The sequence below is a fragment of the Candidatus Fukatsuia symbiotica genome (genome assembly GCF_003122425.1).
Taxonomy (GTDB): domain Bacteria; phylum Pseudomonadota; class Gammaproteobacteria; order Enterobacterales; family Enterobacteriaceae; genus Fukatsuia; species Fukatsuia symbiotica.
This window is the reverse complement of record NZ_CP021659.1, coordinates 115,343-230,685: the sequence shown is the minus strand read 5'-3', so window position 1 is coordinate 230,685 and position 115,343 is coordinate 115,343. Positions and strand designations below refer to the sequence as shown.

103 protein-coding genes, 1 tRNA gene and 13 pseudogenes (1 of these 117 cut by a window edge) are annotated in these 115,343 nt (G+C 41.0%); 43 read left to right on the top strand and 74 right to left on the bottom strand.

The features are described from left to right. Positions 1-245: 245 nt before the first annotated feature. From zapD to dprA, 17 genes and pseudogenes are all read right to left on the bottom strand, one after another. Positions 246-998: a cell division protein ZapD gene (gene zapD / locus CCS41_RS01105; RefSeq protein ID WP_072549973.1), complete on the bottom strand. Its 753-nt coding sequence runs from the start codon at positions 996-998 to the stop codon at positions 246-248. Positions 999-1,009: 11 nt separating this feature from the next. Continuing rightward, positions 1,010-1,615 (bottom strand): dephospho-CoA kinase, encoded by a 606-nt coding sequence (gene coaE, locus CCS41_RS01100; RefSeq protein WP_072549974.1) that lies wholly within the window; start codon positions 1,613-1,615, stop codon positions 1,010-1,012. Between the two features lie 23 nt (positions 1,616-1,638). Further along, on the bottom strand, positions 1,639-1,977 hold the full coding sequence (locus CCS41_RS01095; protein WP_072549975.1) for a YegP family protein: 339 nt from the start codon (positions 1,975-1,977) through the stop codon (positions 1,639-1,641). A 224-nt stretch (positions 1,978-2,201) separates the two neighbouring features. Further along, on the bottom strand, positions 2,202-3,116 hold the full coding sequence (locus tag CCS41_RS01090) for an SPFH domain-containing protein (RefSeq protein ID WP_072549976.1): 915 nt from the start codon (positions 3,114-3,116) through the stop codon (positions 2,202-2,204). A 214-nt stretch (positions 3,117-3,330) separates the two neighbouring features. After that, positions 3,331-4,395 (bottom strand): 5-(carboxyamino)imidazole ribonucleotide synthase, encoded by a 1,065-nt coding sequence (gene purK / locus CCS41_RS01085; RefSeq protein ID WP_072549977.1) that lies wholly within the window; start codon positions 4,393-4,395, stop codon positions 3,331-3,333. Next, complete coding sequence (gene purE, locus CCS41_RS01080; protein WP_072549978.1) at positions 4,392-4,916, bottom strand: 5-(carboxyamino)imidazole ribonucleotide mutase; 525 nt, start codon at positions 4,914-4,916, stop codon at positions 4,392-4,394. Before purE ends, purK begins: the two co-directional genes overlap by 4 nt. Before the next feature lie 234 nt (positions 4,917-5,150). Further along, positions 5,151-5,903, bottom strand: coding sequence for a UDP-2,3-diacylglucosamine diphosphatase (locus tag CCS41_RS01075; protein ID WP_072549979.1), 753 nt, complete (start codon positions 5,901-5,903; stop codon positions 5,151-5,153). Between the two features lie 18 nt (positions 5,904-5,921). After that, the gene (gene ppiB / locus CCS41_RS01070) at positions 5,922-6,410 is read right to left on the bottom strand and encodes a peptidylprolyl isomerase B (RefSeq protein ID WP_072549980.1); all 489 of its coding nucleotides are present in this window, start codon (positions 6,408-6,410) and stop codon (positions 5,922-5,924) included. A gap of 88 nt (positions 6,411-6,498) precedes the next feature. Next, positions 6,499-7,311 (bottom strand): sugar-phosphatase, encoded by an 813-nt coding sequence (gene yidA, locus CCS41_RS01065; protein ID WP_119797029.1) that lies wholly within the window; start codon positions 7,309-7,311, stop codon positions 6,499-6,501. Between the two features lie 431 nt (positions 7,312-7,742). After that, positions 7,743-7,925, bottom strand: coding sequence for a site-specific integrase (locus CCS41_RS01060; RefSeq protein ID WP_072549982.1), 183 nt, complete (start codon positions 7,923-7,925; stop codon positions 7,743-7,745). A gap of 28 nt (positions 7,926-7,953) precedes the next feature. After that, a complete protein-coding gene (locus CCS41_RS16995) occupies positions 7,954-8,088 on the bottom strand; it encodes a hypothetical protein (protein WP_275887666.1) in 135 nt (44 codons plus the stop codon). Between the two features lie 76 nt (positions 8,089-8,164). Continuing rightward, complete coding sequence (locus CCS41_RS17490; protein WP_072549984.1) at positions 8,165-8,437, bottom strand: hypothetical protein; 273 nt, start codon at positions 8,435-8,437, stop codon at positions 8,165-8,167. Between the two features lie 237 nt (positions 8,438-8,674). After that, positions 8,675-9,790 (bottom strand): calcium-binding protein, encoded by a 1,116-nt coding sequence (locus tag CCS41_RS01045; RefSeq protein ID WP_072549985.1) that lies wholly within the window; start codon positions 9,788-9,790, stop codon positions 8,675-8,677. A 149-nt stretch (positions 9,791-9,939) separates the two neighbouring features. Beyond that, positions 9,940-10,110 (bottom strand): annotated as a pseudogene (locus tag CCS41_RS01040) (IS1 family transposase); the annotation flags it as partial. A gap of 719 nt (positions 10,111-10,829) precedes the next feature. Then, positions 10,830-12,073: pseudogene (mtr, locus tag CCS41_RS01035) on the bottom strand (tryptophan permease). Between the two features lie 137 nt (positions 12,074-12,210). Further along, positions 12,211-13,233, bottom strand: coding sequence for an IS630 family transposase (locus CCS41_RS01030; protein WP_119797028.1), 1,023 nt, complete (start codon positions 13,231-13,233; stop codon positions 12,211-12,213). 92 nt (positions 13,234-13,325) lie between these two features. Next, a complete protein-coding gene (dprA, locus tag CCS41_RS01025) occupies positions 13,326-14,414 on the bottom strand; it encodes a DNA-protecting protein DprA (RefSeq protein ID WP_072550353.1) in 1,089 nt (362 codons plus the stop codon). Between the two features lie 434 nt (positions 14,415-14,848). Between dprA and def the strand changes: the two genes are divergently transcribed. From def to mscL, 5 genes and pseudogenes are all read left to right on the top strand, one after another. Continuing rightward, positions 14,849-15,388 carry a peptide deformylase gene (gene def, locus CCS41_RS01020; RefSeq protein WP_072550354.1) on the top strand — a complete coding sequence of 180 codons (540 nt, stop codon included), beginning with the start codon at positions 14,849-14,851 and terminating at the stop codon, positions 15,386-15,388. Between the two features lie 22 nt (positions 15,389-15,410). Further along, positions 15,411-16,372, top strand: a pseudogene (gene fmt, locus CCS41_RS01015) (methionyl-tRNA formyltransferase). Between the two features lie 16 nt (positions 16,373-16,388). After that, complete coding sequence (gene rsmB, locus CCS41_RS01010) at positions 16,389-17,714, top strand: 16S rRNA (cytosine(967)-C(5))-methyltransferase RsmB (RefSeq protein WP_072550356.1); 1,326 nt, start codon at positions 16,389-16,391, stop codon at positions 17,712-17,714. A gap of 24 nt (positions 17,715-17,738) precedes the next feature. Continuing rightward, complete coding sequence (trkA, locus tag CCS41_RS01005) at positions 17,739-19,121, top strand: Trk system potassium transporter TrkA (protein WP_072550357.1); 1,383 nt, start codon at positions 17,739-17,741, stop codon at positions 19,119-19,121. 279 nt (positions 19,122-19,400) lie between these two features. Next, positions 19,401-19,805 (top strand): large-conductance mechanosensitive channel protein MscL, encoded by a 405-nt coding sequence (gene mscL / locus CCS41_RS01000; protein ID WP_072550358.1) that lies wholly within the window; start codon positions 19,401-19,403, stop codon positions 19,803-19,805. Between the two features lie 184 nt (positions 19,806-19,989). Here the strand turns inward: mscL and wzz(fepE) are convergent, their stop codons facing one another. The 34 genes from wzz(fepE) to dnaX form a co-directional block, all read right to left on the bottom strand. Further along, positions 19,990-21,114: an LPS O-antigen length regulator Wzz(fepE) gene (gene wzz(fepE) / locus CCS41_RS00995; RefSeq protein WP_072550359.1), complete on the bottom strand. Its 1,125-nt coding sequence runs from the start codon at positions 21,112-21,114 to the stop codon at positions 19,990-19,992. A 116-nt stretch (positions 21,115-21,230) separates the two neighbouring features. Then, the gene (gene cpsG, locus CCS41_RS00990) at positions 21,231-22,607 is read right to left on the bottom strand and encodes a phosphomannomutase CpsG (protein WP_072550395.1); all 1,377 of its coding nucleotides are present in this window, start codon (positions 22,605-22,607) and stop codon (positions 21,231-21,233) included. Positions 22,608-22,769: 162 nt separating this feature from the next. Beyond that, a complete protein-coding gene (locus CCS41_RS00980; RefSeq protein ID WP_240313787.1) occupies positions 22,770-23,231 on the bottom strand; it encodes a PIN domain-containing protein in 462 nt (153 codons plus the stop codon). Next, on the bottom strand, positions 23,191-23,415 hold the full coding sequence (locus tag CCS41_RS00975) for a DUF6364 family protein (RefSeq protein WP_072550361.1): 225 nt from the start codon (positions 23,413-23,415) through the stop codon (positions 23,191-23,193). The genes CCS41_RS00980 and CCS41_RS00975 overlap by 41 nt, the downstream gene beginning before the upstream one ends. Positions 23,416-23,596: 181 nt before the next feature. After that, positions 23,597-24,349 carry a Fic family protein gene (locus CCS41_RS00970; RefSeq protein ID WP_072550362.1) on the bottom strand — a complete coding sequence of 251 codons (753 nt, stop codon included), beginning with the start codon at positions 24,347-24,349 and terminating at the stop codon, positions 23,597-23,599. 20 nt (positions 24,350-24,369) lie between these two features. After that, the gene (locus CCS41_RS00965; protein ID WP_072550363.1) at positions 24,370-25,329 is read right to left on the bottom strand and encodes an NAD-dependent epimerase/dehydratase family protein; all 960 of its coding nucleotides are present in this window, start codon (positions 25,327-25,329) and stop codon (positions 24,370-24,372) included. 95 nt (positions 25,330-25,424) lie between these two features. Further along, on the bottom strand, positions 25,425-27,098 hold the full coding sequence (locus CCS41_RS00960; RefSeq protein WP_119797027.1) for a glucosamine inositolphosphorylceramide transferase family protein: 1,674 nt from the start codon (positions 27,096-27,098) through the stop codon (positions 25,425-25,427). A gap of 469 nt (positions 27,099-27,567) precedes the next feature. Next, positions 27,568-28,167, bottom strand: coding sequence for a D-sedoheptulose-7-phosphate isomerase (locus tag CCS41_RS00955; RefSeq protein ID WP_072550365.1), 600 nt, complete (start codon positions 28,165-28,167; stop codon positions 27,568-27,570). Between the two features lie 5 nt (positions 28,168-28,172). Next, a complete protein-coding gene (locus CCS41_RS00950) occupies positions 28,173-28,895 on the bottom strand; it encodes a GHMP family kinase ATP-binding protein (protein ID WP_205411445.1) in 723 nt (240 codons plus the stop codon). A gap of 11 nt (positions 28,896-28,906) precedes the next feature. After that, positions 28,907-29,161, bottom strand: coding sequence for a hypothetical protein (locus CCS41_RS15885; protein ID WP_205411444.1), 255 nt, complete (start codon positions 29,159-29,161; stop codon positions 28,907-28,909). Between the two features lie 2 nt (positions 29,162-29,163). After that, positions 29,164-31,068 (bottom strand): HAD-IIIA family hydrolase, encoded by a 1,905-nt coding sequence (locus CCS41_RS00945; protein WP_072550367.1) that lies wholly within the window; start codon positions 31,066-31,068, stop codon positions 29,164-29,166. A gap of 16 nt (positions 31,069-31,084) precedes the next feature. After that, positions 31,085-31,885, bottom strand: coding sequence for a glycosyltransferase (locus CCS41_RS00940; protein WP_119797026.1), 801 nt, complete (start codon positions 31,883-31,885; stop codon positions 31,085-31,087). Between the two features lie 28 nt (positions 31,886-31,913). After that, entirely contained in the window at positions 31,914-32,900 is a 987-nt protein-coding gene (locus tag CCS41_RS00935) for an NAD-dependent epimerase/dehydratase family protein (RefSeq protein WP_072550369.1), read from the bottom strand. Between the two features lie 261 nt (positions 32,901-33,161). Continuing rightward, a complete protein-coding gene (locus CCS41_RS00930; RefSeq protein ID WP_083429607.1) occupies positions 33,162-34,175 on the bottom strand; it encodes a glycosyltransferase family 2 protein in 1,014 nt (337 codons plus the stop codon). A gap of 153 nt (positions 34,176-34,328) precedes the next feature. After that, the gene (locus tag CCS41_RS00925; protein ID WP_072550371.1) at positions 34,329-35,432 is read right to left on the bottom strand and encodes a hypothetical protein; all 1,104 of its coding nucleotides are present in this window, start codon (positions 35,430-35,432) and stop codon (positions 34,329-34,331) included. 227 nt (positions 35,433-35,659) lie between these two features. After that, on the bottom strand, positions 35,660-36,496 hold the full coding sequence (locus CCS41_RS00920) for a LicD family protein (protein WP_072550372.1): 837 nt from the start codon (positions 36,494-36,496) through the stop codon (positions 35,660-35,662). Between the two features lie 596 nt (positions 36,497-37,092). Next, positions 37,093-37,923 (bottom strand): LicD family protein, encoded by an 831-nt coding sequence (locus tag CCS41_RS00915; RefSeq protein ID WP_240313786.1) that lies wholly within the window; start codon positions 37,921-37,923, stop codon positions 37,093-37,095. A gap of 435 nt (positions 37,924-38,358) precedes the next feature. Next, positions 38,359-38,634, bottom strand: coding sequence for a hypothetical protein (locus CCS41_RS00905; protein WP_072550374.1), 276 nt, complete (start codon positions 38,632-38,634; stop codon positions 38,359-38,361). Positions 38,635-38,674: 40 nt separating this feature from the next. Continuing rightward, positions 38,675-39,775, bottom strand: a complete 1,101-nt coding sequence (locus CCS41_RS00900) for a 2-aminoethylphosphonate aminotransferase (RefSeq protein WP_072550375.1) — start codon at positions 39,773-39,775, stop codon at positions 38,675-38,677. Beyond that, positions 39,775-40,965 (bottom strand): phosphonopyruvate decarboxylase, encoded by a 1,191-nt coding sequence (gene aepY, locus CCS41_RS00895; RefSeq protein WP_072550376.1) that lies wholly within the window; start codon positions 40,963-40,965, stop codon positions 39,775-39,777. Before aepY ends, CCS41_RS00900 begins: the two co-directional genes overlap by 1 nt. Then, entirely contained in the window at positions 40,962-42,683 is a 1,722-nt protein-coding gene (gene aepX, locus CCS41_RS00890; protein ID WP_072550377.1) for a phosphoenolpyruvate mutase, read from the bottom strand. Before aepX ends, aepY begins: the two co-directional genes overlap by 4 nt. Next, complete coding sequence (locus CCS41_RS00885; RefSeq protein ID WP_072550378.1) at positions 42,683-43,447, bottom strand: phosphocholine cytidylyltransferase family protein; 765 nt, start codon at positions 43,445-43,447, stop codon at positions 42,683-42,685. Before CCS41_RS00885 ends, aepX begins: the two co-directional genes overlap by 1 nt. A gap of 20 nt (positions 43,448-43,467) precedes the next feature. Beyond that, positions 43,468-44,184: an NTP transferase domain-containing protein gene (locus tag CCS41_RS00880; protein WP_072550379.1), complete on the bottom strand. Its 717-nt coding sequence runs from the start codon at positions 44,182-44,184 to the stop codon at positions 43,468-43,470. After that, the gene (locus CCS41_RS00875; RefSeq protein WP_083429608.1) at positions 44,181-45,125 is read right to left on the bottom strand and encodes a DMT family transporter; all 945 of its coding nucleotides are present in this window, start codon (positions 45,123-45,125) and stop codon (positions 44,181-44,183) included. The genes CCS41_RS00880 and CCS41_RS00875 overlap by 4 nt, the downstream gene beginning before the upstream one ends. After that, the gene (locus CCS41_RS00870) at positions 45,115-45,972 is read right to left on the bottom strand and encodes a choline kinase family protein (protein WP_240313785.1); all 858 of its coding nucleotides are present in this window, start codon (positions 45,970-45,972) and stop codon (positions 45,115-45,117) included. The genes CCS41_RS00875 and CCS41_RS00870 overlap by 11 nt, the downstream gene beginning before the upstream one ends. A gap of 96 nt (positions 45,973-46,068) precedes the next feature. Then, complete coding sequence (locus CCS41_RS00865) at positions 46,069-47,574, bottom strand: lipid II flippase MurJ (RefSeq protein ID WP_072550382.1); 1,506 nt, start codon at positions 47,572-47,574, stop codon at positions 46,069-46,071. 118 nt (positions 47,575-47,692) lie between these two features. Further along, complete coding sequence (locus CCS41_RS00860) at positions 47,693-48,124, bottom strand: DUF29 domain-containing protein (RefSeq protein ID WP_072550383.1); 432 nt, start codon at positions 48,122-48,124, stop codon at positions 47,693-47,695. A gap of 55 nt (positions 48,125-48,179) precedes the next feature. Then, positions 48,180-48,305, bottom strand: coding sequence for a hypothetical protein (locus tag CCS41_RS16990; RefSeq protein WP_275887664.1), 126 nt, complete (start codon positions 48,303-48,305; stop codon positions 48,180-48,182). Between the two features lie 266 nt (positions 48,306-48,571). After that, on the bottom strand, positions 48,572-49,537 hold the full coding sequence (hemH, locus tag CCS41_RS00855; protein ID WP_072550384.1) for a ferrochelatase: 966 nt from the start codon (positions 49,535-49,537) through the stop codon (positions 48,572-48,574). A 144-nt stretch (positions 49,538-49,681) separates the two neighbouring features. Further along, positions 49,682-50,368, bottom strand: a complete 687-nt coding sequence (adk, locus tag CCS41_RS00850) for an adenylate kinase (protein ID WP_072550385.1) — start codon at positions 50,366-50,368, stop codon at positions 49,682-49,684. Positions 50,369-50,794: 426 nt separating this feature from the next. Continuing rightward, positions 50,795-52,780: a molecular chaperone HtpG gene (htpG, locus tag CCS41_RS00845; protein ID WP_119797693.1), complete on the bottom strand. Its 1,986-nt coding sequence runs from the start codon at positions 52,778-52,780 to the stop codon at positions 50,795-50,797. 344 nt (positions 52,781-53,124) lie between these two features. Then, complete coding sequence (recR, locus tag CCS41_RS00840; protein WP_072550386.1) at positions 53,125-53,730, bottom strand: recombination mediator RecR; 606 nt, start codon at positions 53,728-53,730, stop codon at positions 53,125-53,127. Next, the gene (locus tag CCS41_RS00835) at positions 53,730-54,041 is read right to left on the bottom strand and encodes a YbaB/EbfC family nucleoid-associated protein (RefSeq protein ID WP_072550387.1); all 312 of its coding nucleotides are present in this window, start codon (positions 54,039-54,041) and stop codon (positions 53,730-53,732) included. The genes recR and CCS41_RS00835 overlap by 1 nt, the downstream gene beginning before the upstream one ends. Positions 54,042-54,127: 86 nt before the next feature. Beyond that, positions 54,128-55,996 carry a DNA polymerase III subunit gamma/tau gene (gene dnaX / locus CCS41_RS00830; protein WP_072550388.1) on the bottom strand — a complete coding sequence of 623 codons (1,869 nt, stop codon included), beginning with the start codon at positions 55,994-55,996 and terminating at the stop codon, positions 54,128-54,130. A 211-nt stretch (positions 55,997-56,207) separates the two neighbouring features. Here dnaX and CCS41_RS00825 point away from each other — a divergent pair, with 211 nt between their 5' ends. Together CCS41_RS00825 and CCS41_RS00820 are read left to right on the top strand one after the other, a co-directional pair. Further along, positions 56,208-56,597 (top strand): hypothetical protein, encoded by a 390-nt coding sequence (locus CCS41_RS00825; protein WP_119797025.1) that lies wholly within the window; start codon positions 56,208-56,210, stop codon positions 56,595-56,597. A gap of 30 nt (positions 56,598-56,627) precedes the next feature. After that, complete coding sequence (locus CCS41_RS00820; RefSeq protein ID WP_072550390.1) at positions 56,628-57,074, top strand: YcgN family cysteine cluster protein; 447 nt, start codon at positions 56,628-56,630, stop codon at positions 57,072-57,074. Positions 57,075-57,370: 296 nt separating this feature from the next. On the opposite strand, the gene dsbB is transcribed toward CCS41_RS00820, so the two are convergent. Beyond that, entirely contained in the window at positions 57,371-57,901 is a 531-nt protein-coding gene (gene dsbB / locus CCS41_RS00815) for a disulfide bond formation protein DsbB (RefSeq protein ID WP_072550398.1), read from the bottom strand. Positions 57,902-58,161: 260 nt separating this feature from the next. Between dsbB and fadR the strand changes: the two genes are divergently transcribed. Both fadR and dadX read left to right on the top strand, forming a co-directional pair. Next, positions 58,162-58,851 (top strand): fatty acid metabolism transcriptional regulator FadR, encoded by a 690-nt coding sequence (gene fadR / locus CCS41_RS00810; RefSeq protein WP_072550391.1) that lies wholly within the window; start codon positions 58,162-58,164, stop codon positions 58,849-58,851. A gap of 78 nt (positions 58,852-58,929) precedes the next feature. Beyond that, positions 58,930-60,006 carry a catabolic alanine racemase DadX gene (dadX, locus tag CCS41_RS00805; RefSeq protein ID WP_072550392.1) on the top strand — a complete coding sequence of 359 codons (1,077 nt, stop codon included), beginning with the start codon at positions 58,930-58,932 and terminating at the stop codon, positions 60,004-60,006. Between the two features lie 51 nt (positions 60,007-60,057). On the opposite strand, the gene gapA is transcribed toward dadX, so the two are convergent. After that, complete coding sequence (gene gapA, locus CCS41_RS00800) at positions 60,058-61,065, bottom strand: glyceraldehyde-3-phosphate dehydrogenase (RefSeq protein ID WP_072550393.1); 1,008 nt, start codon at positions 61,063-61,065, stop codon at positions 60,058-60,060. Between the two features lie 395 nt (positions 61,066-61,460). Here gapA and CCS41_RS00795 point away from each other — a divergent pair, with 395 nt between their 5' ends. After that, positions 61,461-61,733: a YeaC family protein gene (locus CCS41_RS00795; RefSeq protein WP_072550394.1), complete on the top strand. Its 273-nt coding sequence runs from the start codon at positions 61,461-61,463 to the stop codon at positions 61,731-61,733. A 49-nt stretch (positions 61,734-61,782) separates the two neighbouring features. Here the strand turns inward: CCS41_RS00795 and sppA are convergent, their stop codons facing one another. Next, entirely contained in the window at positions 61,783-63,612 is a 1,830-nt protein-coding gene (gene sppA / locus CCS41_RS00790; protein ID WP_119797024.1) for a signal peptide peptidase SppA, read from the bottom strand. A 216-nt stretch (positions 63,613-63,828) separates the two neighbouring features. Here sppA and CCS41_RS00785 point away from each other — a divergent pair, with 216 nt between their 5' ends. Together CCS41_RS00785 and CCS41_RS00780 are read left to right on the top strand one after the other, a co-directional pair. Then, a complete protein-coding gene (locus CCS41_RS00785) occupies positions 63,829-65,751 on the top strand; it encodes a DNA topoisomerase III (protein ID WP_072549916.1) in 1,923 nt (640 codons plus the stop codon). 42 nt (positions 65,752-65,793) lie between these two features. Next, entirely contained in the window at positions 65,794-66,096 is a 303-nt protein-coding gene (locus CCS41_RS00780) for a DUF1496 domain-containing protein (protein WP_072549919.1), read from the top strand. Positions 66,097-66,100: 4 nt separating this feature from the next. Here the strand turns inward: CCS41_RS00780 and xthA are convergent, their stop codons facing one another. Then, positions 66,101-66,907 (bottom strand): exodeoxyribonuclease III, encoded by an 807-nt coding sequence (gene xthA / locus CCS41_RS00775; protein WP_072549915.1) that lies wholly within the window; start codon positions 66,905-66,907, stop codon positions 66,101-66,103. A gap of 726 nt (positions 66,908-67,633) precedes the next feature. Between xthA and CCS41_RS00770 the strand changes: the two genes are divergently transcribed. From CCS41_RS00770 to CCS41_RS00760, 3 genes are all read left to right on the top strand, one after another. Then, complete coding sequence (locus CCS41_RS00770) at positions 67,634-68,509, top strand: helix-turn-helix domain-containing protein (RefSeq protein ID WP_072549914.1); 876 nt, start codon at positions 67,634-67,636, stop codon at positions 68,507-68,509. Between the two features lie 426 nt (positions 68,510-68,935). Continuing rightward, positions 68,936-69,949 carry a two-component system response regulator RssB gene (gene rssB, locus CCS41_RS00765; RefSeq protein ID WP_072549913.1) on the top strand — a complete coding sequence of 338 codons (1,014 nt, stop codon included), beginning with the start codon at positions 68,936-68,938 and terminating at the stop codon, positions 69,947-69,949. A gap of 201 nt (positions 69,950-70,150) precedes the next feature. After that, a complete protein-coding gene (locus CCS41_RS00760; protein WP_072549912.1) occupies positions 70,151-71,497 on the top strand; it encodes a UDP-glucose dehydrogenase family protein in 1,347 nt (448 codons plus the stop codon). Between the two features lie 111 nt (positions 71,498-71,608). On the opposite strand, the gene CCS41_RS00755 is transcribed toward CCS41_RS00760, so the two are convergent. Beyond that, complete coding sequence (locus CCS41_RS00755; RefSeq protein WP_072549918.1) at positions 71,609-72,019, bottom strand: H-NS family histone-like protein; 411 nt, start codon at positions 72,017-72,019, stop codon at positions 71,609-71,611. Between the two features lie 293 nt (positions 72,020-72,312). Here CCS41_RS00755 and CCS41_RS15475 point away from each other — a divergent pair, with 293 nt between their 5' ends. From CCS41_RS15475 to oppF, 5 genes and pseudogenes are all read left to right on the top strand, one after another. Continuing rightward, complete coding sequence (locus tag CCS41_RS15475) at positions 72,313-72,453, top strand: hypothetical protein (RefSeq protein ID WP_162859942.1); 141 nt, start codon at positions 72,313-72,315, stop codon at positions 72,451-72,453. Between the two features lie 300 nt (positions 72,454-72,753). Next, positions 72,754-73,674: an oligopeptide ABC transporter permease OppB gene (gene oppB, locus CCS41_RS00750; protein ID WP_119797023.1), complete on the top strand. Its 921-nt coding sequence runs from the start codon at positions 72,754-72,756 to the stop codon at positions 73,672-73,674. Positions 73,675-73,715: 41 nt separating this feature from the next. Next, positions 73,716-74,635 (top strand): annotated as a pseudogene (gene oppC, locus CCS41_RS00745) (oligopeptide ABC transporter permease OppC). After that, positions 74,632-75,645: an oligopeptide ABC transporter ATP-binding protein OppD gene (gene oppD, locus CCS41_RS00740; protein WP_072549909.1), complete on the top strand. Its 1,014-nt coding sequence runs from the start codon at positions 74,632-74,634 to the stop codon at positions 75,643-75,645. Before oppC ends, oppD begins: the two are co-directional and overlap by 4 nt. Continuing rightward, the gene (gene oppF, locus CCS41_RS00735; RefSeq protein WP_072549908.1) at positions 75,635-76,627 is read left to right on the top strand and encodes a murein tripeptide/oligopeptide ABC transporter ATP binding protein OppF; all 993 of its coding nucleotides are present in this window, start codon (positions 75,635-75,637) and stop codon (positions 76,625-76,627) included. The genes oppD and oppF overlap by 11 nt, the downstream gene beginning before the upstream one ends. 32 nt (positions 76,628-76,659) lie before the next feature. On the opposite strand, the gene cls is transcribed toward oppF, so the two are convergent. Then, the gene (gene cls, locus CCS41_RS00730; RefSeq protein ID WP_072549907.1) at positions 76,660-78,120 is read right to left on the bottom strand and encodes a cardiolipin synthase; all 1,461 of its coding nucleotides are present in this window, start codon (positions 78,118-78,120) and stop codon (positions 76,660-76,662) included. 340 nt (positions 78,121-78,460) lie between these two features. Here cls and CCS41_RS00725 point away from each other — a divergent pair, with 340 nt between their 5' ends. Beyond that, the gene (locus tag CCS41_RS00725) at positions 78,461-79,210 is read left to right on the top strand and encodes a TonB family protein (RefSeq protein ID WP_072549906.1); all 750 of its coding nucleotides are present in this window, start codon (positions 78,461-78,463) and stop codon (positions 79,208-79,210) included. Positions 79,211-79,330: 120 nt separating this feature from the next. Here the strand turns inward: CCS41_RS00725 and CCS41_RS00720 are convergent, their stop codons facing one another. The 4 genes and pseudogenes from CCS41_RS00720 to CCS41_RS00700 all read right to left on the bottom strand — a co-directional run bounded on the left by CCS41_RS00720 (position 79,331) and on the right by CCS41_RS00700 (position 82,970). Further along, positions 79,331-79,873, bottom strand: coding sequence for a septation protein A (locus tag CCS41_RS00720; RefSeq protein ID WP_072549905.1), 543 nt, complete (start codon positions 79,871-79,873; stop codon positions 79,331-79,333). 69 nt (positions 79,874-79,942) lie between these two features. Then, positions 79,943-80,698, bottom strand: coding sequence for a YciC family protein (locus tag CCS41_RS00715; protein ID WP_072549904.1), 756 nt, complete (start codon positions 80,696-80,698; stop codon positions 79,943-79,945). Positions 80,699-81,078: 380 nt separating this feature from the next. After that, the gene (locus tag CCS41_RS00705) at positions 81,079-81,393 is read right to left on the bottom strand and encodes a BON domain-containing protein (RefSeq protein WP_072549902.1); all 315 of its coding nucleotides are present in this window, start codon (positions 81,391-81,393) and stop codon (positions 81,079-81,081) included. A gap of 288 nt (positions 81,394-81,681) precedes the next feature. Further along, a pseudogene (locus tag CCS41_RS00700) lies at positions 81,682-82,970 on the bottom strand (citrate synthase). 466 nt (positions 82,971-83,436) lie between these two features. Here CCS41_RS00700 and CCS41_RS00695 point away from each other — a divergent pair. The 6 genes from CCS41_RS00695 (at position 83,437) to CCS41_RS15470 (ending at position 88,716) form a co-directional block, all read left to right on the top strand. Next, a complete protein-coding gene (locus tag CCS41_RS00695; RefSeq protein WP_072549900.1) occupies positions 83,437-84,183 on the top strand; it encodes a helix-turn-helix transcriptional regulator in 747 nt (248 codons plus the stop codon). A gap of 225 nt (positions 84,184-84,408) precedes the next feature. Beyond that, a complete protein-coding gene (locus tag CCS41_RS00690) occupies positions 84,409-85,719 on the top strand; it encodes a purine-cytosine permease family protein (RefSeq protein ID WP_119797022.1) in 1,311 nt (436 codons plus the stop codon). Then, positions 85,716-86,816, top strand: coding sequence for a DUF917 domain-containing protein (locus tag CCS41_RS00685; protein WP_072549898.1), 1,101 nt, complete (start codon positions 85,716-85,718; stop codon positions 86,814-86,816). The genes CCS41_RS00690 and CCS41_RS00685 overlap by 4 nt, the downstream gene beginning before the upstream one ends. Beyond that, positions 86,813-87,256 (top strand): ROK family protein, encoded by a 444-nt coding sequence (locus CCS41_RS17345; protein ID WP_338025029.1) that lies wholly within the window; start codon positions 86,813-86,815, stop codon positions 87,254-87,256. The genes CCS41_RS00685 and CCS41_RS17345 overlap by 4 nt, the downstream gene beginning before the upstream one ends. Continuing rightward, positions 87,154-88,392, top strand: a complete 1,239-nt coding sequence (locus CCS41_RS00680) for a hydantoinase/oxoprolinase family protein (protein WP_338025030.1) — start codon at positions 87,154-87,156, stop codon at positions 88,390-88,392. Before CCS41_RS17345 ends, CCS41_RS00680 begins: the two co-directional genes overlap by 103 nt. 180 nt (positions 88,393-88,572) lie before the next feature. After that, complete coding sequence (locus CCS41_RS15470) at positions 88,573-88,716, top strand: hypothetical protein (protein WP_162859941.1); 144 nt, start codon at positions 88,573-88,575, stop codon at positions 88,714-88,716. 83 nt (positions 88,717-88,799) lie between these two features. Here the strand turns inward: CCS41_RS15470 and CCS41_RS00675 are convergent. Beyond that, positions 88,800-88,876 (bottom strand) — tRNA-Ile (locus CCS41_RS00675). A 210-nt stretch (positions 88,877-89,086) separates the two neighbouring features. Here CCS41_RS00675 and CCS41_RS00670 point away from each other — a divergent pair. Further along, the gene (locus tag CCS41_RS00670; RefSeq protein WP_072549896.1) at positions 89,087-89,296 is read left to right on the top strand and encodes a DUF1107 family protein; all 210 of its coding nucleotides are present in this window, start codon (positions 89,087-89,089) and stop codon (positions 89,294-89,296) included. 73 nt (positions 89,297-89,369) lie between these two features. Here the strand turns inward: CCS41_RS00670 and CCS41_RS00665 are convergent. Further along, positions 89,370-89,993, bottom strand: a pseudogene (locus tag CCS41_RS00665) (transporter associated domain-containing protein); the annotation flags it as partial. 97 nt (positions 89,994-90,090) lie between these two features. Here CCS41_RS00665 and tnpA point away from each other — a divergent pair. Beyond that, positions 90,091-90,522, top strand: coding sequence for an IS200/IS605 family transposase (gene tnpA, locus CCS41_RS00660; protein ID WP_119797021.1), 432 nt, complete (start codon positions 90,091-90,093; stop codon positions 90,520-90,522). An 86-nt stretch (positions 90,523-90,608) separates the two neighbouring features. Here the strand turns inward: tnpA and CCS41_RS00655 are convergent. Beyond that, positions 90,609-91,274 (bottom strand): annotated as a pseudogene (locus tag CCS41_RS00655) (CNNM domain-containing protein); the annotation flags it as partial. A gap of 295 nt (positions 91,275-91,569) precedes the next feature. Here CCS41_RS00655 and tamA point away from each other — a divergent pair. The 3 genes and pseudogenes from tamA to CCS41_RS00640 all read left to right on the top strand — a co-directional run bounded on the left by tamA (position 91,570) and on the right by CCS41_RS00640 (position 97,407). Further along, positions 91,570-93,297: an autotransporter assembly complex protein TamA gene (tamA, locus tag CCS41_RS00650; protein ID WP_072549894.1), complete on the top strand. Its 1,728-nt coding sequence runs from the start codon at positions 91,570-91,572 to the stop codon at positions 93,295-93,297. Then, positions 93,294-97,060 (top strand): annotated as a pseudogene (tamB, locus tag CCS41_RS00645) (autotransporter assembly complex protein TamB). The gene tamA and the pseudogene tamB overlap by 4 nt, the downstream one beginning before the upstream one ends. A 2-nt stretch (positions 97,061-97,062) precedes the next feature. Beyond that, positions 97,063-97,407 carry a gamma-glutamylcyclotransferase family protein gene (locus tag CCS41_RS00640; protein ID WP_072549892.1) on the top strand — a complete coding sequence of 115 codons (345 nt, stop codon included), beginning with the start codon at positions 97,063-97,065 and terminating at the stop codon, positions 97,405-97,407. A gap of 81 nt (positions 97,408-97,488) precedes the next feature. On the opposite strand, the gene ppa is transcribed toward CCS41_RS00640, so the two are convergent. Next, positions 97,489-98,025 (bottom strand): inorganic diphosphatase, encoded by a 537-nt coding sequence (gene ppa, locus CCS41_RS15880; protein WP_174224017.1) that lies wholly within the window; start codon positions 98,023-98,025, stop codon positions 97,489-97,491. A gap of 39 nt (positions 98,026-98,064) precedes the next feature. Further along, positions 98,065-99,051: pseudogene (fbp, locus tag CCS41_RS15875) on the bottom strand (class 1 fructose-bisphosphatase); the annotation flags it as partial. Positions 99,052-99,401: 350 nt separating this feature from the next. Here fbp and mpl point away from each other — a divergent pair. Then, a pseudogene (gene mpl / locus CCS41_RS00630) lies at positions 99,402-100,776 on the top strand (UDP-N-acetylmuramate:L-alanyl-gamma-D-glutamyl-meso-diaminopimelate ligase). 14 nt (positions 100,777-100,790) lie between these two features. Here the strand turns inward: mpl and argR are convergent. Then, positions 100,791-101,252 carry a transcriptional regulator ArgR gene (gene argR, locus CCS41_RS00625; RefSeq protein WP_072549890.1) on the bottom strand — a complete coding sequence of 154 codons (462 nt, stop codon included), beginning with the start codon at positions 101,250-101,252 and terminating at the stop codon, positions 100,791-100,793. Between the two features lie 244 nt (positions 101,253-101,496). Here argR and mdh point away from each other — a divergent pair, with 244 nt between their 5' ends. Then, positions 101,497-102,459, top strand: a complete 963-nt coding sequence (gene mdh / locus CCS41_RS00620) for a malate dehydrogenase (protein ID WP_072549889.1) — start codon at positions 101,497-101,499, stop codon at positions 102,457-102,459. Between the two features lie 221 nt (positions 102,460-102,680). Here the strand turns inward: mdh and speG are convergent, their stop codons facing one another. After that, positions 102,681-103,217 (bottom strand): spermidine N1-acetyltransferase, encoded by a 537-nt coding sequence (speG, locus tag CCS41_RS00615; protein WP_072549888.1) that lies wholly within the window; start codon positions 103,215-103,217, stop codon positions 102,681-102,683. A 375-nt stretch (positions 103,218-103,592) separates the two neighbouring features. On the opposite strand from speG, the gene CCS41_RS00610 reads away from it, so the two are divergent. The 8 genes and pseudogenes from CCS41_RS00610 to CCS41_RS00575 all read left to right on the top strand — a co-directional run. Continuing rightward, positions 103,593-104,483, top strand: a complete 891-nt coding sequence (locus CCS41_RS00610; RefSeq protein WP_072549887.1) for a choline kinase family protein — start codon at positions 103,593-103,595, stop codon at positions 104,481-104,483. Between the two features lie 79 nt (positions 104,484-104,562). Beyond that, positions 104,563-105,417: a DMT family transporter gene (locus CCS41_RS00605; protein ID WP_162859939.1), complete on the top strand. Its 855-nt coding sequence runs from the start codon at positions 104,563-104,565 to the stop codon at positions 105,415-105,417. Further along, positions 105,414-106,112: an NTP transferase domain-containing protein gene (locus CCS41_RS00600; RefSeq protein WP_072549886.1), complete on the top strand. Its 699-nt coding sequence runs from the start codon at positions 105,414-105,416 to the stop codon at positions 106,110-106,112. Before CCS41_RS00605 ends, CCS41_RS00600 begins: the two co-directional genes overlap by 4 nt. Positions 106,113-106,227: 115 nt before the next feature. Continuing rightward, positions 106,228-107,361, top strand: a complete 1,134-nt coding sequence (locus tag CCS41_RS00595; protein WP_072549885.1) for a CDP-glycerol glycerophosphotransferase family protein — start codon at positions 106,228-106,230, stop codon at positions 107,359-107,361. A 19-nt stretch (positions 107,362-107,380) separates the two neighbouring features. Continuing rightward, positions 107,381-107,788 (top strand): FAD synthase family protein, encoded by a 408-nt coding sequence (locus CCS41_RS00590; protein WP_072549884.1) that lies wholly within the window; start codon positions 107,381-107,383, stop codon positions 107,786-107,788. A gap of 162 nt (positions 107,789-107,950) precedes the next feature. Continuing rightward, positions 107,951-108,148, top strand: a complete 198-nt coding sequence (locus CCS41_RS00585) for a hypothetical protein (RefSeq protein WP_072549883.1) — start codon at positions 107,951-107,953, stop codon at positions 108,146-108,148. Positions 108,149-108,163: 15 nt separating this feature from the next. Continuing rightward, entirely contained in the window at positions 108,164-108,460 is a 297-nt protein-coding gene (locus CCS41_RS00580; protein ID WP_119797019.1) for an alkaline phosphatase family protein, read from the top strand. Positions 108,461-108,480: 20 nt separating this feature from the next. After that, positions 108,481-109,185 (top strand): annotated as a pseudogene (locus tag CCS41_RS00575) (sulfatase-like hydrolase/transferase); the annotation flags it as partial. A gap of 288 nt (positions 109,186-109,473) precedes the next feature. Here CCS41_RS00575 and purN read toward each other — a convergent pair. Both purN and purM read right to left on the bottom strand, forming a co-directional pair. Beyond that, positions 109,474-110,099: pseudogene (purN, locus tag CCS41_RS00570) on the bottom strand (phosphoribosylglycinamide formyltransferase). Between the two features lie 16 nt (positions 110,100-110,115). Then, positions 110,116-111,158, bottom strand: a pseudogene (gene purM / locus CCS41_RS00565) (phosphoribosylformylglycinamidine cyclo-ligase). 169 nt (positions 111,159-111,327) lie between these two features. Here purM and hda point away from each other — a divergent pair. After that, positions 111,328-112,035, top strand: a complete 708-nt coding sequence (gene hda / locus CCS41_RS00560) for a DnaA inactivator Hda (RefSeq protein WP_072549880.1) — start codon at positions 111,328-111,330, stop codon at positions 112,033-112,035. 177 nt (positions 112,036-112,212) lie between these two features. Here hda and arsC read toward each other — a convergent pair whose 3' ends face one another. The 4 genes from arsC to putP all read right to left on the bottom strand — a co-directional run. Further along, a complete protein-coding gene (gene arsC, locus CCS41_RS00555) occupies positions 112,213-112,569 on the bottom strand; it encodes an arsenate reductase (glutaredoxin) (protein ID WP_072549879.1) in 357 nt (118 codons plus the stop codon). A gap of 168 nt (positions 112,570-112,737) precedes the next feature. Beyond that, positions 112,738-113,154, bottom strand: coding sequence for a hypothetical protein (locus tag CCS41_RS00550; RefSeq protein WP_072549878.1), 417 nt, complete (start codon positions 113,152-113,154; stop codon positions 112,738-112,740). A 364-nt stretch (positions 113,155-113,518) separates the two neighbouring features. Continuing rightward, the gene (gene bepA, locus CCS41_RS00545) at positions 113,519-114,994 is read right to left on the bottom strand and encodes a beta-barrel assembly-enhancing protease (protein WP_072549877.1); all 1,476 of its coding nucleotides are present in this window, start codon (positions 114,992-114,994) and stop codon (positions 113,519-113,521) included. Between the two features lie 54 nt (positions 114,995-115,048). Continuing rightward, positions 115,049-115,343, bottom strand: the 3' portion of a protein-coding gene (putP, locus tag CCS41_RS00540; RefSeq protein WP_072549876.1) for a sodium/proline symporter PutP. It continues 1,190 nt past the right edge of the window; the window shows 295 of its 1,485 coding nt (coding positions 1,191-1,485); its start codon lies beyond the right edge, outside the window; it ends in the stop codon at positions 115,049-115,051.

Genomic DNA, 115,343 nt, shown 5'->3' with positions numbered 1-115,343 from the left:
TTTGTCTCCTAAAAATTCATTGAATTCGTTCGAAATCTTTTGTGATTGCTGATATAACCTGTTACAAACCACATGTGTTGCAAGCTACATACTGCAAATTCTGCATTACCTGGCGCTTGCAATCCTCATGTACTTGCAGTTACAGAGAGCCGTCTTGACTTCGCATAAAAAATACGGTTCTGCAAGAAGTCTCTTTTATCGTCTACAGACAGATCGAGATAATCTGAACAAAAATAATACACTAACTAACAGCAAGCTAACTCGAAGCCGAAGTATTCCGGAATTATACCCTTTTCACTATCTAAGGGTAAAAAACGAATGGAATATCGAGTTTTATAACCTGAAACCTGTGGATAAAGTTGATATTGTAAAGGAATACGCAAGCGCAGCAGATCAGCGTTATAAGCATTCCCCTGAAAAAATCCATTCTGGCTTTCTTCAGCGTGCAGCACACCAGACTGGCGAATTAAATCTAATATCATGGTCACGGCTTGAGATAGCGGAATCAATGAATTGATTAAATTATCGATATATTGACTTTGTTGTTCTAGAGGTAAATGCAGCCACAGATGTAACATAGGTAAATCAAAGCTGCAACAGCCACAGGGAATACCCAGCCGCTGACGAACCATATTGACTAAACGATCCTCTTTCAACGATTTGCCAATACGTAGTGTAGACATCAGAACCTCAGCGCAGTCTTTTAACTGGTCACGCAGTGAGTTAATTAAAGTAGTATCGACATTGGGTGCCCCTACCCATTGCGCCAATTTTTTTTGCTGACGTTCCAACTCTTTTAGCAGCTCAGTACGTGCTTCACTTCGCTCAAGGACATCAATCAAATCTGACGCAGTACGGAAAAAAATTAATGCGCTGGCAATATTATTTAAATTTTTTTGGCCTGTTAATTGTTGTAATAAAAATTCAATACGGAGCCATGTACGCATCCTTTCATTTAGCGGATATTCAAAAAATCTGGTTGAGGTAAAGTCGCTCATTAATGAGGCTCCTATTGGAACACTGCCGCTAACTCTAAATATTGTTTATGTAAAAAGGTGACACTTTGAATGATGGTCGCAGGCTCACCACTATTGTCAACAACGTCATCAGCACAGGCCAGACGCTGTTCACGCGAAGCCTGTGAGGCTAAAATTTGTTCTGCTTGTTGATAAGTTATGCCATCTCTCACTATTGCCCTGGCCAATTGTATTTCTGGAGTAACATCAACCAACAACATTCGATTGGCTTTACCACATAAACCATTTTCGACGAACAAGGGGACAACCCAAAGTACGTAGGGTCCTTTAGCTGAGGCAATTCTGAGTTCTGTCTCTTGCCGGATAAGGGGATGTAACAACGAATTCAACCATTTTTTTTCCCGTTGCTCACTGAATATTTTTTGCCGCAATACCGCTCGGTTCAGGGAGCCGTCAGAGAGCAGTATATGATATCCATAGCGAGCAACAATTTTACTCAAGGCGGTAGTACCCGATTCGACCACTTGACGCGCGATAATATCAGCATCCACCAAAGGAACACCCAACCTGGCAAAAACATTAGCGACAGTGCTCTTCCCACTGCAAATCCCACCGGTGAGAGCCACAATATAGGTCATTGTGCCGCCTTGCAGATTGTATTCTACGATACCCGATCGCGAATGTCGGTTGTCTTACCATTATTCATGACAGAAGCAATGCCCTTCTGTACTGAATCTATGGATTTATAGGATTCACTAACGCCGATGATTTGATGATTTTTAGCTTTCAATACAAAATAGGGCTCCTCTCTAACATTACGTTTCTGCTCATATTGTTCACTGCCAGAGGAGTTAATTTGTACAGAGGCAATACCATTCAACGCCGAAGCCTTACTGCGATACATCTCACTAGTAAGGATAACCTCGCCATTACCGGCTTTCAGATTGAAGTAAAACTGCCCATCTTTCGCTTTTTTAATTTCATAGTAGCCGTTTGCCATAATACTGTTCCTTTCTCGTTGGCTAAATACCTCTAACCAGTTTAGTCAAAGTTAATAATTTTGCCGCTATTGAATATCGATCCTTACGCAAATCAAATTCCACAATTTGAGTATAAAGTAAATGAAACCAAAAGGCAGAGGTCAGCCTGCCCAAGATAGCCAAAATTGTATTTCACTCACGACGACTTCAAATAGGCTCCAAAACACGAGAAAGTAGCGCGGCTTTATTTTCCTCGGTGATTTTTACTCTCGGCAATCAGTTCACTGATACCACCAATGGCTCCCATTAGATTACTGGCTTCCAGTGGCATCATAATCACCTTACTATTATTGGCGGAACCAATATGTTGCAAAGCATCAGTATATTTTTGTGCTACAAAGTAATTAATGGCTTGTATATCACCGGCAGCGATAGCTTCAGATACCATTTTAGTGGCTCGTGCTTCTGCTTCTGCCGCTCGTTCCCGGGCTTCCGCCTGTAAAAATGCTGATTGACGTTCTCCCTCCGCTTTTAAGATCTGTGACTGTTTTTCACCCTCAGCACGTAAAATTGCAGCTTGTCGTACACCTTCAGCCTCCAAAATATCGGCTCGCTTGGTTCGCTCTGCTTTCATTTGTGCATTCATCGCCGAAATGAGTTCAGTCGGTGGGCGGACATCACGGATCTCAATACGGGTAATTTTGATACCCCAAGGATTGGTGGCTTCATCGACAATATGAAGTAAACGACTATTAATATTATCGCGTTGAGATAGCATTTCATCCAGCTCCATAGAGCCTAATACCGTACGAAAGTTTGTCATGGTCAAATTAACGATCGCCAACTCCAGATTACTGACTTCATAAGCCGCCTTTACCGGATCAATAACTTGAATAAAGCAAACGGCATCAATAGCAACATTGGCATTATCGCGGGAGATAACTTCTTGAGAAGGAATATCCAGTACTTGTTCCATCATATTGATTTTTCGACCAATACGATCTATAAATGGGACAACAATATTTAAACCAGGCATCAACGTTTTGGTATAACGACCAAATCGTTCTACCGTCCACTGATAGCCTTGTGGCACAATCTTAACAGAGCCGAACATCACGATCAGGGCGATGGCAATAAGAATTGGAATAGCAGTCAACATATTTAGCGTCCTGTCAAAATAGATAGATTTCCTTCCATACTACGTGACAGGTAGTGAAATACCTAACAAAATGCCGTTGACAGAACCAAACGGTGATAAAAATTGCAAATTACTTCGCATTACTCACTAAAATCAACATAACAATGCACAGAACTGATGACGATATTTAGCAGTCAAGTGTATCGTTGGGCTTTAGTCACGATCCTGGCGCAGATCATAATTTTTGTATCGCCCAGCTTAAACTGCGCTGATATTCATTTGGTAATAATGGAGCCAGTTTTGTCAGTACACCAGATAGCCGTTTGACGTCAGGGTCTGTCAGATTCAAGTGACCTAATTTACGGCCTGCCCGCACTTCTTTTTCATACCAGTGTAAATGTACCAGTGGCAGTGATGACCATGCAGGGTTAATGGGAATACCGATCAAATTAACCATCACCGATGGGCTATTGACTACCAGTTTTGGTAATGGCAAATCGAGAATCGCCCGTAAATGCAATTCGAACTGGCTGATAGACGCCCCGTTCTGTGTCCAATGACCGCTGTTGTGGACACGGGGAGCTAATTCGTTAATCAATAGGTTATCACCGTCGATAAAACATTCCATTGCCATCACACCGATATAATTCAGTTTTTCCATAATCGTCGATAACATGGTTTCGGCTTTTTGTTGCAGCTTCTCATTCAACTGAGGGCGGACAACACTAATACGTAAAATGCCTTCTTCATGTAGATTATCGGTCAATGGATAGAACACCAACTTCCCCTTACTACTACGGGCACCAATTAATGACACCTCAGCGGAGAAATTTATCCCTTGTTCAACAATGGACTCACCATAGACATCTTGCGGCAGCGAGCATTGTTCACCCTGACGCAAACGCCACTGACCACGGCCGTCGTAACCACCGACCCGGCGTTTAATAATGACGAATTGGCTAAAAGTGGTAAATATTTCTGCACACTGCTCAGCATTTTCCAACAACAGCCAAGGTGCTGTCGCTAAGCCAAGATCATCCAGTAATTTTTTTTGCCTCATGCGATCAGCTAAGCATGGAAAGATATCACGGTTAACAAACGTCTCTTGCTCTGCCAGTTTTTTGGTTAAAGCCGTTTCCGGCCAACGTTCAATTTCAGCAGTGATGATGCTTTCCTGGTAGGGTACTGTCTCTGGTTTAGCATCCAGACCAACAGGATAGACTGCGATTCCCAAAGGTTCACCAGCCTGGCGCAGCATACGCCCCAGCTGACCGTTACCGAGAACACAAACCGGTTTCATGCGTTTTTCCTCGGAGTTGCATTATTGAGCACTTCCTCAGTTTGCGTTTTACGCCATAAGGTAAGGCGTTCTGCTATAGATTTATCATGCAGCGCTAAAATTTGTGCCGCCAATAATGCAGCATTAGCGGCCCCTGCTTCGCCAATAGCCAGAGTTCCTACAGGAACACCTCGCGGCATCTGCACAATCGAATAAAGACTATCCATACCGTTCAATACCGTGCTTGGTAGTGGAACACCTAATACTGGCACAAGCGTTTTTGCTGCCAACATACCCGGCAGATGAGCCGCACCACCAGCCCCAGCTATAATCACATGTAGACCTGCTTCTTTGGCTTTTTCGGCAAAACTAAATAATCTGTCCGGTGTGCGGTGTGCGGAGACAATTTCAACATAAAATGGGATCTCCAACTCAGTAAGTAAACCAGCAGAGCATTGCATCGTAGACCAGTCACTTTTGGATCCCATGACAATGGCAACTTTAACCCCGGCTGGATAAGCCGAGTTGAGATTGGCTAGCATGAATATAAGGCTCCTGTTGTTTTTGGGGTTTATAAATGTACTGGTGTCGACCAGAACCGGTGTGTTAAGAACCTGTTCGAAATCCCTTGTGCTCGTTGATATTTCGTCAAAAACGCGCTCAAAATGCTCAGTTACTCCCTAGTTTGTTGTATACAAAAGTAAACTGCGCTTTTTTGCCCATTTTTTCCTCTTCTAGCACAGCGAAAAAGATTTGGAACAGGCTCTTAGGGTTTCTTATAGTGGAAACGGGATCAGTTCAACCGTTTCCGCCGTGACTTCGATCATTGAACCTTGCTCGTGCCACGCGCCTAATACTGCTCGATGAGCCACCATCTTAGGTAAATTGGTCGTAGATAAATCGGTTTTCGGTAGTTCAACGGAGTGGATTGCTGGACGATGGGTATGCCCGTGGATCATCCAATCGACATGATTACGTTGTAATGTATCAATAACGGCCTGCTGATTCACGTCCATAATAGTTTCCGATTTGCCCGTATTACTTTGTTGGCTGTGCTGGCGTAACTTCGCGGCAATATGCAGACGTATACCCAACGGCAACCATAGAAACAGCTTCTGAATTAGCGGACTCTGTACTTTACGACGAAAACGTTGATAGTCAATATCGTCAGTGCAAAGTGTATCTCCATGTAAAAGCAGAATTTTACGACCGTATAGGGTAACGACTTTTTCTTGAGCTAACAAAGTCATCCCACTTTCTTTAGCGAAATCCTTTCCAAGTAAGAAATCACGATTCCCATGGATAAAATAGCAGGGAATACCTTGTTGTTGCAGAGATCCGAGCGCGCTGGCAACTTGTCGGTAAAGTGGGTTAGGATCATCATCACCAATCCAGGCTTCGAAAAGATCGCCCAAAATATACAGGCTATCAGCATAAATAGCTTCAGACTGTAAAAAACGCATAAAACCGGCGGTAATCGCCGGTTGTTGAACACTGAGGTGCAAATCTGCAATAAAAAGCGTTTTCATCCTCGCAACAGTTATGCGCTAGACGGTCACGTTTTTAATGATGACGTCTTCTTCGGGTACATCCTGATGCATACCTCTATCACCAGTTTTTACACTTTTGATTTTATCCACTACGTCCAGGCCTTCAGTGACTTCTGCAAAGACACAGTAGCCCCAACCACCAGCATTCTCTGAACGGAAATTCAGAAAGTCATTATCAACAACGTTGATAAAAAATTGAGAGCTAGCCGAATGTGGATCGTTAGTACGAGCCATTGCCAAGGTACCACGGGCATTTTTCAGGCCATTATTGGCTTCATTTTTGATTGAAGTCCCAGTGGGTTTCTCTGCCATACCCGGTTCGAAGCCACCGCCCTGGATCATAAAACCATCAATAACACGGTGAAAAATAGTGCCATTATAAAACCCTTGACGGCAATATGTAAGGAAATTTTCCACGGTAGTCGATGCTTCGCCACCGAAAGTGTTAATAACAATATCGCCGTGATTAGTATGAAGAGTAACCATAATAATATTCCTACAATATAATAAAAGTGCCATCAAAAAATAAGGCGGCCCTTATATCATATCTAGATAGTTGAGTCAGTATAGGATTTTAATTTAAAGCATACTTCTCAATTGCATAGGCTACACCATCCTCAGCATTGCTAAGGGTGATATGCTGAGCAATCTTTTTCAATTCGGGAATAGCATTTCCCATCGCAATACCGATACCCGCATACTCGATCATCGCAGCATCATTAGCCTGATCACCCAATGCCATGACATCTTCTTGGGCAATCCCTAAATATTCTGCCAACACTTGTACACCAAGACCTTTATTCGCTCCTTTATGCAGGATTTCGAGGAAGTGATCTGCGCTTTTCATGAGAGTAAAACGCTCAGATACTTCTGCAGGAATACGAGCGATCGCTCTATCTAACAATTCAGGTTCATCAACCATCATAACTTTTGGAAAACGTGAGCGAGTATCCATGTCGTTAACACTGCAATATTTCAATGGGATACCCGTCAGCGATACTTCATGAACCGTATATTTGCTGATGTCCGTATTTGCGGTATATAAAGAGTTAAAATCAACAGCATGAAAATGGACACCTAATTCGCGCGCTAATCCTTCAAAATAGAGATAATCTTCAAAACTCAGCGTCTCCTGCGAGATACACTCGCCGGTAGCTGGTTTTTGTACCAGTGCACCATTGCTAGTAACGCAATAATTATGGCCATTATTCATCTCCAATTCACACAGATGTTTTTGCACACCAATATAGGATCGCCCTGTAGCCAACACGACATAAATACCTTTTTGTTGTGCTTTTTTTATCGCCTGTTTTACTGCGGGAGTAATTGTATGATGTGGATCCAGCAAGGTTCCATCCATATCAATTGCAATCAACTTAATAGCCATAATGCCCTCCTTGATTTAGCCAACTAACCGCTATTACTAAAAACAGCTCTCTTGTAAAACCTACTGAGGAGCGCTTGAACTTGCTTTACGTGCGATCCTAATGATTCGTATATCAGGATCACCTTGCTTCGTATGCCTCGACAGTGCCTATCTCACTAAGCTTTATAGTGGGCTCAATTTATATTAATTTAATTACACACCGATAAGCAAGTTAACATAACCTATTCATGTTTAGCTGAATAAAAGTTCTCATCCCGATAGGTTATTTAATTTCAGAATCTATAGTAGACATAGTATAAGTATTTTGTTTATGATAAAAATCAATGGATTAAAAACAAAAAGTCACAATCGATCGAAATTAGGCCAAAATGCCAGTGGATTATCTCATACCTTAACGTTTTACTCGATAACCAAAAAAATCATAGTTTGTATCAAATTTCGTCCCACTCACTTCCTCTGCTGTCGTGGTATTTGTTCGTCATGGCAGAGGGTTTGTGTCCCAGTAATTTTTGTACAAAATCCTTATCTCTGGCTTCACTATACAGCCTCGCTGATATACCCCCCTCGCCTTTCAAATTACGGAGACGTTGGCTGCTCGCACTCATCCCTGTCATGTACTACCTGTACACTCCTGGGTTCCGATTAATTGCCGCCTTGCCGTAACTCGAAATTCATTGGGTATAAACTTCGGATTTCGTGGAATGAAGGCGACGTTCCTTGCCATTTCATCCGTTGGATATCCCCTACCCGCTGACTCGTAAGTAAGGCCAAGTCCATGCTTAAACCTATCCCACGGCTGCCTTTTGTTTTCTGCCTCTCTGATCACAATAAATTCTTCCAGAGATATACCCATTCAACTTGAAGGTACGGCGTCAATGTCAACATAAGCACAGATATCCATGACGCAGGTGTAAGTTGTGCTCTCAATATGTTTTTCAAGTAATGAAGAATTATCCACGCTCAACTTACTATACGAGCCGCCATTTTTAGGCTTTAATTTTTCGTCTGAGAGCCAATCCGTTACAGGTTGCCTCACTGTTTTTTCATGAATACGTAATGCTTGGGCAATCGCTTTGTTATTCCAGCCTTCGTATTCGTATCCTGGATGGTTAAAAAAGTGGAGCACAAAAATCGACTATTCCAAACTCACTCTCTGCCCAGCCAGTAGATGCGGTAGTTACATTTCCTTCTTCCATCTTTTTCTCACTATCAGACACAATCATCGGTTTTGGTGATTTTTTCCAGCCGAGATTATCCTATAGCGGCGAGATTTAATTTTGATTGCCTAACGGATACATTGAGGAGTAAATATACGGAGTAACTTATATTTGTGTGCTAATCAAAATTAAATTGCATAGCTATATCATGGGTTTGATGTGGCTATCCACAAGCTGTTAATATGTGTTTGTAAGTTGATATTACCTGCTGCTGATATACTCTCTGAAGAAGTAAAAGTAGACATTGCCTCAACCATTCGATCAATATTATCACCAGCTAGCTGATACCTCTCGACGCTTATCATTTCAATTTTATTTTTTGGATTATCGTAATAGCCTAGAACCGTTACTGTGTCACCTGAATTTGCGCCATTGACTTGTATCCGCAAGTTATCGCCGTCTTTTTTCAACCATAATGTTTCTCTGGTAATCTCCCTGGACGTGAACACCAAGCTGTCGGTGCCGCCATCCTCTAGGATGCTGTCATGGCCATCTCCACGAGCAAATAGGTAAATATCGTCGCCTACTCCTCCTACCATAATGTCGTTGCCAGCATTACCTACCAATGTATCGTTACCTGTTTCACCACAGAGAACATCATGTCCAGTACCACCAACCAACCGATCATTGCCAGCCCCTCCAAACAGTGCATTATTGCCTGACCAGGCCAGAAGCATATCATTGCCATCATCGCCATGCAGAGTATTACTCCCCCCACTTTTATCAATAATTGTATCATGGCCTGGCCCTGCATGTAGGCTGATACCCGTTGTAGCGGTGGTGTTGTGTAATATCAGGTTATTATCACCATTATTAATTTGGCGTTGCATCAGCAACACGTGATCCTCTGCGTCAACGACGAGATCATAAAGCCTACTATTTTCGTCCATTATTGACAGATGGCGGTAACGCTCATGAGCCATAAAATTGAGGAGGCGTATTCTGGGATACTGTTCTGGTGAACTGCGGTGACTAAATATTATATCGTCACCTTGCTTGTGTAGGTGTATTTGCTCAATCGGGAATTGCAATTGCAAAGTATCCTGTGCGAATGCCACGGACAAATCATCCAAAGGCGTATTACCATCATTGTTGATAATAATTTCTATACCTGTATTTCCTTCTTTGTTGATAATGTAATTATCTCGTCCGCGTTTTCCGGTAAGTACTACGTTATTTCTTTGAGCCTGCTGTCGCTGATTATTTCTAGCATCTTCTTCCAACGTTGTTGCTACTGCGCTTAGGTTGTTTGCAGTGGTCATATTGATATCCTTGAATAAAACATTTTCTAATTTTTCTTAGAGTCTATTTGAAATCTTTTTGGAAGACGCTCAGGCGCGGAAAAAACGGCAGGGATGACAGGTTCAAACGGCTTTTCCTTCGGTCATGTATTCAATAAGTTGTCCAGGTATCACAAATAGTATTCCCTCTCAATGAATATCCCAATAACCTTATCGTGAATTTTTTCGGATTTTGAGTATCCTCTTGTTTTACGATTCAATCGCTTAAGTCGCGTTTTCAGTGTTAAATTCTCTCTTTCTCTCCTTTGTGTATAAAGCTTGCTGACGATATGAATAGTTCTTTGTATATCTCCGTTCATTACCCATAGCTCACCTCAAGTTTAAAAATAGGCTATCATCGTGAAAAAAAGCTTTTTAATATGCAGCACAGCGTGGTGTATAACAATCATCAATGATTGTTATAGGTGCAACAAAAGGCATTATCACAAGAGATGTCCAGGGCGGCGTTTGAGCAAGTGTTTGGCCGTAAGTTTCTAGTCTTTAGTTTATTGGTACGAATGATTGAGTATCCTGAAGATAAATACCACGTGATTAATTGGTACATCTCATCGACTGATATGTACAACTCAGCTTACTGTGCACCTTGATTTCAGGTAATGAACAGTCTTTTCACAACAGACAGGTCGAAATAAATAGGCAACGTATTGATCAATAATGACTGAAAAGTGGTGTTCTGTCGTATTTTTCTGCCTATTATATAAGCAAAATATAATTCATCTTTTTATTTTCTACACTTTATTTTTTAATAATATCCTCCATTGGAAATATATCTGCGCGATTTAATTTTGATTGCCTAACGGACACATTGAGGAGTAAATCTACGGAGTTGATCATATTTGTGTGCTAATCAAAATTAAATTGTGCAGATATAATATAAGTCAATTGTGAAATTTACATTAACATTTAATATATGTTAATAAAAACCCAGATTACATCACACAGGTCATATTATTTACTGTGTGTGATTAACGAACTATTTTTGAGTGTCGTGTAATGTTAGCTATTGATAAATTGGTAACAGACTCAATGAAGTAGCAATATGAATGACGGCATTAGTGAAACCAAAAATAATAATAAAACCAATTACAGTCTTACCACCTGGTACTTTATAACCCATTAATGGAAAACGACGGCGACTGGCATGAACCATAAGTGCCGGGACGATCACCGCCCAGATAGTAGCCGCCAAACCGGCAAAACCAATCGCATATAAAAAACCATTAGGAAATAACAAAGCACCTAACGTAGGAGGTACAAAAGTCAACAGTGCGGTTTTAACTCTCCCCATACCATGGTCAGCAAATTTAAAAAAATCAGCCAAGTAATCAAATAAGCCGAGTGATACCCCAAAAATGAGCTTGCCAGTGCCATATAGGAAAAAGCATTCAACAACTGTTTGGTCATCGAGCTACCAGAAATGACATCCATCCTCTCGAGTAAGCTACCGATATTTCCTCCGTCGGCGATGATCTGCTTAAAGGTTTCACGAACTATATTGCCTTGAATCACATACTGCCACAGAATATAAATCATCAAAGCGATCAACGTGCCGAAAAACAGGCTGAACACCACCGCTCGACTGTCTTTTCGATAATATTTTACTAATCCGGGGACATTGCCGTGATAGCCGAAAGAGGTTAATAAATAAGGTAAAGCAGCCAGTGCATACGGTGAATAGCTAGCGCTATGATCGTTTTGGTTCAATAACACCCCAATTTTAACATGAGCAAACATATCACTGACTGATAAAACAAAACTAATTAGCATCCCAACGATTAAAATAGTGCTTAAACGGTCAACTGCACGGGTAGATAACCAAACAATAAAGGCTACGATCAAGGCAAAAATAAGACCAGCTTCTGTCTGGTTAACACCGATTACTTTGCCAAGCGTGTGGGTGATAATGGAACCACCCGCAGAAATATAGGCGTACGTCAAAATATAGAGTACGAAGGTGATAGACAATCCGTTGATTGAACTCCACATTTTGCCTAACAGATCCCGTACCATAGTATGAAAGCTAGCGCCTATTGGGTAGTTAAGATTCACTTCCAGGATCATCAAGCCGGAAATAAACATACATGCCCAAGTGTAAATTAGCAGCAGTACGGCACCACTAAACCACACACCCGAGGTGACAATAGGAATCGAAAACATACCGGCGCCGACAGCAGTACCGGCGACAATCATTGCACCGCCAAGAATGGATGGCCGCAGCGAAGACGAGGACGCAATCATTGACATGTGTAGCTCCTAAACACTGTTTTTACGATGATTTCAATTTTAGATAAGCTCTAATGTAAACGAGGCTTTTGTACTATCTAGATAGTACATGGGTGACGGATCCGTGTAAAGAACTTGCTATCTATACCCAAGTGAAATCAAGATGCAGGATTTAGCGCCTGGAAATTATCGTTTAAGCGAGATACCAGAGAACTTGCCATTTGTGGTAGCTTCACTTCAAAGAAGTTTAAGATATCGTTCTTAAAACTCTGTTTAGATGGGTAATATCTATTGTTTCGTGTTTGCTCATTCATCACCTTCCACAATCGCTCTATCGGGTTTAGATTCGGGCTATACGGCGGAAGGTAATGAAGCTGGATATTCAACGTAAGCGCGGCGTCTTGCACAAGCTGTGAACGGTGATAGCCTGCACCCTCGAGGATCACATGTGCCGTTGTCGTGATGGGATAATGCGCGCGAATGGCAGACAGGAAGTGAACCACATTTTCGCTGTTAATCGTCTCATCATCACGGATTATGGGGTTAGCCACATTCTGGATGTTCAAGGCTCCCATGATATTCAACCGCGTTCTGCTCCCGGTGGTCTCTATCGTTTTATCCTGGCCTTTTCGTATCCAGCCGTAGCTTATTTTGGTGGCTTGTGTCGGATGAACGGCATCAATAAACAGTATGGGGTCATTACCCGCGGCGTCTTTCAATTCGCTGTAGGTCTTTATAAATTGCGGCTGTTTCTCAACGTCAAATTTATGCGGAACACCTTTCGGCTTTTTATAGCTAAAGCCATGCTGCTTCAACCCTTTATACAGACCTGATACGGTAAAGGTGATGTTCCAGCGTCCAGCGATATAGGCCACAATTTGGTGATTGTGGTGGTAGAGCGGCTGGGTGAGATGTTCAACCAGCGACGTGGTCTGTTCCGCATTGAGATAGCCATCGGAGCCGCCATTTTCAGGCTTGAGCTTGTTGAGTTTATGATAGTCTGTAAGGTGGCGCCGCACCGTGGTTTCATTAATGAGCTGTGAGTGAGCAATCATAGGGGGAGTCCAGCCGTCTGCGGACAACAAAACACACCGGATCCTGTCACAGACACGGCGGTCATGGCTTTGACGATGTTGGGCTTCGAGGGTAATTTTCTGGTCAGCAGTCAGCTCTATTTTCATGGCTATGAGCATGATCCTTATCGACTTCAAAATCAAGCATCTTCATTGATCACGGGTATAGACAGGGCATTACGTAGTACGAGTATATAATATCATCCCCTGACTCGGATATAACCACCAGGCACAGCGCTGATCCATCCTGCTAACTCTAAATCAAGTAGCTTGATCACAACCTCTGCCACCGATTGTCCGGCACGTTCCGCAACAGTATCAACAGCCGTTACCTCATACTCTACGTTAGTCAATACATCGACGAAGGGTAATTCAAGCTGTTCTTCTGGAAAAGGCGGAGAAGTATCCTTATTAAGAGATAGCCACTGAAGTGACCCTTCAAGCTGTTCAACAATATCCCGTGGATCATTTGCCAAATAAGCCCCCTGTTGAATCAACCAATGTACCCCGTCACTTGTTGGGCTATCTAATGGACCTGGCAGCGCAAATACATCTCGCCCTTGTTCTAATGCATATCTGGCCGTGATAAGAGAACCACTTTTAAGCGAAGCTTCGACCACGACTACCGCAGAACTTAATCCGCTAATAATCCGGTTACGCCGTGGAAAATGTGTTGCTAACGGCGATGAAGTGACTAAAAATTCAGAAACCAGAGCACCCCCTTGTTCCACAATACGGTGAGCTAATTCATCATGCTGGCGTGGGTAGATATTTTTCAGCCCACTACCAAGTACCGCAATGGTCTCCCCTTGAGAATATAATGCAGATTGATGACAGATTGCATCGATACCAAGAGCTAACCCACTGGTAATAGCTAAACCGTGCTGTACTAGTTCCGAAGCAAAATATCTTGCCCAACGCCGACCATAATGGCTGAAACTACGACTACCTACCATTGCCACCTGCGGTCGGGAAATAGCAGCAATATTCCCCGTAACGAAAAGCAGCAAAGGTGCAGAAGATATATGGCTTAACCGCTCTGGGTAGTCGAGATGCCCATAAATCAGCATATGGTGAGAAGGATCCTCCAACCAGGCTAAAGTTGAGGCAATATACTGGTCATTAGCTCCGATAAATTGCTGAGCTTGCAACTTATTCAATCCTGCAGCCATTAACACATCGGGGTGAACATCAGAGTAATAGATTAAACGTTCAGCAATGGTGCAACTTCTAACCGCCCCTATTCCTTTGACCATGCTTATCCGTAACCATATTTCTGCTATTATCATACCCACTCCTCTTATGAGCCTATTCGAAATCTCTTATGCTCACTAATACGTCGTCAAAAACACGCTCAAAATGCTCATTTACTCCCTTTATTGTATATACCCAATGAATTTCGAGTTACGGCAAGGCGGCAATCAATCGAATCCCAGGAGTGTACAAGTAGTACATGACTGGGATGAGTGCGAGCAGCCAACGCCACCGTAACTTGAAAGGCGAAGGGTATACAAAGAATAAACTGCACTTTTTGCGCCCATAAGACCTACTACATAACCCGCTGTGTGGTACGAAGCGGCATTCACGGAAATTCTGAATAGACTTAGAACAATCTATACACACAGATAAATTCTTTCAATGAGTGATGCTGTCAATTGAGCGTAAAAATGTCTAGAATGGGGATCGAATATTCTTCATTTCTCAGACACAGATCTAAATATTTATGTCAGCATTAAAAATATTACGTTTCCCGGATGAGCGACTGCGCACAATTGCAGAACCGGTTAAAAAAGTGGATGCTGGAATCCAGCGTATCGTGCATGATATGTTTGAAACCATGTATAAGGAAGAAGGTATTGGCTTAGCAGCAACACAAGTCGATATCCATCAGCAGATTATTGTGATTCATATCGTTGGTGATCGTTATGAAAATGATGTTCCAGAGCAATCTAATCGACCTTGGGTTTTAATCAACCCTGAGTTGCTGCACAGAAGTGGTGAGACAAGCATTGAAGAAGGCTGCTTGTCTATCCCTGATCAGCGCGCACTTGTACCACGTGCTGAAAAGGTAACGATCAGGGCGTTGGATATTGAAGGCAAATCATTTGATCTCGACGCTGATGGTCTATTAGCCATTTGTATTCAACATGAGATGGATCACCTGGTAGGTAAGCTGTTTGTCGATTATTTATCACCGCTTAAGCGTCAGCGTATTCGCCAGAAGCTAGATAAAATGGCAAGGCTTGCAGCACGAGATAACTAAAGGTCTCATTCAGGAGATTTAAGTGTGTGATTCTTTAAAGATTATTTTCGCAGGAACACCTGATTTCGCAGCGCATCACCTTAGCGTATTACTGTCTTCCAAGCATCAAATCGTTGGTGTGTTCACCCAACCTGATCGGCCAGCGGGCAGAGGAAATAGATTAACACCCAGCCCTGTAAAGGTATTAGCGCAGCAGCACAATATTGCTCTGTATCAGCCAAAGTCGTTGCGCCTGAAAGAGAATCAGCAATTGGTTTCCGATCTTGTTACCCGTTGGCGTGTTGACGTTATGGTAGTGGTTGCTTACGGTCTGATTTTGCCCCAGCAGTACTGGCTATGCCGCGTCTAGGTTGCATTAATGTCCACGGCTCCTTGCTGCCACGTTGGCGTGGTGCTGCCCCGATCCAACGCGCGTTGTGGTCGGGTGATGAAGAAAGCGGTGTCACTATCATGCGCATGGATGTTGGATTAGATACTGGCAATATGTTGCATAAGGTCGCCTGTGGTATACAGCCCGATGACACCAGTGCTACTTTGTACCACAAATTGGCAAAATTGGGATCGGCGGGGTTACTGAACACACTCAAGCAACTTGATGACAGTGTACAGGGGGAGAAACAGGATGAAAGACAGGTTACTTACGCAGCAAAATTAAGTAAAGAAGAGGCTAAGCTCGACTGGTCACTTTCTGCTTCTCAGCTGGAACGTTGCATTCGCGCATTTAATCCATGGCCTGTCAGTTACTTTACTGTTGACCAACAACGGATAAAAGTCTGGCAGGCGGAAGTGCTACCTGCAATAAATCAGTCGAACACCCCTCGTGGTACGGTTATCCATGCCGATAGCAATGGTATTCAAATTGCGACCACTGACGGTGTACTTAATATTACACAGCTGCAACTTGCAGGTAAAAAGGTGATGTCAGCCGCCGATTTGCTAAATTCTCGACGCGAATGGTTCTCCGTTGGGAATCAACTCGAATAATGGTTTCTGCTTGGCTATGAAAAACACTTACAATCTGCGTAGTATCGCTGCTAAAGCAATCAGTCAGGTATTAGATCAAGGAAAATCACTGAATACTGTGCTACCAGGATCACAGCAGAGTGTCTCTGTCAAAGATCGTGCGTTGTTGCAAGAATTGTGCTTTGGCACGTTACGTGTTTTACCTAAACTTGAATGTTGTATTCAACAATTAATGACGCGTCCGATGTCAGGGAAACAGCGTGTGTTTCATTATTTGCTGATGATCGGCCTCTATCAGCTAATTTATACAAGGATCCCCGCTCACGCAGTGTTATCTGAAACCGTTGCCGCCGCCACTGCGCTGAAACGGCCACAATTAAAAGGATTGATCAATGGTGTATTACGCCAGTTTCAGCGCCAACAGATCGAGTTGTTGGAACGAATAGAGCAGACGAGCAACGACGAAAGTCACTATTTGCATCCTAGCTGGTTGTTCAATCGCATCCAAATGGCTTATCCGCATCAATGGCAACAAATCCTAATAGCGAATAATCAGAAACCACCCATGTGGCTACGAGTAAACAGGCTCCATCAGTCTCGTCGTGAATATTTAGCACTGTTGCAACAGGCGGGAATTGAGGCACAAGCTCATCCTTCCTATAAGGATGCGATCCGTCTGATCGTACCTCGTTCAGTCGACAGTCTGCCCGGTTTTGCGCTTGGCTGGATCACCGTTCAAGATGCCTCAGCACAGGGGTGTGTTGATCTACTTGATCCACAAAATGGTGAGCAAATCCTTGATTTATGTGCTGCACCAGGAGGAAAAACTACTCATATTCTTGAGGTCGCACCCAATGCTCAGGTATTAGCTGTCGATATTGATGAACAGCGATTACAGCGTGTTAAAGAAAATTTACAACGTCTGCAATTACAAGCCACGGTCAAAATGGGTGATGGTCGCAGCCCCGAGGCATGGTGTGGTGACCGATTATTTGATCGGATCCTGCTTGATGCGCCTTGTTCTGCCACCGGCGTGATCCGCCGCCATCCCGATATCAAGTGGCTACGTCGAGACAGTGATATCACCGAACTTGCGCGATTACAGGCGGAGATCATGGATGCTATCTGGCCGAAATTAAAAAGAGGAGGGCTGATGCTCTATGCCACCTGTTCCATTTTACCGGAAGAGAATCAGCAGCAAATTGCATCATTTTTGCAACGTCAGCCGGATGCACAACTTATAAAAACTAAAGTGACAGACACCTTTGGTAAACAGAATCTTCCTCATCCTGATGAGGGGGATGGTTTCTTTTATGCCAGGTTAACCAAATCGGCCAGAGATAAATCAACCTACGAAACGTAATTTCAGAGTGAAAAAGAGAAAACGATGAAAATAATCATTCTTGGAGCGGGGCAAGTAGGTGCCACATTAGCGGAGAACCTGGTTGTTGAGAAAAATGATATTACTGTTGTCGATACGAATGCGGAGCGCCTGAACCAGTTAAAAGAAAAATTTGATCTACGAGTTGTGCAAGGCAAAGGCTCTTATCCTCGAGTATTGCGCGAAGCTGGCGCTGAAAATGTAGACATGTTGGTTGCGGTAACCAGCTGCGACGAAACCAATATGGTCGCCTGTCAAATTGCTTATTCATTATTTAAGACACCGCGCCGTATTGCTCGCATTCGTTCACCTGAATATATCCGGGAAACAGATACTCTTTTTCAGTTAGCGGGAATACCCATTGACCATTTAATTTCACCAGAACAACTGGTCATTGATTCTATTTATAAATTAATTGAATATCCTGGTGCATTACAGGTGGTTAATTTCTCCGAAGGAAAAGTGAGTATTGTCGCCGTGAAGGCTTATTACGGTGGATCTTCCGTGGGTAGTGACCTTGCTTCCTTAAGTGATGTTATGCGCAAGAAGAATGTTAACGCTCTGGTCGTAGCAATATTTCGCCAAGATCAACCCATACACCCTCAAAAATCCACCATTATTGAAGCGGGTGATGAAATATTTTTTATCGTCGACTCACAATATATCAAGACAGTCATGAGTGAATTACAACCTTTGGAAAAGTCGTACGAACGCATTATGATCGCGGGCGGTGGCAATGTTGGCGCGGGCTTAGCGCTGCGGCTCGAGAATGATTACAAAGTAAAACTCATTGAAAACAACGAGCAGCGAGCAGCGGAATTAGCTGAAATGCTTCATAAAACTGTTGTATACCATAGTGACGCATCAGATCAGGAAAGATTAGCAGAAGGGCATATAGAACAGGTCGATGTTTTTATCACTATAACGAATAACGATGAAATCAATATTATGTCTGCCATGCTTGCAAAGAACATGGGAGCTAAGAAAGCGATGGTGTTGATCCAACGTAGTGCTTATGTCGCTTTAGTTCAAGGTGGTGTAGTGGATATTGTCATTTCACCACAACAGGCAACGATTTCGGCATTATTAGGTTATGTACGTAAAGCGGATATTATTGGTGTCGCATCACTGCGCCGGGGCGTTGCTGAAGCTATCGAAGCCATTGCTCACGGTGATGAAAGCACTTCCAGAGTTATCGGACGGGAAGTAGGCAAAATCAAATTACCGCCAGGTACAACCATTGGTGCTATCGTCCGTGGTGATAAAGTCATTATTGCCAATAATGATTCTGTGATTCAGCAAGGTGATCACGTGGTGATGTTTATTACTCATAAAGAATTTATTGCGGATGTTGAGAAATTATTTCAACCCAGTCCTTTCTTTCTGTAAAGAACTGGCTTCCATTCAAATACGCTTTAGCTGATATCCTTGTAGATAACAAATAGACTTCTTGCAAAATCTACTACTGTACGTGCTGCGAATTCTGCGTTACGTGGTAATCGCAATCCTCGTGTACTCGGTACCATGCAGTTCTGCGCTCCAGGCGCCTTGACTTCGCATAACGAACGACGGTTTTGCAAGAAGTCTAATATTAATTGGTTTCTGTAACTAAAAATTTCCTATAATTTAGTGTGAATGAATCAAATTTTACTAGCAAGGAGTTATGTGATGAGCTTGATAAAGGAATTTCGTGAATTTGCTCTACGTGGCAATGTTGTTGATTTGGCGGTGGGTGTTATCATTGGTTCCGCATTTGGAAAAATAATTTCTTCATTAGTTGGTGATATTATTATGCCCGTGTTAGGACTGTTGATAGGAGGTATCGATTTTAAACAACTTTATTTTATATTACGCGCAGCGGGGAATACCACTCCTGCTGTAGTCATGAATTATGGTTTATTTATTCAAAGTGTTTTTGATTTTTTACTGATTGCCTTAGCGATATTTGCAACAGTCAAGTTGATGAATCATTTGCGCCGAATGCAAACTATAGAATCAACCGCACCCAGTAACGAAGAAAAATTGTTAACCGAAATCCGCGATTTATTAACCAATGTCACCAAGCTAAAATAAGCAATATACCCTTCACCTTTCAAGTTACGGCGGCGTTGGCTGCTTGCACTCATCCCAGTCATGTACTACTTGTACACTCCTGGGATTCGATTGATTGCCGCCTGGCCGTACTCGAAATTCATTGGGTATATGATCTAAACGAATTTATGCGACCACCCAGGTCGCATAACAGAGAAGAGACACATCATCCAGCCAACTGATTTTTACGTTCTTTAACAAAATGCCGAATCAGAACGTAGCCTACCGAACAGAACAACCCCATAAATACACTGAGAAGAACGATAAAAGTACTTTTCGGTGAATTCTTCTTTATCGAACTAGAGGCTTGTTGTAAATATTGGAAAGGCATCACAGTCAGTTTAGGAATGGCCAACATATTTAGCTGATTCAAGTGTAATTTACGATTCAAAAGATCGGCATTGATAGTGGTAATATCGCCAATAGTTTGTAGCGATTCCAATTTTTTGTTGAGAGCATAAGAACCGATAGTAATAGGAAAAGTATCGTCATCATTGAATGTACCACTGCCATTTACCGGTGTCTTCACTGCAGCCACATTTGCAATAGCAATTGCAATTTTCAATTTTTCGATGTTAACACTCAAATTATTTTTAGCTTTTAACAGATCAAACCTATATTGCTCATCCGTATTCAATTTCGCTATGTCTACTGCCCGTTGAATTTTTATTTTTACATTTTTATTAACAATGGCGTTAACATAATCAATATACCCTTGTAATAAATTATAGGCATCCTGTGGTGTTTCAGCACTGTAAGATAAGGTATAAAAATTGTAATGCTTATTTTCCTTGTCTTTCTTGTCTAAAGACGAGTTGGAAAGAATATTATTATTCACTATGTTTTCAATCAATATACGCTGTTGGATCTTATCTATTGGATTCTCTTTCATTTTTAATCTGAAATAATCGGAGTTGATTAAATATTTTTCACGTAGATCGGCAGAGTCGAAACTCTGTTCAAAAGTTCCCAGTAAATAACTTGAATCAATACCTATATTGATGCCTAACACCGTAAGTTCACTGGATAATTTATCTAATACTTGCAGTTGCTGATCCGTGGCAGAGGTAATGACTGCTGTACTGGTCCATTTTTGCGGCAATAAATAGCACACCCCAGCCGCAACAATAGCGAACAACAAAGTCATCCATAAAATAGTCTTTTTAGATTTGACAATAATCGAGAAAAGCTCAAAGAGATCAATTTCATCTTTTGATGAGGATAAAGATGAAAAGTCATAATTATTCGACATTGCATCAACATTTTGGTTACGCTTAATTTCTTCATTCATTAATGGATATCCATCTTGATTAACCAATTATATTTACTGGAAATTTATTATTTATCGTATCCATGGGGATTGTTTTGTTACCATCTCCATATGTCCCTGACCATATCATCCAGGCGTTAATATGTTCGCCTCAGCAACTCTAATATCTCATCTGTTTTTTCATCCAACAGTATTTTATTGGCACGAGATTCTACATTGAGTCGTACAACAGGTTCAGTATTCGAGCTACGTAAATTAAAACGCCAATCGAAAAATTCTAAACTGATACCATCAGTTTCATCAGCAGAAAGTGCATATTGCTGGTAAACTGCACGAACACGTTCCATTGCCATGGTGGGATTAACTAATTTAGAATTAATTTCGCCTGATGCAGGGTAAGCCGCCATACGATCTTTGACTACTTGTTCGAGCGTTTTATTTTTAACACACAATAACTCTGCTACCAGTAACCAAGGGATCATACCAGAATCGCAATAAGCAAAATCACGGAAATAGTGATGCGCACTCATCTCACCGCCATAGATTGCATCTTCTTCACGCATACGCTGTTTAATAAAGGCATGACCGGATTTAGACATCACAGGTTTACCCCCTGCGGCTTTAACCACCTCTATGGTATTCCAACTCAAACGTGGATCGTGAATAATCTTGGCACCAGGTTCTTTCTGTAAAAATGCTTCTGACAGCAAACCAACAATATAATATCCCTCGATAAACTCACCTTTATGATTAAACAGAAAGCAACGATCAAAGTCACCATCAAAAGCGATACCGATATCCGCACCATGAGCTAATACCGCATCGCTAGTATCTTGTCGACATTCTGGTAATAGAGGATTAGGGATACCATTAGGGAAGGTGCCATCAGGTTGATTATGAATTTTAATCAGGGTGATAGGCATTTTTAATTGCTCGAATCGATCTTCCAAAGCGTCAATCACATGACCTGCGGCACCATTACCACTGTTAATCACCAGTTTTAAGGGTTTAAAGTGAGCGGGAGTGAGATAGCTCATCAAATGGTCAATATAAGCATCAAGGATAGAAATCTGCCGATAGCTGCCCCTAGCCGCTGGATCGACAGATGAAAACTCATTCAACTCCACCAAGCGTTGAATATCTAATAAACCAGTATCACTACTAATAGGACGAGCGCCCGCACCGACCAATTTCATGCCATTATAATCGATAGGATTATGGCTGGCGGTCACCGCAATACCACCATCCATTGCAAGATGGAAGGTAGCAAAATAGACCTCTTCAGTACCTGCAAGACCAATATCCAACACATCAGCACCCGCGTCCTGTAAACCACGACTAAGAGCCAATTTAAGGCTTTCACTGGTCAAGCGGACATCACCCCCAACGACCACCTTTTTAGGTTTGACAAATTCAGCATAAGCACGACCAATACGGTAGGCGATATCTTCATTGAGTTCATCACCTAGTCGCCCACGAATATCATAGGCTTTAAAACAAGATAATTTAGTCATAACATCACTTTCGAAATCATAAATGAGGCAGGCCATCCAACTTTCAACAATACTTTGCCTTTTATAGGCGATCTCGGGATCCTGGATTCTTTTCAGTACCAAAGATCTTCTTAAAGACAACATCGTTTTTGGGATCAAGAAATTTGAGCAATACGTGTAACATCAGTCAATAAATGGATTAATTATCTGAACAGCATCCACATGCTCTCCAGTATTCATGTCTTCACTCAATAGCAAGCGACAACTTGCTATTTGCGCACTGGCCAGCACAAGCGCATCGTAAAAAGCAACACTGCGAGTTTGATGTAAATCGATCCCTGCACGAATGATAGTTGGCGTCACTTGAACGACTTCAAACTGTTGATATAAATCCAGTTGTGCCCGAATGTATTGTGGTGAAAGTTTAAGTTTTTTAATAGCGACATTGCAGTACTCTTGCAGCACTTGCGTGGAGAGGACACCACTCTTGTCTTGATAAAGCTGCTTAAGCAGAGCAAGTGCCGCCCTTTGCTTCACTGGCACATCACTCGCGTCGGCATAAATTAGGATATTAGTATCGATAAAACTACGGATAGTCCTATGATTAACGCTCATTGGCATCGTCACGATTGAAGTGCCAACCACCAAGCTGCCCAGGTGATTGTAAGCAACGTGCTTCAAACTGTATCCATTGCTGCTCGCGACTGTTTCCGCCTGCCAGTTGCTCTAGATAATCACGTACCACTTGGTTAAGACTTTTTCCCATCTTCCTCGCTGCCTCACGGGCACCCTGGGCCACTTGTTGGTCTACAGAAAGAGTAATGTTCATAAATTAAACTCCATAAAATACTTAACACTTATTATGTGTGCACGCTATATTTTAGAGAGTTAAAATAGTCTGTCAACGTGAAAAGCCGTTCAATCACCTAATTTGATCACTAAAACTGAACGAAAATCAATCGAAATCGTCGGCCGTTATACTCGAATATTCTTGTTATTAAAGTATAAATTTACTTAGCATCAGGATGGCAATGAAACAAAAACGCTATCATCTCATTGGCGTCTTTGCTTAGGTAGAAGCGCACCATCTTCTCATTAAATTCGTGCAACTTTACGGCGGGCACACTGATGGCATCCACCCCCTGTGACATTAATATACCATTCATCATCAATCGCGAAGTGCGCTTGTTACCGTCAAAAAAGAATTGCTGCAAGGCACCAAACAAAAAGAATATCGTTGCTTTTTCAAAAACATTAGTCACATGTTCATTTAGAACCGATATCCCTTGCATAAATCTATCATGCAAAATTGCACCACCGGCAAGCGTTGGCAGAGGGAGATAACGACCATATTCGCCAAGACTTACATGCGGGGTATAGTTTGTTTCTTGCCCTTCACCGCGAAAGCATCCCCACTCCAAAGCCTCATTACGTGCAACAATGTTATGTAGCTGTGTAAAAATTGTCTTGTTTAATTCAAATTGACCTGTTTTCACCAATGACACAAGAAACTTAGCACTTTCAGCCAAATTAAGCACTTGTTCTTGATCAGCCAATTTTCTGCCCCCGACAGTAATGCCACCTAATAGTGTTTTCACTTCTGGAAAAGTGAAAGGATTGCCTTCCAGCATGCTGGCATCCCAGACAAATTCGGCTAGCATGCGATGGAAACGAAAACAAACCCGCTCGATGGAGTGAGCAGGAATAATGGTCGGAATAGTTTCCCTATTCCAAGTAAAGCCAAGTGCGTTAGATAGTGTCATAGTTTATGGCAACTTATTATTTATTTTATAAATTCGCTACGCATAGTTTTAATAATCCCCTCTTCCAACGATACCGGCGCTTTAAAATCATGCTGTTTGATGCTATCCGATCTAAATTGCGTGCGCGCACAAAATTTTTTAACTCGAATACGACTGATGGGATATTTTCTTTTTGTTACCTTAGCCAACAAATCGAAGCAATAACCCGCAAATAATCCAATATTATAAGGCACTCGGAAATTATTTTTTTGTTTATCCAACGCCTGGTAGATAATATCGGTTAATTCATTCATGGTAAAATCGGGCTTATCGATATAATTGAATACATAACGATCAGGGGATAGAGTAATGACATACTGTAAAAATGCAGCTATATTTTCAACGTACGCCATCGATTTTTTATTATTTCCCCCTCCGACCATCAAAAATTTACCGGATGCAATCTGCCTAAACAGATTATAAACATTACCACGGTTACCTTCGCCAAAAACAACGGTAGGACGTACCATAACTAATGTTCTGCTTGAATTTTTCGCAGCCCATTCATCATAAACTTGCTCAGCCGCTAATTTCGATTTACCATAATCATTAAAAGGACGATAAGCACCGTCTTCAGCAGTTTCATGTTCAACAAAACCATAAACGGCGACAGAAGAAGTAAAAATAATATGCTGAATGTTTAAACGCTCAGCCGCTGCACAGACATTTTTAGCACCTTGAACATTGACATCATAATACAGGCTTTTCGGTTCAACATTATCTTGATGTTCAGCGGCTAAATTAATAATGATATCAACCCCGGCAAGCGTCTTATCTAAAGTTGAAGACTGAGTGACATCAGCAAATTGCCACTTTTCAGGAAATTGAATACTTTTAATTTTATCAATAATAATAAAATTAATATTCATCTTGACTAGACGTTGACTTAAGCGAGAACCAATAAACCCTGAACCACCTAAGATAGCTATTTTTTTAATCATCTTATCCTGTTTATAATATTGTATTTAGTTTAAAACCGGGAGAAGTAAGGAAAAGCACAAAATACTATCAATTATGGTCACACTCAGTTGTACCATTATTTCTTGTAGTTTTCTATTTTTGCGAAACCGATCGCCATCAACCCTTTATTAAAACTATATGTATGAGTGGCTTTTGCTTTACGTAAAAACTCTGGCTTTACTGTAAACTCGACATCCTCAGTATAGTGATTTTCATCAAGACGGGTGATACGCGCCACACCAAAATTCTCACCATATAAATCAAATCCTTGAACTTGAAAAACTCTAAAAATCTTATTATCTTCGAATAGAAGACCTCCATTCCGAGCCTGCTCAGAATCGAAAACGACGGGATTTCCTGGATGAGATATCCAAGGTTCAGTTAATAAATCTTTGGAGTGAAAAACGTGCAACTCCGATCCATGATCTCCCAATATTGAAGAATCTATATTTGTCATTAGCCACCATTTTTCGTCCATGTAAAAAATATTTGTATTAGCAGCTGATACATTGGAGATAAGTATTTTCTCAATCTCCCAAACTAATGGGAAATCAATACAACGATAAATCCTAATATCTTTAGCTTCATGTGTTGTTGGGCACATATATAGTTCGTTATTGCTTTGAATAATAAAAGGATAGGAAAGGCGAAAATCTTCTCTGAGAGCAATTCCAAGATTTGTATATCCATCTTTAGTAATTTTATAAACAGAGATCACTCCCTTTTTTCTTGTGTAATCAAAATCCTCAACAAAACAATAATGGCTACAGTTCCTTTCAATAATGAAAGGATTAGCTAGAAAACTATTAGGCGGATTTTTAATAACTTTTGATTTCCACAGAGTTACCTCACGCCAATTTAAACAATATTGATAAGCAACACCCCATCGATATCTTCTGCTAGTCAACGTTCTAAGAACTTTTTTAGACACATAATTAATTGTTTTTACAATGTAGTGTAACTGCTGAAATAAATTAGGTATTTTATATAATGGAAAACTATAGGGAACCTTAGGATATACCAATAAATCACGGTTGCTAGAAAATAAATCTTCCAACACTCTATGCATAAAAATAGGTGATTTCGTATTCATTCTAGCCAAGTTTAGGGAATACAGAAAACTTGTCGCTATGCTTCCCTTGTAAATTACATCTCCTCCATCAAGCTCATCTGTTAGTAATTGAATGATAAATCCTGTACTTCGTTGCTGATAGAAAACTTCCCAGAAACCAGGAGGACAACCACGATTGATATCATTATTTGCATAATGAAAAGAAATAATTCTTCTTGGGCATATGTTAAGTACATCACCTCTGAGGATACCACTTCCTACTCGAATTAGAATATCCAAATTTTTTTCTTTAATTTTATTAAGATCTTCATCATTATATCGATACACGAATCCACTTCTCGATATTTGAGGATTCACTATCACAGATTCAATGTCACATTTTCCTAGATCATATTTTGTGTCAAAATCTTTAAAACTATACGTTCTTTTCAAGAACTGCGCCTCAATTTTTAAAATAACTTTAAATGTCACAGCTGAAAAAAATTTTCTACACCCGTGCCTATTTATGTAATCAAACACCTTTTTCAATAGTGAACGTAGCCCACTTTGGGAAGTTTTTTGAACTATCAAGCAACTTATTTCATATACACTGGATTCTTTAGATAACTGTATAAGATCAAATAATCGCTTAGATACAACGATATCATCTACAATTAAACCGACTTTCTTTTTTGACATTGATTAGCTATACTAAATATTTTAATTTTACGTCGTATATCAGCTTAGATATGACAAATAGGGCATAGAGTGACACAACGACCTGAGTGTATAATAATCTGACTTTTATTTGTGAAACAGATAAAGAACGCTTCCTAGCTTTATATAACATTAACTAAAAAAGTGGCTTCGCTATAGCTAGTATTTTTCCAGAAAAAATAGAGAAGATAAAATAGGCTCTTCTTGAAGCCCATGTACAGAAACCTCCTCAGAAATAGGATCATTATTCACAATAATGGCTAGAGATGGGTAATTTTTAGCTCTATTTTTTAATTTCTTCTACGTACCATGTAATGGTATAGAGAACTGCTTATTGTCTCTACAAAACTATATTCTGCAACACACTTTGATTTAGTTTTTATAATCATGACTTCTCTCTATGAACTCAATTATAATCAATTAAGAAAAAACAGGATATTGCTCGTTATTATTAACTTTCTAACGTAGTAGAAATATTAAAACTATTCACCGACATGGTTAAAGCTTTCATTACCATGTGACCGAACATCAAATGCACGTCCTCGCAAAGCTGCATGTCAAATGAGGGAACCCAAACACTCAATTTCGCTTGCTGCATTAACTTACCCCCGTCGTATCCTACCACCGCTAACGTGTCAATATTATTTAGGCTGGCGTATTCAACGGCACGTAAAATGTTTGGAGAATTTCCACTACCACTAATAGCCACCAGCAAATCTCCTTCATCTGCTATCGCCGCCAATTGCCCACAAAATACATCATCATAGGAAATATCGTTGCCAAAAGCGGTGATGAGTCCAATGTTGTCACATAGAGAGAACCCCCGAAATTTCTTGCCAGTTGCAAGACTCACCATCTTGTTCCAATCGGTAATGTAATGTGATGCGGTAGATGCACTTCCGCCGTTCCCGCAGGTAATAATTTTTTTGTTTGCCGAAAATTTCTCTTTGATTAAACTAATACCTGATTCGACAGTACTCAGATTGAGTTCCTTTGCCAGATCAGTGTGAGAGTTTAAATAATTGGCAACACTAAAATTTTTCTGAGTCACAATTTCTATCCTTCCGAGGGTTGATAAAAAACGATTTGAGTCCCATTTCGGTCAAAACGGAATTTCACAGACTGTAAACCGCCCATTGCTTTTTTGATGGGATCGTGTATTTCTGGTGGGGCAAAGAACATCATGAATCCTCCGTTTCCGGCACCGAGTAGCTTGCCACCTAAGGCACCATGAGTGATGCCTCGTTGATACCAATCATCAATTTGTGGATCGGTTACTCCATTGGCAAGCTGTGCTTTAAGACGCCAATTCTCGTCTAACATCTGGCCGAAATTATCCAAAGAATCAGATTCAAGTTCTTTCTTCATGTCAAACGCCAACTCCACCATGCGCCGCATTAGTAGCTTACAATTAGATTGAGTCATCGCTTTTGTTTGCTCTGCAAGAATCGCTGATGCGCTACGTGTTCTACCGGTATAGAAAACCAGGGTAGATTCCTCTAGTGCACGCAATAGTTCAGGTCGGCAAATCACCGGATCGACAGATACCGATTCGTCGGCATGAAATCGTATTAAGTTAAGCCCCCCATAGGCTGAAGCATACTGATCTTGCTTACCTATCGGTTCACCACAACGTATGATTTCTATTTCGCAGGCTTGTCTTGCCAAGGTTTCTTTGGATGCAAAAGAGTTTTTGAAGGCGTACAACGCGTTTAATAAACCTACTGTGTAGGTACTGGATGAACCCAATCCAGAGCCTTTGGAAGGAATATCTGCCATCGACGTAATCTCTAACCCCCCGATATATCGGTGAGGGCAAGTGCTTCACGTACCAGTGGATGCTCAATTTGACAGGGGGAGTCCACTTCCTCTGTTTTCGAATAATTGACCCTGATACCTCCGTCAAACTTTCGGTTGACACAAATATACATATATTTATCGATCGAAGTTGAGAGGACTGCCCCCAATTCTTCTCTATAGAATACGGGTAAATCACTCCCGCCACCGACAAAACTCATCCGCAAGGGGGTTTTACTGACTATCATATTTATCGCCCCGATAGGGTTATTTTATAGCTGGCGTACTGTGCAGCTGCAAGAACATCGGCAACTTCGTCTTGCTCTCGAGATCCTATGCACTTAGCAACCTCGCAAGCATCAAAACCACGCCATGCATATTCGAAGCACATCCGCTGGTGTCGAACTTGTTGTGGAACATCTAGGTGTAGCCTATGTGGAGTCATTTCCCTTAGCGTAGGATGCAGCAACGCGGGTACGCCTTCACATATTAGAAAATCATTCGGCCCAATTGAAAGTCGACGCGTAGAAATCAGCTCGCTTTTTCTTCGATTCCACTGAGAGACATGTAAAGTGATCCGTTCTTTACTATTCCGTAATGACTCTAAAAGAGGAACCAGTTGATCCATGTCGTAACGTGACATGACGCCACAGCCTTCTATGCGCTGCTCTTTCGCTTTAAGCCATGCGTCTAATGGAAGAATATGGACAACTCGTCCCATGGCTTCAACTAACTCTTTGAGCACTTGAGCAGCCATGGTTTTACCGGAACGCGAGGCTCCACCAATAAGGATCATACGAGTATCTTGCATCTCGATAGCAACGGGCATGAGTTTTCCAACCAGGCGAGCATGCCCGGACAAAATCCAGTCTACAGCGGACAAGATATCATCACAGATATAGTCAGGAATAGCTTGATACTTATTATCGAGGCCGGCATAGCCAGTGCGCAGTAATATTGTACATACGCCAGCACGCTGACCCGCCAATATATCGCTTGTGGTATCACCTATCATCCATGAGCGCCGACGATCAATGTCCAATTCTCGAACTGCCCTGTCAATGAGGCCAGACTGAGGTTTTCGGCAGTCACATACCTTTTTAAGTGCTGGGGTCTCGCCAGGAAAACCTGAGGCTGGATGGTGTGGACACAGGTACAGACGATCCAAATATGCGTGCTCTTGTCCAAGTAAGTGGTCAAGACGAGCATGAATCTGACGCATGTCTTCCCAAGTTGCATTGCCTCTGGCAAGGACGGGTTGATTAGTCACGCAAATCGCTAAACGTCCGGCACGGTTGAGTTGATGGATCGCTTCGCCAGCACCAGGCAACAGCTCAAGCTGGCCTGCACAAGACAAATAATTTACCTCTTTATTTAATGTACCATCCCTATCAAGAAAAACCGCAACACGTTGTTGACGAACAGATAAGCGCTCTGGTAAACCTAAAATCAGGTCTCTCTCTACTTTGTTCAACCGAGATGGTGTACCCATATCTTTGATGTATTCAGGTGTGATATAGGCTTTAAACTTATGCCCTGATGCAAGCATCGATTTAAAGGTATCTTTGACCAAATCGTATTTACCTTGATCTGGAATCAGGTTCATCAGGTGTTTTTTTTGCAGTACGTAAAGCGCGGCGTTGACAATATTCGGATAATAGACGCCTTCAGGGTGAGGGTAGGTCCTTATAGCGATTACGTAACCCGCTCCATCGAGTTGAACCAAATCAGAATCCTGCGGATGATCATTGGGGTGTATTAAGAGAGTTCCTGCAGCATCGGAGCGGGTAGCCATCTGCCATAAACGCCTTAAATCGATATCAGCATAGATATCAGCATAGAGGACTAAAAATTTATCTTCTAATACAGCAAGGGCATCTCGCAGTGCACCAGCGGTGCCACGTGCACTGACCTCCTCAACATAAGTGAGTTCAACATCCCACGCAGCTCCATCACGAAAGTAAGATCGTATCGCTTCTGATTGATAGTGAACAAGTAACGCAATTCGGTCGAAACCGTGCTTTTTACACAACTCAATTTGATGCTCAAGTATGGGCTTGCCCAATATTGGAGCCATAGGCTTAGGCAAATTGCCAATCGTCGACTTTAGTCTGGTGCCCAACCCTCCCGCCAATATTGCGACCTGATTTCTCATGAAATTCCTCAAAAAATTATTTACGACGCAGTATAAGCACCTTGTAAATGGATTCTTGTATTTTTCTTGGCAGAAAAGCCCAGCAGCCAATAATGGCTATTCCTGAAACACGGCGAATGAGGTCATGTGGTCTAAAATTCTTAATCCTTGCCTTGAAATTAAAGCGCCAATTGATATCGGGTCGACTGAGTGTTGACTGCCTATATTGGATGAGTATCTTGTCAAGATTGGCAAATTTAGCATTCTTATTGATGAGTCGAAGCCATAATTCTAAATCTTCGCCATACTTAAAGCGAGGATCGTACCCGCCGGAATCCAATACTGTGTTTCTCCTGAACATAACTGTTGGGTGTGCGAGTGGATTTATAAAATGGCTTTTCCTGATTATTTCATTGTGAGCCTCAGGATAGAATTTAAACCCCACTCTGTTTAGCGAGTCATCAACGATTTCAATAGCACCGCCTAATACATCAACGTCTTTATTTTTAGATAAAAATTCAACCTGTTGAGCAATTCTATCTGGCATGCAAATATCATCGGAATCAAACCTGGCAACCCAATCGGCGCGAGCCATTTGAAGGGCTAGATTCAGACTAGCTGCTAATCCAATCCTTTTTTGAGGATTAACGTAGATAAAGCGACTATCCTGTGAACAGAGTTGTTTGCAAAAATCAGCGCGATCCGAATCAGTGCTCTCATCGATAACAATGCATTCAAAATCTATAAAGCTTTGTTCAAAAATACTCTTTAAACTGCGCTCTAACGTAGCAAGCAGCTCGTTGAAGGTTGGAATAATGATTGAAACCCTAGGTTTCATAGAATTTACTCTTGTTACTGACTCATGTTTATTGACCTAGCTGGCTAGCTATTTCATCAATGGCACGTCGAACCGCCTCAGAAGATCCCAACTGCGGCTTCCAACCATAGCTTTGCAGCTTTTCGGTTGAATAATGAAATTTGGGCACGTCTCCAATCCAGCCTTTATTGCCTTTACCATATTTAATTTGAGCCAGAGGATTAATACGGGCAATCACCTGTTCAGCGATCCATTGCACGGTAACACCTTTATCAATTGGCCCAATATTAATCACGTCTCGTTTTGGTGCATCCTGTTTTGCTCTGACTACGAGCATGGCAGAGATAAGATCTGAAACATGTAGGTAAGCTTTCTGCTGGGTTCCGTTGCCAAGTACCTCTAAACATTCAGGACTCGCGATTAATTTATTAATAAAATCATAGATGACTCCATGGGTAGCGGGAGCCCCAACAACATTGGGAAATCTGAAAATGCATGCTTTGTTAAGATCACTTTCACAAGATGCACTGATCAATGCCTCTGACGCCAGTTTCATTGCGCCATAGTTAGAAATAGGCAGCAGAGGCCCAATGTTTTCATGCAATTCTACATTGCCAAGATCACCGTATATGGCCGAGCTGGAGGCAAAGTAGATCTCCTTCACATGATATAATTTTGTCGCTCTTAATATCTCAACGGTTGTGAGGAAGGTATCTTTAAGATCGACGTCTGCATCAGCTACTCCGGCGGGAATATCGGAATTTGCAGCCAGGTGCCAGACTTCCGAGATAGTTCCCTGTTTCGCCGCTTCTTCAAAGGCGCACATGGTGTCATCACGCTTAGATAAGTCACCGCATAACAGCTTAAAATGACTGTCATTAAAATAGCTTTCCAGATAGCTCTTTTGGCCTCTGGAAAAATTGTCAATAGCAACGACAATTTTTCTTTCATTCAGCAGCTGGTTACATAAATGAGAACCAATAAAGCCCGATGCTCCGGCTACCACGGACACAGTGATGTCTTTTGTATTATTCATTAAACTCACTTTTTATATGAGACATTGGGTCGATCTATTTTACACCAGTTTCGTATTTCAATAAAAAGTGCTAAAAGATAAAATTTGAAAGGAAGCTGATGAGAGTAGTACCGAAATGTCAAATTATCACGGTAAGATAGAGTCAAACCAGAGTACCTTACACTACTAATAAAGTATATTATGTTTGATACAAATTCTTTCTAGCTCTTTCAATTCTTCAAACAGAAGCATTTGAGCCTCTCGTAAAATTCTCATTTTCAATTATTTCAAATAGCGCTGAGAAAACAAGATAAAATTTTTATACCTATTAGCAGGGATCAGGCATAAGATTTTATAAAAAATATAACATTTCAAACCTAAAATAGTATATGGAAATTTTATCTTCCTTTTTAAAAGAAGAGTTATTTTACTAATTTGATCGTAAACATCATCTGTACCATCTGTTTTCAATCCTTTTCTGAAAATTCCTAATATTAAATGAATATGTAGAGTGAGATGATAAAAGTTAAATTTTTTAACTAAATCCATTGAATAATTATTAGTAGAAAAATACAAATACAATTTTTCGGATGAATCAATTCTTGTTAACTGTGACATGCTCACCGGTTCCTTTACTGTTGAATTAGGTCGGTTTACATAATGGAATAAGATATCCTTAATATAAAATATATTATTAGTGAGTGATATTGCACGAATTATAAAGTCAATATCCTCACCATAATAAACTAATTCATCAAAAAAAATATTATTAGCTTGAATAAATTTTCTTCTAATAGCTACTGCACAAATATGAAAATAAATTTTTTTAAGAAAAAAATTTGATAGAAGTAATTCTGAATCATTTTTACTAAATAAAGTATTAATATTATCAGAATCACTCAATGCATAATTCCTTATTATGTTATCATTTAGATTGACTGTATTGTATCCAAAAAAAATTAAATCTATGGTTGAAGTGACAGCATCTAGTTTCTCAAAAATGTTATAAGAATAAAAATCATCTGCATCTAAAAATAAAATATAGTCACCAGTAGCATGTAAAATTCCCTGATTACGTGCTGATGAAACTCCCCCATTTTTTTTACGAACTATTAACATTTTTTCAAATGAAAAAGATGACAATTTTTTATATGTATCATCAGTAGAACCGTCATCTACAAAAATTATTTCAACATCATTCCTAGATAATAAGAGAAATGATATTTTTTTCAGTGTCTTATCAATAAAATCTGAAGTATTATGACAAGGCATTATGATGCTATATTTTATCTTCATTTATTACGAAGCTTCTTAAAATTGATATAAAAATCATGATATTTACTTAATAGTGAAAGGTTAAACTAAAAAAATGCTACAGACGAATGATCAAAAGTATAATCAACTATGATTAATCTCTATAGATTAGGTTATAATATTATTAGACCAGTTCTACTGAACTGCTTTATTTATTATAAATTTTGATAAATCTTTACTAAAGTAATAGAACATTAAAGCGTAAGGAAAAGCTGAAAAAAGCCCTAGAGGAAAATAAGAATAAACGATATTTTCAGCAAAAAGTGATGAGAATGTTAATAATAAGCAGAGAAAATAAAAACTTAAAAACTTTCTTTCCACTCTAAACATTAAAGCAAACTGCAATGCTAGTATAAGGTATAAAAATAAACCACCTAACATGGTAACTAAATTAGCCCACGAGAAGTCTTGGTTCGTTTGACTAATTGATGGAAAAAGTAAATTCTTCCCTAAAATATACTCGCATGCGAAACTTAATCTAGAACTCAATACTTCATCTAACTTTATAAAAACTGGAGAATCAAGTAACAATGAAAAATAAAAACCATTATCTGTGACTAATATAGATATTAATAAAAATGATAAAAAAATAATTAACATAATCCCTATTCTTATAAATTTATCGGACAGTTTTTTAAATACGAATTGGTAGAAATAAAATATACTAATTAGTATTAGTGAAGTACGTGAAAAAACTTGTAAATAAATACAAAAAAATAATAGTAATGATAAAAATGCTATTTTTCTATTTATATAGTAACCAATGATAACTATTCCAGCGGCTATCAACCCTATAGTGTTTGGATTAGAGAATCCAAGAGAATTTTTTTTAACACCTGCAAAAGCATAAACGACATTATCGCTAAATCCTGTAAAATATAAACCTAGTAAAGTAAATAATCCAAGCAAGCTACCTAGCCATATAGGAATAAAACAATTTTTTAATGTCAATTTTTCATGATGAAATATAAAAATCAGACAGAAAATAAATAGTACGTAAAAATGGATGAAATATGTATTTTTGCTTATCATTGAAAAAAATATTAAAAAAGGCAGCATTATAAAACTAGAAATTAAAACATTACACCCAGACAAAAAAACAATTATGATAAAATTTATAAAAATAAAAATTCGTATGAAGAAATAAATTTCTTTATCTACATTAAGATAAGTAGATGATGCTAGAACAGAAAGATAATAAAATATCACACAGCTTATAAATAAGTATTTTTTTTCCATATAAACAATTCATTTCCAGAAAAAGAGATAAGGCAAGAAACGAATATAAAAATAGGGTCATGCCTCACAAGGGTTATTTCGTACCCTGGGACCGTTCATTGCCATTTCAACGATCTTTTCTTTTATTTCTGTATTCCTGGTTTATACTCGTTATAGCGATAATATAGTAATACTAGGGGCAATCACACTAGAATTTCTGTTTAAATTCTTTATCCTACGGTTAACTGTTATAATTCAATGCTTTCAAAATGCCATACACGCTTATTTTCAGGAGGTAATTCCATATAATCATCACCATAGTATTTAGTCAGATAGCTATGGACATTATTTGGGCATTTAAATATCGTATCTTCGAACTTAATCTCTCTAAGAGGAAATATCTCATTATCACTAAATATAATTTTACCAAGGCCCATCTCTATACCCGGACCATAAACATAATCTTTTGTTCTTAAGCTCATGTTGCGGCTTATTTTTTTTGTAGTCGATATAAGAAAATCTTTCGATATAAGTTTTCCAAGAGGTTTTATCAAAGGAAATAATTTTTTAATACCTTTAACCTCAGTAAAAGTAGAAAAATATGATATCACTTTTATAGAAAAGAATATCGACAATATTCTTTCTATATATTTTCTGATGAAATAATGTTTAGAGTACTTATCAAAAGGAAATATGTCTATAAATAATCCATGTGATGAACGTGCATCATAGCATTGATACTTAACTTCAAATTTTTCAATTATTTTTGTGTTTAATATTCTAAGTTTGCACGGAACATTAATATTTATATAATAAGGATCCGACTCTGCAGTTTGCAAGAAATATTTTTCTTTATTAAGTTGCTTATCACAAATTTGAATAAAGCGATTGTAATCCTTTCTTGTCATACCAATATCAATATCATCATCCCAAGATATAAACCTGCCATCTCTTTGAGCACCCAGTAAGGTGCCACTATCTAACCAATAATTAATATTATTCGCAATACAAATTCTATTTATTTCTTTTAAAGCATCAATCATTTTTAGCTGTGCTTGTCTTAATATTTTATTGGTATTATTCATACCTTGATACCTTTTATAAGCTGTTGTATAAATATTTTTGTCATGATTCCGACCTGTATTTGCGGTAGATCTTCCTAATTTTAAGAGAAGGTAGTGATGGCGTTGATAGAGGTAGCTTGTCGATTTTGTGCTTACAAACGAAATCGGCTCGTAAACATGGAAAGAGTTATGCAGGCAATCCACTTTACCACTGCCTTGACTCTCACAAAAAGTTCCAGCTCAATTATCTCTATCAAGTTTATAAAACCAACACTAAGGAAAAAATTGTCGAGATGGCAATGAATGACTCGGGGACCAGGGATACCCCGTGCGAGTTTTTTAATGTGTGTATAACTGTATTCATGCTGATACCCAGAACAGGCCACTGGTATCCCGTACCAACTGTTCATTGCCCTACAACGACTTTTTTTTGTGTCGAATTTATGCACGTTATAGTGATAATTACACTGAAAAACTTTTTTACATGACTGCAGAAGTAGCGGAGGAATCGCCCGTTTTACCTGTATCAAGCTTACGAGCGGGCTCTGTCTAACAACAATATCGACAAGCCACTTTTATCATTTCTCAAAAATGACAGTAACTTATCAAATTAACACTTATGAGTCATCACTTAATTTAATACTATGATGGTGTGACGTTCTTTTTTCTTCAGGTGGGATAAGAAAATAATCAGGGCCATATTGACTTTCCAAATATCCATCTACGTCTCTCGGGCAATTGAACATTTCGTTTTCAAACATGATTTTACTAAGAGGGAATATTTGATCTTCTTTTAACTTAATAGGGTTAAAAGGTGTCTCTATACCTGCACCATACACGTAATTTGTCGTCTTTTTTGACATGAAGTCAGATTGGATATTAACCAATTTTAATAATAAACTTCTTGATATAAATATACTAATAAATTTTATCACAATTGAACGAAAAAAATTTTTGTTCGAACGTTTAGACAATAACTTTATAACAAATAACCACGATAATATTCTTTCTATATATTTTATTTTGAAATTTGATACAGAATACTTATCGTATGGAAATATATCTATATATAAACCATGTTGCGATCGTTCATCATAGAAACAACGCTCAATTTCAATTTTTTCAATTATTTCTGTTTTTAAAATCCTTAATTTACAGGGAATATTAATACTTGAATAAAACACATCTGAGTATGCAGTTTGTAAAAAATATTTTTCTTTATCAATTTCTAACTCGCTCACTTTCAGAAACTTATTATAATCTTTACGAGTCATACCAATGTCGACATCATCATCCCACGGTATGAATTTACCATCTCTTTTAGCACCCAGAAGGGTGCCACCATCTAACCAATAATCGATATTATGCTTAACACAAATTCGATCTATTTCTTTTAAAGCTTCCAATAAAAGTAATTGGGCTTGGCGTAATACTGATTTTTCTATCATTAAGAGGCTCTCAAACCAGATTTATTGTATATTTAAAGGTTTTTTAAAACAAAGTACATATACTTACTGTCCTTTTTCATATTTTGTAATATGAAATCATACTCAAGAACAATAAAATATTTTGAAAAAATTTCAAAGAAATTTTGTATCGTTCTGTATTGAGTATTATAAGGATGAGCTAGCTGCATATCAAAATTTTGTAGAATGATTTTATTGTCTAGAACAGAGACCCCTTCCTGTATAAAAAGGATAACCTTTATAACTTTCACTGATTTTTTTAAAATTACCTCTAATTCTTTATCTAAAAAAAATTGTAATAGAAATTGGATTAATATAAAATCTCCATCATTGCAGATAATGATTAATATTTGAAAAATCGTCGGTAATAAATTTTATTTTTTCTTTCTCATTAACTAATGCATTAGCTAACATAATTTATTGACTGCTAAAATCCATCCCTAAATAGTCTAAATTTAAGCATGTCGCTAAATTGGAAGCATAGCCGCTTCCGCATCCAGGATTAATCATCCTACTGGCTTTAATAGCATGTGAATTAAAAACTTGCTTTATAGCTATAAGCTTATTACTTTTTCTTTCTTCAATTTCGGCATGATTAAAGTGAATATTTAACGAATCTACTTGAAGATCATCATAAAAAGGCTTAACGGGTAATTCCGCCACATCTCTATCATCACATGCTTTATATTTCATTTATGTATATCCCACTAATATATTTAGAAATCACTTGATTTTACGTAAAAGTTAGCTCATCTTTTGGCTCTATAACTTTAGCAACGCCTTCCAGCAGTCGGCAGATATCAGCTGCAGTTAGATTGCCCATAGTGGAGATCCGAAACAGTGTTTTCGATAAATCTCCTTGCCCCGCATAGATCACAAAACCTTCTGCTTTCAATGCATCATGTAACCTGGCATAGGTAAGCCCTGTCGGTAAACGGTAAGCACGTAGCACGACTGATGACTGAGAAATGGGTATGACTGACTCAATTCCGAGCGCCTCCATTCCTGTCCGTACCTGTTCGGCCAGTGCTGAATAATGTTGGTAACGTGCGCTTCGACCGCCCTGTTTTTCGAATTCACGCAGTGCTGCCGCTAACGCATAATAGGCATGTACCGCAGGTGTGAATGGCGTATTACGTTGATCTTGCAAGCGTACCAATCGGACAAGATCAAGATAATAGGTACGACAGGTTGCCTGAATCAGTGCACTACGCCGTACTATCACAAAAGACACACCTGGCACCGCATGCAGGCATTTATTAGCCGTTGCCGCGATGCCGACTAGGCTTTCGTCGGAAAAATCTAATGGTTCCGCACCGAAACTGCTAACCGCATCGACAAGTAACTTGATGCCACGTTCACGACATAATTTGCTCAGAGAGTGCAAATCGTTAAGTCGCCCGGTCGTGGTCTCGTGGTGTACCATGGCCAAATGAGTGAAACGCTGATCTTTAGGTGTCGCATCAAGTTCCGCGGCAATCACATCGAGGTTAGGTTCCTGCATCCAATCACCGACGATCCTGGTATGCACAATATCGTACTGGGCAGCAATTTGTGCGATACGATCACCATAAACACCGTTCTCAACAATGAGCAAGCGACCTGTTTTAGGGATCAATGCCGCCAACATACTTTCAACAGCAGCCGTACCTGATCCTGTGATAAGTACTGCTGCCCACTCTGCGGGATCCAGCGCATAAACCTTTAAGATCCGCATTTTTATCTCATCTTGCAAATCAAAAAATTCGCTTTCACGATGACATAAATCAGGCTGTAATAAACTGCTACGTACAGATTCTGTGAGTGTGACAGGGCCAGGATTGAGTAATAGCATTAGTTAACTCCAGTAGTCGGGTTAATATGTCGCATCAAACGTGTTTTCACCTCAACAGGAGTCATAGAGGGACGGGGTAAACTTTCAGGCATGCCGGTGTTCGTCAACAGGCAGGCAAAACGGGGGCCAGCTAAGGGCGCTGAACTTAACCAAGTATCGATTTCTTCAATATCATCCGTTTCAAGTGACGACACGTAACCGCAGGCCGCGGCAACACCCGCAAATGAGAGATGAGACGACACTGTCGCTTGTCCTCCGGTTGAATTGTGTACGCCATTGTCGAGTAATAGATGTTGCAGGTTGGACAAACCATAAGCACCCACAGTGGCAAATGCTCCCATACGCATCAATGCTGCACCATCACCATCGAGTATCACCACCCTTAAATCTGGGCGTGCCAAGGCGAATCCGAGCGCCAATGGCACCACACAACCCATTGATCCGACCATATATAACTGATTGGGTCGATCGTCGATGGCATACAATACCCGCCCACAAAATCCCGTTGATGCAAAAACCACCGTCGAAACGGTTGGCGTCTGAGTGACCACCTTTTGCAACGCCTGGCATTGTGATGGTCTCGCTGTAGACTCAAGGCCGCGCCATTTCGACACTACGCAGGAGACGGATTTAGTATTCGACACTGTAGTGACACTAGATTTGAGCGGATAAGAAGCCACACTCCCCTTTTGCATCACTAGCGCATAGGGTCGCCCCGTTTTGTCCATATGGGCTATTGCCCTATCCAGAGCTGGGACGATGGCATCAGGCTCGGTAGGAAACACTTCCCAAGGGATCGCCATCTTTTCCAGTATCGCGGGTGTAATCGGACCCATCAATGCATGCTGTGGCTCATCAGCGACACCCGGCTGACCCCGCCAGGTCACGATTAATAACTGTGGCAGACGAAATGTCCACGTCAACGACGTCAAGGGACTGACTGCGTTACCCAGCCCCGAATTTTGCATCATTGTAATACCACGCCGGTGAGACAACCCAGGCGCCCCCGAGAGTGCAACACCCGCAATCAACGCGACGGCATCGCCTTCATTAGCCATGGATACGTAATGTAGAGAGGGGTCTTGCAGCACATAATTGATAAAGGGGGTTAAATAGGAGCACGGCACACCGGCATACCAGTCAAAGCCTTTTTCACGCGCCGCTTCAACAAACTGGCGTGCTTCAATCATCGATCGATCTCCTGTTCGTACGACACATCCTCTATACTTTTTAGCGGCGTCTGCGCATTGGTGAAATCACTGAGATCGTTCACGCTACGCCAATGACCATGCACATAAAGTACTTCTATGGAGGCACCCTCTGCGATCAACGCATTGAGTAGTTCTGGCATACCAAACGTATCGAAATCAGGTTGCCTACGTAGATTTGTTAACACCGTCTTCAATTTGGTTAGCCCTTTACCACGCACATTCAGTAGGCCAATCCAGCGTCCTTGCGCCAGAGTATCTTCAGAAAGCACGGTGGTTAAACCGTTGGTGACATGCTTGAGCAATACCTTTTGACCAAACATGCCTCGATCGTCTTTGACCGTACAGTAAGCGAAATTACGTACAGTACGGTTGTCAGCAACTGTTTGTGACGAATCAACGGCGACACAAAACTCAGCATTGCTCTCGACCAGATCACGTAATACATAGTGACGAAATAATAAATCACCATAGGAGATCACGACATCGCCGTTAAATGTATCGATGGCACAGGCCAGTGATACCAACTCACCGGTTGTTGCGTAACGTTGATTGACGACCAGTTTAATTCCGGTATTATCGATTGCCTCCGTACGATAACCACCGACTACCGTGATGTCATTAATACCCTCTTTTTTAAAACCATCGACCAACCAACGTAACAGCGGTTTACCGGCAATCGGTAACATGACTTTTGGGCGGTCATGCGTGATAGCCTCCAGCTCACGTGCCCCACGACTGGCCGCTAGCACGAGCGCGGCACCGGGGGCATTGGAAGCCGATAAATAAGTTTCTTCAGCGGCAGTGTATTCAGCCGCATCTTGCAGACGAAAAATTTCGTTAACGGAAGCAATGCGATCTTCTACATTGATCAACGTCTGACTTTGATAAATTTCCTTAACGACACTTTGCATGGCTGAGGCTGCTGAACGTACCGAATGGTTTGCCCAGATTACAGTACTGATACCGGCTTGGCGAAAGACGTCGGTCGGTGTGCTGTAGTAGCGGGTTGGCACGATGACCAGTGGGCTACGACCTGCCCACTCACGTGCGAAAGTGACAATTTCGTCCGGTTTTGATAATTTACTGTGGATCAAAATCGCGTCAGCTCCTGCGAGCCGGTAAGCTTCGGCACGGTGTAAGGCTTCATCCATGCCCCAACCGGCAATCAATGCTTCGACACGTGCGACAATGGAAAAATTGGGATCGCTCTGAGTGTCCTTACCGGCTTTAATTTTGCCGACAAATTCTTCGATTTCTGCCAGCGGCTGGCGTTCGCCATTGAGAAAGCTATTGGTTTTTGGAAATTGCTTATCTTCTATGCAAACACCGGCAACGCCCCGTTGTTCAAGCTTACGCACTAAGCGGCGCATATTGTTAAAGTTGCCGTAACCGGTGTCACCATCAAGTAAGATAGGCAGGTTGCTGGCATCAACCATAAACTCAAGCATGTCAACCACTTGGGTCCAACTTGCTTCATTGTTATCGCGGACACCGAATTGCGCTGAAATCGACAGACCCGACGCCCAAATGCCACGAAAACCGGCTTCGCGTACGATACGTGCAGACAAACCATTGTGGGCTTCCATGAGAAATTCAAGTTGATCACTTAACAACATTTGGCGTAATTGCGCGCAATGAGTCTGTGTAACGCGACTTTCGGCAGAGTCAATGGCATCAGTGGGGGAAACGGTATTCATTAAACAATTCCTAATAATGGTTGTAGTTGCGGCAAGACTTCATGGGTTGCACGCATCATATCCTCGGGAAAATCAATTTCTATCCACGGGCACCCTGTGATGTCACTGACATCGAACAGGTGATGACCTTCTTGTAGCAAATCACGTACGGCTTCTTCATGTGGCAGATGTGCACGGTTGCTATCGACATAATGGTTAACGATGGCAGCAAGACGTCGGGCGCTCGACTGATCAAAACGGAAGAAACCAACCGACTCACCAACAGTGTCGTATTGCAGGCCAGCGACGGGTTGCTTACGTAATTCAATGGGTACACCGTCGCGTAAACACAGTTTGACGGGTTCATCACCTGCTTCGAAATCGTAGTCAATGAGTAAACGATTAGCTGATGGCGGATCCGAAACCAAAGCACCTAGGATACGTTCGTCATACAATACATCGGAGTCCATCAGCAACACATCTCCACCCCGAATCAGGGCATCGGTCACAGTGTGAACAGTGAATACACTGCCGAGATCAAAATGTGGATTCAGTACAATTTCAGGGCGTGGTTGCCAACTGAGACGCTGGAGTTCAGCTTCAATCAATTCGTGACGGAAACCCAGTGCTAAAACAATATCGTCGATCCCAACATTTTTGAGTAGCCTAAGGTGCCGTTCGAGTAAACTCATGCCTCCAAATTGCAACAGACACTTCGGTATTTGCTGGTCTTCAGGTTGCTGTAAACGTAAGCCACGACCAGCAGTAAGAATGATGGATCGCATAAAAATATCTCCTGATATAGTTAATGTTTGAATGCTGCCATAGGTGCCGAACCTAACTGACTAGATATCATTTTATAATGATCCAAAGTATCCATTTCAGCCGCTACTGTTTCCGTCACTAAAAATGTTTTTATTTTGAGTTTTTTTAATATAGAAACAGGGATATTGTCCCAATATAATTTTGGATTGATCAGGTTTTTTTCATCTTTTAAATATTCCCACAATTTTTTTTTGATAAGTTGACAGTCTGTTTGAACCCAGTACGAAACACCTAGCAACGAAGGGAGATATTTATTCGTCACCACAATATTCTCGACAAAACCCTCTTCATTTAGACAGGGTACCCATTCATTTTCTTCTGATCTTGACCTTTGAATAATATAATAGCAACTGTACAATGACTGTTGAAAAATATTTTCTAGTAATACCACATCAGCGTCAATAACCAAAGTATCATTGAAAAATTCTTGCGCACAGTATAATGAATAAATACTATTGTATTGTGCGTATTTTTCATTATAAATCAAGTTGCAAGCATGTTTTTCTTTTAAATATTCAAATAAATGATGCATATGTCCGGTAACAATATGAATTTCTATAATGCCAAATTCTTTCAAAGAATTAATTGTTCTTTCAATATTAGGCATACTACCAACAGGCAATAATGCTTTATGATTTTTTTTCGTTATATCGCCAAAACGCGAACCTAAGCCTGCTGCTAGAATAATGGCATTCATTTATTATATCTTAATAATATGGACAAACTTTTAGGATTACTGACGGTTAAGAAAGACCCTATCATAATAATACAGCATAATATAATCAACTGGGCATCGAGTTTATTATTTGATATTGACCAGCCGAATAAAACAGCCCAAACAGCATAAGTAATATTCAGTCCCATCGCACGAATAGGACCAACAAGATTAATAGACCGATAGTAGTAGAGGTAAGAACCCGTTGCTATGAGTGATACCACAACTATCTGTAATATTATTTTTAGATCCATAAAATAATATTCTGTAATATCAGAAAAAGGAATCACGCTTGCAAATAAAAGTACATAGCCAAAAGATGATGAAATTTGTCGAATAAAATAAGCGACATCAGGAGAAATAGATTTTCTCATACCATAAGAACTTATCACTACTTCCAAACCCCAACTGACAGCACACATTAAGGCAAATAAAAGTCCTATCAGACTAAATTCTGAATCTGTCGCAGCACCGTACCCTAAAGTCATCGTGGTAATGATTGATAGAAAAAGCCCTAATACGCCGATTTTATGTAATTTATCTTTTAGAAATAAAAAAGCAATTAAAGCACCAAAAGCAGGATAAGACGCAGAAATAGTCGCTGCATAGCCAACTCCGATGTATTTAATTGCCATAAAATAGCAAGACATACCGATGGGTCCACCACACAGAGCAGCAACAGATATAATTAGTGCTTGACGCTCAGTCAGTGCTTCTTTAACAGGGTACTTTTTTTTGATAAGGTAAAATAGCATGTAACCACTTGATAAAAAATCACTGATAAATGCTAAAATTATAGGAGCAAATAAAAGATTCTGCAGATGTTTGTCTATCAACACCATCCCCACTAAGGTACCACTTGCCCCCCATAAAACGCCAGAGAGTAGGCCATAATAAGTTCCTGCTCTTGTGCTATTTTTCATATTGATATTGATATTGATACATCAGTTGATATGCATTTTTAAATCGATTGATACCATAATCACCAAAATTGTTACCATTTTTTTCTTTTATTGCTGTCCAAAATGTCCACAATACATCCTGAGTAAATTTAAATAACAGTATTTTTTGTCTGGATCTATCTGGAATATTTCCTGCAAAGTAGAAAGTTAAAAAAATTTTCTCTTCCTCAGGGGTAAATTGGCATTCCAAAAAATGTGAGGCTAAATCCCACATTGGATCATTCATGCCAGAATATTCCCAATCAATTAAATAAATTCTATCGCCACTTTTAACAATATTTGCGGCAACTAAATCATTATGACAAGGGCATCTATCTTGATCTAATTTTTGTAAAATTTTCTGTGCTTCATGAAAGTAATCAAAAATAGCCTTGTAATGAGGAAGGCTACAATAGGCATTACCTAAATCTAATAAAATATCTTTATATCTTTTATATTCAGAAAAAACATTAAACTCATTAGCAAATTTAACGTTTGATTGATGCAATCGACGGAAACAAAAACTGATTTTTTCAATATTGTCCTGTTTTCTTACAATACTAGGACTTAATGTTTCTGCATTAGGAATATACGTAGTTATTTTAATGCCTGTAGTACTATCAAAATAAATCGTTTCTGTATTTATACCAATTGTGGCAGCTAATTTGCTGTTGTTCTTTTCATAACTATGGTTGATAAGATGTTCAGTAGCCATACCAGGCAGACGTAAAACGACTTTCATTGTCTCAGTTACCACAAGGTAGTTAGTGTTTGTCATACCACCAATAGGAGTAATATGTACTTTATCTTTTTGACTTAAATTCAGCACCCTAACAAGCAAATTCCTTATAATTTTATTCTCACTACTCACTACTCACTACTCACTATTAATAAATAACTGCCTATTTTATATAGAAAATACATATCATACAAGACTGAATGTTTTATAACGTTCAATGACCATTTTTATTAATTTTTTCTCTTCACCTTGGTAAAATAGTGCCGCTAAAAATAAAGCACCAGCAACTAATAAAGCACATGAAGCCAATATTACCAAATTATTAGTAAAATAAATGAGAACAAATCTACAACAGAAATAAGCTATAGCTAAAAATAGAGCAAGCCACATTCCCCATTTCAATGCACGTAATAAATCTATTGGATAACCTATTTTTCTTAACGCTTGTAAACTGGTTAATAGCATTACCCAATAACTAATTGAAGTAGACAATGCAATACCGAATAATCCCCAATGAAAGATAAAAAGAAATACACTGTTTAGAATTAAATTAGTCATAAAACCCAGCACAGTGCGCCGTACTATTAAGCCAATTTTACGCTCTACTTGGAAAATTTGATCGAAGGGCTTATTAAGAAAAGAAGGTAAAATGACGCCACTGTATGCCATCAAAGCAATAGCAACACTTTGAGTATCCGCTGTGGTGAACAAACCGCGCTCAAGTAACATTGCAATGACGTTTTTACCTGCCACGAGAATAAAGAGAGTGGCACCCAAACTAAAAAAAATCACTAATGCCAATAAATCATTAATTTTTTTTGTTCGTTGTTGTTTGTCAGTTTGTTCTGAAATGACTGTAATAAAAGCACTATCTAAACCAATAACACTAGGTAGCAAATAGATTAGAATCGTGGCATAGAACAATGCTGAAACCATACCGGTAGGTAAAAATGAAACAAATATCTGGTCAGTTAAAACGTAAACATATTGTGCGCTTTGTAGAATAAAGAGTCCAGGTGCCATTACCAGTGATTGACGCACAGTGAGTGAAAAAGGATTACCAAGCGGGAGGAAAAAACGCCAATTCCTCACGAGAAGATATAAAAATGCCCCCATTATCCCAAGACTATAAGACCAAAATAAAACATTGTGCTGTTGATTAAAGAACCCTACACATAGCAATGTAGCCAGTGATAATAAAAATTCAGCTTGATAGAGCGGTGAAAATTGTCGCTTAGCGCGTAAAACAGCACCAATATGCCGAAAAGGGATATAAAAAATAATGGCGGGTAACAACCAAGGAACAGCATCAATCAGAAGTTGCCCTCTCTCCGTTTCAAAGCCAATAGCCAACAGCGGTAATTTATCTCGAAAAAAATAAATCAGTGAAGCCAGTAACAAGGATCCTAGCAAAGTAAGTGTCATATAACCCGATGCAATTTTTTTAAATTCTTCTGTATCTCCTTTTTGCCAACTTTGTACCATATGAGGAACGGCCATGATATCAACCATTTCACCCCAAGAAAGCACCAGGATACCCAGTAACGCCATCATCATAAAAAAACTATCGAGCTGAGCACTCAAGCCAATAACACCAGCGATGATAACATGCTTAGCTAGACCTGATAATTTACTGAATCCTCGCCAGAAAATAGCAGAGTTAATCGATTTTAAAAAAGATTCTGGATACATTAATAAGTTTTCAATAGGTTAATGGAGAATATTCAAGAATATCTGTGGTGAACTTTAGACATGAATTTTTTATTTTATCAGCTTTATCCAATTTACTTGTTGATAGCAAAAACGAGGGTTAATCAGGAAAAAATTCACTACTAATGATCTGCTCAAACGTCCAAGGACAGTGTTTAGGAAATATCGATTGACTCATTTGTGTTTCATTTTCAGCTAATCGGCGCGCAGAAGCATAGGCTTTTTCAAGGTGTTCATTGAGCTTGTTTTTTAGACTCGGAGAGTCGTCGAGACATTCCATTATTTTAGCGCGTTGTTCTTCTATCGTTAATTGCCAACTACGCCCACTTTTTTCCGGTTGATATTGCCATTTTAGGAGGTAAGCAAGTAGAATTTCTAGCCTAGAGCGCAATTCCCTGCGTTCACTGCGTCCCATTGATTCGATCTCCTCCAGGAGGTTTTTCGTGTCTAACTGATTCAGATTGTTAGCGCGGAGCAAATTAGCTTGCTCTTGCGTCCAACCGTGAAAATCGCTGTCATAACGAGTCGCCATCATTTCCTCGGTACTCAAATGTGGTTTTATGGATTTGGGAAAATTATTGCATCACTTATAGTATTTTTGGCAGCACAGTGATGATACTGATAGCGAATACTAATATGCCACCTAATCTCACTGTAAGCTGTACACCGAATTTATCGATTTTTTTGTTAAGTTTTTCAAAATTTATAACCATATCTCTGTGTAACTTATTTATTTCAAAAGAAAAACCACGACGAGCTTTTGTTATGTGTATATATCCGCTTATTTAGTTTTTAAGTCACTGTGTTAGAGCATCAGACACGCTACCGCCCTTGACTTACAGCCGCCAATACGCTCTCTAAATTTTTATTTTTGTGGTAATAAAGATACGTTTGGCTTGCTCGCTATACGATCACCACGACAATACAAAGATTTTCATAAAAAAATCAGTGGTCAATCATCTCATTCAATATTTTTTTATTATGCATTCACAACAATTAACTGTTCTAATAAATCAATATGCGCCGGCGCGTCATTCAATGCCGGGATATACTCGAATTTTTCCCCGCCCGCTTTTAGAAATATCTCACGGTTCTGTTGCTTGATCTCTTCTAAGGTTTCCAAACAATCGGCTGCAAAACCTGGGCATATGACTTGGATATGTTTCACGCCCTGAACGGGTAATTTTTTTAATGTTTTATCCGTATAAGGTGTTAACCAAGGCTGACAGCCAAAGCGTGACTGATACGTCATGATCATCTTATTTTCTGGCAACGCCAAAGCAGTATGCAGCGCACGGTAGGTGTCTTCGCAGCGCTTAGGATAATCATCACCCAGTTTTGCATAACGTTTAGGAATACCATGAAATGAAACAATTAACCTATCCGGCTGACCCTGCTTTTTAAATGAGCGCTCAACACTTTGTTTTAATGCATCAATATAGGCTGGATGCTCGGCATAGTCGCGGATAAAATGAATGGATGGCAAGCAGCGGTATCTTTTTAAAATATCCGCTACGGCATCCCAAACGGCTGCACTGGTCGAAGCGGAATATTGTGGATAAAGGGGTAAGATAATGAGCTTAGTCAGGTTTTGTGATAACAGTTTTTTAATCGCCTTAGCTAAACAGGGTGAACCGTAACTCATGCCTAACTCAACAGAGACATCTGGCAGGCGGCGTGCCGCTAAGGCTTTTTGTTGGCGCTGACTATAAACTAACAACGGCGACCCTTCTTCCATCCAGATGGATTGATAAAGTTTAGCAAGACGGGATGCACGAAACGGCAGGATCACTGCATGCAATAACGGCCACCACAATAAAGGCGAGGTCTCGATGACTCTGCGATCACTGAGAAATTGTGCCAGGTAATTTTTGACAGCAGGAGAAGTAGGCGCATCAGGCGTACCTAAATTAACCATTAGTACACCAACTTTATTGTGCATTATGCCTAATTCCTTTGCTATTCATTATACAACACATGGCTTACCAAGCCACCCAATCAGACCACAAGCTAAACAGAGCGGGCATGATAACTATCATTTTTACTTACGACAACCTTTATTTGTGGCAACTTTTACCGATTGTAATCTTTACTTACATTTGCTCAAAACAGATAAAAAATCATCGCATGATTCACCAAGGATAGTGGCTAATTCGGCGCTGATTTCACTGACTTCGCGATTACCATCGAGTTTAAAATAGTGCGTGTTACCTTCATTCGCTTCTTGACGATAATAGGAAAGCAAGGGTTCAGTTTGCTGGTGATATTCAATCAGACGTTTACGTACTGTCTCCTCTTGGTCATCTTTACGAATACTGAGTTGCTCACCAGTGATGTCATCTCTGTCTTTAATTTTAGGTGGGTTAAATTTTATATGATAAATACGACCCGAGGCGGCATGAACACGGCGGCCAGCGATGCGTTCGATGATGATTTTGTCAGGCACCGCAAATTCCAGTACATAATCTATCTTAATACCCGCGGCTTTCATGGCATCTGCCTGAGGAAGAGTTCGAGGAAACCCGTCAAGCAGAAAACCATCACGGCAATCATCTTGCTTGATGCGTTCTTCAACCAATGCGATAACTAATTTGTCAGTGACGAGTTTGCCTTCGTCCATGATTTTTTTTGCTTGTAGACCCAACTCAGAAGCCGTCCTAACGGCAGCTCGCAACATGTCACCGGTGGAAATTTGTGCGATGCCGTATTCCTTCATGATGAATTGAGCTTGAGTGCCTTTACCAGCGCCCGGAGCGCCCAGCAGAATGATACGCATTGCGTAAATTCCCTTAATTATGTAGTTTTGTATAGTAGACTTCTTGCAAAACCACAGCGAGTACTGTGAAGTCAAGGCGCCTAGAGCGCAGTAACTGCACGGTACATGCGAGAACATGAAGATTGCGAACAACCACGTAACACAGAATTTGCAGTACAGGGTAGATTTTGCAAGAAGTCTATTGTTTTATATGTGCATGCAACTATAGCATCGCATAGGGGCGTGGCTCAAGGCAGTAAAGCAATGGGATCCGTGCTAGACGAGATTTTTAGAACATGCCATTTGGATTTTTCAGCGAACTAAATGGATAAAAATGAATAGTAGGTTTTGTAAGAAATCTGTTGTTTTTTCGTTTTTTGACGAAGAAGCCGTGGGAGACTTATAAATGGCAACCACGGCTTTTGCTAGGGGGGCAATTAAGAAAAATTACGCGCTCAATAGTAGCTTATTCATGCGGTTCATAAATTGGCTAGGATTGTCTAACGTACCTCGTTCAGTCAGTAACGCCTGCTCAAAAAATAGCTCGACCCACTCTGCAAATTGACTCTCATCCTCAGTTTTAGCAACACGTTTAACTAATTCATGCTCTGGATTTAGCTCGAGAATATATTTTACTTCCGGCGCTTTTTGGCCCGCAGCAGTAAATAATTTCGCCATCTGAGTGCCCATTTCATTGCTATCCGTGGTGACGATAGCCGGCGTCCCTGTTAAACGATGTGTTAATCGTACATCTTTTACCCTGTCGCCTAACAGTGTTTTTACTCTTTCGATACAAGGCGCCAACGCCTTTTCTGCTGCTTGTTGTTCAGGGGTTTCTTCATCAGCCAGCTTTTTTAACGAATCGTCAACCTGACTCACTGATTGGAATGCTTTACCTTCAAATTCAGTTAGATGGCTCATCATCCATTCATCGATACGATCGGATAATAGTAGCACTTCAACCCCTTTCTTGCGGAATAATTCCAGGTGTGGACTGCTATTCGCCGCGGTGTAGCTATCAGCAGTGATAAAGTAAATTTTATCCTGCTCCGCTGTCATTCGTCCTTTATAATCCTCCAGAGAAATGGTTTGTTCTGAGCTGTCATTATGTGTTGAAGCAAAGCGTAATAGTTTAGTCATGCTTTCTTTATTAGCATGATCTTCGGCTGGTCCCTCTTTTAAGACCAGACCAAATTGTTGCCAGAACTGCTGATATTTTTCGCTGTCTTTTTCGGCCAGATCTGTCAACATTTTCAACACACGTTTTGTTAATGCGCTCCGCAAATTTTGAGTAATTTTGGTATCTTGCAAAAGTTCGCGTGATACATTGAGCGGTAGATCATTCGAATCAACTAAACCACGAGTAAAGCGCAGATAGTTAGGCAGGAACTGTTCTGCTTCGTCCATAATGAATACCCGCTGCACATAAAGCTTTAACCCGTGTTTGTGTTCACGGTTCCACAAATCCCAAGGTGCTTGTTTAGGGATATACAGTAAGCTGGTATAGTCTTGCTTACCTTCCACACGGTTGTGGCTCCAAACTAATGGATCGTTAAAATCGTGAGAGATATGCTTGTAAAATTCTTTGTGCTCCTCGTCCTTAATTTCACTTTTACTACGGAGCCATAGTGCCTTGGCTTTGTTAATCGGTTCCCAGGTGACCGTTTCCTCTGTTTCATTAGGCACTGGAGGATCTTGAGCGGTATCATCACTCGCTTCAGCGTCGACAACAGATTCGTTATCTGCATCTACGTTTTCATCTTTTTTGGTTTCTACCGCGGGTTCTACTTTTGTTTTATTTTCGATTTCTACCGGTAACTCGATATGGTCGGAATACTTTTTGATGACTGAGCGTATTTTCCAGTTGTCGAGATATTCATCTTCACCTTCACGTAGATGCAGTGTAATTTCAGTACCGCGATCTTCTTTGGGGATGGTGGCGATAGTATAATCACCCTCTCCGGCAGATTCCCAAAATACGCCGGCATCGGTTGGCTCACCAGCAGCACGGGTACGAACAGTGACTTTATCTGCTACGATAAAAGCAGAATAAAAGCCAACGCCAAATTGACCAATTAACTGACTGTCTTTGGCTTGATCTGACCCCAGAGACGCAAGGAAATTTTTGGTGCCCGATTTAGCAATGGTTCCCAAATTATCAATCACTTCATCATAACTCATACCAATGCCGTTATCGCTTAGGGTCAACGTGCGTTTTTCTTTATCAACCGAGACACGAACTCGCAATACAGCATCGCCGGCATAGAGTTCAGGCATCGAAAGTGCACGAAAACGCAGTTTATCAGCGGCATCCGAAGCGTTTGAAATCAGTTCACGCAAAAATATTTCTTTATTGGAATAAAGCGAGTGGATCATCAAATGGAGCAATTGTTTGACTTCAGATTGAAATCCACGAGTTTCTTGATTTTTCATATTCATTAAATTACCTCAATCCAAGGCTGGTAAATAAAGCAGTGTCAACTAAATGGGGGTAACAATGAAGGGTTTCAAGTGAGAAAATCGAAAAATCAGCAAAAAGAGACGATGGTCAATGAATTATTCGCAAGTCAATCAATGAACGAGTCATCTATGACCATTAAGAACCTATCCAAATTTTCTTGAACGACCGCTCAGACAAGGAAAAAATGGGTGAAAAAGCACAGTTTACTCTTTGTATACAAAAGGAAATAAATGAGTATTTTGAGCACGTTTTTGACGAATGACTTGACCAAAATACGGCGAGCACAAGAGATTTCGAACAGGTTCTAAGAATGATGTCAGTATATTAGCCTCTGTCGCCCAATCAATGAATGCGATAAAGTGGTGCCATCAACCATTTCCAGTTCACCACCAACGGGTACACCATGAGCAATTCGGCTAGCTGGAACCCGATATTGCTGACAGATTCCACCGATATACCGTGCCGTGGCATCCCCTTCAACCGTAGGGTTTGTCGCCAGGATCACCTCACTGAAAGTCTCACTTGCCAGGCGACTTGCTAATAAATCCAAACCAATATCAGTGGGACCGATGCCATCCAACGGAGACAAACGCCCCATTAGCACAAAATAACGACCAGAAAATTGACCGGTTTGCTCGATAGCATGGACATCCGCTGGGCTTTCAACCACACAGATTTGACCATTTTTCTGTCGATACGGATTAACACAAACAGTACAACTCTTTTCCTCGGTAAAAGTACGGCAACTGACACAATGGCCAATGTTAGACATCGCCTGTGTCAGCGATTGCGCTAATCGCATACCACCACTACGATCCCGTTGTAATAAATGGAAAGCCATCCGTTGCGCTGATTTCAAGCCGACACCAGGTAAACAGCGTAATGCTTCCATCAAGGATCCAAGTAAAAGAGGGGTTGACATCAGAATGGTATCTGCATGCCTGGGGGTAATGGTATTTCGTTGACCACAGATGCCATTTTCTTTTTTTGTAGTGCCGTAAGACGCTTCACTGCATCGTTATACGCGGCTGCAGTCAATTCTTCTAACATTTGTTGACCATCATTCATCAGGCTGGGATCAATTTCAACTCGCTTACAATTGTAGGTTCCACTTAGAGTCACTTTTATTAAACCTGCTCCTGACTCACCGATTACTTCTAATTCGGCGAATGTTTCTTGCACTTTTTGCATACGGTCTTGCATTTTCTGGGCTTGTTCCAGGATATTTAACATAGTGATTTCTCGTCGTCAGGCCGCGGTGCTGTATCATGTATTGATCGCGGGAGTTAAAAGGGTACTTTGTAACATTAGCTGAATAATTAGATTGGTGTGATACTTTCTTCATCCAGATCAGCATCAAAAAAACGACGTAGCGTTTGGATGTTGTTATCCGCCACAATCGATTGACGCGCCTGCGCCAGTTTTTCTGCGTAAATGGCTTGGCGCCATTCTGACGGAGTGAGTTGTGCCGTATTATCATCTTCAACCACCTCGAGTTCAACCTGTTTACCGTACAAAGCGCTCAGCGCATCGGCTAAGGTTTTTTGTGTCGACAAGGAGTTCAAATGGCGTTGTGCAGAGCGTAAGTGGAGGCAAATATTCTCAGGCGCAATTTGTTGTTTAAACGTGTTTAGTGCTAGCTGCTGTACCATTTTAGGCATAGTTAGCTTATCTAGCTCCTTAGCCCAGGGATCGCGAATAATGGCTTCTTGCGTCAATTTTTCCATTAGTTCAGGGTTTTCTTTATTTTGTAATGCGTTACGTAAAGTTTGTAGTATCGTCACCGCTTTTACGGCAATCGGCTGCGTTTTCGCCTGCCAGTGATAAGCCTTTTTTGTATCTGTCCTGTTTTTTTCAACTGGTAGGCTTTTTTCAGCGGATGGTTTTTTCTTAGTCGATAGATCTTTTTTTTGCTGGAATAACTGTGTTTGTGCCTGCAACAACTGAACCGTGATAGTAGAGGGAGTAGATCGGGTTTCGTTGTTAGTGCTATCTATATCATTAATCGTAGAGCTAACAAGTGGTGGAGTAACAGTAATATTTTTTTGTGGCGTGTTCAACGGTCGCACCTGAGGTTCCGAGATAGGTGTTTGTGGATGAAATGCCAATGCACGCAGTAAAGTCATTTCTACCCCCATACGTCTATCTGGGGCATAAGACAGTTCTTTGCGCCCGATAAGTAGCGTTTGGTAGTAAAGCTGAATATCAGTTGGAGGCAGTATTTTTGCCAGTTCGTGTAAACGTTGTTCTGTTAGCGTATCCTGATCATTTAGCGGACTATCGAAGGGTGTAGGCAATAATTGCATCATAGCAATACGATGTAATAACGTTAACGCCTCAATAAGGAGGTTTTCCCAGTCGACACCCCGTGATGCCACTTGTTCTACCTGAGCCATTAATTGTACGCCATCAGCGCTAACCAGTGCTTCAATAATGGCTAATGGCTGTGCACCATCCAGCGTGCCAAGCATTTGGTTGACGGGAGCCGTAGTCACTTTGCCTTGTCCGATGGCAATGGCTTGATCGGTCAGGCTCAGTGCGTCGCGCATACTACCGTTCGCTGCTTTAGCTAATAACTGCAGAGCGTGAGGATCACTGATAATTCCTTCGGCCTGTAAGATTTTTTCCAACTGAGTACAGATTTGTTGCACATTTAACGCTTTCAGATGAAATTGCAGACAACGTGAAAGGACAGTGACCGGCAATTTTTGTGCATCAGTCGTGGCAAGAACAAATTTTACATGAGCGGGGGGCTCTTCTAGCGTTTTCAACAGTGCGTTGAAGCTGTGACGAGAGAGCATATGAACTTCATCGATCAGATAAACTTTAAAACGACCACGCGCCGGCACATATTGTACATTATCCAATAGTTCACGAGTGTCTTCCACTTTAGTACGTGAAGCGGCATCAATTTCGATCAAATCGACAAAACGTCCTTGCTCTATTTCCTGGCAATGAGTGCATTGTCCACAAGGAGTCGAGGTGATTGCTTGCTCACAGTTAAGCCCCTTCGCCAACAAGCGGGCAATCGACGTTTTTCCAACGCCACGCGTGCCCGATAAAAGGTAGGCGTGGTGAATACGCCCTAACGAAAGGCCATTAGCCAATGCCGTCAGCACGTGTTGCTGACCTACCACCGCATCAAAGGTTTGTGGGCGCCACTTACGGGCAAGAACCTGATAGCTCATTAATTCCAAAAAAGTCAGACAATCCGGTTCACCATGCTAACACAGCCTTAAGGTTAACGGCCTCTATATTAGCCACAAATTTTCAGTTTTTTAGAAAAAATTCTGAATACCTGGACGCAAAACCCTGAATCAATGACTCCGTAGAAGGTTTTAGCATTGTGATATATGATACTGCCTTTACTGATACTGAGGTTATGCACGGAGATTAATAATGAAACGAAAATTTCTCGGTCTATTGCTAGTTAGCGGTGCAGCGCCTTTTACCTTTTGCCTTGCTAGCCCTGATTTTACTTATCACCCTCCTGTGCCTGAGCACAGCCAACCTTCACCTGAATATTTGGAAAAAAGAAAACAGTTAGACGATCTTGAGGAATTACAGAAAAAAGCAGCAGCAGAAGAAGATGCCAAGAAAGAAGCTGCTAGAATAATGGAAGAAAAGATACAGGAAGAAAGACTGGAACGACAAGAAGCTCAAAGGGGAAAAAAGAACGGGATTATTACTCCTGTAAAGAGAAAGATGTATGTGGATACTATTATTAGCGAACACAATAGATTCCAAACAAGTTTTTGTGTATCGATACTTCAGCAGTTGTTAACTTAGCCTGAACTCATATTGCAATGGATACTGAATATGTCACAACTTCCTTTTTGGCAACAAAAAACTTTGGCTGAAATGTCAGACGAAGAGTGGGAATCGCTTTGCGATGGATGCGGTCAATGCTGTTTAAATAAACTTATCGATGCCAACACTGACGAAATTTACTTTACTAATGTGGCCTGTAATCAGCTTAATCTCAAAACTTGTCAGTGCCGTCACTATTCTCGTCGTTTTGAGTACGAAAAAAATTGCATTAAATTAACGCGTGAAAATTTGACAACACTCAACTGGCTTCCTCATACCTGTGCTTACCGTGCGCTCGCTGAAGGCCATGATTTGCCTCTGTGGCACCCGTTGTTAACAGGATCGAAAACCGCAATGCATGGTGAACGTATTTCGGTACGCAATATTGCCGTACATGAAAGTGAAGTATTTGACTGGGAAGATCATATTATTAATAAACTTGATAGAATCAGATAGTCATTAACTTTCATGATTTATGAGATTTTTTAACTATGTTGCTTTTACCTGAAAATTTTAAAGTGTCACTATAACAGTATCACTTAATATATCGATGGGGTACACCGCCAAATGCAGATCAGGTAGTAAACTATCACTGTAAATCTCTTAATGACACATAAATCATCTATATCTAATGAAATAGATATATTTTTTAATGAGAATGTGATTGTATTTTTATTGATAGATATATTTAACGATACGAATAAAAAATGGCACTTTTTCGGTGCCACTTCAGTTAAGATGATCAATAAAAATTAGCGTTTAAAAAGATAAGGTCTTTTCGGTTTTATCCATTGACTCATAAGAACCAATATACCGATCAACAGATAAGTAGAAAAAATCGCCAATAACCACTGCGGCATGCTAAACGACATAAATTGCCATTGTTGCAGTGAACAATCACCCTGGGCAACAAATATACTTGGCAACCATTTGTCTAGTGGCAACCATGTGGGGAAATCAACAAAAAAATCGCAGCGACTAAAGGGGGATGGAAATAATTGTTGCATGATATGTTGCCAGGTTAATTGAATACCTTTGCCAGCACTGTATAGCCACAAAAAAATAGCGACATAGCGTAGTGGTGAATTAGGAAAGAGAGCACCTATTAATGATGCAACAATAATTCCCAGTAACACACAACGTTCATAAATACACATCACACAGGGTTGCATCAACATGATGTGTTGGAAATAAAGCGCGATGAGTTCAAGAATTATCCCTGACAGACCGATTAAAAACCAGGCACTGCGCCCTTTAAAGCAACGATTGAAAAATTGCAACATATCTTTATATTCCATGCAATGAGCTATTTCTTCCTAGTGTAAACGAATTCATCCATAATTTGCAGGCTGGGTAACATCAGATATTCATAATCATCCTTGTATTACGATTACTGCATGCCAGGCGCTTTGACTTCACATAACGAACTACAGTTTCACAAGAAGTCTAATAATTAACAGACCTCTTTTGAAACCGTATTTTCATCTGGTATGATGAGTGTCATCAATTCGCCGATAAATATCGTTATGGAATGTTATAGCAGATGGTCATAAAAGCGCAAAGTCCTGCCGGTTTCGCTGAAGAATATCTCATTGAAAGTATTTGGAAAAAACGTTTTCCACCGGATTCATTTCTGCCAGCGGAGCGGGAACTTTCAGAGCTTATTGGTGTTACTCGCACCACGCTACGGGAGGTTTTGCAGCGTTTGGCGCGTGATGGTTGGTTAACCATCCGTCATGGTAAACCGACAAAAGTCAATAATTTTTGGGAAACATCGAGTTTAAATATTCTGGAAACGTTAGCAAGGTTGGATAACGATAGCACACCGCACTTGCTCGAGCACTTACTGACAGTACGCACTAACATCGCCTCTCTCTTCGTAGGTACCGCATTTTGCAAAAACCCAGATAAAGCGCAAGAAATTTTGGCAACGGCTGAAAACGTGGAAGATCACGCAGAAGCGTTTACTACACTAGACTGTAATATTTTCCGGGCGTTGGCCTTCGCTTCAGGTAACCCCATTTATGGTTTAATTCTAAATGGATTGAAAGGGCTTTATAGCAAGATGGGGCGTTATTATTTTTCGAATCCTGAAGCACGTAAACTGGCTACGAGTTTTTACTGTCGATTAGCAGCTTTATGTAAAGAAAAAAATCACGAACAAATCATAGATTGTCTACGAATTTACAATAAAAACAGCAGAGCTATTTGGCAGGATATGCAATGTCAGTAAAAAAAAAAGTCTGTTGTGCTTTTTCGCTCATGACGATCTAAACAGGTTCTAACATCATCTCTTATTTAAGGAAGTATCGTGCCACGTCCAATATCTGCCATTTTGAACCTTTCTGCTCTGAGTAACAATCTGAAGGTGGTACGACATTATGCGCCAAAGGCTAAAATATGGTCAGTAATAAAAGCCAATGCTTATGGACATGGTCTAGCTCGTGTTTGGCAAAGTTTGGCCACGACTGATGGTTTTGCCCTGTTAGATCTGAATGACGCTATTTTTCTGCGTGAACAAGGCTGGCAAAAGCCGATTTTATTGCTGGAGGGATTTTTTGAAGCATCGGATTTGCCGTTGTTGGATCGGTATCGTCTGACCACAACAGTGCATAACGCTTGGCAATTAGCCACGCTAAAAAAGGCAAAGTTGGAAACACCATTGGATATTTATTTGAAATTAAACAGTGGGATGAATCGCTTAGGCTTTTCCGGCGAAGCTATGTATAAAATTTGGCAAGAAGCGAAAGCGAGCAATAATATTAGCAAGATAACGCTGATGAGCCACTTTGCTAATGCTGATAACACCGTGGGTATACAAGATCAGTACACCTTTATCGAGGAAAGTTGTAAGGGTATTCTTGTTGAACGTAGTTTAGCAAATTCTGCTGCTATTTTATGGCATCCATCGACACATTATGATTGGGTACGCCCAGGGATTATTCTCTACGGTGCCTCACCCAACGGTCATGTTACCACTCTTAAGGATACAGGATTACGCCCTGTAATGAGCTTACATTCAAAGTTATTGGCTGTGCAGACCCTGGAAGCCGGTGCCGATGTTGGTTATGGTAACTGTTACCATACCAAAACTGCCATGCGTATTGGTATCGTGGCTTGCGGTTATGCCGATGGTTATCCTCGCCATGCGCCCCAGGGCACACCTATCATCGTCGATGGTATTTTAACCCATACTATAGGGGCGGTATCCATGGATATGTTAGCCGTAGACTTAACGCCTTGCCCTCAAGCAGGGATTAATAGCAAGGTAGAGTTATGGGGAGAAAATCTATCGATTGATGAGGTTGCGGCAGCGGCAAACACCATCGGCTATGAACTCATGTGTGCGTTAGCAGCAAGAGTCCCTGTCGTATCACATCTTGATTGATGAAAAAACCACCCGTAGGTGGTTTTCAAGTCAGATCGGAATAAAGATTCATTATTTGCTGATATAGGTAATGAGGTCTAGCACTTTATTCGAGTAACCGGTTTCATTATCGTACCAGGCAATCAGTTTTACAAAATTATCGTTCAGTGCAATACCGGCTTTGGCATCAAACACTGAAGTCAGCTGTTCTCCATTGAAATCACTGGAGACAACTTCATCGTCTGTATAGCCCAAGATTCCTTTTAGTCCATCTTTATCTTCATCTTCAGCGGCCGCTTTAATCGCTGCACAGATTTCTCTGTAAGTCGCAGATTTCGCTAAGCGTGCTGTGAGATCAACAACGGAAACGTTCGCTGTTGGCACGCGGAAAGCCATCCCTGTCAATTTTCCTTCCAGTTCAGGGATCACCTTGCCTACTGCCTTAGCGGCACCGGTGGAAGAAGGAATAATATTCTGTGATGCACCGCGTCCGCCACGCCAATCTTTGTGAGAGGGGCCGTCCACTGTTTTTTGTGTCGCAGTGGTTGCATGTACCGTCGTCATTAACGCTTCAACGATGCCAAATTTATCATTGATGATTTTTGCTAACGGAGCCAGGCAATTGGTGGTGCAAGAAGCATTGGAAACAATCTCCTGCCCAGCGTAAGTTTTATGATTAACCCCCATGACAAACATCGGTGTATCGTCTTTAGAGGGGCCAGTGAGCACCACTTTTTTGGCTCCCGCCGCGATATGCTTACGGGCGGTTTCATCGGTAAGAAACAGCCCTGTCGCTTCTGCTACAACACTAACATTAACTTCGTTCCATTTCAGGTTAGCAGGGTCTTTTTCAGCGGTAACACGGATAGTTTTACCATTAACGACCAAATCACCGTTTTTTACTTCTACAGTACCGTCAAAACGACCATGTGTAGAATCGTATTTCAGCATATAGGCCATGTAATCGGCATCCAACAAATCGTTAATCGCGACGATTTCGATGTTAGAACGTTGTTGAGCAGCACGGAAAACAATGCGACCGATACGACCAAACCCATTGATACCTACTTTGATAGTCATAATATTCCATCCGCTATGTCTTAATGAATACAAAAGTGGCGAGTAAAATTACAAAAACCTCAGCAAGCGTCAAGTGGAATCGTGTCAATACGCGTTATAAATTAAAATCAGACACAGGGAGTTATGAATTATGACGAATTTTTCGTTATCATGACGCCCTGTATTCCGGTGTTCACTTAGAACCTATTCTAAATCTTCTTAAGCGACACTCAGACAAGGAAAAAACGGGCGAAAAAACGCAGTTACTCTTTATACAACAAAAAGGAGGTAAATGAGTATTTTGAGCCTATTTTTGACGAATTACTTGACCAAAACACGGCGAGTATAAGAGATTTCGAATAGGTTCTAGAGAAAGAATCGATTTAGCTTGATATATGTTTTACTAAGGATGTCTGATGGAACTTGATGATTTAATTGCCAGTATCACCCCTGAAATTTACCAACGTCTACTACAGGCGGTGGAGTTGGGCAAATGGTCAGATGGGAATGTGCTGACATCAACACAGAAAGAGAACAGTTTGCAAATGATTATGCTGTGGCAAGCACGCTACAACCATGAAGCTCAACATATGAGTATCGGTACTGACGGTCAGATGGTGATAAAAAGCAAACAGGAATTACAACAGCAGTTTACTCATCCAATGCTGATTAAATTGAAACCACAATAGATCTAAAGCCCGACTACTGCCGGGCTAGATACAAGAAATCAAGGGCTTATCAGCGAATATCGCCGCAAGTTAAACACAATACATAACGGTTTTGCGGATCATTAAATTGATTGAACGAATCCGTTTGGTCCTTCACCACGGTCGCCACAGCAGACAACGGAGCAGGTAGCATTGCCTGTACTGAAACGCCAATTTGGCTCAAAATCATATCACTCAGGCTAGGCTGATCAACAAACCATTGCAATTCATAGTTATCAAGCTTCGCCAACTCAGCCGCTTTTTTCACCGCATCATCAAAATTGCCCAATTGATCGACCAGATCGTTATTTTTAGCATCTGATCCCATCCATACACGCCCCTGAGCAATCTGATCGACTTGCTCAGGTGTTTTGTGACGGGCAGTAGCAACCAAATTAATAAAAGTTTGGTAGCCATGCTCGATATTGATTTGCATCATCTGGCTAAACTCAGAGGGAAGTGCCTTGGTCGTGGCAACATCCGCCAGCGGTGAAGTTGTTACTCCATCGGTATGTACACCAATACTCTCGAGTGATTTATCAACGGTATTGATCACACCGAAAATACCGATAGAACCAGTGAGAGTACTTGGATTAGCGATAATATAATTAGCAGGAGTAGAAATCCAATAGCCCCCTGATGCGGCCATTCCGCCCATAGAAACTACCAGTGGTTTACCTGCGGCACGGAGCGCCACTAATTCTGAACGTATCACTTCAGAGGCGTTAACACTGCCACCCGGGCTATTTACTCGCAAGATAACGGCTTCAATTTTAGGATCTAGGCGTGCCTGGCGGATTTGTGCGGCGGCAGTATCTCCACCGACGCTACCTGGCGTCTGCAAGCCATCGACAATAGCACCATTGATCAGAATGACCGCTATTTGGCTATCTTGCTGTGGTTTTTCTTTTGTTTGATAGTTGTAGATGCTGATAAAGTTAAAATCGTTATTTTGTTTATCCCAACCAAAAATGTCAGTCAATTCGGCTTCTATAGCGGAACGAGAAGCCAATCGATCGACAAGTTTATGATCCAATGCATACTGAGCTAAATTGCCACCAACGGCCTGCAATCGGCTCACAATATCGGTAGCCGCATTTGGGAACAGCTGCTCTTTACTGAGATTTCGATTAGAAGCTACCTCTGTCAGGTAATTTTGCCATAACCCTTCTATCCAACGACTGTTCGCCTCTCGTGCTTCCGGAGACATGTCATCACGGATCATTGGCTCAACCGCAGACTTATAACTACCCACACGGAAGACATGGGTCGTAATTTTTAGCTTATCTAACAACGATTTATAGTAGAGGGTATTACTGGAAAAACCTTGAAGTTCAACCGAGCCCTGTGGCGATAGATAAATTTTGTTGGCAAAACTGGCCAGATAATACTGAATCTGATTGTAACTATCACCAATGGCGTAAATCGGTTTACCGCTGTCACGAAACTCGCGTAACGCATTACCCATGTATTGTAATGACGGTTGGTCTGCACCGACAAAGTTATTTAACGACAGCACGATACCGGTAATATTGTCATCAGCCTTAGCTTGGCGGATGTTTTCTACTACCTCAAACAAAGAGTTTTCCTGTAAACGGGTACTGGAAGATCCCAGCAGCTCACGACCCCATTCTCGTAATTTATCATTCACGATCGGTTTGTCGACAACAACACCACTTAAATCAACTAATAACGCGCCCTTGGCAGGATCCGCGGGTTTATTTTGAAACTGAAAATAAAGGCCAATACCAATTAAAATCAACAGAATAAAAAACAAATTAAGGAAAAATTCTCTGACAAAATTGAGCAAACGCCACGTACGCCGGACAGTACCGGCAATAAATCGCCACAAAATGCGCATGTAGTCTCCAATACAAATTTAACAGGTAGTCACATCCTAATCATCCCTAAAATAAATGTCAGCCTTAATTATCTTGCCAACTCTGTTAATTAGCAATTATTGACACCAAACCGGCAATATATGTTATTTTTAGCTTAAAATGAAAATTGCTATCAGAAAAATTGATCAGGATCCACTACTCATTTTTAAATTTTGTGCAATCTTTTAGGGTGGATAATGCAGCTTTTTATTGCCGAAAAACCCAGTTTAGCGCGTGCTATTGCTGATATATTACCCAAACCGCATAAACGTGGTGACGGTTTTATCGCCTGTGGTGATCATCATATGGTGACTTGGTGTATCGGGCATTTATTAGAGCAAGCACCACCGGATGCCTATCATAGTCGTTATGTCCGCTGGTTATTGTCTGATTTACCTATTATTCCTGAAAAATGGCAACTGCGGCCGCGACCAGAGGTAAGTAAACAGCTCAATGTGATTAAAAAGTTATTACAGCAAGCTGATGATGTGGTTCATGCCGGTGATCCGGATCGTGAAGGACAATTGCTGGTAGACGAAGTACTCAATTATTTAGCATTGACACCTTCAATGCGGCAGAATGTCCGTCGTTGCCTGATCAATGATCTCAACCCATCGGCAGTTGAACGGGCGGTAAAACAATTACGTTATAACCATGAGTTTATCCCGCTCTGTGTATCCGCATTGGCACGATCACGAGCGGATTGGTTATATGGCATTAATATGACTCGTGCCTATACCCTTCTTGGTCGTAGTGCTGGGTATGATCGTGTACTGTCAGTTGGAAGGGTACAAACCCCAGTATTAGGATTGGTAGTGCGTCGTGATGAAGAGATTGAAAATTTTGTCGCAAAAGACTTTTTTGAAGTCAAAGCGCATATCATCACTCTCGCACAAGAACGTTTCGTTGCCTTCTGGCAGCCTAGTGATGCCTGTGAAAGCTATCAGGATGAAGAAGGGCGGTTATTACATAAGTCATTGGCGGAACATGTCATTAATCGCATTACCGGGCAGCCAGCATGGGTTACTTCATACAGTGATAAAAAAGAATTAGAAACCGCACCACTGCCCTTTTCTTTATCGACATTGCAGATAGAAGCTGCCAAGCGTTTCACTTTAAGTGCGCAACAAGTGCTCGATATTTGTCAGCGTTTGTATGAAACCCACAAATTAATTACTTATCCTCGCTCGGATTGCCGCTATTTGCCCAAAGAGCACTTTGCTGAACGCCATGCGGTATTCAATGCTATCAAGCACCATCAACCCACTCTGCTGCCACTATCAGTGATCGATGACGAGCGCCGTAACCGTTGCTGGGATGATAAAAAAGTGGACGCACATCATGCTATTATCCCAACTTCACTTGCCCGCAAAATTAATCTGACTCCAGATGAAAGCAAAGTTTATGGCCTGGTAGCAAGGCAATATCTGATGCAATTTTGCCCAGATGCGCAATTTCGCAAATGTGTCATTGAACTGGAGATCGCGGGAGGTAAATTTATAGCAAAAGCACGTTTCCTTATTGCTGCAGGTTGGCGAACATTACTCGGTAACAAAGAACGCAACGAAGAAGACGAAGGCACACCACTACCGGTTGTCAAAAAAGGGGATGAATTACTCTGTGAAAAAGGAGAATTAGTCGAACGGCAAACACAGCCTCCACGCCCCTTTACTGATGCAAGTTTACTTTCGGCTATGACTGGGATTGCACGCTTTGTACAGGATAAAGAATTGAAAAAAGTATTGCGTGCTACCGACGGTTTAGGTACTGAAGCAACCCGGGCAGGTATTATTGAGTTACTTTTCAAACGTACTTTTTTATTTAAAAAAGGCCGTTACATTCATTCCAGCCTTACTGGTAGGGCGTTAGTTCATGCATTGCCTGCTATCGCGACCGGTGCTGATATGACAGCACGCTGGGAAGCAACACTAACACAGATAAGCGAAAAAAGTTGTTGCTATCAAAATTTTATGCAACCTTTAATAGCCACATTACAAAGTTTAATCTATCAAGCACAACAAAAGAGTTCATCTCCGGTATTTAATGGATTACCTGACATCCCAGTAACGGCTATTAAGAAAGAGAAGAAACGCCAGTCTACCAAACTGAGGAAGAAATAGATGATGAAAGCATTGTCAATAGAAGGCACAATAAAAAAATTGATGATAAAAAAAGTGGCATTGTTATGCTTTATTGTATGCACTCTGTTGTTCTCCTCAGTAGCTTCTGCGGTTGAAGGTAACAACGTTAACCTCGTGGTCCCGTTGCCTGCCGAACTTTTGAAAAACCCGGTGACAACTAATAGCAACAATAGTAATCCTTGTATTCGTTGCTGTGTCTATCAAAATCAAAGTTATACCGAAGGCGCAATATTACAAATACCAGGTGGTATATCACTACAGTGCACACGGGATAAAAATAGTGTCAGGACGAATCCACTCATTTGGCAACGGCTAACTCACTAGTTGTTCAAAAAGCGAATTCCGACCATACGGGAGCATGATCAGAGGGCTTTTCCATGCCCCTGATCTGATAATCAATACCCGTTGCGATGCAATGTTCTGCTAAGGGATGACTCGCCAATAATAGATCAATACGCAGTCCACGGTTTTCATCGAAGCCACGTGAACGATAATCAAACCAGGAAAATCTATCGTTACATTCAGGATATTTTGTACGAAAGGTGTCAATCAACCCCCAATTTTGCAAGCGAGCTAACCAGTCACGTTCCTCCGGTAAAAAAGCACATTTTCCGCTACGTAACCAGCGCTTACGATTTTCTTCACCAATACCAATATCCTGTTCTGTCGGGCTGATATTTAGATCGCCCATAATTAAAACCTGAGAGTCATCAGAAAGATATTGTTCCAAATAATTCTGTAAATCACCGTAAAATTTTTCTTTGGCTGGAAATTTGGTAGGGTGATCACGGTTTTCTCCCTGTGGAAAATAACCATTAATTACCGTTAAGATGCCTCTTGGTGTCTGCAAATCAACCATAATAATACGGCGTTGCGCATCATCGGCGTCGGTAGGGAAGCCACGTCGTACAGCTAGCGGCGGCTGTCTGGTTAACAGTGCAACGCCGTAATGTCCTTTTTGTCCATGATAAAACACGTGATATCCATGTTGGCTAACCTCCTCCAAGGGAAACATATCGTCATGAACTTTAGTTTCCTGTAGGCCAATCACATCAGGTTGGTGCTGTGTAACAATTGCTGCGAGTTGATGGGGGCGGGCTCGTAACCCATTAATATTGAAAGAAACGAATTTCATTCTTGCGGCCGTTTTTTAGTATAAATGTGCCCGAATGCTAACAGATATTTGATCAAAATGTTATCCGCGCAAGATTCCCTAGAGAGGTAACTTAAATCTTAATGGTATTAAATTGCCTGTAATGCTTCGAAAGCTTACATGAATTTTGCACAGATTTTATCAGGAGAAAAAAAGAGAAATTTATTTTTAAAGAAAAAAAACCAGACTAAATTGCGATATATCCAGGTAACAGATTGTAATATAAAATTTTCTATATTAACTCTTTGATATTCTATAACGAATTTCATCAATTTTTTTGTTGAAATTTTTACCATTTTTTGCAAAACAAAAAATTTATGCCCTAAATAAGTACCAAATAAAATTTATTAGCACATCATACAGTAATTTCAATTAACGATTATTGTCACATCCCAGCCAAAAAATAACTGTTAAAAATCATAGTATTATATTAATAAATTTGTTAAAAATTAGTTTCATTGTGGCTTTATATGAGAATTTAATAGATTTTGATTAACACGCTAGGATTTAAATTTATTATTTTTACAATAGTGTGGTTTTTTACAGTATTGAAATTTATTTCAATAGAGATTCCACAATTCGAAAATTTCATTTTTTAATCTAAAGGATGATTTTATTACTTGATTATACAAATCGGAGTGGATGATCTGTTTTGTTAAAGCTATAAACATAAAATATTTTTCACAACAAAAAGAGGATTGGTGAATTATGTTTTTCTCAATTTTTTCAATAAAACTTGAAGCATTTATGAAAGTGGCTAAATATGGATCAATAAGTCAGGCAGCTAGGGAGATGAACCGAACAACACCACCCGTAGCAAAAGGTGTTAAAGATTTCGAGTGCTCTATGGGGAAAAAATTATTTATAAGAGAAAAATTTGGTATGAGACTAACTAACGAAGGTACTATTCTCTACAATGATTTAAAAGGGTTGTACCAGGAAGCAAAAGAGATTACAAAAAAATATGCGACTGATAATTTTACCAACACGGTAAATATATATTATGACTGGGGAAAATCAAAAATTTTAAGCGCAATATTCAAAGAGGCAAAAAGGAATAATATAGAGCCTAATATCCTTGGAATGAACGTTGAAAATGCCACTGACCTCCCTGATTATGATGGTAACATATTTATTATAAAGTCAGAAAAAATAATATGTGATAAATTTTCATTAATAAGAGAAGTACAGGGTTTTGCTATTGGTGTCTATGCAAAGAAAGATATCATTAATAAAAGTAAGGACGTTATGAGTTTGCTGCACGATAATATATGGCTATGTAATCCTATTTTATATAAAAGTAAATTTATCAAATCGCTTAAAGAACAGGTACCCAATCATGTTTCCAAGAATAAGATAACCCAAGTCGATAACACAGCATGTTGTTCAGAATTTATGCACGAAGGGAACTACATATTTATCACTAATTCTACTATTGATGACTTTGATCGGGATGCTACGCTGACCTTTGTACCCTTTACCAAGGAAATTTTCAGTGAAAATAATCTTTATTTTTACCAGTCAAAATCACCCTCAAGTGCGCTAAATAAGCTTATTGATTATGTTAAAAATGTCAATCTATAGTTTTTAATAAAACAACCAATTGCACGACTTTTGTGCGCCAGGGGACCTTGTTTTGAAATCATAGTACGAGAGTGTATTCCATTTTTTAACCAGTTATAAATTAATTGATATTACGGTTGTATCGGATTTATTTACCTAAAATTAAAGATTGTCAATTAATAGAATAGCTGTTTACTAAAAATGTTTTAACATGGTTACTAATTCATCCAAGGTATTTACCAAGGATTATTATTTAATCACCAAAATCTAATCAAACCATCGGTATAACATGCTGAATTGATAAAATAAGAGTGATAATTACTTCTTATAAAAAATGCAAAGAAGATCGCAATGTGAGAAAAAAACTGGGGTCATGCCACATTGTGGCAAGCACAAGTGCTCATTTTGAGCCACTATTTACAGTAAGCAGGGTAAGAGAGGCTATCCGTGGAAAAGCCATTAATAAATAAAAAAATTTTAATCGTGGAGGACGAAATTGTTTTTCGCTCAGTATTGGCTGGTTATTTAAGCTCACTTGGTGCTTCTATATATCAGGCGGTTAATGGGCGGGAAGCATTGAGAGTACTCGACGAGCATGCCCTAGATCTGATCCTTTGTGATCTGACTATGTCAGAGATGGGTGGGATTGAATTTGTCGAATGTCTGTTAGCACAGGGGATAAAAATTCCGGTGTTGATTATTTCTGCAACGGATAAAATGACAGATATCGCTCAGGTATTACGCCTGGGAGTCAAGGATGTACTGCTAAAACCTATAGTAGATCTTGCACGTTTACGTGAAGCAGTATTAGCCTGCCTTTATTCTGACTTGTTTACTTCCCCAGCCCTTGAAAGAAGGGAACTTGATCAGGACTGGGACGAATTACGTAAAGATCCTCAAAAAGCGGCTCAATTATTGCTTCAACTCCAGCCACCACTGCAACAAACAATGGCTCAATGCAAAATCCGTTATCGACAATTGACTGCCGTGGAGCAGCCGGGTTTGGTACTTGATATCGCTGCATTATCTAATAACGAATTAGCATTTTATTGCCTGGATATTACCAAAGCCGGTAATAACGGTGTATTAGCCGCCCTGTTGTTACGTGTATTATTTAACGGTGTTTTACAGGAGCATTTAGCACAACAAAAACGACGTTTGCCACAAATGACGGCATTGCTGCAACAGCTGAATCAATTGTTACGCCGCACACATCTTGATGGCCAGTTCCCCTTGTTACTCGGATATTATCATTCTGAATACAAAAATCTTAGCCTGATTTCTGCCGGTTTACAGGCCAGTATCAATATCGGAAAAAACAAAATTCAGCTGGACAATGGAATGCCACTAGGTACCTTAAATACAGCCTACCTGAAGCAGATTAGCCAAGATTGTGCATCTTGGGAGTGTCAGGTACGGGGTGGTGGCAGTGGTTTGCGGTTGACGCTTTCCACACTCTGAAAATAACCCTTCCTGAAAAGTGTAGCGCTTCTTTGCAATTCTCTTTCCACAACGTTATAACGGCAAAAATAATATCCGCCACTGACGAGCGGGCACGACCCAGTCGATAGCAACTCTATGTACTTTAAAGGCTAACTGATATAGTCTCGCCGCTTTATGGCGCTATGATAGCCGTGGATTTTACTATTTAGGATAGAAACCATGAAAGTAACAGTTTTTGGCGTTGGTTATGTGGGATTGGTTCAGGCAGCAGTATTAGCAGAAGTAGGACATGATGTATTCTGTATCGATGTCGATGCTGAAAAAATAGCAAAGCTGCAAGGAGGTCAGATTGATATTTATGAACCAGCGTTGGCTCCTTTAGTACAAAATAACGTTGCTGCGGGTAGATTGTGTTTTTCTACCGATGAAGCAGCCGGTGTTGCACATGGTATTATCCAGTTCATTGCTGTCGGTACACCTCCTAATGAAAATGGCACTGCCGATCTGCAATATGTTATGCAAGTGGCTGAAACCATCGCTAACTACATGAATGATCGCAAAGTTGTCATTGATAAATCAACAGTTCCGGTAGGTACGGCAGATAAAGTCCGTACTGTAATAGAGACGATTTTACAGCAACGTGGTCAAGAGATTTCTTTCGACGTAGTATCCAACCCCGAATTTTTAAAAGAAGGGGCAGCAGTTGCTGACTGTCGGCGCCCAGAACGCATTGTTATTGGCAGTGATAATAAGGAAGTGCTTGAGTTAATCCGTGAATTGTATGAGCCCTTTAATCGCAATCATGATCGCATGATATTGATGGATATACGTAGTGCTGAGCTGACTAAATATGCGGCTAACTGTATGCTGGCCACTAAAATTAGTTTTATGAATGAAATGGCTAACCTGGCTGAGTTATTCGGTGCTGATATTGAAAAAGTGCGTCAAGGGATTGGTTCAGACTCACGCATCGGTCATCACTTTATCTATTCTGGTTGTGGTTATGGTGGTTCCTGTTTTCCCAAAGATGTCCAGGCATTGATTCGAACAGCTGAAAATAATGCTTATCAACCTAAATTGTTACAGGCTGTTCAAGCCGTTAATAACCAGCAGAAATATAAATTGACGCAATTTATTTTTCAGCATTTTGGTCACCCATTGACAAACAAAATATTTGCACTTTGGGGACTCGCTTTCAAACCTAATACGGATGACATGCGTGAAGCACCTAGCCGTATCGTGATGGAAACCCTATGGAAAGCCGGTGCTATTATTCACGCTTATGATCCTGAGGCAATGAATGAAGCCGCACGTATTTATGGGAAGCGTAAAGATCTCCAATTGATGAAGACTAAGGAAGCTGCCTTACAGGGAGCTGAGGCACTGATTATTTGTACTGAATGGCAGAATTTCCGAGCACCCGATTTTGGCATGATAAAAAATAAATTACGGCAACCCGTTATTTTTGACGGCCGTAATTTATACGATCCAGAACGACTACATAGCCAAGAGTTTATTTATTATGCCATCGGTAGAGGCGCATCAGTTAAGCCGCTAATGAAATAAAATCCAATTTAGATGAAATTGATTAAACGACAAAATACTCGGAACGCGATAAAAAAAACCCTCCCGATTGAGGAGGGTATTTTTTATCGCGTAAAAACAGACAACATAATATTATTTGATCTGATAGTCTTCCAGCGACTTGCCTTGTTCTAGCCCCTCTTTAATCCCTGCAGGAGTACGTCCCTGACCTGTCCAGGTTTTACTTTCGCCAGTTTTTTCATCAGTATATTTATATTTAGGTGGACGTGGTACACGCTGTTTTTTATTTGTATCTTTGGACGACGCAGTGCCTTGCAGCAATTCAGCAGGTTCAATGCCATCGGCAGCTAACATTTTGAGATATTCAAGCTTTTTATGTGCACGTTCTTCAGATTTTTCCCTCTCTTCCTCTGCTTCTTTACAGCGGTCTTCAACTATAGCACTTAATTTCTCGAAGATTTCTTCCAATGTTTCAAGACTGCATTCACGCGCTTGAGCACGCAGGGTACGTACGTTGTTAAGTGTTTTTAATAATTCGCTCATTAGTCCTAGTCTCAAATTAATAATCATAGTGGGGGCATGCAGATAATAATAGAATGCTACGTTATTTTCTGCAATAGGCAATTTGATTAGCACGATAAAAATGATACTTTTAAAGTGCAATATTTTTGCTCGTTACTAATAAACCCGGAGTATTTACTATTATTTTTTCATTATCAAGCGAAAACACCAGGAAAAACCATAAAATTGTTACAAACTGATACTATATAAAAACATGATTTGTCATTAAGTTACCTGTTCGTGGTAGATATTAGAAGTGAGGAAATTGTAACAGTATGACAAAAGATAAAAATAATGTTCAAAGAAAAATAATCGCCCTGTTTGCTTATTGCTCAGGGAAAATTCTTTTCCCTGAGCATTATGCTTCAGCCGACAATAAAAGTAGCAGTTACTTCACTTTTTTTATTGTTTGCTAACGAAATGCTTTATCTCCCTATATTTATCAGTCTATTGTAAATAGCGTCTCAATATTGTTTCACTAATAGGTTACTGAGTATGTGTTTCATTGATAATCATTTTCATTAATATAATTTTTATCAATGAAAATTCTTTGTTAGACTACCGACAAATTTTACAACCAAAAAGTAGAGCTCCAAAGCACCTTTAAGATACTTACTAAACAGTGAATAGATAAGACATGTTAATAAAGTGGCGAGTGCTTCACTGCAACTGGTAATATAAAGTGCTAGTCAAAACGGCAAACACAGGTACTTGCTATGTTACGGTTTATTCTTCGCCGCATTTTGGAAACAATTCCGACACTTTTTATTTTGATTACCTTTTCATTTTTTCTGATGCGATTTGCTCCTGGTAGTCCTTTTACCGATGAACGTCATCTTCCTCCAGAAGTGATGGCCAACATCGAAGCAAAATATCATTTCAATGATCCCATTTATAAGCAATATTTCAGTTATTTACTTCAATTAGCACAAGGTGATTTAGGCCCTTCGTTTAAATACAAAGATTATACGGTCAATACTTTAGTCGTTTCTTCTTTTCCAGTATCGGCAAAACTCGGAGGCGTGGCATTTTTATTCGCGGTAATTTGTGGCATTAGTGCAGGTGTGGTTGCTGCTCTTAAGCAAAATACAGTATGGGATTATACCGTCATGGGATTAGCCATGACGGGTGTAGTTATCCCAAGTTTTGTGGTTGCTCCATTATTGGTCTTGGTGTTTGCTATTATATTGCAATGGCTACCTGCGGGTGGTTGGAATGGTGGCTCACCACAATTTATTATTTTGTCTATGGTTGCGTTATCTCTTTCTTATATTGCGAGTATTGCACGTATTACCCGTGGTTCGATGATTGAAGTGTTACATGCAAATTTTATTCGTACTGCGCGGGCTAAAGACATACCATTACGTATTATTGTGTTACGCCATGCGTTGAAACCAGCTTTGTTGCCAGTACTTTCGTATATGGCACCGGCTTTTGTTGGTATTATTACCGGTTCGATGGTAATTGAGACCATTTTTGGTTTGCCGGGTATTGGGCAGTTGTTTGTCAACGGTGCATTAAACCGTGATTATTCATTAGTTCTTAGCTTGACGATTTTACTAGGAAGCTTAACTATTTTATTTAATGCGATTGTTGATGTGTTATATGCTGCTATCGATCCAAAAATCCGTTATTAATCTACGGTTTCGCAAACAATTTATTAAAATATAGGGCACCGATGTTAAGTAAAAAAAATATTACCACGCTGGATATTTTTAATGACAGCCCTAATGTGGTCGGACGCAGTCTGTGGCAGGATGCTCGCCGTCGTTTTCTACATAATCGTGCCACAATGGTCAGTTTGTCTGTTCTCATGTTAGTTACTTTTTTTGTTATCCTGGTGCCACTGTTTGCTCAGTTTACCTATGACGATATTGATTGGGATAGCATCGCCACAGCACCGAATTTTGATAACGGTCATTATTTCGGTACTGATTTGTCTGGACGGGATTTGCTAGTACGCATGGCTATAGGTGGTCGTATCTCGTTATTGGTTGGGCTGGCCTCTGCGGTGATCGCCGTGATCGTCGGCACCTTATATGGCTCACTTTCTGGTTATCTAGGTGGGAAAATAGATTCATTGATGATGCGCCTACTGGAAATTCTTAATTCCTTTCCGTTTGTATTTTTCGTGATCTTGTTAGTGACTTTTTTTGGTCAGAATATTTTGCTTACTTTTGTCGCTATCGGCATGGTTTCCTGGCTCGATATGGCGCGTATTGTACGAGGTCAAACATTAAGTCTGAAACGTAAATCATTCATCGAAGCGGCAGTGATCGGCGGTGTTTCCACACGCCGTATCATATTACGTCACATTGTGCCAAATCTACTGGGTTTGGTGGTGGTCTACGCTTCATTACTGGTGCCAGGAATGATCCTGTTTGAATCTTTTCTAAGTTTTCTCGGTTTGGGCACTCAGGAACCTTTGACGAGTTGGGGGCATTGTTAAGTGATGGCGTGAGTGCAATTGAAGTAGCACCGTGGTTACTGCTGTTCCCAGCCGCTTTTTTGATAGTGACGCTGTTTTGTTTTAACTTTATCGGCGATGGTTTACGTGACACCCTCGATCCCAGAGATCACACTGGAGTGGCACGATGATAACTACAGCTGATCATTCATCCAGCACCTCATCGGTATTACTTAAAGTGACGGATCTTAGGGTCACCTTTTCGACAACTGACGGTAATGTAACGGCAGTGGATAATCTTAATTTTGATTTATCTTCAGGAGAAACACTCGGGATTGTTGGTGAGTCGGGTGCGGGTAAATCACAAACTGCCTTTGCTTTAATGGGGTTGCTGGCTTCTAACGCTCAGGTTGCCGGATCGGCTCAGTTTAATGGCCGTGAGCTCTTGAATTTGCCGGAGAAAAAGCTCAACCGAATGCGGGCGAAAGATATCGCCATGATTTTTCAAGATCCAATGAATTCATTGAATCCCTATATGCGCGTCGGTAAACAATTAACAGAGGTTTTGCGTCTACACAAAAAGATAAGTCACAGTGAAGCAATTGAAGAATCAATCCGTATGCTCGATGCCGTTAAAGTATCAGAAGCGCGTAAGCGTATGCGTATGTATCCCCATGAATTTTCGGGAGGGATGTGTCAACGGGTGATGATCGCCATGGCGTTGTTGTGCAACCCTAAGTTATTGATTGCAGATGAACCAACCACAGCATTGGATGTAACAGTACAAGCACAAATAATAGCCTTACTCAATGATCTAAAACATGAATTTAATACAGCAATGATTATGATCACCCATGATCTCGGCGTAGTTGCCGCGACTTGCGATAAAGTATTGGTGATGTATGCGGGGAGAATCATGGAATATGGACAGACACGAGACATTTTTTACCGTCCAGGCCACCCGTATTCTATTGGTTTACTCAATGCCGTTCCGCGCTTAAATACAAAAAGCGACTCTTTGATCACCATCCCTGGTGATCCGCCGAATCTGTTGCATTTACCCAAGGGCTGTCCATTCCAGCCACGTTGCCAATATGCTATGGAACGCTGCTCGACGACGATCCCCTCATTGGAACATTTTGGTTCAGGCCGTTTACGAGCCTGTTTTAAACCCGTTGAAGGTAAGTATTGTGGCAGATAAAAAATTATTACTCGAAATAACTGATCTGCAAGTTTATTTTAATATTAAAGACAATACACAGTGGTTCTGGCAACCGGCTAAAACATTAAAAGCAGTTGATGGCATGACCTTGAATCTCTATCAAGGGGAAACCTTAGGAATAGTTGGTGAATCTGGCTGTGGCAAGTCTACCCTTGCTCGGGCAATTATTGGCCTGGTTAAAACCAGCGGAGGCAGTGTGACCTGGTTAGGTAAAAATCTGCCTAGTATGACGGCCACTGAATGGCGTACCGTTCGTCGTGATATTCAAATGATATTTCAGGATCCGGTTGCTTCTTTAAATCCACGGATGACTATCGGCGAGATAATCGCCGAGCCGCTACGTACTTATCATCCGCAAATGTCACGTCAAAAAATGCAAGATAACGTTAAGGCGATGATGTTAAAGGTTGGTTTATTGTCTAATCTTATCAATCGTTATCCTCATGAATTCTCCGGTGGTCAATGCCAGCGTATTGGTATTGCTCGCGCACTGATCCTGCAACCTAAACTAGTGATATGTGATGAGCCTGTATCAGCACTGGATGTATCTATTCAAGCACAGGTGGTTAACTTATTACAAAAATTACAACAGGATATGGGATTATCATTGATCTTTATCTCTCATGACTTGTCTGTGGTTAAGCATATTTCCGATCGCGTATTAGTGATGTATCTAGGGCATACAGTAGAACTAGGGAGTTGTGATCAGATATACCATAATCCACAACATCCTTATACCAAAGCACTGATGTCAGCGATGCTGATCCCTGATCCAGATAAAGAACGCGCAAAAAAAACCCAGTTATTGGCAGGTGAACTTCCCTCGCCGATCGACCCACCTTCTGGCTGTGTGTTCCATACACGTTGCCCAATTGCGACAGCAGAATGTGTTAAAACACGACCAACACTAGCGGGGAATTTTCGTCATGCGGTCGCTTGCCTTAAGGTTAAAATAGATTAAGAACCTATTCGAAGAAGAAACGGCATGGTGTGTCATAGTAATGGACTAAAGAAATAAAAGAGCCGTTCAGTCACTCGATATCTGACAGAACGTTTCGCCCATTGCTCTGCATCGAGCAGAACCGAACGTGCCATATAATCATCCTGAACCCTTGCTAAATCGCTACCGAAAGCAGCATCATCGACCAACAAGGTAATCTCAAAATTTAACCACAGGCTACGCATATCCAAATTAGCGGTACCGACCAAACTCAGTTGCCCATCAACCAACACGCTTTTACTGTGTAATAAACCGTCTTCGAATTGATAAATTTTTACTCCTGACTCCAGCAGTTCAGCAAAAAACGAGCGGCTTGCCCAACGCACCATCATAGAATCGTTATTACGGGGTACAATGATGTTAACATCAACCCCCCGGTGCGCGGCGGTACAGATAGCATGTAGTAGATCGTCACTGGGAACAAAATAAGGTGTGGTCATAATCAACTGCCGACGTGCAGCATAAACCGCCGTTAGCAGTGCCTGATGGATCAATTCTTCAGGGAAGCCTGGCCCTGAAGCAATGACCTGAATAATGTGGCTGCTTTTTTGTTCGAAAGGCATGACATTCACATCGGGTGGAGGAGGCAAAATCCGTTTACCTGTTTCGATTTCCCAGTCACAAGCATAGACTACCCCTATAGTTGTAGCGACTGGACCTTCCATCCGAACCATTAAATCAATCCACTGCCCTACACCCGCATTTTGTTTAAAGAAACGCGGATCAACCATGTTCATACTGCCAGTATAGGCAATAAAATTATCAATCAACACAACTTTCCGGTGCTGGCGTAAGTCCATCCGCCGTAAAAAGACACGGAATAGATTAACTTTTAGTGCTTCGACGACTTCAATACCCGCATTACGCATCTTCATAGGAGAAGAACTGCGAAAAAACTGTCGGCTACCAGCAGAATCCAACATCAGCCTACAATGCACTCCGCGGCTCGCGGCAGCTATTAATGATTCAACTACCTGGTCAACTAACCCACCAGATTGCCAAATGTAAAACACCATTTCTATATTATGACGAGCCTGTTCGATATCTTGAATCAATGCCTTGAGGGTGTCATCAGCGTGAGTGAGTAGCTGTAGCTGATTACCTTTAACACCACTAATCCCTTGGCGTCGCTCACACAGTTTAAACAGTGGGATAGCTACTTCACTATTTTGGGTGGCGAAGATATGCTGATAATCTTTTAGTGCTTTTAACCAATTAGCAGTAGAGGGCCACATTGACTTGGCACGTTCAGCACGCCTCTTCCCAAGATGTAATTCACCAAATAAAAAATAAGTGACGATCCCAACCAATGGCAGGATATAGATGATCAACAGCCACGCCATTGCTGAAGGAACAGCACGGCGTTTCATTAGTATTCGTAGTGTTACCCCGGCAACAAGCAACCAGTAACAGAAAAAAGAAAGCCAACTGATTACAGTATAAAACGTGATCATAAGGGCAGCGATCCTATTGGAAAACCAATATTACTGTATTTATCAACAGCAATTAAATAGTGAAACCACCTATCCTATTATTCTTGCATAAATTCCTTAACTTAAAAGAACTTAGATTAATAGACTTCTTGTAAAACCGTAGTTCGTTATGTGAGGTCATAGAGTAAATGAACATTTAAACTCGTTCTTAACGAAGTATCAGCGAGCACAAGAGATTTCGAACAGGTTCTAATAAAAATCTATATTGATTGCGTGATAGTACAGACTAAAGAATAATCCTTATTGAATATGATTGCTATTTACATTTAAACTTAGCAGCATGAGAAAATATCCAGTCACTATGCAGCAAATAAAAATTTTTCCGGACCACCGAATTATATGGCCTGCAATACTCTCCACAGTATTACATGTTAGTCTAATTACAGCATTGCTTTATGTTTCTGTGCAAGATATGCCGATTTTTCCCGACATTACAGAAGTGCCCTCTGCTGTCACCAGAGTGAATATCTCCACTTTTGCGCCGGTTCCTCAATCGCTGTCCGTAACTCAAGCTGTGGTAGGAAAATCGCAGAGCCAATCCCTGAAAGCCACAATCCCCAAGATGACGCAAGCGAAACCTTTGGTGAATGATCCGCTCGTTAAATCGGCACGATCCAAGGTGATCAGTAAAAATGCAGCAGCAAAATCGGTACCGACAGCGTCAACTCTAAAGAACTTAACAACAGTTTCAGAGAATACAACAGCAATCTCAAAGCATTCAGCGACAGCCTCAGGGAATTCAGAAACTGTCTCAGGAGATCCAACAACAATCAAGCCCAAAGCACTCAGCAGAGCTAAACCGGTTTATCCCGCGCGTGCTTGGGCGGCAGGCATTGAAGGTGAAGTTAAAGTGAGGTACGACGTTGATGAAAATGGGTTAGTGATTAATGTGAAGGTATTGCAAGCCACTCCGCGCAATATTTTTGAGCGCGAAGTGAAAAAAGTGATGAAAAAATGGCGTTACGAATCTATTGCGTTCAAGGGCTATGTAATGGTAATTAAATTTAAAATCAATGGGCTATCAATGGCTACTGAAGTCAGCACCAGGTAGCAAACACACCAGGATTTGACCTCAATAGGCATATTTTACTTTGTAATAGACTTCTTGCAAAATCGACTAGATACCGCAAACTACGTGCTGCGAATTTCGCGTTACGGGGTGCTCACAATCCTAAGATTTTTTTTGGCTTTCCGGTACATGACGATAAATATACAGGCCACTCACAATGGTGAATAGCACTGTTAACGCTGTCAAACCAAACACTTTAAAATTCACCCATATATCTTGTGGTAGCCAGAATGCGACATAGACATTGATCGCACCACAACCTAAGAAAAATAATGCCCAGGCCAGATTGAGTTTTGACCACACAATATCAGGCAATGTCAATCCTCGTCCCAACATGCTTTGAATCAGCGGTTTTTTCAGCACCCATTGACTAATTAACAAGGCAGCAGAGAAGAGAACATAAATCACAGTGACTTTCCATTTAATAAATAGATCGCTGTGGAAAGCAAAGGTCAGAGAGCCGAAAACAATGACCATAACCGAGGTGATCAGTGTCATTTTGTCTATTTCGCGATATTTAATCCAGGTAAAAATTAAGGCTAATGATGTGGCCACTACCAATGCAGCGGAAGCGACGAAAATATCGTATGCCTTGTAAAAAACAAAGAACACGATCAATGGGAGAAAATCTAGAAGCTGCTTCATTAAACAATCCATTCATTTGTATATCGCCGACTACAGCGAATGTGATTAAATGCGTAGTCTATCGCAAAATTAACCATTATGTAGCAGCATATGCAGGCGGAATAAGTAGACTAACAGTAGCGTGGATAGCAAATTATTCAGTGTGCTTAATATCACATCCATGATTATGGGTGTGAAGATGGTTACGCGGCTAATTAGTAGCAATAACAATAATTTCGCACTGAACCACAATATCATCGTTGGAGCTATCAAACGTATGTTGGCAAAAGCTAATTTCGCACTGCTTTTAATGGCGGCGAAAATTCCGATTTTTTCATTGGTGATAATGATTGGCGTCAAAGAGACGGCCAAGGCAATGGCAATACCAGGTACAACAAATAATGCCAGTCCAAACTGGATAAATAGTGTACAAATAAATATCAGCAGAGACAAACGTGGTAACGTTGAGAGTGAAAAACCCACTGCCTGCCATGTATTGACGCGATGCCCTTGAGATACCAGTGTCATCAGGGCTAGCATGGCACCGATCAGTAGTACATTGCCTAGCAAGGTTGAAAACGCGGCAGCAGCTGATACTTTGAGCAATACCATCTGCTGCTCAGGCGTCATCAGTTGCACCATCTCTTTGATCCCCATCCCCTTCGATGATCCAAAATCGTTCTTCACTGTACCCAAAATTTTTAATTGCTCAGCATCAGGAATCAATACCTGATTCAGTATGACGGTAATCAAGGCGGTCAGTAACGCTAACAACAGGATGTTGAACAATTGACTGCGCGCAAAATTAAAACTGTCACGGTGCAAGATATTAGCCGTGATCGGCATGTAAGTACTCCTCTGGATTCGAAAATAAAATAATGTTCAGCCAGTGATTATACCCTGTTATGTTTGTTTTTTCTGTGAATTGAGGATAGCGGATAAACTTGCTACGGTTCCGAAAGAAGTCTATTGGAGTTTTTTTTGCGTTTTACGTAAGAACCTGTTCAAAATCGTTGTAAGGGGCCTGTTCAGCCTGTTCCAAATCTTCTTGAGCGACGCTCAGACGAGGAAAAAACAGGCGAAGAAGCGCGGTCTACCCTTTGTATACAAAAAAAGGGAGCAAATGAGTATTTTGAGCTCGTTTTTGACAAAATATCAGTGAGCACAAGAGATTTCGAACAGGCTCCAAGCACAATAGCAAGGGGCGAGTTCACCCCCTAGTGCAGTTATTTAACTTGCATTTTATTAGAGACAGATTTCACCCCCGGAACACTACGAGCGATTTTCACTGCTTGGTCGGCAGCCTGTTTTGAAGTCACAAAACCGCTTAATTGTACTCGACGTTTGAAAGTTTCAACCTTAATTTCTGTAGATCTAAAATTCTTTGTCCCGAATAGGGCTGATTTCACTCTAGTGGTGATTACCGTGTCATCAATATAACCGCCAGTACCTTCTGATTTGTTCGTTGGTGCGCAAGACGCTATCGCAAAGGTCAGCATCGTAGTAACACACAATATCGCAAAGATTTTCAAAAGCTTCATAAATTCTTCCTATTTTGAGATGTCGAACAAGATGACAGATCGGGGCTTCACAAAAGGCCGAATCAATTACCCAATGACAGAGATGAGTAAATACTGCATGCATGAAATCAATTATTAGTTAAGAATATGTATTGTTCAAATTATTCCTGGAGATTTGGTTCTTTATACAAATACAAAATGAGGACTGTAAGCACTGTGCCGCGCTCGATCTATCTCAAAATCCCGTGCTACACAGCAATTTGGCAAGAAGTGGATCCATGATGAATAGGGGCGTTACCTGTGACGATTTCAAATAGATTCTGAGCAGCTAGTAAATTCGCGTTTCTCATGACCCGTATAGCGCTGGCGTGGGCGGGCAATTTTAACGCCTTCGTCATGCATTTCCTTCCAATGTGCTATCCAGCCGATAGTTCGAGCGATGGCGAATAATACAGTAAACATGGAAGAAGGAACTTTCATTGCTTTGAGGATAATACCTGAGTAAAAATCTACGTTCGGGTACAATTTTCTTTCAATAAAATACGGATCCTCTAACGCGATCCGTTCCAATTCTAGTGCTACCTTAAACAAACTGTTGTCTTTCATCTTGAGTTCATCCAATACTTCATGACAGGTTGCACGCATCACTTTAGCTCGTGGGTCATTACTTTTATACACACGATGACCAAAGCCCATCAAGCGAAAAGGATCATCTTTGTCCTTAGCCCGTGTAATATATTCAGGAATTTTATCAACGGTTCCGATCTCCTCCAACATTTTTAAGCAAGCCTCATTAGCACCACCGTGAGCAGGCCCCAGAGTGAAGCAATCCCCGCAGCAATACAGGCAAAGGGGTTAGCACCAGAAGAACCGGCAGTACGCACAGTAGAGGTTGAAGCATTTTGCTCATGATCGGCATGCAAAATAAAAATCCGATCCAGGGCCTTCTCTAGCACTGGATTAACTTTATACTCTTCGCAAGGCGTAGCAAACATCATGTGCAAAAAGTTAGCAGCGTAAGAAAGATCGTTACGAGGATAAACAAAAGGTTGGCCTATTGAATATTTGTAACACATTGCCGCGACAGTTGGCATTTTAGATAACAGGCGGAAAGCGGTAATTTCACGATGGCGCTCGTTATTTACGTCCAGAGCATCATGATAGAAGGCAGCCAGCGCGCCGGTGACACCACAAAGTACCGCCATTGGGTGTGAATCACGACGGAAACCACGGAACAGGTGTGTAATCTGATCGTGGATCATGCTATGACGGGTGACGGTGGTTTTGAACGTTGCGAACGCCTCTTTAGTCGGCGTTTTACCGTACAGCAGGATGTAACAGACTTCCAAATAAGTCGATTTTTCGGCCAACTCCTCGATGGAAAAACCACGATGTAGCAGTATGCCGTTATCGCCATCAATAAAAGTGATTTTCGATTCACATGATGCGGTAGAAGTAAAACCAGGATCAAAGGTAAAATAGCCCTCACTACCCAAGGTTCGGACATCGATTACCTCAGTACCTACAGTCGCCGAAAGGACATCCAATGTGATTTTCTTCCTGTTCCCTATCTGTAGCGTTGCTTTTTTGTTATCCATATATCATCTCCTGCAGCGTTTTATTTTAAAATTTTTAACAATTGAGCATTGTCTACAATATTTGTGAGGATACTAGATTCCTTGAGAAACCGTAGCTTATGTACGAAGTAAGATGCCCCAGCCTTGTTCTTTGGAGTGTACAACAGAGTACAGGAAGATTGCGAGCGCAATAAATTTCGAACAAGTCATAAGCAAACATATTGATTCTTCGAGCCTGTTCCTGATCTTTTTCGCTGTGCTCAGACGAGGAAAAAATGGGTGAAAAAGCATAGTTTACTCTTTGCATACAATAAAATGATGAGCATTTTGAGCGTGTTTTTGACTAAATATCAGCGATATAAAATATTTCTAACAGATTCTTAGTACAGTTCATTCGACTGTTTTCCACATTTTATGTTACAACCTCTTGCAAGATTTACGTCACTAAAGTATTGTCTGATTTTAGACTTTGGGTAGGAGGTTAAGGATGGCTAAAACTCATCAAGAAAATGATCCCGTGAAGAATACGACTCCCCAGATTTCACCGCAAATTTTGTCACTATGTCACAGTAGCACGGATCCTTGGGGGATTAAGGATCTCGATTCGCGCTACCTGTATGGAAACAGTGCCTATTTTGAGTTATTGAATCTACCTGCCAGGTTTGATATCGAAGGTTTACTAGACGATGAAATACCTCATCCCATTCATCAATTCGCAAATGATTTTCGTGAACAGGATCGTCAGGTTCAACAGTCGTTAAAAAATATATCTGCACTTGATATCCACCCCTACGGGCGAAGGAAAGAGTGCCAACCCTATGTTTTCGATAAATATCCTTTTTATGACCAGAATGGCAACTGTGTTGGTACGATCTTTCATGCAAAAAAACTTCGTTTTTATTCTCCCATGAGCTGTGTACAAGGCAAACTACCCAGTTCACTGCTACTCTCTCCACCGAGTGGGCTATTCACTCGTAAAGAACTTGATGTCGTGTTTTATACCCTACAATCTTTTAGCGCCAAGAGGATAGCCAAGAAACTCAATCTTGCTCACCGAACCATAGAAAACAGGTTACAAGACATATATAGGAAGTCTGACGTCAATTCATCAAGTGCTTTTAAAGATTTTTGTCAAGCGAAGGGGTTTGATAAATATGTGCCGGTTCGATTACTTAGTCCCAGTAGTAGCATCATCAGTGATGTTGTTGATTATGACTGTGGAGAAAAGGAATAAACGTTACCATGTGAGACCCCTGCTAAAAAATTTTTCAGGCTGAATAATCAGCCTGTTAATTTCGTTGCATCCTAAGATTACCCGTATTTTTCATCATAAAATCTGTTCTTTTTGAGTAATATATACTTAGGAAGAGAGGATACTTCTTTTGTGGTATTGCCATTTGACGGCCGATACCTGATGATTCCCAGTTACAAATTTTAATTCTTTAGAAGATGAATTATGATGAATAAAAATAATGTACTTGGCGATGATTATGCCTTTAGCCCCGTTCCACCTACCGCACGTTCTAATCTGTTCTCTATGATTTTAATCCGTATTGGGATGATGACTGCACTGTCACAGTTCATGTTAGGGGCAACATTAGGCCACACAATGACATTCAGCCAGGCATTGCTTGCCACCTTTCTTGGTAGCTTGATTTTAGAATTCATTAGCCTCGGATTAGGGGTTGCCGGGGCACGTGAAGGGCTATCGACAAGCTTGTTGGCACGTTGGTGTGGTTTTGGTCGTTTAGGCTCCGTGCTTATTGGGGTAGTCATCGCAGTCAGTTTAGTCGGCTGGTTTGGGGTACAAAATGCAGTTTTTGCTGAGGGTTTAAATTATGTTTTCGAGGGGCAATTAGGTTTTGGCTGGTCGGCCGTGATCTCTGGTATGACAATTACCGGGTTAGTCGCCTTTGGATTTCGTGCTCTAAGTTGGACAGCAAAAATAGCGGTGCCACTTTTTTTCGTGGTGGTTGGCTGGATTTCTCTTATCTTACTGCAGCGTCATAATATCACGGATCTTATTACCTCTATGCCTACCGGTACGCCCTTGACGCTAGGTGCTGCCGCCACTATGGTCGCTGGCGGATATGTTGTCGCCTCGCTAACAACCGCAGATATCAGCCGTTATTGTCAGAACGAGCGGCACGTGTTCTGGATGGTCACTGCTTCTATCATTGTGGGTGAATTTATTGTTAACAGTATCGCCATATTGATTGCACACGCACTTAAAACGGATGATGTTGTTTCTATTATGACGCAAACCGCAGGTTGGATTGGATTACTCTCAGTTATTCTTTCTGCGGTCAAAATTAACGATGTAAATTTATATTCTTCATCTTTGGCCGTAGCTAATACAGTGGAAGGTTTTACTGGCAGGAAATGGCGTCATACCTGGTTAACATTGGCATTAGGTACCATAGGAACGACCCTATCAATAATGGGTATTTTAGACAAATTTACACATTTTCTGATTTTACTGGGGACTATTTTTCCTCCTATCGCCGGTGTTATGCTGGTCGATTATTATGTCCTACGTACGAGCCGCTCACTGCTTGATGCGGCTCGTACCGGGCAAACCTTACCGACATCAACACCGTTGATCGGTTGGCCGGCTATCTGCGCCTGTGTAGCAGGCTCTGCCGTTGGCTGGAATGCTAAATTTGGCATTGCATCATTAAATTCAATACTTGTTGCCTGCATTGTTTATGGTGTTATTGCTAAAATACGGGCCTCATCACCACACACTCACACTAAGGGTCTAAAATGAGGTTACTAGGTGAAGCGGAAATAAATCATATTGCGCTAGGTGCATCGATCCTTGCTAGTGGCGGCGGCGGTGATCCTTATATCGGTAAAATCATGGCAACAAGAGCAATAAAACAACATGGTTCGATGAAACTGCTTGATATTGATGAATTACCGTCAGATGCACTCATCGTTTCTACGGGTATGATTGGTGCACCAAGTGTGATGATAGAAAAAATACCCAATGGTGATGAATCTATTGAGGCGTGTCGCTTTATTGAAAGGTACCTAGGCAAGAAGATCTCAGCTATTTACCCAATCGAAATCGGTGGAGTTAATTCGTTATTACCCCTGGCAACAGCTGCTCATCTTGGTGTCCCCCTGGTCGATATTGACGCTATGGGAAGAGCTTTCCCCGAATTTCATATGACGACATTTTATCTCGACGGTATTAACTCTTCTCCTTTTTCCCTGGTAGATTCGCGGGCTAATACCTGTCTCGTGCAAGCAACGGATAGTTACGCAACTGAGAAACTATCACGTGCTGTATGCGTAGAAATGGGAGGATTAGCTTTTTTTGCCGCCTATCCGATCACATCAGGTGTTGCCAAAAAATCAGGTATTCCAGGTACTATTAGTTTTGTACAGCGTATTGGTGAAGAATTAGAAAAAGCACGCCATGAAAAAGCGGATATCGTGCAAACATTAGTGAAACTATTGCAGGGTTCTGTGTTATTTAACGGCAGGGCGACACGGGTTGACCTGCGCGTTGAGGGCGGCTTTACCTGTGGTAGTGCCTATTTTGACGGCATTGAGGTAGATAAAGGTAAGGAGTTCAACTTATCCTTTCAGAATGAATATTTACTGGCACAAAGCGGTAATCGTCTACTGTGCAGTACCCCTGATCTGATTATCCTACTGGATAAAGAAACGGGGATACCGATCCTTGCTGAACGGCTACGGTATGGTGCCCGCGTTATTGCCCTGGGTGTACCCGCCAATCAAAAATTGCGCACACCGTTTGGGCTTAAAATCACGGGACCAAAGTATTTTAACTACGATGTTAACTTCACCACAATTGAAAAATTAGCGGTTGTTAACAAGGAAAATTTAAGATGAATTATCGTATTGGCATAGATGTCGGTGGCACCAATACCGATGCTGTACTCCTAGATAATGATAAGACAGTTATCGCACGTACCAAACAATCAACGACAAGCGATGTGATCACGGGTATCGAACAAGCCATTGCTTCTCTGTTAAAAGATTCTGACATCGATAAAACGACCATTACGGAAGCCATGCTTGGTACTACCCATTGCACTAATGCAATTGTGGAGCGTAAGGGGTTAAACTCGGTCGTGCACTTTCGCCTTGGCGCACCCGCAACCTTGGCTATACCCCCCTCACTGATGTTCCCGACGATTTCCGTAATAATCTGGCTGCCTATTTATTTATCGTTAAGGGAGGATTTGAGTATGACGGCAGGATACTCTCTCCTCTCGACGAAGAGGAAATACGTGGACATTTGCGGCAGGTTAAAGGCAAAGTCGATGTAGTTTCTGTTTGTGGTGTTTTTTCACCCGTTTCTAACACACAAGAGTTAAGAGTGGCAGAATTAGTACGAGAAGAATTGGGAGAGGAAACGCCAATATCGCTTTCGTATGAAATAGGATCAATTGGCTTATTAGAAAGGGAAAATGCATCGATTTTAAATGCTGCTCTCTTTACCACCGCGCGTAACATTGCCAACGGATTTAGCAAAGCGTTGCTGATGCATCAAATCAATGCTGAGATTTTTTTCGGTCAAAATGATGGTACGTTAATGCCTCTAAAACACGCGCTTTCGTTTCCCATTCTCACCATTGCTTCTGGACCAACTAACAGTATTCGTGGTGCTTCATATCTGACTGGTTTAAAAAACACATTAGTCGTTGATGTGGGTGGTACGACAACGGATGTCGGTGTACTGACGAACGGTTTTCCTCGAGAATCACTTATTGCCGCTGAAATTGGGGGCGTTCGCACCAATTTTCGCATGCCAGATATTGCCTCCATTGGCTTAGGTGGAGGGACTATTGTCACTCGGTTGCCCAATGGGGAGTTTAAAATAGGCCCTGAGAGCGTCGGATACAAACTGGTTGAACGTGCCTTGGTATTTGGCGGAGACACTATCACTGTGACTGATATCGCGGTAGCCAAAGGGTTGCTGCAGCTTGGTGACAGTAAGCACATCCAGCATTTACCAGCCGATTGGGTTGAACAGGTTTTTACGCACTATGTTGCTATGGTGGAAAAGGTCATCGATCGGATGAAAACCAACAATGATCCAACACCGGTTGTGTTGGTAGGGGGAGGGGCGGTTCTACTGCCAACCACATTACAGGGAGCATCCCAGGTTATCCGACCGGAGAACGCCAGTGTTGCTAATGCAATTGGTATTTCAGTAGCACAAGCCAGTGGCGAGGTAGATATCCTTGTGGTACTTAATGAAAATAAAGATCTTAATGCCGGTCTGGAAGATGCTCAAAACAAAGCCATTATGCGTGCGATAGCCATAGGAGCACAACCTGATTCTATTGAAACTATCGAACTTGAAGCGATACCACTGGCTTACATGCCTGGTAATGCCGTTCGTATACGAGCAAAGGTAGCAGGTACACTCGGAACTACGTCGAAAAAAAGAAATAACTAGAATAAGGTATAATTTCGCCCCTGATAATCACAAAACCCGATGACTCGAAACAGGAGGAGGAAGCCGTATGTTTGACGATGCTACACTTTCTCTACCACAAGGAAGTCCCCCTACCATTTGTTGCATTTTGGAAAATCAGCGAAAAGTCTTGGGTTTTTAAAGCCTTTAAGGACGACGACGATGTCATTTCTGACGCCTGGGCGATATATCGAGGAAAAATCACCCCTCCGACTACAACTTGAAAAGCTAAATGATTTTTTCACCGATGAAGAATATGATCTGCTGTATTGCCTGGTGTACAAAAACGTTGAAAAAAAAAGTTGAAGGCGCCGATAAACAAGGCATAACGCAAGAACTGAAGATTTCTGATTCGGAAGTAGAGACGTTAAAGATGTTATTGAAAAATTTGGTGGCCCCTGCTGGACTTGAACCAGCGACCAAACGATTATGAGTCGTGTGCTCTAACCAACTGAGCTAAGGGGCCTCATCAGGCGGCGATTATACGGTATTTTTTAGTGACAGGTCTAGCATTGTTAAGCAAAGAGTGGAACTTAAACACTATTTCTCCGGTCTACTGCTTTGCAGCCTGCTTGTGCTCTGCTTGCTTTGTGCTTTTGTTTTGCGCTGACTGTGATTGACCGTTTTGGTCGTTAGCGGCGCCTGTGTGTTAGTACTGTAGGAGGAAAATGATACAATGAGGATCTTCCAGCGTTACCATCCTATGAGAATCGCAATGTACGTAAAAACACTGTTCCGTGGACGCCTATATATCAGGAATATGGGGGTTTTCGAGTTCGATAGAGGCAAGATTTTACGACCCAATAAAGTCCTTGATAAACGCTATTTTGAAGTCATGTCAGAGGTCAACCGACAGGTGCTGCGTTTGCAAACCGAAATAAGTTGATTTTCTTGTCAACAAGCAAATTCGACTGTGGCTCCTGAATCTGGAGCCACAGTGTTTTTATCTACAAGAGATGTCAGTCAGCTAACTTAGTGACTAACAGTTGATCAATCTTATGGCTATCGATATTAATTACTTCAAATTTGTAGCCAGCATATTTAAAGAAATCGGTACGTTTTGGAATTTTTCGCAACATGTACATCATAAAACCCCCGATGGTTTCATAGTTAACCGATTGTGGAAATGCACCGATATTAAGTGCACGCATCACATCGTCGATGGGGGTCCCACCTTCAATTAACCATGAATTCTCGTCACGTGCGACGATCAGTTCTTCCTGGCTTTGCCCAACCAAATCCCCCATTAGAGTAGTCATCACATCATTTAGTGTGATAATCCCCACAACTAGTGCGTATTCATTCAAAATAACCGCAAAATCTTCGCCAGCAGTTTTAAAACTTTCCAATGCTTCAGAGAGTGTCAAAGTATCAGGTATGATAAGGGCAGCACGGATTTGTACACCACTACTAAGGACTAAACTTTGATTGCCGAGTACACGATTGAGTAGATCTTTTGAGTCTACATAGCCTACAATTTTATCGATATTGCCATCACAAACCAGGAATTTAGAATGAGGGTGAACCGAAATTTTTTCTTTAATATTGTCCTCGCTAGTGCACAGATCGAGATAAATAAAATTAGGTAATCCCCCGGCTTTGCCGGGGGACTCCGTAAGGTTTGACCGTGTGGTGCGGTCACCCGAATCTTCTATCTCGACCAAGAGATAGGAAATTCAAATGAAAGATTACCAGAGTCTTAGCCATACGAAATGGGATTGTAAGTATCACATTGTTTTTATCCCGAAAGGCCGTAAAAAAACAATATTTGGTGAAATTAGAAAGCATCTCGGTGAGATGTTTCACGAGTTAGCAAGTCAGAAGGAATGCAAAATTATTGAAGGACATTTGATGATTGATCATATCCATATTTGCATAAGTATTCCGCCGAAATATTCAGTGTCATATGTAATGGGTTATCTAAAAGGAAAAAGTGCAATCTCAATCGTACGACGGTTTATGGGTAAAGTCCGGAATTATAGTGGTGAGAATTTTTGGGCTAGAGGTTACTTTGTATCTACAGTGGGTTTGAACGAAGAGCTGATACGAGCTTACATTCGATACCAAGAAAAACAAGACAATCATTATGAACAATTGAAGCTTAGGATGTAATGACCGCCTTCAGGCGGTTCAAGGTTTGTTGGCCTCTTCTAGGGGCTAATAATTAAAGCCCCCGGCTTTGCCGGGGGATATTTACTGACATTTTCACGTGATGTCATAGAAGAGGGGACAGTACGAGATTCCATTTCAAATACATTTTCAATCAATTCGTGCTCTTGTTTACGTAAGACCCCGGCCAGCGCACCAGCTTCCACTACGGCGTAAATGTCGTCAGAGGTAATGTCATCGTTACGAACCATCGGTAATTTAAACAGGCGGAAGATCAAATTGGCCATACCGTTGAAAAACCAGATTAATGGGCGAAAAATCATCAAACAGAAACACATTGGTTTGACAATACGGACAGCAATTGCCTCCGGTGCAATCATACCGATGCGTTTCGGGGTGAGATCAGCAAACAGAATAAATAAGCTTGTCACCAAGACAAATGAAAAAACAGAACTAACCTGTTCAGCTAAGGTTGGCGAAATAAGGTGTTCAAGGGCAACCTTAAATGAAGGTGAAAAAGCAGCGTCACCGACAATACCGGCAAGGATTGCCACCGCATTAAGGCCAATTTGCACAACAGTGAAAAAGGTTCCTGGCGTTTCTTGCATTTTTAGAATACGTGAGGCACACCTATCTCCTTCATCGGCCATCACTTTCAACTTTATTTTGCGTGAAGCTGCTAATGAAATTTCCGATAAGGAAAAAAAGGCACTGACCGCGATCAGAAAGAAAATGAGTAATATACTGTTTAACATAAAGACCTCTTGCGAAACCGTACCTGCGGTGGAAAGTCAAGACTCAGGGCACGTTATCCTCGAAGTGTACACGAGTGTATGAGGATTGCGAGCGCCTCGCTACCCATGATATCGTTTTTACAAGAGCATAATTAGACTTCTTGCAAAACCGTAGCGAGTGCTGCGAAGTCAAGGCGCCTGGCGCACAGCAACCACAGTGTACATGCGAGGGCATGAGGATGGTGAGCACCACGTACCGCAGAATTTGCGGCACGTAGTAGGTTTTGCAAGAAGTCTATTCATTCGGAGTATGTACGTGCCACGATACCCTATTCTCTGTTTTTTGTGTGTAATGCTCACTACCCCATTTGTTCATGCCACTATAGGGTTACAGATTAATGGGCTTAGTGGTGAACTCGAAAAAAATGTGCAAGCAAGTTTATCAACCATCACTGCTGATGAGATCAGCTTTGATGGACGTTTTCAGGCGCGCGTGCAAGCCGCTATCCGTCAAGGGCTACGCGCGTTAGGTTATTACGATCCAACGATTAATTTTGATCTGCAGCAAGAGCCTAAGCGCTCGACGTTGGTTGTCAATGTGGTAGCAGGCACACCAGTACGCCTCGCTGGCGTTGATATCCGCTTGCGTGGTATGGCTAAGGACGATCCCGCCTATCAAGCCTTGGTGAGCAAAGATACACCTAAAATAGAGTCGATATTGAATCATGGTGAATTTGACGATTTTACCCGCTCACTTTCTGCGCTAGCACTGCGTAAGGGTTATTTTGACGCCGATATGATTAAAAAACAATTGGGGGTCGCTCAGCAGCGGCATCAAGCTTTTTGGGATATCGATTTCGACAGTGGACAACGTTATCGTTTTGGTCACCTGCTATTCCAAGGGGCGCAAATCAGGGAAGATTATTTACAAAATTTAGTGCCATTCCACGAAGGAGATTATTATAGCTCGGATGATCTCGCTGAGTTAAATCGCCGTCTGGCTGCAACTAACTGGTTTAACTCGGCGGTGGTTTCTCCCAACTTTACTGATGCTAACACCAGCAAAATTTTGCCGTTGGAAGCTATAGTGACACCTAAGACTAAAAACACCGTTGAATTGGGTGGAGGCTATGCAACTGACATAGGACCACGAGTAAAAGCCAGTTGGCGTAAACCTTGGCTCAACTCCCGTGGTCATAGTTTAACCACCAGCGCGAATATTTCCGTACCTGGGCAAAGCCTTGATTTCAGTTATCGTATTCCCTTATTAAAAAATCCGCTGGAGCACTATTACCTACTGCAAAGTGGGTTCAAACGTATCAATCAAAACGATACCAAATCAGATATCAGCACATTAAACGTGGCACGCTTTTGGAACTTGTCCAGTGGTTGGCAACGTGCTGTTAACCTACGCTGGAGTCTAGAACACTATACTCAAGGACAAATCACCCATACCCCTATGCTGCTTTACCCGGGGGTCAGTATCAATCGTATTCGTCAACGTGGTGGCGCAATGCCAACTTGGGGAGACAGTCAGCGTTATTCTCTTGATGTTTCCAATAGATCATGGGGGTCAGACCTCAATTTTGGTGTGATACAGGCACAACATGTTTGGATCCGGACATTAGGCGAAAAAAATCGTTTCGTGCTACGGGGTAATCTTGGCTGGATAGAAACCAATAATTTCGACCTGATGCCGTCGTCACTGCGTTTTTTTGCCGGTGGTGATCGTAGTATCCGTGGTTATAAATATAACGGTATCTCACCACGCGATAGTAAAGGCAAGCTCACAGGTGCGGCAAAACTGGCTACCACGTCTGTCGAATACCAATATAACGTCACGGATCGATGGTGGGGCGCGGTCTTTGTCGATGCAGGTGAAGCGGTAAATGATATCCACCGTAGCGATTTTAAAACCGGTGCCGGTGTAGGAGTACGCTGGGCATCTCCTATTGGTCCAGTAAGATTCGATATTGCCCTGCCTATTGGTGATAAAGAAACCCAGCGTATGCAATTTTATATCAGTTTGGGACCTGAATTATGAGTTGGATAAAAAAACTGAGTCTTTCACTCCTGCTCATATTGTCATTACTGATCGCTACTCTAACTATTCTACTGGGTACAACCAGTGGTGTGCACTTCTTGATTAATAGTGCGACTCGCTGGGTTCCAGGGCTGGATATCGTTACTGTTAAGGGGGCTTGCGTGATCTCACACTGGAAGGTGTTCAGTATCAGATGCCAGGGGTGCTGGCCAAAGTGGATCAGTTGCATCTTTCGCTCCAGTTTTCCTGCTTGAAGCAGGGAGAAATCTGTATCGAGGCGCTCAATGCACAAGATATTGATGTACAGATCACAACAGCAGAACTACCGGCAAGTTCTGCTCCAACTGACACTAAACCATTAACCGATCTCAAAACACCCTATCCGATAACGTTAAAATTGTTGACGTTGAATAATGTCAACGTCAGGGTAGACCAAACGGCTATTTCTTTAGAAGAGTTGCGTACTGGGGCGCATTGGCAGCAGCGAGTATTATCATTGATGCCAACTAAAATCAGTGAGTTATTGATCGTAACCGGGGTGCCGACAGTGGCTGACCCATTGCCAGAAAGATTGAATGCACAGAAAAAGAGCAAATTATCGACTGAGTCGTTGAATGAAACTTTAATCGCTTTGTTTCGTCAGCCCCTATTACCCTCGTTACCAGATTTTCATTTACCGCTCGATATTCAGATAACGGCGCTTTCTGGGCAACAACTGCGCTTGCGTGGCGAAAATGATTTCATCATAAACAGCTTATTCTTGCAGGGACATACTCAGGGTCAAGCTATCCAACTCGACAACTTAGCCATTAAAACACCGCAAGGTGAATTATTGGTCAAAGGCACTGCCAATTTGTCGGATAAATGGCCACTGGATATTGTGGCGGAGAGCACTCTCAATATTGCACCGCTACAAAGAGAAAAAGTGAAATTGCGCTTGCACGGTGGATTATGTGAACAACTGAAACTGGCACTTAATCTTTCCGGATCCATCAATGCCCAGTTGGATGCCGAGACCGTACTCACTGAAGCAGGGCTACCGCTCGCTATAACGTTACAAAGTCCACAATTACATTGGCCGTTAACCGGTAATGCACAATATCAACTCAATGATTTTAAAATGCGTTTCAATGGCAAAGCTACTCACTATGCACTGTCATTGCACGGTAATTTGCAAGCCATTGATTTGCCACCAGCACGCTTAACGCTTGATGGTAAGGGCAACTTAGAGCAATTCGACCTGACAAGGTTGCGCTTAACCGCTTTACAAGGTAGTACAGATTTAACGGGGAAAGTAACCTGGCGAGATGGCATCAGTTGGCAATCATTATTGACCGTAAATGGTATTAATACAGAAAAACAATGGCCACAATGGCCGGCAAAACTGAACGGTACAATACGCACCAGTGGCAAGATACATGAAGAGCACTGGCAACTACAAGTTCCTGAGCTGATGTTAGACGGTAATATAAAGCAAAAACGTTTGATCGCGCACGGCTCTTTGAATGGTAACTCCGCGGGACAGTGGCATATTCCTACTATCAATCTGGCGCTGGGCCGTAACCGGCTGGATGTTAAAGGTGATCTCAATGACAAATGGGTATTGGATGCTGATCTTGATGCTCCCCAATTAGACGGTGCCTTGCCCGGATTAGCAGGGATAGCGAAAGGTACGCTCAAATTGCGTGGTAACTTAAAAGCACCTCAGCTATTGGCTGATATCACGGCGAATAATTTACAGTGGCAAAAACTGTATATTAAGCGGGTCAAAATTGATAGCGATGTGCGTTCAAGTGATCTCATACAAGGACAGCTATCGATGCAGATTGATCAACTTAAGCAGGAAAATTTTTTGATCAAGACATTAACACTTGCAGCCAAAGGCACTGAAAAGCAACATCAGTTACATTTAAAATTGACCGGCGAGCCTCTTAGCGCTCAATTGGCACTGAACGGCAGTTTTGATCGACAGCAGCAACATTGGCTCGGAAGTCTAAATAATAGCCATTTTTCAACCTTGGTCGGTGAATGGAACGTAAATCGCGCCATCACGTTTGACTATCTCAATAAGACGCAAAAGTTAATTATCGGTGCACACTGTTGGCAAAATCCTCATGCAGAACTCTGTGTGCCACGTGCTATCGAGCTAGGTGCCAACGGCCAAGCGACGGTTATCCTCAATCGCTTTGATTTACAGATGATCACCCCCTTCCTCAGCCCGCAAACTACCCTGCACGGCATCTTTAGTGGACGAGGGGATATCAGTTGGCAAGCGAATAGCGCTTTGCCACAGGCTACAATATCTCTGGTGGGGAAGGGTGTAAAAATACAACAACAAATACAGGGTAATTCACTGCCAATTGCCTTTGATAGGCTAGACTTAGACGCAGGTCTGACTCAAGGACATGCACAAATGGATTGGCTGATTAAATTGACCGACAATGGACAATTTAACGGACAACTGCAGGTTACACAGCCACAGGGGCAACGTAAATTATCGGGTAATATTGCTATCAATAATATCGCACTAGCGACGATTAATCCGATCTTGAGTAAAGGTGAAAAGGCGACAGGCATGCTAAACGCCAATCTACGTTTGGCGGGTAATGCAAAAAATCCGCTGCTCTATGGTCAGCTGACGTTAGACAAAGTAGGTCTAGATAGCAGTTGGATGCCATTTAAAATTAGCGAAGGTCGCTTGTCGGTGGACTTCAATGGCATGACATCGACGCTAGAAGGGTTGATCCGCACGGCCAAGGGGCAGCTAAATTTAGCGGGTAATGCGGATTGGCGTAATATTGCTGCCTGGCGCGCCAGAATTACGGCTAAAGGAGAGAGATTACGCGTGGTAGTACCACCGATGCTACAGATCGATGTCTCACCCGATTTGGTATTTGCAGCCACGCCACAGATGTTCACATTGGATGGTTCGATCGATATTCCGTGGGCCCGTATTTTTGTACAGGAAATACCGCAAAACACGGTGTCAGTTTCTCCAGATGAAGTGATGTTAAACAACCAACTGCAACCGATAGAGGATAAAAAGAGAACGGTTGCTATTAACAGTAATCTACATGTTCGCCTCGGCTCTGATGTACGCCTTGATGCTTTTGATCTAAAAGCCCAATTACAGGGCGCATTAAAGGTAACACAGGATAAACAAGGATTGGGATTGAATGGTCAGATCACTATTCCTGAAGGCAGTTTTCATGCCTATGGACAGGATCTGATTGTGAAAAAAGGGTTATTGCTGTTCTCCGGCCCCGCTGACCAGCCTTTATTGAATATTGAAGCGATACGTAATCCGCAGGCAACCGAAGATAATGTAACCGCGGGTGTACGAGTTACAGGCATGGCTAATGCTCCGCTGGTCACGGTATTTTCCGATCCAGTCAAGCCAGAACTGGAGGCCTGGTCTTATCTGCTGCGTGGTCAGGGTTTAAGCCAGTCCGGTACGGATGGCAACATGATGACGTCAATGTTAATCGGTCTTGGGGTAGCAAAAAGTGGTAAACTTGTCGGCAAGATTGGTGAAGCATTCGGTGTCAGTAATTTAGCATTGGATACTGAGGGCGTAGGTAATAGCTCTCAGGTGGTTGTCAGTGGTAATTTGACTAGAGATCTACAGGTAAAGTATGGTGTTGGCATATTTAATTCATTAGCAACCTTAACATTACGCTATCGATTAATGCCCAGGTTGTATCTGGAAGCAGTGTCCGGTATTAATCAAGCACTCGATATGGTTTATCAATTTGAGTTTTGACCATGAAAATTATTGTCTACGGGAGTTTACGGCGCAATCAAGGCAATAGCCGTTGGCTGACGGCGGCGCAGCTGTTAGCAGAATGTAATCTAGATGGTTATGAAATGTACTATTTAGACCATGGTCCGGCGGTGGTTGCAGGCAAAGGGCAGGTGCGTTGCGAAATTTATCATATTCATTCATCGACACTCATTGAGCTGGACGAAATAAAAAACCGCAACAAAATCTATCAGCGTGAATTGATTCAGACACCCTATGGTAAGGCCTGGATCTACCTTTATCGTCTTAGCGTTACAGGCTTAACACGTATCGACAGCGGTGACTGGTTAAAACGTCACCCAATATAGGATCTATTCAAAATAGTCGTCAGCGACGTCGAGATGAGGAAATGACACCGCTGTACAAGCCAGTGCCATTGATCGAAAAAATTATTTCTTATCGAGTTTGTAACGCTCGTAAGAGGTGCAAATTTCGGCTCTAGCTGCGGTAGCATCTTGCCACCCTTCAATTTTCACCCATTTTCCTGCTTCCAAATCCTTGTAATGCTTAAAAAAATGTATGATCTGAGATTTCAATAATCCGGGTAGATCCTCTACATCTTTAATACGATCGTACTCTGTGCTTAGTTTTGTATGCGGAACTGCCACCAACTTGGCATCCTCGCCTGATTCATCGCTCATCTTTAACATACCGACCGGGCGACAACGGATCACTGAGCCTGGCTGTAACGGATAGGGTGTTGGCACTAACACATCAACAGGATCACCATCTAACGACAAGGTATGATTGATATAACCGTAATTACAGGGATAAAACATGGCGGTAGACATAAATCGGTCAACAAATAAAGCGCCACTTTCTTTATCGACTTCATATTTAATCGGATCTGCATTGGCGGGAATTTCAATCACTACATAAATATCTTCGGGTAGGCTTTTACCTGCTGGTACCTCTTTCAAACTCATCTCTGTTTCCTTATCATTTAAGTTATTTTGATCACACACCATAAAACTTTCTGCTTTTTCAACCATAGATCGAGTGCCAACAAAAAGCGGTGATCGCTGGTGGAGTTCTTTTGGAACGATCGACAAAATACGTTCCTTACCATCGCTGGCTTTACCACCAGCTTGCTCTGCCAAAAATGCCATTGGATTACATTCATACAGGAGACGTAATTTACCTTGCGGATGAGCAGCAGTACTGGGATAAATGTAGATACCGCCTTTTAGTAAATTACGATGAAAATCCGCGACCAAAGAGCCAATATAACGTGAGCTATAGGGGCGTTGTGTCTCTTTGTCTTCTTCCTGACAATACTTAATATATTTTTTCACTCCCAGCGGAAATTTAATGTAGTTGCCTTCGTTAATCGAATACATACAACCTCCGGGAGGGTACTCTACTCTTTCTTTTTCATGAGACAAACAGAATACACCCAACGAGGGATCATAGGTAAAAGCATGCACACCATAGCCGGTGGTATAAACCAGCATTGTCGATGAGCCATAGACCACATAGCCGGCAGCCACTTGGTTAATACCTGGTTGCAAAAAATCGGCGAGAGTCACTGGCTCATCTATTGGCGTAATACGCTTATAGATAGAAAAAATAGTACCAACCGAGACATTGACATCAATATTGGAAGAACCATCCAAAGGATCCATCAGCACTACGTACTTGCCGCTTTTTGCTCTTTCTTTGAAAATAATAATATCATCATCTTCTTCTGACGCGATCCCTGCGACCTCTCCGCGGGCTTGCAATGCTGCCTTCAACTTCTCATTGGCAAACAGATCGAGCTTGGTCTGTGCCTCTCCTTGAGTATTGGTCACACCGTTGGCGCCAAGAATGTCGACCAGACCGGCTTTATTGATATCACGGTTGATAATTTGCGCGCCGAGCTTGATTGCTGACAGTAGAGCACTCAAGTCACCCTTGGCCTCGGAGAATTCGTGCTGTTTATCGACGATAAATTCGCCTAATGTCTTCATATTTTACGATCCCTAAATCTATGGTTAACTGTCGATTGATCTCACAACAGTCCATTTTTACTCTTTGACAAGAATCAGGAGTCTATGATTCAAAACTAAATTTGAAAAAACCTCACAATTTTCCATGACAATATTATGAATGGGAAGCTTTAAATTAAGTTGCTACGCAACCCGATATACTACAAATTATTAGACTTCTTGCAAAACTTACTACATGCTGCAAATTCCGCGTTACTTTGGTGCTCGCCATCCTCATGTACTCAGTACCACTGCGGTTGCTGCGTTCCATGCACCTTGACGTCACATAACGAACAACGGTTTTGCAAGAAGTCTATTCATTTGGAAAATTTATGCATATTCATATTTTAGGCATTTGTGGTACTTTTATGGGCGGATTGGCGACATTAGCACGTTCGTTAGGGCATCAAGTCACAGGATCGGATACAAATGTTTACCCACCGATGAGTACCCTATTGCAAGAACAAGAGATAGCGTTAATCCAAGGGTATGATCCCGCTCAACTCCGACCAGCACCGGATTTGGTGATCATCGGTAATGCGCTGACTCGTGGTAATCCCTGTGTCGAAGTGGTATTAGAAGACAGCGTTCCCTATATTTCTGGGGCGCAATGGTTGCATGATCAGGTTCTAGCTGGACGCTGGGTAGTCGCTGTCTCGGGAACGCACGGCAAGAACTAGCACCGCGAGTATGATTGCCTGGATACTGGAAGCTTGCGGCCATCAGCCCGGTTTTATTATTGGTGGTGTACCGGGTAATTTTGCTGTTTCTGCCCGTTTGGGTCATAGTCCGTTTTTTGTGATCGAAGCCGACGAATACGATTGCGCTTTTTTTGATAAACGCTCTAAATTTGTTCACTACGTGCCACGTACGCTGGTGATGAACAATCTTGAATTTGATCATGCTGATATTTTTGACGATTTGCATGCCATTCAAAAGCAATTTCATCATTTAGTACGTTTAGTGCCAGGAAAAGGAAAAATAATCTTGCCGCAAAATGATACCAATCTACAACAGGTTATGGCAATGGGATGTTGGAGCGAGCAACAACAGGTCGGTGACTGTACCGGTTTACATACAAAAAAAACCAGGGATGATGCCAGTGCATATCAGGTATTTCTCAATCATACACAGCTAGGAGAAGTGCATTGGTCGTTAATTGGTGAACATAATATGCACAACGGCCTGATGGCGATTGCTGCAGCCTGTCACCTGGGAGTGAAACCGAAGGAGGCCTGTCAGGCACTCAGTGGCATTATCGGCGTTCGGCGGCGACTTGAATTACGTGGAACAGTAAAGGGTATCCATGTTTACGATGATTTTGCTCATCATCCCACCGCCATCCTCGCCTCGTTAACGGCATTACGCGCTAAAGTGGGTGAGGCACGAATAGTTGCCGTGCTAGAACCTCGTTCTTACACCATGAAACTGGGTTTACATAAAAAGGATTTGGTATTGGCATTAGCATCCGCGGATGAGGTTTTTTTATTCCAACCGCCAGATATTCCGTGGCAAGTCGCCGATATTGCAAATAGCACTAGCAAGCCGACACATTGGAACGCTGATATTGATAGCTTGGTGGCAACAATCGTGCAAACCGTTCAAAATGGCGACCATATTTTGATCATGAGTAACGGTGGTTTTGCTGGGATCCACGACAAGTTATTACACAAGCTAGCTCTTAGAACCTGTTCCAAATCTTCTTGAGCGAATAATGACTCTTAACCCAATAATTTCAGGATCGATTTATAGAGCGTTTCAACGCTAACATTCTGCCTCGGAGTAGTAAAAATAGTATCGTCTCCAGCAATACTGCCCAAAATACCCTCGGCGCTTCCTAAAGAATCGAGTAAACGGGCAATCAATTGAGCGGAAGCTGGACTGGTACGGATCACTACCAGAGAATCGTTGTGGTTAATATCTAACACCAAATTTTTTAACGGGCTGCTGATAGTAGGCACAGAACGTTCTGCAGGCAAGCAATAAACCGTTTCCATTTTGGCATTACGTACTCTAATAGCACCAAATTTTGTCAACATCCGTGATACTTTGGATTGGTTAATACTTTCAAATCCGGCGCTCTGCAACGCTAAGGCAATCTCACCTTGAGAGCTGAATTTTTCTTCTTTGAGTAGTGCCTTAAATTTTTTGATAAGGTCTTGCGGGTCAGCCAAATTATCCATTTTTTACCTAAGCACGGAGAGTTATAACGGTCATTATGTCTATCGACGGATCATTATTCAACATAGACCTCTATCGAAACCTACGGCATGATGTGCATCCTGTGTTGCACGGTGTTCGCAGGCCCCTAATTTTAAGATTGAGATCCCAACCTGACGGTGAACCAATTGTGTTTAATAACGCAATCACTTAAAGTGTGTAACCCTGTCAATCCAGCATCAATTTAGATTAAATTAGGAGTATAGAATGAAAGTTGCAGTTCTCGGTGCCGCCGGTGGTATTGGTCAGGCTCTCGCTCTTCTACTCAAAAACCAGCTTCCTGCCGATTCAACACTCTCACTTTACGATGTCGCGCCAATCACCCCCGGTGTTGCTGCTGATCTCAGCCATATTCCCACGGCTGTTGAAGTTGAAGGATTTGCTGGCGAGGATGCGACACCAGCATTACACGGTGCCGACGTTGTTTTGATTGCTGCAGGCGTAGCACGTAAACCAGGCCTGGATCGCAATGATCTATTCAAATTCAATGCAAGTATTGTGCGCGATTTGGTGGCGAAAATTGCCAAAATTTGCCCAGAAGCACTTATTGCTATCATTACTAACCCGGTGAACAGCACTGTTGCCATCGCCGCCGAAGTGCTGAAAAAAGCAGGTGTCTACGACAAAAATAAACTCTTTGGTATCACCACCCTCGATAGCATACGCTCAAACACCTTTGTTGCTAAATTGAAAAACAAGCAACCGCAGGATATCACAGTACCGGTTATTGGTGGACACTCAGGGACAACGATTTTACCTTTGCTGTCACAGATCCCGGGTATCAGTTTTACTGAAAAAGAAGTGACCGACTTGACTAAACGCATTCAAGATGCGGGGACTGAAGTGGTGAAAGCCAAAGCAGGCGGCGGGTCTGCTACGCTTTCTATGGGAGAAGCCGCGGCACGTTTTGCGCTTTCTTTAGTGCGTGCATTGCAAGGTGAAAGTGGTATTGTCGAATGCGCTTATGTTGATGCCGTTGAAAACGATGAAAAATATAAATATGCTCCATTCTTTGCCCAGCCAGTTTTGCTCGATAAAGACGGTATTACTGAACGTAAGGGCCTCGGTGTTTTGAGTCCTTATGAACAGGAAGCATTGCAAAAAATGCTGAAAGTATTGAACGAAGATATTGCGTCAGGTAAAGATTTTGTTAATTTACCCTCGTTATAAATCAAGCACTATTTCTTGATATTTCACCGTCCTTTGAGAAGTGGCATTGCCGTATATACCCAATGAATTTCGAGTTACGGCAAGGCGGCAATCAATCGAATCCCAGGAGTGTACAGGTAGTACACGACTGGGATGAGTTCGAGCAGCCAACGCCGCCGTAACTTGAAAGGTGAAGGGTATACCGGAGAAAAATCTTGCTCATACAGAAGACCTATAAAGCATCATTTTGTAGATAATTTATACTTATCAAAATATTCTCTTTGAAAAATACACATACGGATCACTGTACGGTATTCACCGTTGATAAAAAATTCTTTCTTTAATTCTCCTTCTTTTTCGAAGCCCAATTTACTATAAATATGAATGGCTTTATTATTTTCTTTATCAACAATCAGATAAAGTTTATACAAATTAAGTACCGAGAACCCGTATTCCATGGCTAAAATCGCGGCCCTACTGGCAAAACCTTTTCCCTGATGAGCGGGATCAATAATAATCTGGAACTCAGCACGACGATGGATGTAGTTGATTTCAGCCAATTCAACCAAGCCTACCCTACCGCCTTCACTGGAGATAATAAATCGGCGCTCACTCTGATCATGAATATGTTTATCGTACAGGTCAGAAAGTTCAACAAAGGCTTCATAAGGCTCTTCAAACCAATAGCGCATCACATTAGCATTATTATCCAATTGATGTACAAACGGCAGATCATCACGTTCCAATGGGCGTAGCTTAATGCTACTGGTGCTCGACATGCTGATTTCCTCAATTGATTGATAGTCACAACAATTATAATGGTATATGGGGAAGGAGTATAAAATAAAATGCTTTAACTTCGTATAACGAACTGCGATTTTGCAATAAATCTATTTATGAAAAAATAATTTAAGTTTTAACTTTTTTGTGACGTTACTGTTTTTGTAAAGAGATAATAAGGAAAAAAGTGTGATTTATAAAAATAGGTCTCTAGAGATATAGCGGTTCTTTAGACTCGCAATAACTCACCAACACAGAATGTCGGATTGTAGGGACTGATCTCTACTGACTTGTATATGGTGTGAAATTTTCAGAAATATTGGCATATGTCAGCCAAGGGCGGTAGCGTGTCTCTAATAGAATTATGATAAAAAATGAATGACAAAAATATCAATGATCTTGTAATAAAAATATTAAATTTAAGTAAGAAAAATAAAATAATCATGACTCCTATTGGTGGCATGACAAACAGTAATTATCTTTTAACAATTGACGATGTAAAAATGGTTTTGCGTCTTCCCGGCGTAGCGACTGAATGCTTTATTAACCGTGGTTATGAAAAAAACAACAGTGAACTCGCTTCTTTAATTGGCATTAATGCAAAAACCATTTATTTTGATAGTGCCACAGGAATCAAAATAACTGTATATATTCCGGATGCTGAAGTGCTAAATCCTCAGATTGTAAGACAGCAAGATAACATTAAAGAAATTAGCCTTTGTTTTAGAAAATTGCATCAATCAGATATTAAATTTGGCAATTCTTTTAATGTTTTTTCCGAGTATGAAAAATATAAACACATATTAGATAATCACTATAGTTATCTTGATTTTTTTTGTCAAAAAGATATTTTTTATCACTTCAACGTAATACAAGAAATCTTACAAGAATTGGGGCAAGACAGGTGCCCTTGCCATAACGATTTGGTTGCCGAAAATATAATTAGAAGTAATAATAAAATTTATTTAATTGATTGGGAATATTCAGGTATGAATGATCCGATGTGGGATTTAGCATCACATTTTTTAGAATGCCAGTTTACTCCTAATGAAGAGAACATTTTTTTAATGTCATATTTTGAAGGCGGTATTCCAGATAAAGCAAAACAAAAAATACTGTTATTTAAATTTACCCAGGACATATTATGGGCTATGTGGACAATAATCAAGGAGGAAAATGGTGATAACTTTGGTAATTATGGTGTTAATCGACTTAGAAATGCATATCAACTGATGTGTCAATATAAAGAACAATATGATAAATAACAAGATAAAAGAAATTTATTATGGATTATTTTCTGGCGCTTTATGGTGAGTCGCTGGTACTTTATTAGAAATGATGCTTATGGATAAAAACCTTAAAACTATTCTAGTTGCTCCTATAATTTTGGCTTTCGCCAATGATTTTATATCAAGTGGTTATATGTTGTTTCACCTTATCAGGAAAAAATACTCTATTAAAAAAGTATTACTTGGTCGTAACACATTGATTATCGTTGCTGCAGCGTTGTTGGGTGGTCCTATAGGCATGTCTTGTTATCTTATAGCCATTCAGTATATTGGCGTTGGCTATGCAGCAGCTATCTCTGCTTCTTATCCCGCTTTAGGAGCTTTAATGGCTTTTGTATTTATAAAAGACAAATTATCTAAAATGGGGGTATGCGGAATTTTATTGTCAGTGATTGCAACAATGCTTTTAGGGTATAGTGCCTCTACAAATTCATCTTTTTGTTGGATAGGATTTACATTTGCTTTAGTATGTGCTTTAAGCTGGGGCTTAGAAGTTATTATCAGCTCTTATGGAATGAAAAAGTCTATTCCCCCTTATTTTGCTTATTTTATTCGACAAGTTTCAGCCTCTCTGGGATATTTAACTTTGTTTGTGATGATAATCCCTCTTGATAATATTAAAGAATGTTATGCTATGACCTCAAAAATAATGCCACATATCTTTATGATATCACTAATAACAACAGTCTCCTACTTATATTATTATCGTGCCATCAATATTATTGGCCCAGTCCGGGCTATGGGACTTAACATTACTTATGCTGTTTGGGCCATTTTATTGGGTTGGTTTTTATTAAGTAACCAAATTAATTTTCAATTAATTATATTATGTTGTTTTATCATATTGGGATCTTTTTTAACAATAATTTCTCCTGAAAAATCATCTAAACTATTAAGATATAATAAATGAATGCAATTATTTTAGCAGCAGGTTTAGGCTCTCGTTTTGGATATATTACAAAAAACAATCATAAAGCCTTATTGCCTATTGGTGGGACACCCAATATTGAAAGAACAATAAAGTATTTACACGAATTTGGAGTGACAGAAATTCATATAGTGACAGGCCATATGAGTCATTTATTTGAGGTTTTAAAAAATAAATATCATTGTAATCTTATCTACAACAATAGATATAATGAATATAATAATATTTATTCATTATACTGTGCTCAAAAATATTTTACTGATACTCTTGTTATTGATGCAGACGTCGTATTATTAGAAAATATTTTTCTAATATCGGATCACAGTCACTACTATGTTATTCAGAGAAAAAAATCAAAAAATAAAGAATGGGTAGTATGTACCACTGATGAGGGCATTGTCGATAAAATTTTAGTGACCAATAAATATAAGCCATCATTACTAGGGGTCTCTTATTGGATAAAAGAAGATTGTCAACTTATTAAACAAAAACTACTTTGTTATCTGCAAGATGAAAAACATCTGATTAATCAAAAATTATATTGGGATCACATACCCATCTCTATCTTGCAAACACTTAAAGTGAAAGCCTTTCTTATTCATAAAACCGCAGCGGCTGAAATGGATAATATGGATAACTATCATAGGATATGTACTCAATTGGCATCTGTAAACTAATAGTAGGTAGCTTATCCATACGATATAAAAACGGAATAATTGATAAAATTAGAATTTTCATGTTTTCTCAGCGTAGTAATTGAATATTTTGTTAATACTAATTGGAGCAGTATTGATGAATTTAGAACAGACAAAATCAGAAAAATTAATAAAAGTAGGTTTTTTCATGGAGACGACTTTTCATTTTTATGTTTATGAAAATATTATCTTTCATCTACAGCAACAAAGTATTGCGTGTTGTTTAGTAATAAATAACATGATGGATGAACCTAAACTAATTAATGATATGCTAGAGTTCTTTCGTAATACTAAACTCGAAAATTTATCAATTGAATTATTAACTTCGTTACGTGAATCAAAATCAAAATTATCCGTTATGGTGAGTCCCTATTTTTCAGTTGGGCTACAATCAACAGCAGACTACCATGTTAGAGCTATGTATGGTTTAGCTAAAGAGGGTTGGAATCATGCGTGGTGGAATATTTTTTATGATATTATTTTATGTTATGGAGACTATACGAAAGAAAGATTAAATGTTGCAGATAATTGTTTAGTTGTCGGCAATCCTAAATTTGGTAAATGGTATTTCCCTGAACGATTTAAAAATATTGAAGGTATGCTAAAAATAGATAATAAGAAACCCGTGCTTCTCTATGCCCCCACCTATGGAAAATTAAGCTCCCTTGATGAATGGGGAAAAAAATTGAGTCATTTACAGAATTTTTATAATGTTATTATAAAATTGCATCACGGTACAACATTTCGGGATACTGAAAAAGCACAGTATAAATTAGCGAAATCTTTTTTTAAAAATATAATTACTCAATCAGATATTACTTTTGAACTACTCAAGTTCTGCGATTATGTGCTAACAGATAATAGCGGTTTTATTTTTGATTCCATATATGCAGGAAAAAGAACGATCCTGCTTACTAGTGCAAAGATTAATAACATTATTTCCCTAAAAGAGGACTATTCTAATCAGCAAAGTGCTGAGTTCAAAATGAGAGATTATTTACCTGTAGTAGAAAATATTGAATCCTTAAGACATTGTCTTGCCGAAGAGTATGATTGGTCAAGAAATGATAAAACCATAGCAGAAATCCGCCATCATTATTGTGATCCATGGCAAGATGGGCAGGCAGGATATCGTGCGGCTAATAGTATTATTAATCTTATCCACAATAAGAAAAAGATAAGAAATGATATTGCTACAAATTTACGAACTGTAATTTTTGAAAAAAGATAAATTATTTAAATAGGTAACAATGAAAAAAGTCATTACTTTCGGAACATTCGATGTTTTTCATATTGGTCATTTATTTTTATTAAAAAGAGCCAAGCAACTCGGTAGCCAATTAATCGTAGGCATTTCGTCAGATACATTAAATTTAAAGAAAAAAAATAAACATCCCATATATTGTCAGGATGAGCGTTTAGCCATTATTCGTTCTCTTAAATGTGTCGATGAAGTGTTTATTGAAGAATCTTTAGAAATGAAAAGAAATTACTTAATTAACAATAAAGCTGATATTTTAGTGATGGGTGATGATTGGACAGGAAAATTCGATGAATTTAATGATATCTGTCGTGTTATCTATCTTGAACGTACACCATCTATATCCACCACATCGATTATTGAAGTTATTAAAATGAAAAAAATATCTTTCTTATAATTAGACACTTAGTTCTAATAGACTGATATAAAATATTTTAATTTATGACATGATAATTGTTCAGGCGATAGATTATCGCATACCGAGTGTGACGTCAATGAAGTGCTAGATATCTCTATTTTTGATAACAGTATGCTTGACCACTTACTAAAGGAATAAATAATGAAAAAAAATCTCGTCTTTATTCATCTTGAAAGTCTTAATCAGGCTATTTTTGGCAATCGTCATTGGTTTCCCTGCTTGAACAACATTTACAATCGATCACTACGTCTAAATAACTTTATCTCCAGTGCCACCTCGTCAAACATGGCACTGAGTGATTTGATATATGGTGATGATAACGTATTAGAGCATAACTAAGATTTGTCTGAAAACATGACTATTAATTCTAATGGTTCTACATTGTTTGACTACCTACAGCAATTAGGTTACCAAACCTTGGGAGTTGGCTATCCAAAGTGTTGGGGCATGGATGACGTTGATAGAGTCTGGAGCGATCATCAGCCATTTAATTGGTATGACGATTCAGCACAAATGCTGGCGGCAGCTGATAAATTGATTGCTAACAAGGAACAACCGTTTGCTCTGTATTTTTGGAATATGTGTAGCCATCTTAGCTACGTCGATGGAATTAAAGCGAGGGGCAACACAGTTTTGAACGTTGGCGCTTAGGACATCAAAGCTTAGATACGACAGTGGGTGAAGTTCTCAGTCTGTTACTGACATATCAGCAGTTGGAAAATACGGTAATCGTTGGTTTCGGTGATCATGGTGATGATTTCTGGAATCACGGTTTGAGCAGTGGTTGGTGCCACGGAGTTGAACCCTATACTGCATTAGTTCATACACCTGCGTTTATTTATGATGCACGTTATAAAGGGCGGGATATCAACCATCTAGTTAGTATGCTAGATTTGAAGCGTACTGTGTTGGAACTACTGGATAAGCCTTGTAGTAATGATGAACTACCAGGCACTTTTTCAGCGTTATCGGGTGAACGTAGATATTGTTTTAGCCGAAATTTATTTATCAACCAGCCAGATCGGGAGAAAGGCAACCCACTGATTAAAGGATATGCCATTACGTCTGAATTTTTCCATTTGCTATATTCTCAAGGAAAATATCAAATGTTTGCTTGGCAGGCCGATGCCGGTAATCATTTCGACCTACTATCACAATTAGTGAGTGATGGTAATGGAAAAAAATATATTGACATAGAAAAATTGGGAGCAGGGCGAGCAGGTGGGCCACATCCTCACATACTGCATTTCTTGGGGAACCCAGCAGTAATTGAGGATAATTACCGTGTAATGCACCAAATATTAGAGTATTGGATTACAAGTAAACAAAAATACGTTGAGACTTGTATAAATAGCGTCAAAAAATGGAATGTATAATTTATAGATCTAAAAATCATTATCATTCTTCGAATAACATATTCTGAGTCCTATTTTAATAAATTCATCCACAAAATTGGTGCCATAGAACACCATGAAAGTAAGTATTGTGGTTTTGACTTATCCAAAATTTGGATGGGTTTTATGCAACCTCTTACTTGAAGATAATTAATCACGTGAATTATTTATACAATTAACCTTATATCGGGTGCTTGGATATAATCATATCAGGATTCAAGAGCATTGATATTGGAGTGAAAATCGTAAGATAATTCGTGAACATTCCTGTTATAGCATGGGGAATAACCGCGCACCGTCCAACCAAGCCGCATTATCACGCATTTCCAGTCTTCCTTCAGTAAACCAGTTTACTACCTGTGGATAGATATTGTGTTCTTGAATTTGTACGCGCTGAATAAGATCTGCTTCGCTGTCACCGGGAATATCGGTACCTGGGCTTGTAAAATAAGTGGCCCTTTGTCCAGTTCTTCAGTGACAAAATGTACGGAGGTCCCGTGCTGCTGATCGCCGTTTTCCAATGCCTGGCGATGGGTATGTAAACCTGGATATTTGGGTAACAATGAGGGATGTATGTTTACTATTCGACCGGCATAATGCTGTACAAAAGTGGGGCTAAGAATGCGCATATAACCTGCGAGTACCAGTAAATCTGGCTGATAGCGATCGATAGCTTGCGCCAGCACAAGATCAAAGCTGGCGCGATCGACGTAGTCCTCAGCATCCAATACATGAGCAGGAATAGTCGCCAATGCTGCACGAACCAAGCCATAAGCATTAGATCTATTACTGAATACTGCACTGATAATGCCGTTAATCCGCCCCTGTTGCTGGGCATCAATCAACGCTTGCAGGTTGCTGCCCTGCCCAGAAATCAATACAACAATTTTTTTCATAACGTACTTCTTTCCACTACGGATTAATAATCACTTGCTCAGTATTCTCTGCGGCTGCAACGATGGTGCCGATTTTCCACGCTTGCTCACCGGAGTCACGCAATAATTTAAGCGCCTGATCAACTTGCTTCTCGGGCAGCGCAATCACCATACCAACGCCACAGTTAAAAGTACGATACATTTCATGGCGACTCACATTACCAGCCTGTTGTAGCCAGTCAAAGATGCGGGGCCATTGCCAGCTTGTTTCATCAATTATTGCCTGTGTACCCTGCGGCAATACGCGTGGAATATTCTCCCAAAAGCCTCCCCCGTGAGGTGTGCGATGGCATGAATTTCTAATTTTTCGATTAGATTGAGCACTGACTTGACATAAATTCGGGTGGGTTGCAATAAATGATCAGCGAGAGATTTCCCCTCTAACCAGGTTTCTTCTACATTTGTTTCGCTGATTTGCAAAATTTTTCGGATCAGGGAATAACCATTAGAATGCGCACCGCTGGATGCCAGAGCGAGCAATGCATCACCCGATTGTACTTTCCTGCCGTCGATAATCGCTGATTTTTCTACTACACCGACGCAAAAACCGGCAATGTCATAATCTTCTCCATGATACATGCCTGGCATCTCTGCGGTTTCACCACCCACTAAAGCACAACCGGATTCTGTACAACCTGTGGCGATCCCAGTGATAACACCGGTAGCGGTATCGACATCCAGTTTACCGGTAGCAAAGTAGTCCAGGAAAAACAGCGGTTCTGCTCCTTGAACGATCAGATCATTAACACACATTGCCACCAGATCGATACCGATAGTATCGTGACGTTTCAAATCCATCGCCAAACGCAGCTTAGTACCGACACCGTCAGTAGCTGAAACTAAAATCGGTTCACGGTATTTTTGCGGTAACGCACATAACGCACCGAACCCTCCTAATCCTCCCATCACTTCTGGACGACGAGTCTGTTGTACGGCGCTTTTGATGCTATCAACGAGCTGGCTGCCAGCATCGATATCGACACCGGCATCTTTGTAGCTAAGAGAGGTTTTGTCGGTCACTGAAAGATCCCTAAGGCGGTTGGCTGTTTGAAAAGGCGGTAATTCTAACAGCGCAAGTAAAAGTTTGCCAAACCTTTGCACAGAGTAGGTGTAGGATAGAGATGAATATTCCGTTATTACTCAGCTTTTATGCTAAGCTTGCAGGGTTCTGCTGTCCGTTTGACTTGAGGTGCTTTTGAATACGCCGGCACAGCTTTCACTGCCACTTTATCTACCCGATGATGAAACTTTTGCCAATTTTTATCCGGGTGAAAATCCGTCCTTGTTAGCCGCGATCCAAACTGCTATTTATGATCCTCATGGTAGTTATATTTATTTTTGGTCAAAAAAAGGGGGAGGCCGTAGTCATTTGTTACATGCGGCTTGCGCTGAGTTTTCACAACGAGGTGAAGCCGTCGGCTATGTTTCGCTGGATAAACGCGCCTATTTTGTTGCTGACGTATTAGACGGAATGGAACAACTGGCTCTGGTTTGCATCGACAATATCGAGTGTATCGCCGGAGATCCGCAGTGGGAAATGGCGATATTTAACCTTTATAACCGCATTGTGGAAAGCGGTCGTACCCGATTGCTAATTACTGGAGATCGACCGCCCCGTCAGTTGAATCTGCAGTTGCCGGATCTGGCTTCCCGCCTCGAGTGGGGACAAATTTATAAATTACAGCCTCTCTCCGATGATGAGAAACTGCAAGCACTGCAGCTACGGGCGAAATTACGCGGTTTTGAACTGCCAGAAGATGTAGGGCGTTTTATGTTAAAGCGTCTTGATCGCGAAATGCGTACACTATTTATGACACTTGATCAGCTTGATCGTGCCTCCATCACTGCTCAACGCAAACTGACCATTCCTTTTGTAAAGAATATTCTTGGGTTGTAATCATTTTAATCGACTTCTTGCAAAACCGTAGCGAGTGCTGCAAATTCAAGACACCTAGAGCACAGCAACTGCGCGGTACAGGCAAGTATATGAGGATTATGAGCACCAGGTAACGCAGAATTCGCAGCACGTATTTGCAAACACACGTATTTACAAACACTAGGTTTTGCAAGAAGTCTAATGCAGGATCTCATTGATTCGTTCTAGTGGACGACCCACCCGCGCTTGGCCCTGATAAACCACGATTGGGCGTTCAATCAATTCGGGGTGTTCAGTCATCGCCAATGATAATTGCTCTTGACTGAGTTCAGGGTTAGCTAATTGTAAGGTTTGATACGCTGCTTCCTTAGTTCGCATTAGCTGTCGAGCATCACTGAAGCCTAATTGACGCAGTAATTCGCGTAGTGTCGCGACAGAGAGTGGTGCTGTCATATACAGCACAGTATCAACTTTTATTCCTTGCTGTTCAAGCAAAGACAAGGCTTCACGGCTTTTTGAGCAATGTGGGTTATGATAGATTGTGACGTTTTTCATCATGACGTCCTCGTATTAGACTACTTATAAAGCCGTTGTCCATTATATGAAGTCAAAACACGCGAAGCACAGAAACCCGTATACACAACAGTATATGAGGATTGCGAGCACCACGTAACGTAGAATTCGCACCACGCAGTGGGTTTTGCAAGAAGTCTATTATATTGTTCACCCTAATTGATAACCATTCGAGGACCAAGGGCTGAGTGATTTTTGTTGCTCGTTACCTTGTTTGGCTAAGAACATAGTGATCGCAACAGCCCGTGGTGTCAGAGGAATTTCGGGGTTTCCGTGCTTTGAATAAGCCTCAACATACTTTGGTCCATACTCTGCTGTCAGAGCGTCATCAAACGCCTTGTTGGCTTCAATGTTCTTTGCAATCTTCTTTTCTTTGAAATTTTTTACATACGATAGTTTGTCACTTCCCGGAAGATGGGTGAGCAGGTCAACGACTTTCTTACCGACAGTGGGACGTGAAACCTGAAGATCCTTATTCCCGTTAGCATCCGTTTTTATCGTGATATGACTACCTGTTGGGCTCCAGACAATTCGTCTGAATTGTGCGAGAGGAATACTATTACTCATATCTTTACTCCTGTTAGGTGGTCAACTGATTTGGAATTATGTTGTTGAGTCGATCCTAAAAAAAATGATGATGGAATACCATAAAAAAATCCTTATTGCTCTTAGAACCTGTTCGAGATCTCTTGTGCTCGCCGTGTTTTGGTCAAATCATTCGTCAAAAACACGCTCAAAATGCCAATTTACTCTCTTTTATTGTATACAAAGAGTGAACTGCGCTTTTTCGCCCATTTTTTCCTCTTTTGAGCATAGCGAAAAAAATTGGCAACAGGTTTTTATATAAACTGATTAAATTTTAATTTATTGTATATCAATGGGTTAGTAAAAACCCTTCGAAGATTTTTTATCACAGATTAAAAATGTAAGGTTAAAGATACTGGCGGAAGCGCTGATTTAACTGACGCAGTTGATCAATGCGCGCGTCATAACGTGCCTGTTTCAGACTGCCTAACTTCACCAGTGTACTGGCATCACTTAATAAATCGATAGCCTGGGATAAATGACCTTGCAGAGCCAGGCTTTCTGCCCGTGCTGCCAGTACTTCATCGCGCAATCTTTGTGCCGCAGTAACCTGAGCCAACAGTTCCCAGCCATTAAGATCATCAGGATGGCTGAAAGTGTAACCATACAATAGCTTGCTAGCCACCGTAAGTTGCTTGTCCTCAAGATACGCGTTAGCCAGATTCAGTTGTAGCACGGCTTCATTATTTTCAGGGTTGATGTTTTCACGGGTTATCGCCTGTTGTAGGGGGGTAATAGCTAACGCGTTTTTATGCTGTTTTAGATCAATATCGGTGATTAAATCGAGAAACCAGATATTGTTTGGCTGTTGTGTTAACAGCGGTTGCAGTGTATTGCGAGCCTTATCGTATTTTTTAGCTTGATAAAACAAAATGGCCTGACCATATCTGGCAGCTAGCTGTTCTTCTGTGGTACCTGCACTTAGCGTATCGAGTAAATGAGTCTGTAAATTGTCCCCTTCTGCGGCGTACATGCCAAGGAGGCGTACTTTAGCAAGCAGATAGTCTTGTGAGGAAGCGACAGGATGAGCAGGCATTTGGTTAGCACGATTACGGACGTCAGATAAGCGACTGTCCGGTAAAGGGTGAGTCAGCAACATCTCAGGAGGTTTGGTAGCATAACGAGACTGATCAGCCAGTTTGCGCAAAAAATTGGGCATGGCTTGTGGATCAAAACCCGCACGCTGCAAAACCTGAATACCAATACGATCGGCTTCTTGTTCATTTAACTGAGTGAAACTCAAGATGGTACTTTGTTGAGTACCAGCAATAGTCGAATTTAACGCTGCCATACCGGCTTGTGGATTAGCCATTGTCAGCAGAATAGACCCAAGTGCACTTGCCCAAACCAGTGGTGCTGTACTTTGTTGTTGTTCCATCGCTCGGGCTAAATGACGCTGAGTTACATGTGAGATTTCATGGGCGAGCACTGAAGCTAGCTCACTTTCATTGGCGGTATAGCGTAGCAGGGCAGAATGCAATACAACATTACCACCAAAGAAAGCAAAGGCGTTGATTCGGTTATTATTGACCAGATAAAAGTGGAAGGGGGTACGTACTGAATTAGCATGGGCAACCAGTTTATTACCTAATTTATTAACATATTGCTTTAACAGCGGATCATTTATCAGCGGAACACCGGCTCGCATTTGGCGGGCATAAAAATCTCCCATATCCAATTCTTGATTAATACTGAGCGTACCACCAGCAGCAGTGCCAATATCTGGCAAGAGATCTGACGTGTTGGCGTTGACCGGTGTTTGCCAACAGTACAGAACGCCAAGTAGTAGGGTGATCACGGTTTTACTTAATTGACGACTCATAGACGGAACGCTCCGTTCGCCTCCTGCAAGCAGGAGGCGTGGTAAGCAACTCAATTAGACTGTCTTAAATTCTACTTCTGCTTTGTGGAAACGTGCTGTAATTTTCTTACATGGCTCTGTCCCCATCAGGCTGACGACAACAATGGAGAGGCTTGCCAAAAAGAAACCAGGAATGATCTCATATAGGCCTAACCAACCAAAATGCTTCCAAATGATAACGGTCATCGCACCCACTATCATACCAATCAACGCGCCGTTACGTGTCATTCTCGGCCAAACCACAGAGATCAAAACGACAGGTCCAAATGCAGCACCAAAACCCGCCCAAGCATAGCTCACTAGACCAAGT

Coding starts and splice junctions, on each gene's coding strand:
- zapD (WP_072549973.1), bottom strand. CDS start 998: ATGAGCGACTTTACCTCAACCAGATTTTTTGAATATCCGCTAAATGAA.
- coaE (WP_072549974.1), bottom strand. CDS start 1,615: ATGACCTATATTGTGGCTCTCACCGGTGGGATTTGCAGTGGGAAGAGC.
- CCS41_RS01095 (WP_072549975.1), bottom strand. CDS start 1,977: ATGGCAAACGGCTACTATGAAATTAAAAAAGCGAAAGATGGGCAGTTT.
- CCS41_RS01090 (WP_072549976.1), bottom strand. CDS start 3,116: ATGTTGACTGCTATTCCAATTCTTATTGCCATCGCCCTGATCGTGATG.
- purK (WP_072549977.1), bottom strand. CDS start 4,395: ATGAAACCGGTTTGTGTTCTCGGTAACGGTCAGCTGGGGCGTATGCTG.
- purE (WP_072549978.1), bottom strand. CDS start 4,916: ATGCTAGCCAATCTCAACTCGGCTTATCCAGCCGGGGTTAAAGTTGCC.
- CCS41_RS01075 (WP_072549979.1), bottom strand. CDS start 5,903: ATGAAAACGCTTTTTATTGCAGATTTGCACCTCAGTGTTCAACAACCG.
- ppiB (WP_072549980.1), bottom strand. CDS start 6,410: ATGGTTACTCTTCATACTAATCACGGCGATATTGTTATTAACACTTTC.
- yidA (WP_119797029.1), bottom strand. CDS start 7,311: ATGGCTATTAAGTTGATTGCAATTGATATGGATGGAACCTTGCTGGAT.
- CCS41_RS01060 (WP_072549982.1), bottom strand. CDS start 7,925: ATGACAGGGATGAGTGCGAGCAGCCAACGTCTCCGTAATTTGAAAGGC.
- CCS41_RS16995 (WP_275887666.1), bottom strand. CDS start 8,088: ATGGACTTGGCCTTACTTACGAGTCAGCGGGTAGGGGATATCCAACGG.
- CCS41_RS01045 (WP_072549985.1), bottom strand. CDS start 9,790: ATGACCACTGCAAACAACCTAAGCGCAGTAGCAACAACGTTGGAAGAA.
- CCS41_RS01030 (WP_119797028.1), bottom strand. CDS start 13,233: ATGAAAATAGAGCTGACTGCTGACCAGAAAATTACCCTCGAAGCCCAA.
- dprA (WP_072550353.1), bottom strand. CDS start 14,414: ATGATAATAGCAGAAATATGGTTACGGATAAGCATGGTCAAAGGAATA.
- def (WP_072550354.1), top strand. CDS start 14,849: ATGTCAGCATTAAAAATATTACGTTTCCCGGATGAGCGACTGCGCACA.
- rsmB (WP_072550356.1), top strand. CDS start 16,389: ATGAAAAACACTTACAATCTGCGTAGTATCGCTGCTAAAGCAATCAGT.
- trkA (WP_072550357.1), top strand. CDS start 17,739: ATGAAAATAATCATTCTTGGAGCGGGGCAAGTAGGTGCCACATTAGCG.
- mscL (WP_072550358.1), top strand. CDS start 19,401: ATGAGCTTGATAAAGGAATTTCGTGAATTTGCTCTACGTGGCAATGTT.
- cpsG (WP_072550395.1), bottom strand. CDS start 22,607: ATGACTAAATTATCTTGTTTTAAAGCCTATGATATTCGTGGGCGACTA.
- CCS41_RS00975 (WP_072550361.1), bottom strand. CDS start 23,415: ATGAACATTACTCTTTCTGTAGACCAACAAGTGGCCCAGGGTGCCCGT.
- CCS41_RS00970 (WP_072550362.1), bottom strand. CDS start 24,349: ATGACACTATCTAACGCACTTGGCTTTACTTGGAATAGGGAAACTATT.
- CCS41_RS00965 (WP_072550363.1), bottom strand. CDS start 25,329: ATGATTAAAAAAATAGCTATCTTAGGTGGTTCAGGGTTTATTGGTTCT.
- CCS41_RS00960 (WP_119797027.1), bottom strand. CDS start 27,098: ATGTCAAAAAAGAAAGTCGGTTTAATTGTAGATGATATCGTTGTATCT.
- CCS41_RS00950 (WP_205411445.1), bottom strand. CDS start 28,895: ATGGCAGATATTCCTTCCAAAGGCTCTGGATTGGGTTCATCCAGTACC.
- CCS41_RS15885 (WP_205411444.1), bottom strand. CDS start 29,161: ATGATAGTCAGTAAAACCCCCTTGCGGATGAGTTTTGTCGGTGGCGGG.
- CCS41_RS00945 (WP_072550367.1), bottom strand. CDS start 31,068: ATGAGAAATCAGGTCGCAATATTGGCGGGAGGGTTGGGCACCAGACTA.
- CCS41_RS00940 (WP_119797026.1), bottom strand. CDS start 31,885: ATGAAACCTAGGGTTTCAATCATTATTCCAACCTTCAACGAGCTGCTT.
- CCS41_RS00935 (WP_072550369.1), bottom strand. CDS start 32,900: ATGAATAATACAAAAGACATCACTGTGTCCGTGGTAGCCGGAGCATCG.
- CCS41_RS00930 (WP_083429607.1), bottom strand. CDS start 34,175: ATGAAGATAAAATATAGCATCATAATGCCTTGTCATAATACTTCAGAT.
- CCS41_RS00925 (WP_072550371.1), bottom strand. CDS start 35,432: ATGGAAAAAAAATACTTATTTATAAGCTGTGTGATATTTTATTATCTT.
- CCS41_RS00920 (WP_072550372.1), bottom strand. CDS start 36,496: ATGAATAATACCAATAAAATATTAAGACAAGCACAGCTAAAAATGATT.
- CCS41_RS00915 (WP_240313786.1), bottom strand. CDS start 37,923: ATGATAGAAAAATCAGTATTACGCCAAGCCCAATTACTTTTATTGGAA.
- CCS41_RS00905 (WP_072550374.1), bottom strand. CDS start 38,634: ATGAAATATAAAGCATGTGATGATAGAGATGTGGCGGAATTACCCGTT.
- CCS41_RS00900 (WP_072550375.1), bottom strand. CDS start 39,775: ATGCTATTACTCAATCCTGGCCCTGTCACACTCACAGAATCTGTACGT.
- aepY (WP_072550376.1), bottom strand. CDS start 40,965: ATGATTGAAGCACGCCAGTTTGTTGAAGCGGCGCGTGAAAAAGGCTTT.
- aepX (WP_072550377.1), bottom strand. CDS start 42,683: ATGAATACCGTTTCCCCCACTGATGCCATTGACTCTGCCGAAAGTCGC.
- CCS41_RS00885 (WP_072550378.1), bottom strand. CDS start 43,447: ATGCGATCCATCATTCTTACTGCTGGTCGTGGCTTACGTTTACAGCAA.
- CCS41_RS00880 (WP_072550379.1), bottom strand. CDS start 44,184: ATGAATGCCATTATTCTAGCAGCAGGCTTAGGTTCGCGTTTTGGCGAT.
- CCS41_RS00875 (WP_083429608.1), bottom strand. CDS start 45,125: ATGAAAAATAGCACAAGAGCAGGAACTTATTATGGCCTACTCTCTGGC.
- CCS41_RS00865 (WP_072550382.1), bottom strand. CDS start 47,574: ATGTATCCAGAATCTTTTTTAAAATCGATTAACTCTGCTATTTTCTGG.
- CCS41_RS00860 (WP_072550383.1), bottom strand. CDS start 48,124: ATGGCGACTCGTTATGACAGCGATTTTCACGGTTGGACGCAAGAGCAA.
- CCS41_RS16990 (WP_275887664.1), bottom strand. CDS start 48,305: ATGGTTATAAATTTTGAAAAACTTAACAAAAAAATCGATAAATTCGGT.
- adk (WP_072550385.1), bottom strand. CDS start 50,368: ATGCGTATCATTCTGCTGGGCGCTCCGGGCGCTGGTAAAGGCACTCAA.
- htpG (WP_119797693.1), bottom strand. CDS start 52,780: ATGAAAAATCAAGAAACTCGTGGATTTCAATCTGAAGTCAAACAATTG.
- recR (WP_072550386.1), bottom strand. CDS start 53,730: ATGTCAACCCCTCTTTTACTTGGATCCTTGATGGAAGCATTACGCTGT.
- CCS41_RS00835 (WP_072550387.1), bottom strand. CDS start 54,041: ATGTTAAATATCCTGGAACAAGCCCAGAAAATGCAAGACCGTATGCAA.
- dnaX (WP_072550388.1), bottom strand. CDS start 55,996: ATGAGCTATCAGGTTCTTGCCCGTAAGTGGCGCCCACAAACCTTTGAT.
- CCS41_RS00825 (WP_119797025.1), top strand. CDS start 56,208: ATGAAACGAAAATTTCTCGGTCTATTGCTAGTTAGCGGTGCAGCGCCT.
- CCS41_RS00820 (WP_072550390.1), top strand. CDS start 56,628: ATGTCACAACTTCCTTTTTGGCAACAAAAAACTTTGGCTGAAATGTCA.
- dsbB (WP_072550398.1), bottom strand. CDS start 57,901: ATGTTGCAATTTTTCAATCGTTGCTTTAAAGGGCGCAGTGCCTGGTTT.
- fadR (WP_072550391.1), top strand. CDS start 58,162: ATGGTCATAAAAGCGCAAAGTCCTGCCGGTTTCGCTGAAGAATATCTC.
- gapA (WP_072550393.1), bottom strand. CDS start 61,065: ATGACTATCAAAGTAGGTATCAATGGGTTTGGTCGTATCGGTCGCATT.
- CCS41_RS00795 (WP_072550394.1), top strand. CDS start 61,461: ATGGAACTTGATGATTTAATTGCCAGTATCACCCCTGAAATTTACCAA.
- sppA (WP_119797024.1), bottom strand. CDS start 63,612: ATGCGCATTTTGTGGCGATTTATTGCCGGTACTGTCCGGCGTACGTGG.
- CCS41_RS00785 (WP_072549916.1), top strand. CDS start 63,829: ATGCAGCTTTTTATTGCCGAAAAACCCAGTTTAGCGCGTGCTATTGCT.
- CCS41_RS00780 (WP_072549919.1), top strand. CDS start 65,794: ATGATAAAAAAAGTGGCATTGTTATGCTTTATTGTATGCACTCTGTTG.
- xthA (WP_072549915.1), bottom strand. CDS start 66,907: ATGAAATTCGTTTCTTTCAATATTAATGGGTTACGAGCCCGCCCCCAT.
- CCS41_RS00770 (WP_072549914.1), top strand. CDS start 67,634: ATGTTTTTCTCAATTTTTTCAATAAAACTTGAAGCATTTATGAAAGTG.
- CCS41_RS00760 (WP_072549912.1), top strand. CDS start 70,151: ATGAAAGTAACAGTTTTTGGCGTTGGTTATGTGGGATTGGTTCAGGCA.
- CCS41_RS00755 (WP_072549918.1), bottom strand. CDS start 72,019: ATGAGCGAATTATTAAAAACACTTAACAACGTACGTACCCTGCGTGCT.
- CCS41_RS15475 (WP_162859942.1), top strand. CDS start 72,313: ATGACAAAAGATAAAAATAATGTTCAAAGAAAAATAATCGCCCTGTTT.
- oppB (WP_119797023.1), top strand. CDS start 72,754: ATGTTACGGTTTATTCTTCGCCGCATTTTGGAAACAATTCCGACACTT.
- oppD (WP_072549909.1), top strand. CDS start 74,632: ATGATAACTACAGCTGATCATTCATCCAGCACCTCATCGGTATTACTT.
- cls (WP_072549907.1), bottom strand. CDS start 78,120: ATGATCACGTTTTATACTGTAATCAGTTGGCTTTCTTTTTTCTGTTAC.
- CCS41_RS00725 (WP_072549906.1), top strand. CDS start 78,461: ATGCAGCAAATAAAAATTTTTCCGGACCACCGAATTATATGGCCTGCA.
- CCS41_RS00720 (WP_072549905.1), bottom strand. CDS start 79,873: ATGAAGCAGCTTCTAGATTTTCTCCCATTGATCGTGTTCTTTGTTTTT.
- CCS41_RS00715 (WP_072549904.1), bottom strand. CDS start 80,698: ATGCCGATCACGGCTAATATCTTGCACCGTGACAGTTTTAATTTTGCG.
- CCS41_RS00705 (WP_072549902.1), bottom strand. CDS start 81,393: ATGAAGCTTTTGAAAATCTTTGCGATATTGTGTGTTACTACGATGCTG.
- CCS41_RS00695 (WP_072549900.1), top strand. CDS start 83,437: ATGGCTAAAACTCATCAAGAAAATGATCCCGTGAAGAATACGACTCCC.
- CCS41_RS00690 (WP_119797022.1), top strand. CDS start 84,409: ATGAATAAAAATAATGTACTTGGCGATGATTATGCCTTTAGCCCCGTT.
- CCS41_RS00685 (WP_072549898.1), top strand. CDS start 85,716: ATGAGGTTACTAGGTGAAGCGGAAATAAATCATATTGCGCTAGGTGCA.
- CCS41_RS17345 (WP_338025029.1), top strand. CDS start 86,813: ATGAATTATCGTATTGGCATAGATGTCGGTGGCACCAATACCGATGCT.
- CCS41_RS15470 (WP_162859941.1), top strand. CDS start 88,573: ATGTCATTTCTGACGCCTGGGCGATATATCGAGGAAAAATCACCCCTC.
- CCS41_RS00670 (WP_072549896.1), top strand. CDS start 89,087: ATGAGGATCTTCCAGCGTTACCATCCTATGAGAATCGCAATGTACGTA.
- tnpA (WP_119797021.1), top strand. CDS start 90,091: ATGAAAGATTACCAGAGTCTTAGCCATACGAAATGGGATTGTAAGTAT.
- CCS41_RS00640 (WP_072549892.1), top strand. CDS start 97,063: ATGAAAATTATTGTCTACGGGAGTTTACGGCGCAATCAAGGCAATAGC.
- ppa (WP_174224017.1), bottom strand. CDS start 98,025: ATGAGTTTGAAAGAGGTACCAGCAGGTAAAAGCCTACCCGAAGATATT.
- argR (WP_072549890.1), bottom strand. CDS start 101,252: ATGGATAATTTGGCTGACCCGCAAGACCTTATCAAAAAATTTAAGGCA.
- mdh (WP_072549889.1), top strand. CDS start 101,497: ATGAAAGTTGCAGTTCTCGGTGCCGCCGGTGGTATTGGTCAGGCTCTC.
- speG (WP_072549888.1), bottom strand. CDS start 103,217: ATGTCGAGCACCAGTAGCATTAAGCTACGCCCATTGGAACGTGATGAT.
- CCS41_RS00610 (WP_072549887.1), top strand. CDS start 103,593: ATGAATGACAAAAATATCAATGATCTTGTAATAAAAATATTAAATTTA.
- CCS41_RS00605 (WP_162859939.1), top strand. CDS start 104,563: ATGGATAAAAACCTTAAAACTATTCTAGTTGCTCCTATAATTTTGGCT.
- CCS41_RS00600 (WP_072549886.1), top strand. CDS start 105,414: ATGAATGCAATTATTTTAGCAGCAGGTTTAGGCTCTCGTTTTGGATAT.
- CCS41_RS00595 (WP_072549885.1), top strand. CDS start 106,228: ATGAATTTAGAACAGACAAAATCAGAAAAATTAATAAAAGTAGGTTTT.
- CCS41_RS00590 (WP_072549884.1), top strand. CDS start 107,381: ATGAAAAAAGTCATTACTTTCGGAACATTCGATGTTTTTCATATTGGT.
- CCS41_RS00585 (WP_072549883.1), top strand. CDS start 107,951: ATGAAAAAAAATCTCGTCTTTATTCATCTTGAAAGTCTTAATCAGGCT.
- CCS41_RS00580 (WP_119797019.1), top strand. CDS start 108,164: ATGACTATTAATTCTAATGGTTCTACATTGTTTGACTACCTACAGCAA.
- arsC (WP_072549879.1), bottom strand. CDS start 112,569: ATGAAAAACGTCACAATCTATCATAACCCACATTGCTCAAAAAGCCGT.
- CCS41_RS00550 (WP_072549878.1), bottom strand. CDS start 113,154: ATGAGTAATAGTATTCCTCTCGCACAATTCAGACGAATTGTCTGGAGC.
- bepA (WP_072549877.1), bottom strand. CDS start 114,994: ATGAGTCGTCAATTAAGTAAAACCGTGATCACCCTACTACTTGGCGTT.